The sequence below is a fragment of the Streptomyces sp. SAI-127 genome, from assembly GCF_029894425.1.
Lineage (GTDB): Bacteria > Actinomycetota > Actinomycetes > Streptomycetales > Streptomycetaceae > Streptomyces.
The window spans coordinates 851352-965264 of the sequence record NZ_JARXYJ010000001.1 but is presented as its reverse complement, the minus strand read 5'-3'; the positions used below and the strand labels follow the sequence as shown (position 1 = coordinate 965264).

The 113913-nt window shown below is 69.5% G+C and carries 101 protein-coding genes and 4 pseudogenes (2 of these 105 running past the window's edge); 49 read left to right on the top strand and 56 right to left on the bottom strand.

The features are described 5' to 3' along the window. Nucleotides 1-623, bottom strand: partial view of an NAD(P)-dependent oxidoreductase gene (locus tag M2157_RS04655; RefSeq protein ID WP_280864510.1) — the 5' portion only. The gene continues 262 nt to the left of window position 1, outside the view; 623 of the gene's 885 nt are visible here — the first part of the coding sequence; its start codon is at nucleotides 621-623; its stop codon lies off the left edge, out of view. A gap of 178 nt (nucleotides 624-801) precedes the next feature. Here M2157_RS04655 and M2157_RS04650 point away from each other — a divergent pair, with 178 nt between their 5' ends. Next, entirely contained in the window at nucleotides 802-2283 is a 1482-nt protein-coding gene (locus M2157_RS04650; RefSeq protein WP_280860522.1) for a gluconokinase, read from the top strand. A gap of 152 nt (nucleotides 2284-2435) precedes the next feature. Here the strand turns inward: M2157_RS04650 and M2157_RS04645 are convergent, their stop codons facing one another. The 5 genes from M2157_RS04645 to M2157_RS04625 are packed head-to-tail and all read right to left on the bottom strand — an operon-like array spanning nucleotide 2436 to nucleotide 7846. Next, nucleotides 2436-3932, bottom strand: coding sequence for an MFS transporter (locus M2157_RS04645; protein ID WP_280860521.1), 1497 nt, complete (start codon nucleotides 3930-3932; stop codon nucleotides 2436-2438). A gap of 28 nt (nucleotides 3933-3960) precedes the next feature. Beyond that, nucleotides 3961-4857 carry a phosphogluconate dehydrogenase (NAD(+)-dependent, decarboxylating) gene (gene gnd, locus M2157_RS04640; protein WP_280864509.1) on the bottom strand — a complete coding sequence of 299 codons (897 nt, stop codon included), beginning with the start codon at nucleotides 4855-4857 and terminating at the stop codon, nucleotides 3961-3963. A 3-nt stretch (nucleotides 4858-4860) separates the two neighbouring features. Then, entirely contained in the window at nucleotides 4861-5802 is a 942-nt protein-coding gene (locus tag M2157_RS04635) for an NAD(P)-dependent oxidoreductase (protein ID WP_280860519.1), read from the bottom strand. Further along, nucleotides 5799-6887, bottom strand: a complete 1089-nt coding sequence (locus M2157_RS04630) for an NAD(P)-dependent oxidoreductase (protein WP_280864508.1) — start codon at nucleotides 6885-6887, stop codon at nucleotides 5799-5801. The genes M2157_RS04635 and M2157_RS04630 overlap by 4 nt, the downstream gene beginning before the upstream one ends. Then, on the bottom strand, nucleotides 6887-7846 hold the full coding sequence (locus M2157_RS04625; RefSeq protein ID WP_280864507.1) for a cyclase family protein: 960 nt from the start codon (nucleotides 7844-7846) through the stop codon (nucleotides 6887-6889). Before M2157_RS04625 ends, M2157_RS04630 begins: the two co-directional genes overlap by 1 nt. Nucleotides 7847-8027: 181 nt before the next feature. Between M2157_RS04625 and M2157_RS04620 the strand changes: the two genes are divergently transcribed. The 4 genes from M2157_RS04620 (at nucleotide 8028) to M2157_RS04605 (ending at nucleotide 13050) form a co-directional block, all read left to right on the top strand. Next, nucleotides 8028-8822, top strand: coding sequence for an IclR family transcriptional regulator (locus tag M2157_RS04620; RefSeq protein WP_280860516.1), 795 nt, complete (start codon nucleotides 8028-8030; stop codon nucleotides 8820-8822). Nucleotides 8823-9022: 200 nt separating this feature from the next. Continuing rightward, on the top strand, nucleotides 9023-10591 hold the full coding sequence (locus M2157_RS04615; RefSeq protein WP_280860515.1) for a sugar ABC transporter ATP-binding protein: 1569 nt from the start codon (nucleotides 9023-9025) through the stop codon (nucleotides 10589-10591). After that, nucleotides 10591-11802, top strand: a complete 1212-nt coding sequence (locus M2157_RS04610) for an ABC transporter permease (protein ID WP_280864506.1) — start codon at nucleotides 10591-10593, stop codon at nucleotides 11800-11802. The genes M2157_RS04615 and M2157_RS04610 overlap by 1 nt, the downstream gene beginning before the upstream one ends. 132 nt (nucleotides 11803-11934) lie before the next feature. Then, nucleotides 11935-13050, top strand: a complete 1116-nt coding sequence (locus M2157_RS04605) for a substrate-binding domain-containing protein (RefSeq protein ID WP_280863693.1) — start codon at nucleotides 11935-11937, stop codon at nucleotides 13048-13050. A gap of 211 nt (nucleotides 13051-13261) precedes the next feature. On the opposite strand, the gene M2157_RS04600 is transcribed toward M2157_RS04605, so the two are convergent. From M2157_RS04600 to M2157_RS04590, 3 genes are all read right to left on the bottom strand, one after another. After that, complete coding sequence (locus M2157_RS04600) at nucleotides 13262-13999, bottom strand: spermidine synthase (RefSeq protein ID WP_280864505.1); 738 nt, start codon at nucleotides 13997-13999, stop codon at nucleotides 13262-13264. Nucleotides 14000-14080: 81 nt separating this feature from the next. After that, nucleotides 14081-15766 (bottom strand): ribonuclease J, encoded by a 1686-nt coding sequence (locus tag M2157_RS04595; RefSeq protein ID WP_280864504.1) that lies wholly within the window; start codon nucleotides 15764-15766, stop codon nucleotides 14081-14083. A gap of 281 nt (nucleotides 15767-16047) precedes the next feature. Then, entirely contained in the window at nucleotides 16048-18891 is a 2844-nt protein-coding gene (locus M2157_RS04590; protein WP_280864503.1) for a LuxR family transcriptional regulator, read from the bottom strand. A gap of 265 nt (nucleotides 18892-19156) precedes the next feature. Between M2157_RS04590 and M2157_RS04585 the strand changes: the two genes are divergently transcribed. Continuing rightward, entirely contained in the window at nucleotides 19157-20062 is a 906-nt protein-coding gene (locus M2157_RS04585) for a hypothetical protein (protein WP_280864502.1), read from the top strand. Between the two features lie 70 nt (nucleotides 20063-20132). Here the strand turns inward: M2157_RS04585 and M2157_RS04580 are convergent, their stop codons facing one another. Continuing rightward, complete coding sequence (locus M2157_RS04580; RefSeq protein ID WP_280864501.1) at nucleotides 20133-20537, bottom strand: MerR family transcriptional regulator; 405 nt, start codon at nucleotides 20535-20537, stop codon at nucleotides 20133-20135. Between the two features lie 410 nt (nucleotides 20538-20947). Between M2157_RS04580 and M2157_RS04575 the strand changes: the two genes are divergently transcribed. The 6 genes and pseudogenes from M2157_RS04575 (at nucleotide 20948) to M2157_RS04550 (ending at nucleotide 26125) form a co-directional block, all read left to right on the top strand. Then, on the top strand, nucleotides 20948-22456 hold the full coding sequence (locus tag M2157_RS04575) for a SulP family inorganic anion transporter (RefSeq protein WP_280864500.1): 1509 nt from the start codon (nucleotides 20948-20950) through the stop codon (nucleotides 22454-22456). A 144-nt stretch (nucleotides 22457-22600) separates the two neighbouring features. Next, on the top strand, nucleotides 22601-23032 hold the full coding sequence (locus M2157_RS04570) for an NfeD family protein (protein ID WP_280860507.1): 432 nt from the start codon (nucleotides 22601-22603) through the stop codon (nucleotides 23030-23032). A gap of 4 nt (nucleotides 23033-23036) precedes the next feature. Then, nucleotides 23037-24083, top strand: coding sequence for an SPFH domain-containing protein (locus tag M2157_RS04565; RefSeq protein ID WP_266512935.1), 1047 nt, complete (start codon nucleotides 23037-23039; stop codon nucleotides 24081-24083). 122 nt (nucleotides 24084-24205) lie between these two features. Beyond that, nucleotides 24206-24583 (top strand): nuclear transport factor 2 family protein, encoded by a 378-nt coding sequence (locus M2157_RS04560; RefSeq protein WP_280864499.1) that lies wholly within the window; start codon nucleotides 24206-24208, stop codon nucleotides 24581-24583. A gap of 79 nt (nucleotides 24584-24662) precedes the next feature. Beyond that, a pseudogene (locus M2157_RS04555) lies at nucleotides 24663-25102 on the top strand (hypothetical protein). Between the two features lie 45 nt (nucleotides 25103-25147). Further along, a complete protein-coding gene (locus M2157_RS04550; RefSeq protein WP_280864498.1) occupies nucleotides 25148-26125 on the top strand; it encodes a hypothetical protein in 978 nt (325 codons plus the stop codon). A gap of 270 nt (nucleotides 26126-26395) precedes the next feature. On the opposite strand, the gene M2157_RS04545 is transcribed toward M2157_RS04550, so the two are convergent. After that, the gene (locus M2157_RS04545) at nucleotides 26396-26746 is read right to left on the bottom strand and encodes a hypothetical protein (RefSeq protein WP_348541777.1); all 351 of its coding nucleotides are present in this window, start codon (nucleotides 26744-26746) and stop codon (nucleotides 26396-26398) included. A 462-nt stretch (nucleotides 26747-27208) separates the two neighbouring features. On the opposite strand from M2157_RS04545, the pseudogene M2157_RS04540 reads away from it, so the two are divergent. Beyond that, nucleotides 27209-27385: pseudogene (locus M2157_RS04540) on the top strand (IS5/IS1182 family transposase); the annotation flags it as partial. Next, nucleotides 27382-27771, top strand: a complete 390-nt coding sequence (locus tag M2157_RS04535; protein ID WP_280864497.1) for a hypothetical protein — start codon at nucleotides 27382-27384, stop codon at nucleotides 27769-27771. The pseudogene M2157_RS04540 and the gene M2157_RS04535, both read left to right, overlap by 4 nt. 73 nt (nucleotides 27772-27844) lie before the next feature. On the opposite strand, the gene M2157_RS04530 is transcribed toward M2157_RS04535, so the two are convergent. The 5 genes from M2157_RS04530 to M2157_RS04510 form a co-directional block, all read right to left on the bottom strand. Beyond that, nucleotides 27845-31165 carry a S8 family serine peptidase gene (locus M2157_RS04530; protein ID WP_280864496.1) on the bottom strand — a complete coding sequence of 1107 codons (3321 nt, stop codon included), beginning with the start codon at nucleotides 31163-31165 and terminating at the stop codon, nucleotides 27845-27847. 172 nt (nucleotides 31166-31337) lie between these two features. Continuing rightward, the gene (locus tag M2157_RS04525; RefSeq protein ID WP_280864495.1) at nucleotides 31338-32393 is read right to left on the bottom strand and encodes an ABC transporter; all 1056 of its coding nucleotides are present in this window, start codon (nucleotides 32391-32393) and stop codon (nucleotides 31338-31340) included. Further along, nucleotides 32390-33322, bottom strand: coding sequence for an ABC transporter ATP-binding protein (locus tag M2157_RS04520; protein WP_280863691.1), 933 nt, complete (start codon nucleotides 33320-33322; stop codon nucleotides 32390-32392). The genes M2157_RS04525 and M2157_RS04520 overlap by 4 nt, the downstream gene beginning before the upstream one ends. Nucleotides 33323-33326: 4 nt before the next feature. Further along, nucleotides 33327-33800, bottom strand: coding sequence for a GntR family transcriptional regulator (locus M2157_RS04515; RefSeq protein WP_280860501.1), 474 nt, complete (start codon nucleotides 33798-33800; stop codon nucleotides 33327-33329). Between the two features lie 553 nt (nucleotides 33801-34353). Beyond that, nucleotides 34354-35394, bottom strand: a complete 1041-nt coding sequence (locus tag M2157_RS04510) for a formylglycine-generating enzyme family protein (protein ID WP_280864494.1) — start codon at nucleotides 35392-35394, stop codon at nucleotides 34354-34356. A gap of 131 nt (nucleotides 35395-35525) precedes the next feature. Here M2157_RS04510 and M2157_RS04505 point away from each other — a divergent pair, with 131 nt between their 5' ends. Both M2157_RS04505 and M2157_RS04500 read left to right on the top strand, forming a co-directional pair. After that, a complete protein-coding gene (locus M2157_RS04505; RefSeq protein ID WP_280864493.1) occupies nucleotides 35526-35870 on the top strand; it encodes a VOC family protein in 345 nt (114 codons plus the stop codon). A 306-nt stretch (nucleotides 35871-36176) separates the two neighbouring features. Beyond that, nucleotides 36177-36821: a GAP family protein gene (locus tag M2157_RS04500; protein WP_280864492.1), complete on the top strand. Its 645-nt coding sequence runs from the start codon at nucleotides 36177-36179 to the stop codon at nucleotides 36819-36821. A 127-nt stretch (nucleotides 36822-36948) separates the two neighbouring features. Here the strand turns inward: M2157_RS04500 and M2157_RS04495 are convergent, their stop codons facing one another. The 11 genes from M2157_RS04495 to M2157_RS04445 form a co-directional block, all read right to left on the bottom strand. Then, nucleotides 36949-38313: a glutamate decarboxylase gene (locus M2157_RS04495; protein ID WP_280864491.1), complete on the bottom strand. Its 1365-nt coding sequence runs from the start codon at nucleotides 38311-38313 to the stop codon at nucleotides 36949-36951. 92 nt (nucleotides 38314-38405) lie between these two features. Continuing rightward, entirely contained in the window at nucleotides 38406-38861 is a 456-nt protein-coding gene (locus M2157_RS04490) for a DUF6069 family protein (protein ID WP_280864490.1), read from the bottom strand. Between the two features lie 88 nt (nucleotides 38862-38949). Further along, nucleotides 38950-39948, bottom strand: coding sequence for an RNA polymerase subunit sigma-70 (locus M2157_RS04485; protein WP_280864489.1), 999 nt, complete (start codon nucleotides 39946-39948; stop codon nucleotides 38950-38952). A 730-nt stretch (nucleotides 39949-40678) separates the two neighbouring features. Next, nucleotides 40679-41410: an alpha/beta hydrolase gene (locus M2157_RS04480; RefSeq protein WP_280864488.1), complete on the bottom strand. Its 732-nt coding sequence runs from the start codon at nucleotides 41408-41410 to the stop codon at nucleotides 40679-40681. A 294-nt stretch (nucleotides 41411-41704) separates the two neighbouring features. Beyond that, nucleotides 41705-44257, bottom strand: a complete 2553-nt coding sequence (locus M2157_RS04475; protein WP_280864487.1) for a glycoside hydrolase family 32 protein — start codon at nucleotides 44255-44257, stop codon at nucleotides 41705-41707. After that, nucleotides 44248-45765, bottom strand: coding sequence for a glycoside hydrolase family 32 protein (locus M2157_RS04470; RefSeq protein ID WP_280864486.1), 1518 nt, complete (start codon nucleotides 45763-45765; stop codon nucleotides 44248-44250). Before M2157_RS04470 ends, M2157_RS04475 begins: the two co-directional genes overlap by 10 nt. Nucleotides 45766-45841: 76 nt before the next feature. Continuing rightward, the gene (locus M2157_RS04465) at nucleotides 45842-46753 is read right to left on the bottom strand and encodes a carbohydrate ABC transporter permease (protein WP_280860487.1); all 912 of its coding nucleotides are present in this window, start codon (nucleotides 46751-46753) and stop codon (nucleotides 45842-45844) included. 1 nt (nucleotide 46754) lies between these two features. Next, the gene (locus tag M2157_RS04460; RefSeq protein WP_280864485.1) at nucleotides 46755-47684 is read right to left on the bottom strand and encodes a sugar ABC transporter permease; all 930 of its coding nucleotides are present in this window, start codon (nucleotides 47682-47684) and stop codon (nucleotides 46755-46757) included. A 96-nt stretch (nucleotides 47685-47780) separates the two neighbouring features. Then, the gene (locus M2157_RS04455) at nucleotides 47781-49061 is read right to left on the bottom strand and encodes an extracellular solute-binding protein (protein WP_280860485.1); all 1281 of its coding nucleotides are present in this window, start codon (nucleotides 49059-49061) and stop codon (nucleotides 47781-47783) included. A 124-nt stretch (nucleotides 49062-49185) separates the two neighbouring features. Beyond that, nucleotides 49186-50220: a LacI family DNA-binding transcriptional regulator gene (locus tag M2157_RS04450; RefSeq protein ID WP_280860484.1), complete on the bottom strand. Its 1035-nt coding sequence runs from the start codon at nucleotides 50218-50220 to the stop codon at nucleotides 49186-49188. A 517-nt stretch (nucleotides 50221-50737) separates the two neighbouring features. Continuing rightward, nucleotides 50738-51364: a DUF2461 family protein gene (locus tag M2157_RS04445; RefSeq protein ID WP_280860483.1), complete on the bottom strand. Its 627-nt coding sequence runs from the start codon at nucleotides 51362-51364 to the stop codon at nucleotides 50738-50740. A 238-nt stretch (nucleotides 51365-51602) separates the two neighbouring features. On the opposite strand from M2157_RS04445, the gene M2157_RS04440 reads away from it, so the two are divergent. Further along, complete coding sequence (locus M2157_RS04440; RefSeq protein ID WP_280860482.1) at nucleotides 51603-52211, top strand: dihydrofolate reductase family protein; 609 nt, start codon at nucleotides 51603-51605, stop codon at nucleotides 52209-52211. Between the two features lie 7 nt (nucleotides 52212-52218). Here M2157_RS04440 and M2157_RS04435 read toward each other — a convergent pair whose 3' ends face one another. Beyond that, nucleotides 52219-52392 (bottom strand): hypothetical protein, encoded by a 174-nt coding sequence (locus M2157_RS04435; protein WP_280860481.1) that lies wholly within the window; start codon nucleotides 52390-52392, stop codon nucleotides 52219-52221. A gap of 427 nt (nucleotides 52393-52819) precedes the next feature. On the opposite strand from M2157_RS04435, the gene M2157_RS04430 reads away from it, so the two are divergent. From M2157_RS04430 to M2157_RS04415, 4 genes are all read left to right on the top strand, one after another. After that, nucleotides 52820-53272: a DUF5707 domain-containing protein gene (locus M2157_RS04430; RefSeq protein ID WP_280860480.1), complete on the top strand. Its 453-nt coding sequence runs from the start codon at nucleotides 52820-52822 to the stop codon at nucleotides 53270-53272. Nucleotides 53273-53354: 82 nt separating this feature from the next. Continuing rightward, complete coding sequence (locus M2157_RS04425) at nucleotides 53355-53585, top strand: hypothetical protein (protein WP_280860479.1); 231 nt, start codon at nucleotides 53355-53357, stop codon at nucleotides 53583-53585. A gap of 184 nt (nucleotides 53586-53769) precedes the next feature. Then, nucleotides 53770-54165 (top strand): GNAT family N-acetyltransferase, encoded by a 396-nt coding sequence (locus M2157_RS04420; RefSeq protein ID WP_280860478.1) that lies wholly within the window; start codon nucleotides 53770-53772, stop codon nucleotides 54163-54165. Nucleotides 54166-54538: 373 nt separating this feature from the next. Continuing rightward, nucleotides 54539-54886: a PadR family transcriptional regulator gene (locus M2157_RS04415; RefSeq protein WP_280860477.1), complete on the top strand. Its 348-nt coding sequence runs from the start codon at nucleotides 54539-54541 to the stop codon at nucleotides 54884-54886. Between the two features lie 295 nt (nucleotides 54887-55181). Here M2157_RS04415 and M2157_RS04410 read toward each other — a convergent pair whose 3' ends face one another. The 4 genes from M2157_RS04410 to M2157_RS04395 all read right to left on the bottom strand — a co-directional run bounded on the left by M2157_RS04410 (nucleotide 55182) and on the right by M2157_RS04395 (nucleotide 61558). Next, nucleotides 55182-58346 carry a family 78 glycoside hydrolase catalytic domain gene (locus tag M2157_RS04410; protein WP_280864484.1) on the bottom strand — a complete coding sequence of 1055 codons (3165 nt, stop codon included), beginning with the start codon at nucleotides 58344-58346 and terminating at the stop codon, nucleotides 55182-55184. Nucleotides 58347-58552: 206 nt separating this feature from the next. Then, nucleotides 58553-58762, bottom strand: a complete 210-nt coding sequence (locus tag M2157_RS04405) for a hypothetical protein (protein WP_280864483.1) — start codon at nucleotides 58760-58762, stop codon at nucleotides 58553-58555. A gap of 335 nt (nucleotides 58763-59097) precedes the next feature. Continuing rightward, on the bottom strand, nucleotides 59098-60096 hold the full coding sequence (locus M2157_RS04400; RefSeq protein WP_280864482.1) for a LacI family DNA-binding transcriptional regulator: 999 nt from the start codon (nucleotides 60094-60096) through the stop codon (nucleotides 59098-59100). Between the two features lie 475 nt (nucleotides 60097-60571). Next, entirely contained in the window at nucleotides 60572-61558 is a 987-nt protein-coding gene (locus M2157_RS04395) for a LysR family transcriptional regulator (protein ID WP_280864481.1), read from the bottom strand. A gap of 115 nt (nucleotides 61559-61673) precedes the next feature. Between M2157_RS04395 and M2157_RS04390 the strand changes: the two genes are divergently transcribed. Continuing rightward, nucleotides 61674-62486, top strand: a complete 813-nt coding sequence (locus tag M2157_RS04390; RefSeq protein WP_280864480.1) for an inositol monophosphatase — start codon at nucleotides 61674-61676, stop codon at nucleotides 62484-62486. 47 nt (nucleotides 62487-62533) lie between these two features. Beyond that, a complete protein-coding gene (locus M2157_RS04385; protein WP_280864479.1) occupies nucleotides 62534-63178 on the top strand; it encodes an NAD(P)-binding domain-containing protein in 645 nt (214 codons plus the stop codon). A 16-nt stretch (nucleotides 63179-63194) separates the two neighbouring features. On the opposite strand, the gene M2157_RS04380 is transcribed toward M2157_RS04385, so the two are convergent. Continuing rightward, the gene (locus M2157_RS04380; RefSeq protein WP_280860470.1) at nucleotides 63195-64226 is read right to left on the bottom strand and encodes a saccharopine dehydrogenase NADP-binding domain-containing protein; all 1032 of its coding nucleotides are present in this window, start codon (nucleotides 64224-64226) and stop codon (nucleotides 63195-63197) included. Nucleotides 64227-64355: 129 nt separating this feature from the next. Between M2157_RS04380 and M2157_RS04375 the strand changes: the two genes are divergently transcribed. Continuing rightward, complete coding sequence (locus M2157_RS04375) at nucleotides 64356-65291, top strand: helix-turn-helix domain-containing protein (RefSeq protein WP_280860469.1); 936 nt, start codon at nucleotides 64356-64358, stop codon at nucleotides 65289-65291. Nucleotides 65292-65342: 51 nt separating this feature from the next. Here M2157_RS04375 and M2157_RS04370 read toward each other — a convergent pair whose 3' ends face one another. From M2157_RS04370 to M2157_RS04315, 12 genes and pseudogenes are all read right to left on the bottom strand, one after another. Then, nucleotides 65343-66224, bottom strand: coding sequence for an aldo/keto reductase (locus M2157_RS04370; protein ID WP_280864478.1), 882 nt, complete (start codon nucleotides 66222-66224; stop codon nucleotides 65343-65345). 198 nt (nucleotides 66225-66422) lie between these two features. After that, on the bottom strand, nucleotides 66423-67382 hold the full coding sequence (locus M2157_RS04365) for an amidohydrolase family protein (protein ID WP_280864477.1): 960 nt from the start codon (nucleotides 67380-67382) through the stop codon (nucleotides 66423-66425). 54 nt (nucleotides 67383-67436) lie between these two features. Beyond that, nucleotides 67437-69023: a Na+/H+ antiporter gene (locus M2157_RS04360; RefSeq protein ID WP_280864476.1), complete on the bottom strand. Its 1587-nt coding sequence runs from the start codon at nucleotides 69021-69023 to the stop codon at nucleotides 67437-67439. A gap of 67 nt (nucleotides 69024-69090) precedes the next feature. Further along, nucleotides 69091-69462: a DUF2255 family protein gene (locus tag M2157_RS04355; protein WP_280864475.1), complete on the bottom strand. Its 372-nt coding sequence runs from the start codon at nucleotides 69460-69462 to the stop codon at nucleotides 69091-69093. 172 nt (nucleotides 69463-69634) lie between these two features. Further along, nucleotides 69635-70651 (bottom strand): zinc-dependent alcohol dehydrogenase family protein, encoded by a 1017-nt coding sequence (locus M2157_RS04350; RefSeq protein ID WP_280864474.1) that lies wholly within the window; start codon nucleotides 70649-70651, stop codon nucleotides 69635-69637. A 97-nt stretch (nucleotides 70652-70748) separates the two neighbouring features. Then, nucleotides 70749-71081, bottom strand: a complete 333-nt coding sequence (locus M2157_RS04345) for a carboxymuconolactone decarboxylase family protein (RefSeq protein WP_280860463.1) — start codon at nucleotides 71079-71081, stop codon at nucleotides 70749-70751. Nucleotides 71082-71452: 371 nt separating this feature from the next. After that, on the bottom strand, nucleotides 71453-72385 hold the full coding sequence (locus M2157_RS04340; RefSeq protein WP_280864473.1) for an NADP-dependent oxidoreductase: 933 nt from the start codon (nucleotides 72383-72385) through the stop codon (nucleotides 71453-71455). Between the two features lie 198 nt (nucleotides 72386-72583). Continuing rightward, nucleotides 72584-73454 (bottom strand): annotated as a pseudogene (locus M2157_RS04335) (helix-turn-helix domain-containing protein). A gap of 182 nt (nucleotides 73455-73636) precedes the next feature. Further along, nucleotides 73637-74335, bottom strand: a complete 699-nt coding sequence (locus M2157_RS04330) for a type 1 glutamine amidotransferase domain-containing protein (RefSeq protein WP_280864472.1) — start codon at nucleotides 74333-74335, stop codon at nucleotides 73637-73639. Nucleotides 74336-74359: 24 nt separating this feature from the next. Continuing rightward, on the bottom strand, nucleotides 74360-74752 hold the full coding sequence (locus M2157_RS04325; RefSeq protein ID WP_280860459.1) for a nuclear transport factor 2 family protein: 393 nt from the start codon (nucleotides 74750-74752) through the stop codon (nucleotides 74360-74362). A gap of 55 nt (nucleotides 74753-74807) precedes the next feature. Next, nucleotides 74808-75413 carry a flavodoxin family protein gene (locus M2157_RS04320; protein ID WP_280863690.1) on the bottom strand — a complete coding sequence of 202 codons (606 nt, stop codon included), beginning with the start codon at nucleotides 75411-75413 and terminating at the stop codon, nucleotides 74808-74810. A gap of 106 nt (nucleotides 75414-75519) precedes the next feature. Then, a complete protein-coding gene (locus tag M2157_RS04315) occupies nucleotides 75520-76431 on the bottom strand; it encodes an alpha/beta hydrolase (protein ID WP_280864471.1) in 912 nt (303 codons plus the stop codon). Between the two features lie 926 nt (nucleotides 76432-77357). Here M2157_RS04315 and M2157_RS04310 point away from each other — a divergent pair. Next, on the top strand, nucleotides 77358-78227 hold the full coding sequence (locus M2157_RS04310; protein WP_280864470.1) for a helix-turn-helix transcriptional regulator: 870 nt from the start codon (nucleotides 77358-77360) through the stop codon (nucleotides 78225-78227). An 82-nt stretch (nucleotides 78228-78309) separates the two neighbouring features. Here the strand turns inward: M2157_RS04310 and M2157_RS04305 are convergent, their stop codons facing one another. Further along, nucleotides 78310-78975 (bottom strand): TetR/AcrR family transcriptional regulator, encoded by a 666-nt coding sequence (locus M2157_RS04305; protein ID WP_280860456.1) that lies wholly within the window; start codon nucleotides 78973-78975, stop codon nucleotides 78310-78312. Nucleotides 78976-79320: 345 nt separating this feature from the next. Between M2157_RS04305 and M2157_RS04300 the strand changes: the two genes are divergently transcribed. Then, nucleotides 79321-80268, top strand: a complete 948-nt coding sequence (locus tag M2157_RS04300) for an NADP-dependent oxidoreductase (protein WP_280860455.1) — start codon at nucleotides 79321-79323, stop codon at nucleotides 80266-80268. 157 nt (nucleotides 80269-80425) lie between these two features. On the opposite strand, the gene M2157_RS04295 is transcribed toward M2157_RS04300, so the two are convergent. Further along, nucleotides 80426-80881, bottom strand: a complete 456-nt coding sequence (locus M2157_RS04295; RefSeq protein WP_280860454.1) for a MarR family transcriptional regulator — start codon at nucleotides 80879-80881, stop codon at nucleotides 80426-80428. 72 nt (nucleotides 80882-80953) lie between these two features. Here M2157_RS04295 and M2157_RS04290 point away from each other — a divergent pair, with 72 nt between their 5' ends. The 4 genes and pseudogenes from M2157_RS04290 to M2157_RS04275 all read left to right on the top strand — a co-directional run bounded on the left by M2157_RS04290 (nucleotide 80954) and on the right by M2157_RS04275 (nucleotide 84738). Further along, entirely contained in the window at nucleotides 80954-81745 is a 792-nt protein-coding gene (locus tag M2157_RS04290; protein WP_280860453.1) for an SDR family NAD(P)-dependent oxidoreductase, read from the top strand. 149 nt (nucleotides 81746-81894) lie between these two features. Then, entirely contained in the window at nucleotides 81895-83430 is a 1536-nt protein-coding gene (locus M2157_RS04285) for an aldehyde dehydrogenase family protein (protein ID WP_280864469.1), read from the top strand. A gap of 81 nt (nucleotides 83431-83511) precedes the next feature. Further along, nucleotides 83512-83835: pseudogene (locus M2157_RS04280) on the top strand (aldo/keto reductase); the annotation flags it as partial. A 318-nt stretch (nucleotides 83836-84153) separates the two neighbouring features. Then, a complete protein-coding gene (locus M2157_RS04275; protein ID WP_280860451.1) occupies nucleotides 84154-84738 on the top strand; it encodes a TetR/AcrR family transcriptional regulator in 585 nt (194 codons plus the stop codon). 10 nt (nucleotides 84739-84748) lie between these two features. On the opposite strand, the gene M2157_RS04270 is transcribed toward M2157_RS04275, so the two are convergent. Beyond that, nucleotides 84749-86449: an FAD-dependent monooxygenase gene (locus M2157_RS04270; RefSeq protein ID WP_280864468.1), complete on the bottom strand. Its 1701-nt coding sequence runs from the start codon at nucleotides 86447-86449 to the stop codon at nucleotides 84749-84751. 278 nt (nucleotides 86450-86727) lie between these two features. Here M2157_RS04270 and M2157_RS04265 point away from each other — a divergent pair, with 278 nt between their 5' ends. The 5 genes from M2157_RS04265 (at nucleotide 86728) to M2157_RS04245 (ending at nucleotide 91079) form a co-directional block, all read left to right on the top strand. Continuing rightward, on the top strand, nucleotides 86728-87255 hold the full coding sequence (locus M2157_RS04265) for a hypothetical protein (RefSeq protein ID WP_280860449.1): 528 nt from the start codon (nucleotides 86728-86730) through the stop codon (nucleotides 87253-87255). Next, the gene (locus tag M2157_RS04260) at nucleotides 87252-87995 is read left to right on the top strand and encodes a hypothetical protein (RefSeq protein ID WP_280860448.1); all 744 of its coding nucleotides are present in this window, start codon (nucleotides 87252-87254) and stop codon (nucleotides 87993-87995) included. Before M2157_RS04265 ends, M2157_RS04260 begins: the two co-directional genes overlap by 4 nt. Nucleotides 87996-88033: 38 nt before the next feature. Further along, nucleotides 88034-89023 (top strand): hypothetical protein, encoded by a 990-nt coding sequence (locus M2157_RS04255; protein WP_280864467.1) that lies wholly within the window; start codon nucleotides 88034-88036, stop codon nucleotides 89021-89023. After that, a complete protein-coding gene (locus M2157_RS04250) occupies nucleotides 89023-90126 on the top strand; it encodes an alcohol dehydrogenase catalytic domain-containing protein (RefSeq protein ID WP_280864466.1) in 1104 nt (367 codons plus the stop codon). Before M2157_RS04255 ends, M2157_RS04250 begins: the two co-directional genes overlap by 1 nt. A gap of 65 nt (nucleotides 90127-90191) precedes the next feature. Beyond that, entirely contained in the window at nucleotides 90192-91079 is an 888-nt protein-coding gene (locus tag M2157_RS04245) for an NmrA family NAD(P)-binding protein (protein WP_280864465.1), read from the top strand. Between the two features lie 35 nt (nucleotides 91080-91114). Here the strand turns inward: M2157_RS04245 and M2157_RS04240 are convergent, their stop codons facing one another. From M2157_RS04240 to M2157_RS04230, 3 genes are all read right to left on the bottom strand, one after another. Continuing rightward, on the bottom strand, nucleotides 91115-91744 hold the full coding sequence (locus M2157_RS04240; protein ID WP_280860444.1) for a TetR/AcrR family transcriptional regulator: 630 nt from the start codon (nucleotides 91742-91744) through the stop codon (nucleotides 91115-91117). Nucleotides 91745-91821: 77 nt separating this feature from the next. Beyond that, entirely contained in the window at nucleotides 91822-92289 is a 468-nt protein-coding gene (locus M2157_RS04235) for a MarR family transcriptional regulator (protein ID WP_280860443.1), read from the bottom strand. A gap of 147 nt (nucleotides 92290-92436) precedes the next feature. Further along, nucleotides 92437-93492, bottom strand: a complete 1056-nt coding sequence (locus tag M2157_RS04230) for an ABC transporter permease (RefSeq protein ID WP_280864464.1) — start codon at nucleotides 93490-93492, stop codon at nucleotides 92437-92439. A 130-nt stretch (nucleotides 93493-93622) separates the two neighbouring features. Between M2157_RS04230 and M2157_RS04225 the strand changes: the two genes are divergently transcribed. After that, entirely contained in the window at nucleotides 93623-94066 is a 444-nt protein-coding gene (locus M2157_RS04225) for a MarR family transcriptional regulator (RefSeq protein ID WP_280864463.1), read from the top strand. Between the two features lie 31 nt (nucleotides 94067-94097). On the opposite strand, the gene M2157_RS04220 is transcribed toward M2157_RS04225, so the two are convergent. Beyond that, nucleotides 94098-94877, bottom strand: coding sequence for an alpha/beta hydrolase (locus M2157_RS04220; RefSeq protein WP_280860440.1), 780 nt, complete (start codon nucleotides 94875-94877; stop codon nucleotides 94098-94100). 681 nt (nucleotides 94878-95558) lie between these two features. Between M2157_RS04220 and M2157_RS04215 the strand changes: the two genes are divergently transcribed. Beyond that, a complete protein-coding gene (locus M2157_RS04215; RefSeq protein ID WP_280864462.1) occupies nucleotides 95559-96821 on the top strand; it encodes an amidohydrolase family protein in 1263 nt (420 codons plus the stop codon). A 142-nt stretch (nucleotides 96822-96963) separates the two neighbouring features. Here M2157_RS04215 and M2157_RS04210 read toward each other — a convergent pair whose 3' ends face one another. Next, on the bottom strand, nucleotides 96964-97737 hold the full coding sequence (locus tag M2157_RS04210) for an IclR family transcriptional regulator (RefSeq protein WP_280860438.1): 774 nt from the start codon (nucleotides 97735-97737) through the stop codon (nucleotides 96964-96966). Nucleotides 97738-97857: 120 nt separating this feature from the next. Here M2157_RS04210 and M2157_RS04205 point away from each other — a divergent pair, with 120 nt between their 5' ends. From M2157_RS04205 to M2157_RS04180, 6 genes are read left to right on the top strand one after another with little or no spacing between them, the layout of a single operon-like run. Further along, nucleotides 97858-98934 carry a cupin domain-containing protein gene (locus M2157_RS04205; protein WP_280860437.1) on the top strand — a complete coding sequence of 359 codons (1077 nt, stop codon included), beginning with the start codon at nucleotides 97858-97860 and terminating at the stop codon, nucleotides 98932-98934. After that, complete coding sequence (locus M2157_RS04200) at nucleotides 98931-99761, top strand: fumarylacetoacetate hydrolase family protein (protein ID WP_280860436.1); 831 nt, start codon at nucleotides 98931-98933, stop codon at nucleotides 99759-99761. The genes M2157_RS04205 and M2157_RS04200 overlap by 4 nt, the downstream gene beginning before the upstream one ends. Beyond that, the gene (locus tag M2157_RS04195) at nucleotides 99758-100483 is read left to right on the top strand and encodes a maleylpyruvate isomerase family mycothiol-dependent enzyme (RefSeq protein WP_280860435.1); all 726 of its coding nucleotides are present in this window, start codon (nucleotides 99758-99760) and stop codon (nucleotides 100481-100483) included. The genes M2157_RS04200 and M2157_RS04195 overlap by 4 nt, the downstream gene beginning before the upstream one ends. Before the next feature lie 16 nt (nucleotides 100484-100499). Continuing rightward, nucleotides 100500-102053 carry an FAD-dependent monooxygenase gene (locus tag M2157_RS04190; protein ID WP_280864461.1) on the top strand — a complete coding sequence of 518 codons (1554 nt, stop codon included), beginning with the start codon at nucleotides 100500-100502 and terminating at the stop codon, nucleotides 102051-102053. Then, entirely contained in the window at nucleotides 102050-104107 is a 2058-nt protein-coding gene (locus M2157_RS04185) for an acetate--CoA ligase family protein (protein WP_280864460.1), read from the top strand. Before M2157_RS04190 ends, M2157_RS04185 begins: the two co-directional genes overlap by 4 nt. After that, nucleotides 104097-105758, top strand: coding sequence for a (2,3-dihydroxybenzoyl)adenylate synthase (locus tag M2157_RS04180; protein WP_280864459.1), 1662 nt, complete (start codon nucleotides 104097-104099; stop codon nucleotides 105756-105758). The genes M2157_RS04185 and M2157_RS04180 overlap by 11 nt, the downstream gene beginning before the upstream one ends. A 33-nt stretch (nucleotides 105759-105791) precedes the next feature. Here the strand turns inward: M2157_RS04180 and M2157_RS04175 are convergent, their stop codons facing one another. Both M2157_RS04175 and M2157_RS04170 read right to left on the bottom strand, forming a co-directional pair. Then, entirely contained in the window at nucleotides 105792-106163 is a 372-nt protein-coding gene (locus tag M2157_RS04175) for an antibiotic biosynthesis monooxygenase family protein (protein WP_280860431.1), read from the bottom strand. Between the two features lie 85 nt (nucleotides 106164-106248). Continuing rightward, on the bottom strand, nucleotides 106249-107043 hold the full coding sequence (locus M2157_RS04170) for an alpha/beta fold hydrolase (RefSeq protein WP_280860430.1): 795 nt from the start codon (nucleotides 107041-107043) through the stop codon (nucleotides 106249-106251). Nucleotides 107044-107185: 142 nt separating this feature from the next. Here M2157_RS04170 and M2157_RS04165 point away from each other — a divergent pair, with 142 nt between their 5' ends. The 4 genes from M2157_RS04165 (at nucleotide 107186) to M2157_RS04150 (ending at nucleotide 111588) form a co-directional block, all read left to right on the top strand. Further along, entirely contained in the window at nucleotides 107186-107788 is a 603-nt protein-coding gene (locus tag M2157_RS04165) for a TetR/AcrR family transcriptional regulator (protein ID WP_280860429.1), read from the top strand. Nucleotides 107789-108263: 475 nt separating this feature from the next. Continuing rightward, complete coding sequence (locus M2157_RS04160) at nucleotides 108264-109415, top strand: amidohydrolase family protein (protein ID WP_280860428.1); 1152 nt, start codon at nucleotides 108264-108266, stop codon at nucleotides 109413-109415. A gap of 306 nt (nucleotides 109416-109721) precedes the next feature. Beyond that, a complete protein-coding gene (locus tag M2157_RS04155; protein WP_280864458.1) occupies nucleotides 109722-110426 on the top strand; it encodes a response regulator transcription factor in 705 nt (234 codons plus the stop codon). A gap of 22 nt (nucleotides 110427-110448) precedes the next feature. After that, a complete protein-coding gene (locus tag M2157_RS04150; protein WP_280864457.1) occupies nucleotides 110449-111588 on the top strand; it encodes an ATP-binding protein in 1140 nt (379 codons plus the stop codon). Here M2157_RS04150 and M2157_RS04145 read toward each other — a convergent pair. Further along, entirely contained in the window at nucleotides 111576-112127 is a 552-nt protein-coding gene (locus tag M2157_RS04145) for an SUKH-4 family immunity protein (protein WP_280864456.1), read from the bottom strand. The genes M2157_RS04150 and M2157_RS04145 overlap by 13 nt on opposite strands. A 173-nt stretch (nucleotides 112128-112300) precedes the next feature. Here M2157_RS04145 and M2157_RS04140 point away from each other — a divergent pair, with 173 nt between their 5' ends. Then, nucleotides 112301-113365 (top strand): zinc-binding dehydrogenase, encoded by a 1065-nt coding sequence (locus M2157_RS04140; protein WP_280864455.1) that lies wholly within the window; start codon nucleotides 112301-112303, stop codon nucleotides 113363-113365. 97 nt (nucleotides 113366-113462) lie between these two features. After that, nucleotides 113463-113913 carry the 5' end (the start) of an acyl-CoA dehydrogenase family protein gene (locus tag M2157_RS04135; RefSeq protein ID WP_280860423.1) on the top strand. It continues 701 nt past the right edge of the window, so only the first 451 of its 1152 coding nucleotides appear in the window; the start codon lies at nucleotides 113463-113465; the stop codon falls past the right edge of the window.

Below are 113913 nucleotides of genomic sequence, written 5' to 3'. Positions count from 1 at the left end.
AGCGCCGTGAGCACCTGACCGGGCGGAAGGCCGGCCGCCCGCACGAGGGCGGCTGCCTCGGCGAGTGCGGCGAATCCGCAGCCGACCAGCACCTGGTTGACGGCCTTGACCAGCTGACCGGCACCGGCGGGCCCGAGGTGCGTCAGCCGGGAGGCCAGAGACCCGAGGACGGGGAGTGCGCGTTCGACGTGCTCCATTTCGCCGCCGAGCATCAGCGTCAGCTCGCCGCGCGCGACGGCCGGTGCGCCGCCCGACAGCGGGGCGTCGACCCAGCCGGCGCCCAGTTTCGCGGCACGTTCGGCGAACTCGTGCGTGCGGCCGGGGTCGATGCTCGACATGTCGATCACCAGTACATCGTCCGGTGCGGCACTCAGGATCCCGTCCGGCCCGAAGACCGCCTGCTCCACGATCGGCGCGGTGTTGAGGGAGAGGATGACCACTCCCGAGGGGGCAAGCCGGGCCGGTGACTGCGCCGTGGCGGCCCCGTCCCGGGCGAGCTCGGCGACGGCCTCCGGCCTGATGTCGTAGACGCGCACCGCGCGCTCGCAGTCGAGCAGCCGTCGCGCGATGGCGGAACCCATGACTCCGAGCCCGGCTATACCGACCTCTGTATCTCCTGACACCAATCCTCCTGAACGAAATGCTGTGTTCAGAACAGCATTCTGGTCAATGGAACGCGAGAAGGCAATGAGTATCGCTGTGATCTAGGCGAAGCCGCGAGCTCTCGTACAGCATCTTGGAATCAGAACCACATGCTGTTAACGTCCCGACGTCTACTGAGCCGCGGAAACGGAGACCGCCATGAACGAGGTCGGCGAGGTGGTGCTCGGCATCGACCTGGGTACCACCGCCACCAAGGTGGTCGCGGTGAACGCCGCATACCGCCCGGTGTCGACCGTCGAACGCCCCGCCCCCTTGCGCACCGGACGCGACGGGGAAGCCGTGCACGATCCTGCGACCGTGCTCGCCGGGGCCGCCGACGCGGTACGCGAGAGCGTGGAGCAGTGCGTGCGACGGGGACTCACCGTGCGGGGACTGTCGTTCAGCGCCGCCCTCCACACCCTCCTCGCCCTCGACTCCTCCGGCGAACCGCTCACCCCCGCCCTGAGCTGGGCCGACACCCGTGCTGCAGACACCGCCCGGCGGCTGCGTGCCGAGCGCGGGGCAGCACTCCACCGTGCGACGGGCACCCCCGTGCACCCCATGTCGCCGCTGGCCAAGCTCGCCTTCTTCGCCGAGCACGAGCCGGAGCTGTTCGCGCGCACGGCCGCCTGGTGCGGCATGAAGGACTACGTCCTGTCCCGGTTGACCGGCCGTCTCGTCACCGACCTCTCGTGCGCCTCGGCGACCGGGCTGCTGGACATCCACACCGCCGACTGGCACCGGCCGGCGCTCGAGGCGGCCGGGGTGGTAGGCGAACGCCTCCCCGAACTCGTGTCGCCCACCGCCGCGTTCCCTCTGCTGCCCGGCCCCGCCGCCGCACTCGGCCTGCCTGCCGGGCTGCCCGTGCTCGCCGGTGCCGGAGACGGACCGCTCGCCAACCTCGCGGTCGGTGCCACCGCCCCCGCCACGGCCGCGCTGTCTCTTGGCACCAGCGGCGCACTCCGCGTCGTCCGCGACCGGCCGGGCGTGGACGACAGGTGCCGCGTCTTCTGTTATCACCTCGCCGACGGGCTGTGGGTGCTCGGCGGAGCGGTCAGCAACGCCGGAGTCGTCGCCCATTGGGCCGCCGAGTCCTTCGGCGGCGTCGACGTGGCCGACCTGCTGAAGGAGGCCGCCGAGGTCGAACCTGGTTCCGAGGGCCTGACCGCGTTGCCTCACCTCCTCGGCGAACGCGCCCCCTGGTGGGACCCCGACGCCCGCGGTGCCCTCATCGGACTGCGGCGCGGCCACGGCAGGGCGCACATGACCCGGGCCATGATCGAGGGCGTCGGACAGCAACTGGCGCTGGTACGGGACTCGGTGGTCGCGGCCGGTGCGCCGATCGCCTCGGTGCGGGCCACCGGCGGGGCACTGCGGTCGTCGCTGTGGGCGGAGATCGTCGCGGCGGCGCTCGACATGCCGTTGGAGATCACCGACGACACGGCCGGCTCCGGGTTCGGCGCGGCACTCCTCGGCTGGCGCGCACTCGGCGCCGTGCCCCACCTCTCCGCCCTGCCCGCCGAGGTCTGGGCCCGGCCGCATCGCACCGTCCTCCCCGACCCGGTCGCCGTGCGGAGGATGGCGCAGTCCCGTCCTCGGCTGGAGCGGTGCTACGAGGTGCTGCGCGACCTCGCCGCCTGAAGCGTGCTTCGACAGCAGCGCCGTCCGCCCGAAGGGCACACCCGACGACGCGGCGAGCGTGCGTGCCAGATGCCGCCGGGCAGACAGGACTTCCGAAACATGCCCTGGCACCGCGGCCCGGGAGCGGCCGGGCTCAGCTGCCGTCGGCGTGCTCACAGGCCCCACCTGCCTGGCCGACGCCGGGGGACAGGAGCCCGCGCCGATCGACGCGTGACGGGTGCGGTGACCGCGGCCCCCGCGCCCTGTCGCAGCCGCGAGGCCTCCCACGCGCAGGCCAGCGGCAGCAGTGCGAGCACGCCGAACGCCACGCCGTAGGGTCGTGCCGGATCGGTCGGCCCGAGCTGTGCGGTGAGGGCTCCCGCCGCGCGCAGGGTCCACACGGCCAGGGCGATGCCCACCCCGCCGGCCAACTGGTGCACGCTGCTCGACAGGGTGTTGGCGTTCGCGGTCCGCTCCGGCCCCAGGTCGGCGAAGCAGATCGAGGAGTACGCGCTGAGCGAGACGGACCGGCACACGCCGCTCACGAAGAGCACGGCGACCAGCACAGCAAGAGGCGTACGGGAAACGACGAGGCCGCAGAGGACGAACGTCGATGCCGTCGCCATGCCGTTGACGACGAGCACCGTGCGGAAGCCGAAGCGGCGCAGCAGCGGGGTGGTGAACGGTTTGACGGCGATGTTGCCGGCGAACACGGCGGTGAGCACGAGCCCGGCCCGCGCGGCGCTCCAGCCCCACGCCTGCTGGAACATCAGCGGCAGAAGGAAGGGGACGGCGCTGATGGCGGCCCGGAAGACGGCGCCACCCGCGTTCGCCACCCGGAAGGTGTCCACGCGGAAGGCGGTCAGATCCAGCAGTGGCCTGCGCGACCGCAGGAGGTGACGGACCGCCAGCCCGCAGGTGAGCAGTCCCAGGCCGAGCCAGACGGCCGCCGAGGCCCGGTGCCGTGCCAGGTCGCCCAACAGCTCCACGCCGACGAGCAGCGCGCCCGCCCCCGCCGACGTGAGGACGAAGCCCGTCCGGTCGAGTACCGGCCGGCCCTCGTCGGCCTCGCGCCGGCCGTCGGGGATCAGCCGCAGGGCAGCGGGCAGCGCCGCCACGCCCAGTGGCACGTTCACCAGGAAGATCCAGCGCCAGGAGGCGTACGTGGCGAACAGGCCGCCGAGCACGGGGGCGAGCACCGGGGCCAGCAGGCCCGGCCAGGTGAGCCAGGCGATCGCCCGCAGCAGGTCCCGGCGTGGGGTGGTGCGCAGGACGGTCAGCCGCCCGACGGGCACCATCATGGCCCCGCCGACGCCCTGCGCCACCCGCGTCACGACGAGCTCGGTGAGACTGTCGGCCGCCGCGCACAGCGCCGAGGCGATGGTGAACACGGCTACCGCCCAGGCGAAGACGCGGCGGCCGCCCCAACGGTCCGCGGCCCAGCCGCTCACCGGGATGAACGCGGCCAGCGCCGTCAGATACGCGGTCATGGCGGCGCCGACGGCCTCCGCCCCGGTCCCGAAGGACGCGGCGATGCCGGGGGCGGCGGTGGCGATGATCGTGGCGTCCAGGTTCTCCATGAAGAACGCCCCTGCCACCAGCAGCGCCGGCCCCCGGTGCCTTCCGTTCGCCCGTGTCTTCGTCTGGACCGAGGCCGGTTGGTCGGACATGGCGGTCTCGCGGTGACCCGGGTTCGGGTCAGGCCGAGCCGGCGGAAACGGTGGACGCCGCGTGCACGGCATGTCCACCGAACTGCTGGCGCATCGCGGCGAGCGCCTTCAGCTGGGCGGCGTCCGGCTTGCGGGAGGCGAAGCGGGCGAAGAGCGCGGCGGTCATGGCCGGGGCGGACACCGCCAGGCGTACCGCCTCCTCGACCGTCCAGCGGCCCTCGCCGGAGTCGTCGACCCGGCCGGAGAGACCGGCCAGGTCCGAGTCCTGTTCCAGGGCACGGACGAGGAGGTCGAGCAGCCAGGACCGGACGACGGTGCCCTGCCGCCAGGAGGCGAGCACCTTGGGCACGTCGGGGACGTACTCGCTGGCCTCCAGCAGTTCGTAGCCCTCGGCAAGGGCCTGCATCATGCCGTACTCGATGCCGTTGTGAACCATCTTGGCGTAGTGCCCGGCGCCCACCGGGCCGGCGTGGCAGATGCCGTCCTCTGCCGGGGCGAGGGACTCCAGCAGCGGCCAGACGCGCCGGACGTGCTCGTCGGCCCCGCCGCACATCACGCCGTAGCCGTTCTCCCGGCCCCAGACGCCGCCGCTGACACCGCAGTCGACGTATCCGACACCGTGTTCGGCGAGCATCCGCGCGTGCTCGGTGTCGTCGGTGAAGCGCGAGTTGCCGCCCTCGACCACCACATCGCCCGCGGACAGCAGGCCGGCCAGGTGCCGGAGCGCCTCGCGCGTGGGGTCACCGGCCGGGAGCATCAGCCACACCACACGGGGGGCTGCGAGCCTGCCGACCAGTTCCTCCAGGGAGTTGACGTCACGATCCGGCGAGGTGCGGCTGTAGCCGATCACCTCGTGGCCGCGGTCGCGCCAGCGGGCCGCCATGTTGCCGCCCATGCGTCCGAGACCGACGATTCCAATCTGCATTGCTCAGTCCTTCGAGATGTGGTGCGGGCGTGAGGGACTGTTGTCCTCACGCAACAGCCGCAGGACGACGCTGTTGTCCAGGTCGCCGAGGCCTCGGTCGTCGATCGCCGCGTACAGGCGGGCGACGGAGGTGGACAGCGGCAGCTCGACGTGCGCGTCCGCGGCACTGTCCAGCACGAAGCCGAGGTCCTTGTGGAGGTAGCGGGCGGGGCCCGAGGGGGTGAAGTCGCTGTCGGCGAGGTGACGGCGCTTTTGCGCGAGCACCTCCGAGGAGGCGAGTCCGCCGGACAACACCTCCAGCAGGGCCGCCGGGTCGAGGCCACCGTGCTCGCCGAGTACGACGGCCTCGGCGAGCGCCACGAGGGTGCCGGCCACGACGAGTTGGTTGCAGGCCTTGGCGAGCGATCCGGCTCCGATGTCGCCCATGCGGCGGACCGTCGAGCCCATGGCGGTCAGGTAGGGAAGGGCGCGTTCGACGGCGTACTGCGTTCCGCCCGCCATGATCGACAAGGTGGCGTTCCGGGCGCCTGTCACGCCACCGCTGACAGGAGCGTCGACGACGGTGACGCCGAAAGACCGCAGTTCCTGGGCCAGGGCACGTACGGCGACGGGGGAGACGGTACCCATGACCACGAGGGTGTCCATCGCTTCGGCCGGTGCGGCGGTGTCCAGGCCTGCGAGCAGTCCGTCCGGGCCGGCCGACACGTTCCGGACCTGAGGCAGATCCGGGAGCATGGTGATGACCGTGCGGGCGCCGGCGGCGACGTCGGCGGGCCGGCCGGCCGCACGGCAGCCGGCGGCGACGGCGGCGTCGAGTGGGGTGCGGCCCCGGTTCCATACGAGGACGTCGAAGCCGGCCTTCGCGAGGTTGGCCGCCATGGGAAGGCCCATCGCGCCGAGCCCGACGAAGCCGACCGTGCCGGGAGACTGAGGCGGGGAGGTCACGGACGGACCCCCGCCGGTGCGTGCTGCCCCGTCTCCGCCGCGAGGGCGCCCAGCCGTTCGGAGAGGTACGCGTGTCCGAGCACGTCCCGGTTGACGACGAAGCGCGGCAGGCGGCCGGTCGCGACGTCCAGGACGGCCCGGACCGCGCTCCCGCCGTTCCCGGCGGACATCTCGTCGGTCCACGCGAGGCTGTGCGGACTGAGGACGACGTTCTCCATGGAGAGCAGCGGGTTGTCGGCGCCGGGAGGCTCGGACTCGAACACGTCCAGTCCGGCGCCGCGGATGCGGCCGGTGCGCAGGGCGTCGATCAGTGCCGCCTCGTCCACGATCGGCCCGCGGGCGACGTTGAGGAGCACGGCCGAGGGCTTCATCAGGGCCAGTCGCCGGGCGTCCACGAGGTGGTGGGTCTCCTCGGTCAGCACGCACATCACGATCACCGCGTCGGCCTCGGCCATCACGGTGTCGGCGTCGCCGAGACGCACGCCGAGTTCGCGGGCCGTGTCCGGCGGGCAGTAGGGGTCGTAGGCGATGACCTCGGTGTCGAACGGCCGCAGCAGACCGACCAGGTCGCGGGCGGTGTTGCCCAGGCCGAGCAGGCCGATCCGGCGGCCGGTGAGCCCGAGCCCCATCCACTGCTCGCGCTCGGACCAGCGTCCCTGACGCACCAGCCGGTCCTTGGCGGTGACGTTGTGCAGAACCGCCAGCAGCATGGTGAGGGCGGCGGTGGCGACCGGGCGTCTGGCGCCGTCGGGGGTGATGGTGACAAGAGCGCCGTGGCGCGTGCAGGCGTCGAGGTCGACGGCGTCGTAGCCGACGCCGAAGCGGGCGAAGAGAAGCGGGGGCCGCGTGCCGCCCTCGAACGTGCGGGCGGTGACGGCGGGGCCGGCGAACAGGACGGCGTCCAGGCCGTCGATGTCCGGGGCGAGGAGTTCGCCGGTGTCACGCGGGAGGTAGCGCCAGGGGATCCCGGCGGCGTCCAGCTCGCCGAGCCGGATGTCGCCCCACACGTTGCTTCCGTCCGCGTCGCGGAAGTCACGGCTGACCCCGACGGTGAACCGGCCCTCGGCCGGCTGGGAGCCCGTCATCACAGCACCGCGACCGGGTTGACGGGCGAGCCCGTGCCACCGGGGATGTTCAGTGGTGCCACGACCAGCAGGAACTCGTAGCGGCCTGCCGTCGCGCAGGCGGCGGACAACGCCTCCAGGTCGAGGTTGTCCAGCAGCGGTACGCCCATGGCGGTGAGCGCGAGGGCGTGCACGGGGGAGTGCAGTCCGTCGACGGGGGAGGGACGTACGTCGCTGTCGCCGTCGCCGCCGAGCAGGGAGATTCCGCGCTCGGCGAGGAGGGGTACGGCGTCCACGTGGAAGCCCGCACTGGCGTTGTCGGGGTTCCAGGCCCCGAGTGCGGCACGGCGTCGGAAGTGACCGGAGCGCAACAACACCGCGTCGCCCTCGGCGATGGTCACGCCGAGCGCCTTCTCCGCGGCGAGCACGTCCTCGGCGTGCACGGCGGTTCCAGGCTCGAGCCAGTCGGTGCCGAGGACGGCGGGCAGGTCGATCAGGACGCCCTTGGTGACGAGGGGGCCCAGGGCGGAGACCGCGCCGAAGTGGGCGCCGGCGGCGTCGACCACTTCACGGGCGGTGCGGCCGTCGTAGAGCTGACCGCGGTACGCGATGTGGGAGAGCGCGTCGAGGTGGCTGACGCCCTTGCCGTGGTAGTCGACGGCGATGAAGTCCTTGTGGCAGGACGGCTCGGGGGCCTCGACGTCGCCGAGATCGGACATGTAATGCAGGGCGGGCTTGCCGTTGTCGGGGCCGGGAACCGTGTTCCAGGGCAGCGCCATGGGGACGGTGACGCCGCTGCGGACGAGCGCGGCGGCTCGCTGGACATGGGCGGGGGTGACCCGGTTCCACGCACCGCGGTCGGCGGGGGACCACGTGCCCCAGGTCCGAACGGAGTCGAAGAGGGCATCGAAGTCCTCGCGTGACAGGCGGGGGCCGTTGTCAGGCAGAGGAGGCGGGGAATGGGTTGGGCTGCTGGTCATGAGCTGCTCAGCGCTCCAAGGCTCGGAGGGTGTCGTCGATCGGCCCGGAAGGCGCGCTACGGTCAGGAGACTCGGCGAATCTCGATGGCAAAGCGCGTGGCGACGGCATTGTCGTTCGGTGACAGACGAGGGACAATAACAACATGCTGAACGACGAACAGAATGATGGGTGGAAACGACGGTGAGCGCAAGCGACCCGGGAAGCCTCGTCCCGGCGGTGACCCGAGCGGTGGCGATTCTCGACGTCCTCGGCGAGGCAGAGGGCCGACCGCTGTCGGTCAGTGACATCGCGCGCGCCCTGGGCCTGCCGAAGTCCTCGACGGGGAATCTCTGCGCCTCCCTTGAGGCGGCGGGCATGATCACTCGCAATGGCGCGGGCTTCGGCCTCGGGCGCAAACTGGTGGAACTCGGTGGTCGCTATCTGTCCACTGTCGACCAGTTGCGCGACTTCTACGAGCTGTGCCGGCGCAGTGCGCACATCTCGCGGGAGACCGCCCGGGTGGCCGTTCTGGACGGCCTGGACGTTCTGTACCTGGCCCGGTACGACGGTACTCAGCCGCTGCGGCTCACCGCCAACATCGGCGACCGCTTCCCCGCCAACTGCACGGCGACCGGGAAGGCGATCCTCTCGACGCTGGATCCGGCGGTGGCCGAGGACCGGCTGCGCGGCCGCACCCTGCCCGCGCTCAGCGAGCGCTCCCTCACCTCGGTGCCCGCGTTGCTGGAGGACCTCGCGGCGACCCGGGAGCGCGGCTACGCGGTCGACGACGAGGAGGCCACCGCGGGCGTCCTCTGCCTGTCCGTGCCGGTCACCGGATTCCGCACCGACTCGGCCCCCTTCGCGATCAGCGTCACCGTGCTGAAGGCGCGACTCGACGACGAGTTCCGTGAGGCGCTCCTGAAGGATCTGCGCGCCATCGCGGCAGGGCTGGAGAACCCCATGCTTCCGCGGGGACTGCCGACGGGCGGCGGATGAGGTGACATGGGCTCCCCGCTCCGGCGGGGGCCTCGCGAAGACCACGACGACGGCGGCGGTACGGAACTTCTCCGTACCGCCGCCGTAACTTTGGAGCAATCTATGGCAACGGGGCTATTGACCAGGATGCTGTAACGAGTTCAGGATTCTGGTCGAGCCGATGGATCGGTCCTCGGCCTGCAGATCCCCCGGAGAAGTCCGTGAACGACGCTCCCGACGACACAGCCCCCAGCTCTCCGTCGCCCGACGGGCAAGAGGCCTCCCGTCCGCTGGTGACGATCCGCGGACTGCGCAAGCGGTTCGGCGGAACCCTCGCCCTCGCCGATGTGGACCTCGACGTCCAGGCGGGCAGTGTTCTCGCCCTATTGGGCCATAACGGTGCAGGAAAATCCACACTTATCAAGATCCTTGCCGGTGTCTACCGCGCCGACGAGGGCCAGGTCACCGTCGCCGGCCACCCGCTCGGCTCCAGCGCGGCGTCCACCGAGATGTCCTTCATCCACCAGGACCTCGGTCTCGTGGAGTGGATGACGGTGGCCGAGAACGTCGCCCTGGGCACCGGCTACCCCCGCCGAGCCGGGCTCGTCTCCTGGCGGCAGGTACGTCGGCGCTGTACCGAGGCCCTGGAGATAGTCGCCGGCCACCTCGACCCGGACGCGGCCGTCGCCGATCTCACCCGCGCCGAGCGCTCCCTCGTCGCCATCGCCCGCGCACTGGCCACCCGCGCGCGCCTCATCGTCCTCGACGAACCGACCGCCAGCCTCCCCGCCGCGGACTGCGCCCGGCTCTTCGACGTCCTGCACACCCTGCGCGACCGCGGCCACGCCATCGTCTACGTCAGCCACCGCCTCGACGAGGTCTACCAGGTGGCCGACCGCTTCGCCGTCCTGCGCGACGGTCACCTCATCAGCCAGGGTCTCCTGGCCGACCACGGCCCGGACCGCATCGTGCACGACATCGTCGGCCGTGAGCCGGAGGGCCACCGACCGCCCGGCCCCCGGGCGACCGGCACCCCCGCCTCCACCGTGCTGCGCCTGACCGGCGTCACCACCGAGGGCGCCGGCCCCGTCGAACTGGAACTGCGCGCCGGAGAAGTCCTGGGCATGGTCGGCCTCACCGGAGCCGGTCACATGGATCTCGGCCGTGCTCTGGCCGGGTCCCGGCCCTTCACCGGCGGCGAGGTAGTGCTCGACGGCAAGAAGTACCGCCCCCACTCGGTCGCCGCGGCCGTCGACGCGGGCATCGGCTTCGTCACCAGCAACCGCCAGGAGGAGGGCTGCGCCCTCGAACTCACCGTGCGCGAGAACTTCCTGGCCAACCCCCGCGCGGACGCCCGGGCCCCCTGGCGCTGGATCAGCCCCGCGCGCGAACGCGCAGAGGCCAGATCGCTCGTCGAGCGGTTCGGTGTGCGTCCCGCCGACTCCGAGGCCCCGATCGCCACCCTCTCCGGCGGCAACCAGCAGAAGATCATGATCGGCCGCTGGCTGCGCCTGAGCCGCCGCGTGGTGATCCTCGAGGAGCCGACCGCCGGCGTCGACGTCGGCGCCAAGGCCGAGATCTACCGGCTCCTGGACGACGCCCTCGCCGAAGGGCTCGCCGTCCTGCTCATCTCCACCGACTTCGAGGAGGTCGCCGACGTCTGCCACCGCGCGCTGGTCTTCGTCAGGGGCCACGTCACCGCGGAACTGTCCGGCGACGCCCTCACCGTCACCGAACTCACCCATGCCGCGTCGGCCATGCCGGCGCTGACCGGAACGGGCAACCACTGATGGCCACCGAGACCCAGTCCTCCCGCCGAGCCCAGCGGTCCACGACCGGCGGCGACGCCAAAACGCCCAGGAGCAGGCGTACGACCGGCGCCGCCCCCACCGGACCGTCCCGCGGCCCGCGCGGTAGCCGGCTGCGCGGCCACCTCATCGGCACCTACGGCCTGCTCACCCTCACCGTCCTGCTCTTCCTCGTCTTCTCCCTCGCCCTGCCGAACACCTTCCCCACCCTCGACAACATCTCGTCGATCCTGTCCAACCAGTCGATCCCGGCCATGCTCGCCCTCGGCGCGATGATCCCCATCGTCACCGGCAAGTTCGACCTCTCCGTCGGCTACGGCCTCGGCCTCGCCCACGTCCTCGCGATGCAGCTCATCGTCAGCAACGGCTGGCCCTGGCCGCTGGCCTGCGTGGTCGTCATCGTCGGCGGCGGCGTCATCGGCGTGTTCAACGGCCTCCTCGTCGAGTTCGCCAAGATCGACTCCTTCATCGCCACCCTCGGCACCGGCAGCGTGCTGTACGCCTGCACCGGCTGGATCACCGACGGCGCGCGCATCGTCCCCGGCCCGAACGGGCTGCCCCCGGCCTTCACCGACCTGTACGACTCGAAGTTCCTCGGCCTGCCCGTACCCGCCTTCTACGTCCTCGGCCTCGCCGTCATCCTCTGGCTGCTGCTGGAACGGCTGCCGCTCGGCCGCTACCTGTACGTCATCGGCTCCAACGCCCGCGCCGCCGACCTGGTAGGCATCCCCACCCGCCGCTACGGCATCTACGCCTTCGCCGGATCCGGGCTCGTGGTCGGCTTCGCCGGCGTCCTGCTCGCCGCCCAGCAGCAGATCGGCAACCCCAGCGTCGGCATGGACTACCTGCTGCCCGCCTTCGTCGGCGCGCTGCTCGGCTCCACCGCCATCAAGCCCGGCCGCGCCAACGCCGCCGGCACCGTCGTCGCCGTCGCCATCCTCGCCATCGGCCTCGCCGGCATCCAGCAACTGGGAGCCGAGTTCTGGGCCACCTCCCTGTTCAACGGCGGCACCCTCCTCCTCGCCGTCGGCCTGGCCGGCTACTCCGCCCGCCGCCGACTGCGCGCCGGGGCGGACGCCACTCGCACCTCACTGTCCGGGCCGTCCGAGTCCGCGGCGCCGGCCGCCTCTGTGCAGACCTCCGTCGCCGCCGCGGAATCCGCGCCCCCGCCGCCGTCCACGACGACGGACTAGATCCACCGAGCCACCCGTCACAGCCCGTGCGGCCCGTCGTCCGGACGTCACCCGCCTTCCCGCCCTCCCCGTACATCAGCAAGGAGCCCGTCCGTGTCGTACCACTACACCCGTAAAGCGCCCCTGAGAGCCGTGGCCGCATTCGCCGTGGTCACCGCGTTCGCCGCAGGCTGCACTCGAGGGTCGGAGGCCGGCTCCGCCAGCACCGTCGCTGACACGAAGGCAGGCTGCCCCGCGGTCCTCGCCTCCGCCAAAACGGCCGTCAAGGCGGCGGAGGACGTCAACGCTCCCTGGGACGGCCCGACCACCGGCCCCAAGGCGGCAACCGGCAAGACCATCGTCTACGTCGCCCAGAGCATGACCAACCCGGGAGTCGCCGGCGCCGCCGACGGAGTCAAGGAAGCCGCCAAGGCCATCGGATGGACCGTACGGATCATCGACGGCCAGGGCACCCCGGCCGGCATCCAGGCCGCGCTCAGTCAGGCCGTCGCCGTCAAGCCCGACGGGATCGTGCTCTCCGGCTTCGACCCCAAGTCGACAGCGCAGCAGGTCGCCCAGGCCAACGCCGCCGGCATCCCGCTCATCGGCTGGCATGCCGTGGACGCCCCCGGCCCCAGCACGGACCCGAAGCTCTTCAGCAACGTCACCACCAAGGTGCAGGACGTCGCCAAGATCAGCGCCGACTGGATCATCAGCCAGTCCAACGGCCGGGGCGGCGTGGTGGTCTTCACCGACGCGTCCATACCCTTCGCCAAGGGCAAGTCGGACCTGATCGAGAAGGAGCTCGCCACCTGCTCCGACGTCAAGGTCCTGAACACGTCCAACATCCCCATCGCGGACGCCAGCAACCGCACGCCGCAGGAGGTCTCCGCCCTGCTGTCCCGCTTCGGCGCCAAGTGGACCAGCTCGGTGGCCATCAACGACCTCTACTTCGCGGACGCCGCCCCAGCCCTTCGGGCAGCGGGCAAGCAGGGTAACGGAGCACCCTTCAACATCGGCGCGGGCGACGGCGACCCGTCCGCCTTCCAGCGCATCAACAGCAAGCAGTTCCAGTCGGCGACGGTTCCCGAGCCGCTGTCCGAGCAGGGCTGGCAGATGATCGACGAGTTCAACCGCGCCTTCGCCGGCAAGTCCGCCAGCGGCTATGTCGCTCCGGTGCACATCGCCACGGCCGACAACAGCGGCGGTAAGTCCTCCTGGGACCCCAGCGGGTACCGCGAGGCCTACCGCAAGCTCTGGGGGAAGTGACCCGAGCACCCATGGCCACAGTCACCTGAGCAACACCGTCGGCTGCCCCTCCTGCTCTCCCCGGCGGGAGGGGCAGCGCCGCGTCCCGTCCCGCCCCTCGCCCGCTCGTCCCCTGGCTCTGCACGACGATCTGCCGCAGCGCCTCGGCCTGTTCTGTTCTGCCGTACATGAGCGAGCGCGCCGCACCGCCGGAGCCGGTCGAGCCGTCGTCCTACGGCGCGCCCGGTGCCGTGCCCGCCAGGTAGACGGTGTTGGCCGAGGTGCCGCCCTGCAGGGGGTTGTCGAAGTCGACGACATGGGCCGCCGACTGTGCGAAGACCTCCCCGAGTGCGGAGGTGAACTCCTCGTCGGGCGGATCGTTCGACCACAGGGCGAACACCCCGCCGGGGTGGAGGTGTTCGGCGAGGGCGCGCAGCCCGGCAGGCTGGTAGAGCGCGGCGTGCCGGGAATGGAGCACATGGCGCGGTGAGTGGTCGACGTCCAGCAGGATGGCGTGGAAGCGGCGGCCCGGCTCCTCGGGATCCAGACCGTTGGGATCGGCGGCCAGCGCGAAGAAGTCGCCGTGCACCAGGCGGCAGCGGGCGTCCGACGTCAGCCGGGCCCCGAGGGGAACCAGGTGCCGCTGGTGCCAGTCGATGACTTCGGCGAGCGCGTCGATCACGATCAGCGAGCGCACCCGGGCGTCGTCCAGCGCCGCCTGGGCGGTGTAGCCGAGCCCGAGTCCGCCGACGGCGACGTCCAGTGCGGGCAGTTCGGTGTCCGGCAGCTGCGCCAGTGCGAGTTCCGTGAGCGCGATCTCGCCGGTGGTGAAAAGGCTGGACATCAGGAACTCGTCGCCGAGTTTCACCTCGTACACGTCGTCTCCCGAGACCGGGTGACGGCGCCGGCGCAGACTGATCTCGCCGATCGGTGTCGGTCGCCAGTCGATCTCCTCGAAGCGCAGGCCCATCCGCTCACCCTTCTGACGTTCGTTCGTGGATGCATGAGTGGCGAAGCAGGCGTAGGAGCGGGGAGTCGGGCGGCGGCCGTCTCAGGCGTCGATGACGACCGGGATGATCAGCGGCCTGCGACGGTGGGCGCGGAACGCCCAGTTGCCCACGGCGCGGGCGATGAGCTGTTCGAGCTGGTGGGCGTCGCCGACGCCTTCCTGGGCGGCGGTGGCCAGCGTCTTCTCGATGACGGGGATCACCGGCTCGAAGGTGGTCTCGTCGTGGACGAAGCCGCGGGCCAGGAAGTCCGGGGGCTCGGCCAGCGCGCCGGTGTCGGCGTCGACGAGGGCCACGACCGTGATGACGCCCTCCTGGGCAAGGGTGACCCGGTCCTTGAGGGACGCTTCGGTGGCGCCGCCGACTTCCATGCCGTCCACGTAGACGTTGCCCGCGGGCACCTTGCCGACGATGGAGGCGCGGCCGTCGACGAGGTCGACGACGACACCGTCCTCGGCGATCACGACCCGCTCGGGGTCGACGCCGGTACGGATGGCGAGGTCGGCGTTGGCCCGCAGGTGACGGAACTCGCCGTGAACGGGCATGACGTTGCGGGGCCGGACGATGTTGTAGCAGTAGACGAGTTCCCCGGCGCTGGCGTGGCCGGAGACGTGCACCTTGGCGTTGCCCTTGTGGACGACGTTGGCGCCCCACCGGGTCAGGCCGTTGATCACCCGGTAGATGGCGTTCTCGTTGCCGGGGATGAGGGAGCTGGCGAGCAGGACGGTGTCGCCCTTGCCGATACGGATCGCGTGGTCGCGGTTGGCCATCCGCGACAGGGCGGCCATCGGCTCACCCTGGGACCCCGTGCACACCAGGGTGATCCGGTGGTCCGGCAGCTTCTCCAGTTCCTTGGCGTTCACGACCAGGCCGGACGGGACCTTGAGATAGCCGAGATCGCGGGCGATACCCATGTTGCGGACCATCGAACGGCCCACGAAGGCCACCTTGCGACCGTGCTGGTGGGCGGCGTCCAGGACCTGCTGGATGCGGTGCACATGGCTGGCGAAGCTGGAGACGATGACCCGCCGCGGGGCGGTCCGCAGGACCTGCTCGATCGCGGGGTTCAGTTCGCGTTCGGAGGTGGTGAAGCCGGGGACCTCGGCGTTGGTGGAGTCGGTGAGGAACAGGTCCACACCCTCCTCGCCGAGGCGGGCGAAGGCGCGCAGGTCGGTGATGCGGTCGTCCAGGGGGAACTGGTCCATCTTGAAGTCACCGGTGTGCAGCACCATGCCGGCCCGGGTCCGCAGGGCCACGGCGAGGCCGTCCGGAATGGAGTGGTTGACGGCTACGAACTCGCAGTCGAAGGGACCGAAGCCGCGCCGGTCGCCCTCCCGCACGCGCACCGTGCGGGGACGGATGCCGTGCTCCTTGAGCTTGGCCTCCAGGAAGGCAAGAGTGAGCTTCGAGCCGACGACCGGAATGTCCGACCGCTCCCGCAGCAGATACGGCACGCCCCCGATGTGGTCCTCGTGGCCGTGGGTGAGAACGACGGCCACGATGTCGTGGAGGCGGTCCCGGATCGAGGTGAAATCGGGCAGGATCACGTCCACGCCCGGCTGGTTCTCCTCCGGGAACAGCACACCGCAGTCCACGATCAGCAGCTTGCCGGCATGCTCGAAGACGGTCATGTTCCGGCCGATTTCGCCCAGACCACCCAGGGCGGTCACCCTCAGTCCGCCGTCGGGCAGGGGCGGGGCGGCTTTGAGTTCTGGGTGCGGATGGCTCATACCCTCACGTTACCGGAGGGTCTGCCGGTGTGATCCACTGCCCGGCACAAGGCGTGCACCCGCACGGTGGGGTGCACCTTCCGCTCGACCAGGCCGTAGCGCTCCAGCACCTCAGGTCCACGTCTTCTGGCGAGCCCGTGAACTGCTTGGTCACCATCAGGTTCCCCAGTCGCTGAGGGTGCGTTCTTCCAGGTCAAGGAAGACTCTCCTACCGTTCCCGAGTAACCACACGAGAGTGGCCGGTCGGTGCGGCGCCCAGCTCAGGCTGAACCGCGTCGGGCTCACCCACCGAAGGAAGGTTTCGGCGTGAGCCCCGCCATCAGGCCCGCCAGAGCCGCGCGCGAGGAGACTCCGGTCTTGCGGTAGACCCGGGAGATGTGGGTCTCGACCGTGCGACGGCTCAGGCAGAGTTGTTCGGCGATCGCCGGGCTGGTGAGGCCGTCGGCGACGAGGTCGGCGATCTCCCTTTCGCGGGCGGTCAGTTGGGCGAGCCGGCGCACGGGCCCGTCGTCGGCGGCGGCCACCGCCGGGCCGACCGCCTCGGCAAGCCCGGTCAGCATCCCGCAGCCACCGGCCGCCGCGAGCCGCCGCCCGCGGTGCCAGGCCGCCTGCCCGCGCCGCACACCGCCCGGGTCCGCCGCCAGCAGAGGAGCGCCGAAGAGCAGGGAGAACGCCTCCCAGAACACCGCTCCGCCGCGTGCGCTCTCCTCGGCCGCCGCCACGAACAGGTCCGCCGCCCCGTCGTCACCGAGACCGAGGCGTAGGTGCCCGGCGCTGCGCATGGCCGACGCACGCTGCACGGGCAGATCGAGCCTCTCGGCCTCTGCGCGGGCCCGCTCGGCCCAGTCCTTCGCGGCGGCCAGGTCACCCATGGCGACGGCGGCGGTCACCAGGACCTCCAGGAACAACGGGCGCATGGAAGGCTGCATCCGCCGCAGGCCGGGGCCTCCGGCACGCAGTATCGCCTCCCGGGCACGGGCCGGGTCGCCGGCGGCGAGCGCCGCGTAGCCGAGCACGCACCAGGCGATGGACGCCCACCAGTTGACGCCCCCACCCGCCGCGGCCACGGCTTCCTCAGCGGTGGCAAGTGGCCGCGGATCGCCGGGTGGGCAGGCGTCCACCAGGGCATGGGCCCTGGTCGCCAGGACGAAGGCGAGCAGTTCGTCGCTGCCGATGCCGCGGGCGATGTCCTCGGCCTCCTCGGACAGTTCCACCGCCGACGTGAGCCGGCAGGTCTGGATGCGTACGTGGGTCTTGCACAGCAGCAGGTGCGGCAGCAGGTAGAGCTGGCCGGTGCGGCGGGCTATGGCCAGTCCGCGGTCGGCGTGCCGCTCGGCGTCGGCGAAGCGCTCCAGGAACGCCTCCGCCCAGGCCAGCCGGACCAGCGGCTCGCACACGTCGGTCAGATCGCCGTCCGGCAGCGAGTCCACGAGGTCCGCCGCCCGGCGGGTGAAGTCCTCCGCCGCGGCAGTCTCCCCCTCGTACGCCTCTCCCAGCGCCGCGACGCTCAGGGCACCCGCCACCCCCGTCTCGTCCCCGAGACGGCGGGCCACCTCCAGGGTGTGTGCCACCTCGGAGCGCACCGCCGGGTACGAGGTGTCGTGCGGGGCCGACGAGCCCAACTCCAGTCCCAGCGCCACCTGATCGGCGAGCGACGGCGCGGGATCGGTGCGGTGCAGTTCGCGGCGCAGCAGGGCGGCCGCCTCCGCGTAACGGCCCAGATGGCGCTCCATGACGGCGCACAGCACGACAGCGGACGCCCGCGACCCCGTCCCGTCGCCCGGGTCGGGCAGGGCGATCACCTGGTGCAACAGGTCCCGGCTCTCCCGGAGCCGACCGCCGACGCCCAGCGCCCGGGCCCGCCGCAGCATCAACTCGCGCCGTCTGCTCGCGTGTTCCGGCGTGTGCGGAAGGTGCCGCAGCACCACCTCCAGCCAGTGCGCGCTGCTCGCGGGCGCCGTGTGCGCGGCCTGCTCGGCGGCCTCGTCCAGCACGGCCGCCGCCGGCGGATCCCAGCCGGACAGCGACTGCTCGGCGTGGTGCGCCCGCTCGGCCAGCGGGGCGCCGGTCCGGGCGAGTTCGGCGCCGACGAGCCGGTGGGTCTGCGTGCGCAGCCAAGGATCGGTGCCGTCGTGGACGAGGCTGCGCAGCACGGGGTGGCGCAGTGCGATCCGCCCGTGAGCCCCGGTGCGCAGCAGGTCCCGCCCGGTCAGTACGGCCAGGTCCTCGGCCAGTTGCACCGGCTCGTGGCCGGTCACCGGGCCGAGCAGCGCGGGCGTGGCGTGGTCGCCCAGCGCTGCCACCACTTGGACGAGTCGGCCCTGCGACGGCGTCAGCGGGGTGAGCTCGTCGAGCAGCAGTGCCCCGAGGCCGGTCGCGGACAGCCGGCTCACCGACGCGCCCTCGCGGTGCGCCTGGAGCAGGGTCAGCAGGTACAGCGGGTTGCCCTCGCTCGCCGCGAAGAGCCGGACGGCCTCGTCGCGGGCCAGATGGGGGGTGAGCAGCTCGACGCCCTCCCGCTCGACGAGTGGGCCCAGGACCGTCCGCCGCACCGTGCCGGTGTCCATGCCACGGGCGAGGGTCGCGGCGAGCGATGCGGGACTCTGCCGGTCACGGCGGGCCAGGACCAGCAGGACACGGGCGCGCACGGGGTGACGTACGAGATGGTCGAGGAGTTCCAGCGACGCGGCGTCCGCCCAGTGCATGTCGTCCAGGACCACCACCAGCGCAGACCCCGCGGCATGCGTCAGCAGGGCGGCGGTGGCCCGGTGCAGGTGGAAGCGGTCCGTGGGGCGGGGAGCGCCGCTGAGCACGGGGGCGACCTCGGCGGCCGCCGGGAAGGACTCCAGGGCCTGCGGGTCGAGGTCGCAGAAGGCGTCGGTGAACGGCTGGAAGGGGATGTGGCGTTCGTACTCCGTCGCCCGGCCGCGCAGCACCGCCGCCCCGCGCCGCGCCGCGCCCAGGCACAGCTCATGGACCAGTCGGCTCTTGCCGATGCCCGCCTCACCGCTGATGTCCAGCACCGCCGGGCGGCCGGGCGCGTCCCCCACCACGTCGGCCAGCAGCCGCTCAACCCGCGCGAGTTCAGTCCCTCTGCCGACCAGCGGTGTCCGTTGCGTCGTCATGCCTCAAGCCCCCCACGGCAGTTGGTGCCCCCGCACATCCTGCCGTACACCACTGACAACCTGCGGGTTCGTGTCCGCGATCTCACACCGTGTCGACGCCGGGCACCGGACCTTGGGCACGAACGGATGCGCAGCTACGTAACCGGACTACGTACCAGCACGATCGCCCCGCCCCGACACTTGCGGAAGGATCAAGTCCCGCCGCTACCGGTTCCGGCCGTCGTTCGAGGCGGCCTGCGAGGTCACGGTCGGCGGCCGCGCACTCGTGGCGTACTCCGGGCACCGCAAGGTGATCCGGCTCGCCGACCCGGTCGTGCGCGAGGACACGGCGGTCCTCACGGACTCGCGCACCTGGATCCGCGCGCTGTGCGAGATCCACGTCGACGGCAGGCCCCTGCTGGCGTCCGGCGGTCGCGACGGGGTCGTCCGGCTCTGGGATCTGGAGAACCGCGGCGAACTGGTGGCCTCCCTCGCCGGTCACCGCGGCTGGGTGTTCGCGCTGTGCACCCTGCGCATCTCAGGGCGCGACCTGCTGGCCTCGGGGGGCCGGGACGGCGCGGTACGCATCTGGGACCCGCGCGAGGGCCGACTGGTGCGCACGATGGTCGCCGGCCCGCGGAGGCCGTGGACCCACGCCCTGTGTCAGGTGCGCACGGGCGGGAGAACGCTGCTCGCGTCCGGACACGGCAACGGCACAGTGAACCTCTGGCACGCCGAGTCCGGGCAACCGGTACTGGAGCTGGTCGCGCACGACCGCATCGTGTGGACGCTGTGCGAGGTGTCCGACGGCGACCGCACTCTGCTCGCCACCGCCGACTGGGACGGGAACGTCCGGCTATGGGATCTGGAGGAACCGCGGCAGAGCCACGAGTTCACCGCCGGTGTCGGGCCCGTGTACGCCCGGTGCCAGGCGGAAGCCGGGAGCCGCACGCTGCTGGTCGCGGGCGGCGACGGACCGGGCACCGCGGTCTGGGACCCGTTCACCGGCGAGCGCGCCGGAGACCTGGGCATGGACCTCGCCGGCTTTCTCAGCGGCCACGGCTGGGTCCGCGCCGCCTGCCAGGTCCGGCAGGCCCAGGGCCCGCCGCTGATCATCACCGCGGGGTACGACGACGGGGTACGCGTGTGGGACGTGGCGAAGGAGATCGGTGCGCCTCCCGTCCTGCCGTGACGCCCGCGACGACCCACAGGCCTGAGGCGTCACCGCTCAGTGAGAACGGCGCCCGGCACCCCCGTAGAAGTCAGCGTGCGGGAGCCCGCGTGAGGCGCTCGGCAAGCGCGGCCGCGAACTCCTCCGCTCGCGCCAGCTGGGTGCGCAGATCCTCGACCCGTCGCTGGGCGGCCTGCTCGAAGCCGCGAATCCGGTCCAGCAGTTCCTCGTGCTCCTCGGGCGGCAGTTCCTCGTCCCCGTCGAGGCGGTCGGTGGCCTCCAGCAGGGCGCGCATCTCGTCGAGGGTGAATCCGAGGGGCTTCATACGGCGGATGACCATCAGGCGGGCGACGTCGGACTCGGTGTAGAGGCGGAAGCCGCCTTGGGAGCGGGCGGAGGGGGTGACAAGGCCGGTGTCCTCGTAGTGCCGGATGGTGCGCAGCGACAGCTCGGTCCGTGTGGCGACCTCGCCGATCTGCATGTGCTCGCTGCTCACGCGGGGGCCTTCCCTCGTCTCTCGCCATGGCCGCGCACGGCCACCGATCTCTACCCTAACGTCAGGGTAGAGTTGCCTCGGTGTCGGACTTGGCCGCCTTTCGTGCCGTTTTCATGCGCCGGGGATGCCGTCGCGTGGCCGTCACCCGTGTCGGGGCCGATGATGCCTCCGGCGAACACCGATACCTGCAGGAGAGAGCGTGCGTGTGCCCATGATGCCCGGCGCCGCTGCCTGCCCGCCGTGACCCTTCACTCCCGCACAGCGCACGAGCCCGTGACGGATCGCTTCGCCGCCCCCTGACTTCGGTCCGCCGCTCGCGAACTCGGTCGTCGGCCGCCCCGGCCACCCACACCTTTCCGTACGCCCGCCGTGATGCCGGGTGTGCCCGAGCACGACAGGTTCTTCTCGTCTTGTCCTCCTCCGCACCGTCCCCGGCCACCTGGCTGCGCGGCTCCCGGCGTCCTGCCTGGCTGTCCGATCCGAAGGTGCTGCGCGCCGAGGTACTGGCCGGACTTGTGGTCGCCCTCGCCCTGATCCCCGAGGCGATCTCGTTCTCGGTCATCGCCGGGGTCGACCCGGCCATCGGCCTGTTCGCCTCGTTCACCATGGCCGTGACCATCGCGATCGTCGGCGGCCGACCGGCCATGATCTCCGCCGCCACCGGCGCGGTCGCCCTGGTCATCGCCCCGCTCAACCGCGAGCACGGCTTCGGCTACCTCGTCGCCGCCGTCATCCTGGCCGGCGTCTTCCAGATCGTCCTCGGCGCCCTCGGCGTGGCGAAGCTGATGCGGTTCGTGCCGCGCAGCGTGATGGTCGGCTTCGTCAACTCCCTCGCCATCCTCATCTTCATGGCGCAGGTGCCGGAGATGACCGACGTACCGTGGCCGGTCTATCCGCTGATCGCGACCGGTCTGACGCTGATGGTGCTCTTCCCGAAGGTCACCAAGGTGATCCCCGCCCCTCTGGTGTCGATCGTGATCCTCACGGTCATCACGGTGGCCGCCGGGATCGCGGTGCCGACCGTCGGGGACAAGGGCGAGCTGCCCTCCTCGCTCCCCGTGCCCGGGCTGCCGGACGTCCCCTTCACCCTGGACACTCTCACCACCATCGCGCCCTACGCCCTCGCCATGGCGCTGGTCGGTCTGATGGAGTCGCTGATGACCGCCAAGCTCGTGGACGACATCACCGACACCCATTCCTCCAAGACCCGCGAGTCGGTCGGCCAGGGAATCGCCAACATCGTCACCGGGTTCTTCGGCGGCATGGGCGGCTGCGCCATGATCGGACAGACGATGATCAACGTACGGGTGTCGGGCGCCCGTACCCGGTTGTCGACGTTCCTGGCCGGTGCGTTCCTCATGGTGCTGTGCGTCGTCTTCGGGCCGGTCGTCTCGGACATCCCGACGGCCGTGCTTGTCGCGGTGATGGTCATGGTGTCGGTGGGCACCTTCGACTGGCACTCCATCACGCCGAAGACCCTGAAGCGCATGCCGGCCGGAGAGATCACCGTCATGCTGATCACCGTCGCGTGTGTGATCGCCACCCACAACCTCGCCATCGGTGTCGTAGTCGGCTCGATCACCGCGATGGTCGTCTTCGCCAAGCGGGTCGCCCACCTGGCCGAGGTCACCGCGGTGACCGACCCCGACGGCACGTCTGTGATCTACCGGGTGACCGGCGAGCTGTTCTTCGCCTCCGCCAACGACCTCGTCGGCCGCTTCGACTACGTCGGCGACCCCGACAAGGTCGTCATCGATCTGGCCGCCGCACACATCTGGGACGCCTCCTCCGTCGCGGCCCTCGACGCCATCGAGACCAAGTACGCCCAGCGCGGCAAGACCGTCAGGATCACCGGACTGAACGAGCCCAGCGCCCGCATCCACGACACGCTCAGCGGGGAACTCACCGGCCACCACTGATCGGCACACGAACGACCGAGGGCCCAGAGCACCCGAAGGTGGGTTTGCCTTCCCAGGGGTATCGCCGTTGTCCGATGTCGGGGTCCAATGGTGAGAGTCAGGCTCTTCCGCACCTGCACCCGCACCGGTGAGAAGAGGCATGCAATGGATCCATGGCTGATCTGGTTGGTCGTCGCAGCCGTGTTGGCGGTGGCGGAAATCGTCACCCTTACGGCTGCGCTCGGAATGCTGAGTGTGTCCGCGCTGGTCACGGCGGGATCCGCCGCGGTCGGACTGCCCGTGCCCTTCCAGTTCCTGGTGTTCGCCCTCGTCGCCACGGGGACCGTGGTGTTCGTGCGTCCTATCGCGCTGCGCCACGTGCTCCGGCCGCAAGTGGAGCGCTTCGGCATTGACGCTCTGGTCGGCAGGCCTGCCTATGTCCTCTCGGAGGTGACGGGCCTCGGCGGAAGGGTCCGTATCGACGGCGAGGAATGGACGGCCCGCGCCTACGACGAGACGCTGGTGATTCCGCCTGGAAAGACCGTCGACGTCATGGAGATCAGCGGCGCCACCGCGCTCGTCTACCCCCGGGACTGAAACCATGGAAACCTCGGCGTTCCTCATTGCCGGCCTGATCTTCGCGCTGATCGCGGTTTTCACCGTGGTGCGGGCGGTCCGTATCGTGCCCCAGGCGCGTGCTCGTAATGTCGAGCGACTCGGGCGCTACCACCGGACCCTGAGTCCCGGCCTCAGCCTTGTGATTCCGTACATCGACAGGGTTCATCCGGTGATCGACCTGCGCGAACAGGTCGTCTCCTTCAAGCCGCAACCGGTCATCACCGAGGACAATCTGGTCGTCGAGATCGACACCGTCCTGTACTTCCAGGTCACCGACCCGCGAGCCGCTTTCTACGAGATCGCGAATTTCCTTCAGGCGGTCGAACAGCTCACCGTGACCACCTTGCGCAACGTCGTGGGATCCATGGACCTCGAAAAGACGCTCACCTCACGGGACACCATCAACAGCCAGCTCCGCGGCGTACTGGACGAGGCCACCGGCAAATGGGGGCTGAGGGTCAACCGGGTGGAGATCAAGGCCATCGACCCGCCGCAGTCCATCAAGGACGCGATGCAGAAGCAGATGCGGGCCGAGCGGGACAAGCGGGCCGCGATTCTCGGAGCCGAGGGACAGCGCCAATCGCAGATCCTCACCGCCGAAGGCGACAAGCAGGCCGCCGTCCTGCGCGCGGAGGGCAACCGTACCGCTGCGATTCTCCAGGCCGAGGGCCAGTCCCGGGCCATCGACGAGGTCTTCCAGGCCGTGCATCGCAACGACCCCGACCCCAAGCTTCTGGCCTACCAGTACCTCCAGACCCTGCCCCAACTGGCGCAGGGTTCGGGCAACAACTTCTGGGTGATCCCCAGCGAGATCACCTCCGCACTCCAGGGCGTGTCCCGCGCCTTCACCGAGGTACTGCCCCAGTCCCCGGCCACCCGCGAGAAACCCTCCGACGACAGCGCTGAGCGGGCCGCTGACGACGCGGCTCAGGCCGCGGAAGCCGCCGCCGCGGCCCTCGCCGACGCGGCCAAGGCCGACCGCTCCACCCCCGACGCCCTCCCGTCGGCCCGCCTCGCTGACGGTGGGTGACGATCACCGGACGACGGGCGTACGGGCCATTGTGCGGCCTGCGCGGATTAGGTGGGCCCCGCGCGGAGCCTCCCTCACGGGAGGGCGAGCCCGCTCCGCGAAGCGACTGATATTAGTGGTGCATGCAGGAAGAAACCGCACAGTCCGCGATCGACACGTTCATCTCCGCGTTCAACGCCTCGGACGACAGCTATGTGACTGAGTTGCTCTCCCAGGCGCTGACCTCCGACGTGGTCTTCTGGGGACCGTTGGGCCGAAGCGAAGGGATCGAGGCGGTCGAGCGGTTCGTGCTGGACATCCGGCGCCACCCGGCGGGGACCGGCACGATGGTGCGCTGCTCAGCGGTGGACATGCCTGATGAGTGGGCCAGATACCAGTGGGTCTTCACCACACCGGACGGAGGCCCCCGCCTGGCGGGAACGGACGTCGTCCATCTGCGGCGGAGCCTCATCGACCAAGTCATCGTCTTCGCGGGGGAGATCGAGCCGTCCGCCTCCTGAGTCAAGCGGGTGAACGTGGGCTCAGCCCGGTCGACGGGGCTGTCCAGGACGGCTCGGACGAGATCGACGCTATGGAACGATGATCGTCATGGCAGGTCAAGTCTGGGTGTCACTCATATCGTTGGGCGGCGTTGCCCTCGGCGGCGTGCTGTCCTACCTCGTCCAGCACAGGACTCAGCGATCAGCGGAACGCGCCGAACAGCAACGCCAGCAGATCGCACTGTCGGAGACCCGGCGTGCGGAACGGCTGCGCTGCTGGAGCGGTTCATCGAGGTCTCGGCAGAGGCGGAGCGCTGCGCCTACACCCGGCCGTCCGCGTGGGAGGACACCGACGACTGGTACCTCACGACCCGGGACGTCATGTACAGATTGTGGGTCGCGGATCGGCTCCTCCGCATCCAGTTCTCCCGGCCCGTGCATGATGCCGCTCACGCGCACTTCCTCGACCTCAACAGGACCGTGTGGCACGGATTGCCAGATGGTGAGAGCGTGCGTGACCAGCCCGGGCCGGGCACCTGAAAAGTGTTCGTCGCCCGTCGTCCAGCGGCGCCAACCTCGCTGATCATGGGAGCACGTGCGCAATACGTCATCGTCGAGAACGGCGCCTGGCAGCGGTACTACTCGCACTGGGCCGCCAACCGGGTGGTCGACGATCTGCTGCCAGGGCCGGTTGTGGCGACACGCTGCTTCCGAGCCAACCAGGAGATCGACGAATGGCTCGACGACGTGTGGTGCGAGGGCGCCGCACTCGTCGACCACGACCGCCGGATCCTGCTCTGGTTCGCCTTCGCGGACAGCTGGGCGGACCACATCGCCGCCCGCGCCGTACTGGACCGGACATGGCCCGGCTGGGACGTCCGCTTCGCGCACGACGGCATGGGCGATCTGACCCACCACCTGGGCCTCGACCGGTACCTGACCCGTGCGCCGGGCTGGTTCGAGACCTTCGAGCCTCCCGGGTTCGCGGGCACGGAGTACACCGAGCCATCCTCCGTCGTCTCCCTGCGCCTGCCCGACGGAAGCGTTCGTGCGTGGGGCAGCGACTGGGAGTCCATGGACCACCTTGCCGGCGGCCCCGGCCTGATCGACCTGATCGTCGCGTCGCCGCCCACCCCTGCGCTCACCGACATGCCGTACGGCGGCGTCCATTTCGACCGGCAGGCCCGCACCGTCTCACTCTGGGCGGTACAGACCGTGGCCGGCATCCACAACTGGCCGTTGCCGCGCTGGGAGAACTGGTCCCTGGACTTCCGCGGCGACGACCACACCCAGCAGGCCAGGCTGCTCCCCTCGGACTTTTCTCTCCCGCAGCCCCCGCTCACGGCCGCACTGCGCCGACTCAGCGAGGGCCTCGGCACCCCGCCCCCCGACAGCGGCCCGTTCCTTGCCGACGCCATGGCTGTGCGTGGCCCGGAGGGCACCGTCCCCGTGGTCAACCCCGCCGCGCTGATACCGCACGAACCGGCCGATCCCACGCCGGCCGAACTGTCCGCGCTGCGTACGGCGCTCGATGCGCTGGTCGTGGGGGCGGAGGTCGACTGAGAGGCCGGCCATGGCATCGGAACGGAGGCGCGAAGTCCATGCGCTCTGCCCCGTCGGCCCTGTTTGTGCCTCCTGCATCCCGTCCCAGGGCTGGTACTTCGCCCTGCAGGGGCTGGACCCCCAGGACGTCATCTTCCGCAGTGGGCTGCCGGTGCTGCACACGCGATCGCCGCGCCGGGGCCCGACGCCACTGTCGTGGCCAGGAGAGTTCATGCAGCCTTCCGACAACGGTCCCGTGTAGAGCGACTTCCTCGCCGTCGATGAGTTCGGTCACTGTGATGTCGTGTGGTGCAGCCAGCGCTGCAGGGTGGTGTTGATGCTGGCGGGCAGGGCGCTGAGCTGGTCGATGGCGTCGCGGTCCTCGGGCCGGGGCGGGATGCCGGCGGCGGTCAGTGCGGCGTGCAGGGCCAGGCGGTGCTGGTCGCGGGGGTCGATGAGGATGTTCAGGCGCTCGGAGGGGTTGGGCGGCGGCAGCAGGTAGTCCATGTCCTGCCCGGCTGCGGCCGGAGGCCAGGTGGTCTCCGCCGGGTCGGCGGCGTAGGGGTCGACGAAGGTCTGCGGCGTGTGGTCTTCAAGGGCGATGGTCACGTTGGTCTCCTCCAGCAGCGGGTGGATGTGCAAGGGGAGAGTCGTACACGGCCAACTGCGGTTGCGGCTGCCGGGCGATGTCATGCCGATGGCGTCATCGGCGGCTCATCGTCTTTTTCGACCAACACAGCGGCAAGCCGGCTACGCGTGAACAGCCGCTCGCAGACATGGCACAAAGTCCGCCGTGTCGGGGCTCGGCGTATCGGGGCGGCCAACAGCGGATGCACAGGTCGGCGGGAGAGTTCAGTCGCGTTACTTCTGATCTTGTCGAGCGTTGGTCCATCAATGGGCCGGGCTTGTTCGCCCCTTTGGCAAAGGTGCCGACAGTCCTTGCCTCATCGCGGGGCCGTAAGTGGGCGGTTCGTGAGTCTTTGAGTGAATCTGCAGTCGCCTGATGGTGTGGTGGCGGGGCGGAATCTGCCGGTCCGCGGTTGTTGATCTGGTGATGTGATCGGGTGAGTGAACGCAAGCCGTATCTGAGTGACTTATCGGAGGAGAGTCGAGCAGACCTACCGGATCCTGATACTGCACCGGCGCCTGGTCCGCGACTACGAGCACCGCCCCTCCTCCTCCGCCTCCCGCGTCTACTGGGCGATGACCCACGTCATGACCCGACGCCTCACCGGCGTGAACGCCCCCACCTGGCGCGCGGCGCATGCGGTGACAGCGTGAACATCCGGCCCCTGCTCGACGCCCTGGACCTCCAGGAAGAAGCCGCCCGGGCCCTGGCCGACGACCTCCGCGCACAGATCGACGACCTGCAGACCCGGTTGCGGGAGGCCGAGACGCACCTGGAGCACCTCACGATCACCCGCAAGACCGTCACTGGCCTCGCCGACCGGCTCCCACTGTCTCCGCCCGAGCACCCGGACTACCCCCAGGGTCATCGCCGCCTTCAACGAGTCGACCGGCCCCCGGCGGGCCAAGGACGTCTGTCAACCCTCAGCCACGAACTGCTGCCGAAGAACGTCGATGGCACCCGCGCCAAGCTCAAACGCCTGGTCAAACTCGGGATCCTCACCGAGGCCGACACCGGCAACTTCGCCAGGAAGCAATAGCCGACACAACCTCCACCAAGGGGGCTGTTCCGCCGCGCATGTGGTCGCGGCGGAACAGCCCCCTTTGCCATGCCTACTTGGTGGTGCGGTAGGCCCGGTGGATCGTCTGCTTCAGGGTGTTGCCCTCCGCGTCGGTGAGCGTCACGCGCAGGGAGACCGAGCCGGCCCTGTCCGGGTGGCGCAGGTCGAGGCGCTTGCCGTCGACGGCCTTTGCCACCCCCCACGTGCGGCCGTCGTCGTAGGAGACGGAGAAGGCCAGCTTGCGGGCGGTGCGCGCGGTGGCGGCGCCCTCGATCGTGAACGGCACCGGGAAACGCGTACCTGCCTTGGCCGTGCTCGCCGTGCTCAGCCGGGGTGCGAAGCGGACCACCGACAGCGGCAGCCGCTGCCCGATGCCGGTGACGTGCGCGGAGGTGAAGGTCCACTCGGCGGTGATCCGGGTGCTGACCGATGACAGCGTGGTGGGACGGGAGACGTCCGTGGTGAGACGGAACGGCAGCTTCGCGGCGGGGAGTTCGTACGAGACGCCGTTCAAGGGCTCGTCAATGGCGAAGACTCGTGTGCCACCGTCCGCGTACAGGGTGCTCCTGGCCCTGCTGTAGCGGGAGTCGCCGATGTGGCCGGCGCCGTCGGAGAAGAGGGGGAGGTAGGCGAGGAAGGTGTCACCGGTACGGACCGCGCCGGGGCGGTCCTCGCCGTCGGTCAGCGGGCCGGTGAGGTGCGGGCCGAAGACGCCGGTGTTGAACCGCTCGGTGTACTGCCTGCCCGCGCTGTACGAACGGGGCTTCGCGACCCACTGGCCGGCCTCCCACACCGGTTCGCCGTCCGCGTCCTTGCCGCCGTCCTGCGAGACGGAGTACCGCCACCGCACGCCCGGCAGGACGTACTCGGTGAAGGCGCCCGGCAGCGAGCGCGTGTCGAGGTAGAAGTCGAACGACGAGCCGCCCGGAGTCATCGGCGCGGCGACGAGCGACGCCGTCTTGCCCCTGGCGGGCGCACCGGCGGCGAGCGTGACCTTGGCGAACTGTCCGCGCTTCGGGTTCGCGGTGAAGCCCGACAGATCGCCGGTACGGTTCCAGACCGGCCGGTAGTGCGTACTGCCGTGCGTCCAGGTGCCGTTGTACTGCGCGAACGCCTCGCCCGCCGGAAGCCGGGCGCCGAACTGACCGACGCGCAGCCTGCCGAAGCCGCCCATGAGGTACGTGGAGATGCTCCGGTTCCCGCCGATGTCGAACCCGTAGTTGAGGGTGGCGTCGGTGTGCTTCGCCCTGCTGTCCGGCACGGTGATCCGGACCGGCGTGGCCTTGCGGGCGTCCATCACGAGGGTGGTGTCACGGGTGAGCGAGAACTTCGGGTTGAGGAGAAGGGCCAGCTCCCCGGATTTTGCGTCGGGGGTCGCGCCCGTGTCGATACGGCCTTCGAGGCTGTAACGGCCCCTGGGCAGCCGTACGGTGAACTCGCCGTCCCTGTCGTCGGAGAAGTCCCGCCAGATCTCGTTGTCCAGGCCCTGCACCCCGGTCTCGGAACGGATGGCGGGCTTGCCCTTCAGGTCGAGGTGCTTGACCGTCAGGTCGTACGACTCGACCTCGCGGTGCACGCCGATGCCGGTCCGTACGGTCGTACCCGCTCCTTCCGTCGCGGTGAGCGCGCCGCCGAAGGAACCGTCGGCGGTGCCGGCGCCGCTGTCGCCGGTGACCTGGGCGGTCGCGGTGGCGCCCGCCGGGACGGTGAGCTGCTTCGGCGAGACCTCGAACATGCCCTCGGCGGCGGGCTTTCCGTCCTCGCCGTACGCCTCGGTGGTCAGGTCGAGGGTGACGGGGCGGTCGCCGTCGTTGCGATAGGTGATCGTTTTGGTGGTCGGCTGGTCGTCGGTGTGCGGCCACTGCTGGGCGGGGAAGGCAAGGGTGGCGGGGGTCGTGGTGAGCTGCTGGCCGAGGGCGCGGGGGAGGTCCGTACGGCCCGTGCCCTGCGCGAACGCCGAGACGCCGGGGGTGGGCTTGGCGGATGCGGTGAGGGCGGCCTTGATGCGCTCACCGGTCCAGTCGGGGTGGCGCTGGGCGAGGATCGCGGCGGCGCCCGCGACATGCGGGGTCGCCATCGACGTACCGCTCATCGAGACGTAGCCGTCGGCGGCCGGGTCGCCCTCCGTGCCCTCGGCGGCCTTCGCGGCGACGATGTCGACGCCGGGGGCGGTGAGGTCGGGCTTGAGGGCGCCGTCCGCCGTCGGGCCCCGGCTGGAGAAGTCGGCCATCGCGTCGGTACGGTCCACCGCGCCCACGGTGAGCGCGGCGGTGGCGCTGCCCGGCGATCCGACGGTGGCGGCGTCGGGGCCCTCGTTGCCGGCCGCGATCACGAAGAGGGCGCCGGAGGAGGCGGACAGCTCGTTCACCGCCTGTTCGAGGGGGTCGTCGCCGGGGCTGTCGGGGCCGCCGAGGCTGAGGTTGATCACCTTGGCGCCCTGCGCGATCGCCCACTGCGCACCGGCGATGATGCCGGACTCCTCGCCGAAGCCGGTGTCGTCGAGCACCTTGCCGCTGATCAGCCGGGCGCCCGGCGCGACCCCCTTGTACTTGCCCCCGGAGTGCGCGCCGGACCCCGCGACCGTCGACGCCACATGGGTGCCGTGGCCCACCCGGTCGACGGTGTCCGCCGCCTCGGAGAAGTTCTTCGCAGCGTCGATACGGCCCTTCAGATCCGGATGCGTGTCGTCGACCCCGGTGTCGAGCACGGCGACCTTGACGCCCTTGCCGTCATACCCGGCCGTCCAGGCCTCGGGCGCGCCGATCTGCGCGGTGCTCCGGTCGAGGGCCGCCTCGACTTTCCCGTCCAGCCAGATCTTCTCGACCCGGTCGGCGGCGGCCGATCTCGCCCGCGCCTGCCCCCCGCTCCCGGTGAGCGTCTGCCACAGCTCGGTGCCCTCGGACTTACGGGCCTTCAGCGCGTCCCCGTTGACGCTGGGCAGGTCCCGGCTGACCCGGGCGCCGGCGGCGGACAGCGCGCTCGGCGCGAGGGTGCGGCCCTTGGCGTACGTCACGATCAGCGGGAGGTCGGGGCGGGCCGCGTCGTCGTACCCCCACTTGACCAGCTGCGTCACATCGAACAGGCGTCGGTCGGCGGTGCCGTTCGCGAGGAGTCGCTCGGCGTCACGCGGGACGACGTAGGTGCGGTCGGCGTTCCGCGCTATTCGGAAGGTGGTGCCTTCCCTGCCCTTGGCGGGCCTGACGCCGGTGACCTGTCCGGTGGCGTCCAGGGTGACCCGGTCGCCGGTGACGAGGGTGACTGTCCTGGCCTTGCCGAGGGCGCCGGCCGTACCTGCCGTACCGTTGTCGAACTGTGCGGCCCCGGATTCCGGGGCACCGAGCAGCGCCGAGGTAAGGGCGGCGGCGACGAGCACGGCGAGAGCGGAAGCCTCACTCGCTCGCCTCTTACGGTCATTCAAGGCATGCCTTTCTCTCCGGACCTTCGGGCATGGCACAGCAGCCCGGCGGACGGGACAAAGAAACAGAAGGGGAAAGAGGCGCCCCTTCGAGAAGGGGCGCGGGGCGTACGGAGTCGGACGGGCCGACTCAGGCGAGCCGCTTACGACCCCAGAAGAAGAGGAACGCCACGACACCGGCCGTCAGGGCGAACAGAATCGACGCCCCGAACCACTGCATGGCGTTCATCTGCGACATCGGGAGGTACTCCACCGACCAGCCCACGACGTCGGCCTTGTCCAGGCACGCCTGCCGTGCCGCGTCGGTCTGCGATCCCGAACAGGTGCCGAATCCCACCAGATCCCCGCTGCCGGTGACAAACGAGTAGTCGATCTCGTAGGCGCCGCGGGGGAGCGACGGGGACCCGTTCTCGCCCATGACACCCTTGTTCGTCGTGATCGTGACAGCGTTGCCGAGCGACACGATGGAGTAGGACCAGACGACCTGGACGGCCACGGTGAACCCGAAGGTGACGACCATGGCCATCAGCGTGCGGCGCAGCACCACACCGATCGCCACCCCGCCGAACACGGAGAAGAGGGTGAGAGCGACGGGCACCGGGCCCGTGTTGTTGAAGGCCTCGCCGGACGTCCAGTCCATGACCGTGACCTCGGACTTGACGGGGTTCCACCACCAGCCGAACACCGCCGACAACACGCCCGTGCTCACCACGACCACCAGTCCGGCCAGCGCCAGCTTCGTGGCGAGCCAGCGGGCCCGGCTCGCCGACTGGGCGGCGACCAGCTTGGCGGTGCCGTTCTCCAGGTCGCCCGCGATGAGCGGGGCGCCGAGGAAGACACCGAGCAGGATGGGTATCGCCTGGAGACCCATGGAGACGAAGGAGAACGCGTCGTTGTACTGCTGGAACTTGCCGCCCGCCTCGTCGAGGCTCTTGCCGGGATAGCCGTAGCCGTCGAGGAAGTCGACCAGCTGGCCGCGCTGGTAGACGATCCAGGCCACTGAGAGCGCGGTGGCGGCGAGGATCGTCCAGAACGCGGCCCGGTGCTGGCGCCAGACCAGCCAGGTCATACCGCTGAGTCGGGGGCGCCGGTTGGCCTGAGTGGTGGTCGCGTTCAAGGTCCCGTTCTTGCCGTCGCTCGTGGAGCCGGTCGAGGTGCTGGTCGAGCTGCGGGTGAAGGTGCTCATGCCGCCACCGCCCCGGTGCCGAACCCCTGGCCGTGGACCTGGGCGGTGGGGGTGATCAGCGGTGGTGCGTCGGGTGAGCGGAGATAGGCGAGCAGGAGTTCCTCCATGTTCGGGGCGTTTATGTCCCAGGGGCCGGTGACCGGGCCTTCGGGGCGGATGAGCGCGGTGAACTGCCGTCCGCTGGTCCGGGACTCGACGAGGGTGTGGTGCCCGAGGGCGGGAGGCATGCCGTCACCCTCCTTGGCGCCCGTGACCAGGGTGTGCACGGACATCAGCTCGTCCACGTCACCGGCGAGGCGCACTCCGCCGCCGGAGACGACGACGAGGTAGTCGCACACGTTCTCCAGTTCGGCGAGGACGTGGGTGGACATCAGCACGGTGGTTCCCCGCTCGGCGGCCTCGGCGAGGAGGGTGCCCATGATCTCGTGGCGCACGACCGGGTCGAGGTCCGACATCGGCTCGTCGAGCATCAGCAGGTCGGGGCGCTTGCCGAAGGCGAGGGCGATGGCGACGCGGGTGCGCTGCCCGCCGGAGAGGGTGCTGATCTTCGCGTCGAAGGGCACGTTGCCCGCGCGGATGATGTCCTCGGCGGCGCGCTGGTCCCAGCCGGGGTTCAGCTCCCGGCCCAGACGCAGGGTCTCCGCCACGGTGAAGCGGCGGAACAGGGGCTTCTCCTGGGCGAGGAACGCGGTGCGCCGACCGGACTCCGCCGAGCCCGGCGCCTCGCCGAACAGGCTGAGCGAGCCGTGCGTCGGCTCCAGGACATGGGCCGCGATGCTCAACAAAGTGGTCTTTCCGGCCCCGTTGGGACCGACCAGCCCGCAGATTCTTCCCGCCGGAAGCCGGAAGGAGCAGTCGCGCAGCGCCCAGCCCCGCCGGTAGCGCATCCCCAGCCCGTACGCCTCAAGCGCCGGCTCCCCCGCGTACATACCGTCACTCACCTGTGCTCCTAGTTGTCGTGGCCCCCGTGGACCCCGTTGTCGTGAACCCCGTGGTCGTGGCCGCCGTGGTCCCGGCGGCGTACTGCTTCTCCATCGCCGACGTGACCAGCGCGGCCACGTCCTCCTGCTCAAGACCGGCCCCGGCCGCCTTCGCCATCCACGCCACCAGCTCCGCATACAGCGGTGAGTCGGTGCCCGCCGAGGGGCGGGCCAGCGTGCGGCGCACGAAGGTGCCCTGGCCCGGCCGCGGTTCGACCAGGCCCTCGCGCTCCAGCTCGCGGTACGCCTTGAGGGTGGTGTTCGGGTTGACCGTGCTGACCTCGGCGACTTCCTTGGCGGTCGGCAGCCGGTCCCCCGGCACCAGGACGCCCAGCCGCAGGGCTTGCTTGGTCTGCTGCACGATCTGCTGGAAGGCGGGGACCCCGCTCCGCCTGTCGATGCGGTACTCCACGATCACCACCACCATTCCACTACTTGATTAGTGGAATGATGATGGAGGGCTGCGGGGGCAGTTGTCAAAGGGGCGCCAGGGACGACGACTTGGCGCTACCGTCGTCGGCAACCACCTGCTCGGAGCGAACTCGGAGCGAACCGTCCCCAGGCCGGTCTCCTCCAGCTTGCGGCGCAGCCGCGGGTCGGGCTTGGTGGCGAAGGCCCGCTCGTCAGGGATGCAGGCGGCGCTGAGCTTGCTTGAGCCGTGTGCGGTGAACAGCTGCTTGCACGGTTCTGAGGGGGGCGGGGACGCAGCAATGCGTCCCCGCTGTCCAACTCCTGATCGGACTTGGGCGATCGGCGATCAGCACGCTGGTCGAAGCGCGGGAGCTGACGCTGCGCGGTCACAGATCGACGACCTGCAGACCCGGTTGCGGGAGGCCGAGATGCACCCGGAGCACCGTGATCACCCGCAAGACCGTCACCGGCCTCGCCGACCGGCTCCCCCTGTCTCCGCCCGAGCACCCGGACTACCCCCGCGCCGCCTTCAACGAGTCGACCGGCCCCCGGCGGGCCAAGGACGTCTGTCAACCCTCGGCCACGAACTGCTGCCGAAGAACGCCGAAGGCACCCCCGCCAAGCTCAAACGCCTGGTCAAACTCGGGATCCTCACCGAGGCCGACACCGGCACGGAAGCCCAGATGACAGGTGGCGCTGTCTTCGGACTGGCCCTGGCGGGCGGCGGGGCGGTAGCGCAGGCAGTAGTTCGGGGCGCACAGGTGTGACCCGCCCTTGATGACGCGGCGGGGGAAGCGGTCGGGACCGGCCGGGGTTTCGGCCTGATGGTCAACCCGTGGATTCCGGGGTGCGCAGCAGGCCTCGGGGGCGGGATCGCGGTGGCGCGGGGCGAAGTGGTCGCAGGTCCACTCCCAGACGTTGCCGGCCACGTCGTACAGGCCGTAGCCGTTGGGCGGATACGTGCGCACCGGGCTGGTTCCCGGGGTCGGCCGCGACTTGGCGGCCGGAAGGTATTGCCAAGGGAAGGCGCCGTGCCAGGTGTTGGCCATGCGCCGGCCCTTGGGAGTGAACTCATCACCCCAGGGGAAGACCGCCGACTCAAGCCCACCGCGGGCGGCGAACTCCCACTCCTCCTCAGTGGGCAGCCCTTTGCCGGCCCAGGAGGCATAAGCGGCGGCGTCCTCGTAGGCCACCTGAGTCACCGGGTGCAGCTGCCGGCCGTTGAGGGTGCTGCCGCTGCCCAGCGGGCGGCGCCAGCAGGCGCCCGGGGCGTAGGACCACCACTGGCGCCAGTCGTCGAGGTCCACCGGCCCCGGCGTCATACGGAACACCAGCGCCCCGGGGACGAGCGCGGCAGGGTCCGCGTCCGGGTAGTCCGCCGGGTCCAACGCACGCTCGGCCACCGTGACGTAGCCGGTGGCCTTCACGAACCTCCGGAACTCGGCGACGGTGACCGGATGGGCATCCATCCAGAACCCGTCCACCGTCACCGGGTGCACGGGCCGCTCCTCGGGATAGAAGTCGGCCGCCCCCATCAAAAACGTTCCGCCCGGGATACGGACCATGCCGCGGGTCGAGGACGCCGTACCGGGCTGTGCCGCCATGCTCATGGCCTTCACCGTGCCCCAGCCCTGGCCTGCCTGAAGGCAGCGACGCGCTTCGGCGTCGTTTCCTTCGGTGATGTGCGGCTGAACGGAGGCGTGGCCGGCCTTGGAGCGGCGAGACGGGGCAGCAGCACCGCATGAACCCGCAACCGCGTTTCACGCTGGCCGCGACCACGCTTGATGCACCGGACGCCCACGAGTTGGCGCAGTTCTATCAGGCGCTGCTCGGATGGCCGATGAGGAAGGTGGAAACGGGCTGGGTGGAGATCGCTCCGGCCGATGGCAGTCCTTCCACACGGTCCGAGCAGCAGATGATGATGCATCTGGACATCGAGGTGAACGATCTGTCATCAGCCGTCGAGCACGCTCTTGCCCTGGGGGCGACGGTGGCGGACTTCCAGCCTCAGGACGACGTACGCGTCCTGTTCGACCCGGCGGGCCACCCGTTCTGCCTCTTCGTACGCACCGGCCCGAGCGCCTGACGGGCTGGGCCAGGCGGCGAGTCTGCCGTAGCCGATGAGGGCTGCGGCGATGCGGACGAAGAAGGCAAGGAAGTGCTCGGCCTGGCGTTCATGGGGGCGGACGGCCCCGGCGGGGTCCCAGGCCATGCTCGCCGGCGAGCCTGTCGGGCGGCCAGTGCCGCCATGCGGGCGTGGTCTGCTTGACCAGCCGGACCTCCGCCTGCACAGTCGGGATGCGGCACCGCAGCGGCACCGCCTCAAGCTGCCGACCGGTCCGCCCATCCACAGGTGGCACACGGCCCTGATGACCCAGGAGCGGCTGATCCGATGGTCCTCGACCTGGTTGTGATCGCTACGGCCGTCACCCTGGGGCCGTTGCACAACAGCGCCTTCATCCTGCTGCTCTCCTCACGGCAAGGTGTTCGCCTGGGCCTGGCGTTCCTGTTGTCGTGGCTGGCCAACATGATTGCGGTGATCGCCTGCGTGGTGCTGCTGACCGGTGGTCAGCCCCCGGCCCGTCACAGCGTGCCCTCGACCGCCGCCATCGATGCGAAACTCGCCATCGGCCTGGCACTGGTGCTGTACGGCGCACACCGGCACATCCGGCCGCCCCGCCCGCACGGCCCGCCACGCTGGACCGCCCGGATCGACAACGCCTCCCCGGCCACGGCAGCCGGCCTGGCATGGCTGCTGCAGCCCTGGGCACTGGTCGGCGCCGGCGCCGCGACCGCCGTCGACGCGAACCTCTCCACCCTTGCCGGTTGGCTCGCGCTGGCCGGCTACTGCCTGCTGGCCACCCTCAGCCTGATCGTCATGGAGATGTACGTGGTCTGGGCGCCCGCGGTCGCGAACGCCCGGTTGAGCGCCCTGCGGGACTGGCTCGCGCGGCGTCAGGAGCAGCTGATCGTCACGTTCGCTCTGCTCCTCGGCCTGTGGCTGACAGCCCGGAGCATCGCCGAGCTGGTCTCCTGACAGGGGCGGTCCCCGCGGCGGCACCGCCACGGGAGTTGCGATTGCGGGTGATGCTCCGTCTCCAGCGCCGGAGTCGACTGGGGTCGCCGATGGCCGGTCGCCGGGATTCCGGCTCCGTCGCAGCGCGTCAGTAGCCGGTGCCGCGCTTGACCTGGGCCCGCTCGATCCCGTGGGCGGCACCCTTGTCGTCCAGCGTGCGACATGCGTCGGCGATGTCCTGGCTCAGCCGCTCGACCTGTTCGCGGCTCAGAGTCTCCTTGACCAGGGCGCGCAGGATCTTCACCCGCTCCGCGTTGGGCGGGAGCGTGTATGCGGGCACCATCCAGCCCCGCTCGGCGGAGAGCTGCCAGGCGATGTCGGACTCGTCGTAGGCATGCTTGCCGGCGAGACGGAAAGCGACCAGCGGCAGCTGCTCGAGGTCGCTCCCGATCACTTCGAAGCGGCCGCTGCTGCGCAGGTTGTCCGCCAACGCGTGGGAGTTCTCCTGCATGATCTTCATGACGTAGGTGTAGCCCTGGCGACCGAGCCGCACGAAGTTGTAGTACTGCGCGAGCACCATCGACGCGCCGGTGGAGAAGTTCAGCGTGAACGTCGCGTCGGTCTTGCCCAGGTAGTTCTCGTAGAACACGAGGTCCTTGGCCAGGTCGGACTCCTCGCGGAACACCAGCCATCCGATGCCGGGGTAGACCAGACCGTACTTGTGTCCCGAGACGTTGATCGAACGGACCTGCTCGAGCCGGAAGTCCCACTTCGAGTCCGGGTAGAGGAAGGGCCACACGAAGGCGCCGCTGGCGCCGTCGACGTGGATCGGGATGTCCAGGTCCCGCCTTTTGCGGACGTCCCGCAAGAGCTTGTCGATGCCGACGACATCGTCCTTGTGGCCGGTGAAGGTGGTGCCGAGGACGGCGACGACGCCGATCGTGTTCTCGTCGAGGTGGGGCTCCACGTCCTCGGGGCCGATCGTGTACTTGCCCTCGGCCAGCGGCACGATCCGCGGCTCGACGTCGAAGTAGCGGCAGAACTTCTCCCATACGACGTGGACGTCTCCGCCAAAGACCAAGTTGGGGCGATCGGTCGACAGGTTTGCCGCCTGGCGGCGCTCGCGCCACTTCCACTTCAGTGACAAGGCGCCGAGCATGATCGCCTCGGACGAGCCCTGGGTCCGGCATCCGGTCGTCGTGCCCGGCGCGTGGAAGAGGTCGGCGAGCATGCGCACGCAACGCTGCTCGATCTCGGCGGAGATGGGGTACTCCGCATGGTCGATGAAATTGCGGTGGAGGTTCTCGGCGATCAGCTGCTGGGCCTCCGGCTCCATCAACGTGGTGACGAATGTGGCGAGGTTGCGCTGCGGGTCGCCCTCCATGGCGAGATCCGCATCCACGAGCCTCAAGGCGTCCGTCGCAGCCATGCCTTCCTCGGGGAAGGTGTCGGAGGGAGCGGGCGCGGTCAGGAATCGGTTACCGAAAAGAAGTGCGTCATCGCGCTTGGTCATGCAGCGATTCAAACAGCGCCAGAGCGTTCCGCTGGCGAGGGACACACCTCGCGCACGCCCTTCCGCCGCGCGCTGTCCCGTTGCGGGGATCGTCAATCGGTCCAGGTGCGGAGGCTCCGCGCCAGGGTGGGGATCATCACCGTCGCAGCGACGAGGTGCAGCCCGAGGAGGGCGGTGGTGGTGGCGGTGTTTGCCCCGGAGAGGAGGGGCGGGAGCAACGAGATCGTGGTCAGCGACACCGCCGTCCACACGAATCGCTCGGCGGGGCGAGGGCTCCAACGAAGGAGAGCGACGGCAATGACGATGCCCACGACCGAGAAGAGGCCCGTCACCACGGCGAACCCGGACAAGGGGATCGTCTCGCCACCATCGGGGACCTCGAAGTCGACGCCAACGGCCTGGGCAAGCGCCGCGGCGAGGGTGGTGGCCACCGTGGCTGCGAGCGTGGCAGTGAGGCCTGTACCGACGAGCCCGCGGAGTCGGTGGGTGTGGTTGGTCCGGCCCGATGCCGGGCCTGCGCCGACCCCGCCGCCGTTCATGCCGTTCATCTCGTTCCTTTGTCATCCGGTAGCTGGGGCACGGGGTGTCTCGACTGGCATGTGACGGTCCTGGACCTCGGAGTGGTGCACTCCGGGACTACTCCGTGCCGTCCGCCGGCAGGCGCTCCGGCAGCCCGAGCCGCGGGAACTGGTCGTCGTGGAAGATGACGATCTCGGTGATCGCCCCGCCGGTGACGCGCAGGACGTCGATCGTCAGCGGCAGGTACGCGCCCTCCTGCTCCCGCCAGAGGTAGAAGGCGAGGGCGGGCTGCCGGTTCACCGATGTGAGGACGCAGCGCAGGCGCCCCAGGTCCGCGAACCCGTCCTCGACCCAGTTGTTCACCACCGTGTCGCGACCGACGTACAGGCCCGGTGTGGGTGGCATCGAGCAGCGGACGTCGTCCCGCAGCATGGCAGCGAGACCGTCGACGTCCTTGGCGACGCTCGCGTCGGTGAAGCGGCGCACCAGTTCGCGCGTCCCTGGGTCCTCCTCGCCGCTGGTCCAGTCCTGCCGCTCGGCGGGCAGATGCTCCCGCATGCCGGCGCGGGCCCGCTGCAGCGCGCTGTTCACGGAATTGACGGAGTCCCCGAGGAACTGCGCGACCTCCTTGGCCGGCAAGCCGAGCACGTCCCGCAGGATCAGCACGGCCCGCGGGCGCGGTGCGAGGTGCTGGACCGCGACCAGGTACGCCAGCTCGATCGTCTCCCTGGTGACGGCGACGGTCTCCGGTTCGTCCGCGCCACCCGCCGGCAGCTCGTCGAGCAGCCGGTCCGGGTAAGGCTGCAGCCACGGCACCTCGCCGCCGGTCGCAGGCTCCGGGCGGCACTTGGCGAGCAGGTCCAGGCAGGCGTTGGTGGCGATCCGGTACAGCCAGGCCCGGAACGTCGACCGCCCCTCGAAGGTCTCCCGCCGCCGCCAGGCACGGAGGAACGTCTCCTGCACGGTGTCCTCGGCGTCCTCGAACGACCCGAGCATCCGGTAGCAGTGCACGTGCAGCTCCCGCCGGTGCCGCTCGACCAGTCCGGAGAACGCCGGTTCGTCGACCTCGCCCAGCTCGCTCACGCCCAGCTCCTCCAGCCGCGTGTCCGCACTCATCACGTCATCCTTACGCCTCGTCGTGTCCCGTCGTAGGTGTGACGGGTACGGGCGCGAAAACTCATCACGCGACTTGATCGTCCAGGTGTTTGGCCATGGCACTGACCCGGGAGTCGGCCCGGGTGTCCCACTCGTGCGGCCGGTAGGAGGTTCGGGACCGCTGGACCGTCTGCGAAGGGGTCAGTCTCCGAGAGCACGGATGCGCCGCAGCCGCGACCGGACCTCGGCATCGGCGCTCCCGACTTCCTCGCCGCGCACCGCGAGCCCTTCCCTGATGGTCGCTACCGGGCAGGATGCCGCATGGTCGCGCTCGGTGGCGCTCAGGCCGCTTATCGCATGTGCCTGACCGGGTGGACGATCGTGTAGGGCAAACCACTGGCTCGCAGGAGGCGTTCGGAGCGCCGCTTCCACGGCGTGGCTCCGGGGAGGTCGCTGCGGGTGGCGTAGATGGAGGTCATCAGCGCCACGCGCGGCCGGGCGCCGTCCCGCCTGCGCGGCCCGGGTGCGTGCTGATCCGATACGTGGCTGCGAGGGCCGGGCGGGGGAGAGCCCCAGCTGGACGGGGGAGACCATCAGGTGGCCGTGGCCGTGGCCGTGGCCGTGGCCGTGGCCGTGGCCGTGGCAGTGGGTGGTGGCGGGCGTCGGAGAAGGGCCCATGGGGCTTGAGCCCGACGATCGTCCCCCTGGGGAACGGATCCCGATCGGCGCGTCACGGAGTGCAGGCGGCGTATCAGCCAAGGTGCCGGGCGAAGAAACGTAGCGTGCTGTCTATCTCGAATGCCGGGATCTCACCGTGCTTGCCGGGGTTGGCGTGCAGCGTCTTCTCGGTTGAGGCGAAGGCGTCGAACAGTGCCAGGCTCTGGGTCCGTGGCACTCGCTCGTCGTCCCACTGGACGAGGAACTCCACCGGGACGGTGATCCCCGCGGCGGTCTCGGTGGACACCTCAGCACCGGCCAGGCCCAGTACTGCCGCCCGAATTCGGGACTCGGCGGCGATGAGCGGGACGCCGAGCACGCAGCCCAGCGACACACCCCAGTAGCCAACTGGGCCAATGCCAACGTGACTGAGCTTCTGGACCTCGTTGAGGACTGTCTGCCATTCCGGCACGATCTGACGGACAACGAGCGACTGGAATGCGGCGATCAGCGGGACCAGCCCCTCACCGGTGTCAAGCCTGGCCTCGTACTCGGTCGCGATCCGGGTGAATTCCTCATGTTCCGGCCGGTCACCGTGACTTGGCGCATCGACCGCCACCACGGCGAAACCGCGTTCGGCCACGAAACGGCGCGCACGGTCCACGATGCCAGGGGCCTTCTTGCTCTGACCGCCGCCGTGCCCCATTGCAATCAGTGGGCGGGTCCCGTCGGCACCTCGTGGAGTCCATAGCACGCCAGGGATGTCGCCGAGGAGAAATAGCTGTTCAAGGACGCCTTCGGACGACGTCTCAGAGGTAAAGCGCATAGAGCTTCGGGCCTTTCGGGATGCCTGCTGCGGACGCTTTCCAGTGTGATCGTCGGTTCTCGACAGGTCGCGCTCGCCGACGGCTTTGGCGGAGCACAGTCCATGCAGGTAGAGCGGAGCCGCACCATCTGGGCGAGGCGCCAGGTCACCAGCGCCACGGGCCGCAGCGGATGATCCGCAGAAACCGCCTGCCCTCACCGCCCGGGAAAGCACCCGAGCGGCGAGTCACGTCACAGCAGGGCCAACGACTTGATGCGGCAGGCGCCGGCCGACCTGCAGCACACCGGGGTTGGCTCATTTCCAGGTCGATGCCAGTTGCCATGCCTGGAGGTGGGTGAGTTCGGCCGTTCCGTTGTCGGCGAAGACGTCGACGCCGGTGCTGGAGGGGTCGGGGAAGATCTGGTCGGTCAGGACGACCTGCTCGCCGCGCGCGTTCTGGGCGTAGACCTCGACGGATGAGGTGTCGACGAGGACGTGCAGGTGCAGGGGCTTGCCGTCGAGTGCCAGCGGGGCGTGTTCGGTGCTGGAGAAGGTGGGGTCGAAGTCGGTCGCACCCGAGGCGGTGCGGTCGAGGTAGACCTCGCCGGTGGCGGTGTCGTAGCCGATCCGGGTGCGCTGTCCGGCGGCGCCGGTGCGTACGTCGAGGCCGAAGCGGGTGGCGGTGCCCGGGGTGAGGTCGGCCTTGAGCTCCAGGGTGTTGCCCTGGACGTCGAGCGGCGTGGCGCCGTCGGTGACGGTTCTGGCGGGGACGGTGGTGGTGCTGCCGCGGAGGGTTCTCAGTTCGCTGACCGGGTTCTGGACCAGCTGGGTCTTGCCGTTCACGGTCCGCAGGGCGAGCTGGCGCGGGAAGGTGTCGGCGCTGCGCCAGGGGCTGGTGGGGATGTTCCCGCCGTAGTTCCAGCTGTTCATCCAGGCGATCATGACGCGTCGGCCGCCGGGGACGTCGGTGAAGGTGTTGGCGGCGTAGAAGTCCTGGCCGTGGTCGAGCCAGTGGGCGCGCTGGGTGGTGGACAGAGCGGGCTGGTCGGCGGCGGTGAAGTGGTCGGCGAGGACGTGTCCCCAGCCGCCGGTGTTGGCGTCGACGATCTGGAGCTGGACCTGCTTGCCCTTGTAGGCGGTGGTGTTGAAGGAGGCCCAGTCGAGGTTCTCGGAGTCGGCGCCGGTGGCGCTCTGGACGATCTTGCCGTCGACCAGCAGGTTGACGCCGGTCTCATCAGAGCGGGGCTTGGCCTGGGTGTCGGAGAGGACGACCTGGTCGAGGTTGAGGTGGCCCCAGCCGCCGGTGTTGGCGTCCACGACCTTGATCTGGGCCTGCTTGCCCTGCAGGTCGGACAGGTCCCAGGAGGCCCAGTTCAGGGCCTCGGCGTTGGCGCCGGTGGCGGAGCGCACCATCTTGCCGTCGACGACGAGTTCGACGGCCGTGGGGGCGTCGGAACTCGCGGCGTGGTAGCCGCCGCCGATGAGGAAGTCCAGGTACTTCTTGTCGATGGTGAAGGTCGGGGAGGTGAGGGTGCCGGTGGTGGCGTCGCCGTTCAGGTAGCTGTTGGCGAGCCCGTTGCCGAGGTAGCCGGTGACCTGTTGCTGGTTGGGGAGGGTTCCCTGGGCCGGGGCGGTACCGAAGGCGTCGCCGGTGGTGGTCCAGTCGCCGATGGGACTGGTGTAGGTGCTGCCCTCGAAGTCGGCGAGTGTTTCGCCGGTGGGTGCCGGCTCGTCGCTCTGTGTGGAGCCGGGCTGGTACGGGTGGTTGCCGCCGCCTACCTTGAAGTTGATGTAGTTGCTGGTCACGGTGAACGCGGGCGAGGTCAGCGTGCCGGTGGAGGCGTCGCCGCCGTGGAAGCTGTTGGCGAAGGCCTTTCCGTCGGAGCCGGTGACCGCACTCTGGCCGTCCAGCGCCCCGGTCGTCGGCGCGGTGCCGAACGCGCTCCCGTCGGCCGTCCAGTCGCCGAAGGAGCCGGACTCGAAATCTTGCAGCGCGGTGCCGCTCGGCGGGGTGTAGGTGCCGCTGTCGTCGGCGGTGAACTTCTTGCCGTCGAAGTCGCCGACGAAGTACTGGGCGCCGGAACCGCCCGCGATGGCACCGGGGTTGAGGTTGACCGCCAGCACCCACTTGGTCTTCTTGGCGTTGCCGTCCACCGGCAGCGGGAACAGGTCCGGGCACTCCCACACGCCGCCGGTCGCTCCGGCCGGGCCGAAGTCGCTCAGGTGGGTCCAGTCCTTGAGGTTCGAGGAGCTGTAGAAGGCGATCTTGTGCTGGTCGGAGAGGGCGACGGCCATCAGCCAGCTGTGGGTGGGGGCGTACCAGAAGACCTTCGGGTCACGGAAGTTGACGGAGCCCAGGTCGAGGACCGGGTTGCCGGAGTACTTCTTCCAGGTGGTGCCGCCGTCCGTGCTGTACGCCAGGGACTGCCTCTGGACGTCTGTGTACTTCACCAGGCTGGTGTAGACGGCGACCAGCGGCGGGTTGGTCCTGGTCCCGAAGCCGGTGGTGTTGTTCTTGTCGAGCACCACGCTGCCGGAGAAGACCATCTCGTTGTCGTCCTGGGGGATGGCGACCGGGAGTTGCTTCCAGTGGACGAGGTCGGTGCTGACGGCGTGGCCCCAGGAGATGTTGCCCCAGCTGTTGCCGGACGGGTTGTACTGGAAGAACAGGTGGTACTGGCCCTTGTACCAGATCAAACCGTTGGGGTCGTTCATCCAGTTCTGGGACGGCGTGAAGTGGAACTGGGGCCGGTACAGCTCGTGGTAGAGGGTGTCGGCGGCGGCCGGCGTGGCGGCGAGCAGGCCCAGCCCGGACAGGACGGTCAGAGCCGTGAGAAGTCTGCGGCGGGGACGGGTCGTTAGGGACATGGCGCTCCTTGTGCGGGAATCGGGTGGTGCGCGTGCGGGGCGTCCTGGGTGTCGGGGCCGGGTTCCGCAACGTGGCCGACGACCTTGGGGGCGGCGAGATTCCATGCCTGGACGGTGAAGTCGACGGATCGGGCCTGCAGCGACCAGGGGGCGTCGGAGTCCGGGTAGAAGCGCAGGGTCAGGGCTTCGCCGGTGCTGAGGAAGACTTCGACGACGGACCGGTCGACCACCATGCGCAGTTCGACCGGTGCGCCGGAACGGGCCGCCGGGTAAGGGATGCGGTATGTGCCGCCGACGGCCCGGGGATCGCGGGAGGCGTGGGAGCGGTCGACGACCACTTCGCCGGCGTCGGCGTCGACCGTGACATCCAGGTGTTCGCTTGCGTCGGCCGAGGTGGCCAGCCGGAGGCCGCCTGTATGGCCCGGCGGAGGTGTGAGCCGGGCGGTGAGGTCGAAGGTGCTGCCGACTTCGCCGAGTGCGACCGGGTCCGCCTGGACGGGGCCGGTGGCGTACAGGAGTTGCTCGCCGCGCAGTGCGGTGACTTCCCGGGCAGGCTGCTGGTGGACGGTGCCGTCGGCAGTGAGGGTGATCTCGCGGGGGAGGGTGAGCAGTCCGGCCCAGCCCGCCTCTCCGACCCAGGTGGGTTCCCGGGCCTCCCATGACCAGGCCCACAGCAGCCAGCGCCCGTCCGGGGCGCGCAGCAGTGCGGGGGCGTAGAAGTCCGGGCCGTGGTCGAGCCGGACAGGTGCAGTGGGGTGGAAGGTGCCGTTCAGGGTCTCGCGGCCGGAGTAGGCGGCGGTGGCCTGGGGGCCGGCATCGTGGTCCCAGGTACTGATGATCAGCAGGCCCTGCCGCCCCGCGCCGTCGGGCACCGGCCAGAAGGCGTACTGGGGGCACTCCCAGCCGGCGCCGGTGTCGGTGCCGCCGGGCAGCGGCCTCGGGGTGTCGACGGCGAACGGGCCGAGGTGCTGCCAGTGGTCCAGGTCCGTCGACTCGTACAGCTGGGCGGCGCCCCGGCCGTCGGCGAGCGCCGAGCCGACCAGCATCCGCCAGCGGTCTTCCTCCTGCCAGACATAGGGGTCGCGGTACATCGTGGTGTCGGCGGGCGGCTTCGGGATGAGCAACTCCGGCCGCTTGGCCCAGGTGTGGCCGCCGTCGTGGGATTCGGCGGTGGTGACCGGCTGCCACCAGCGGCCGGTGCGGTTGGCGGAGTAGAACGCCACCAGCCGGCCGCCGATGGAGACGGCGTTGCCGGAGAAGCACCCGTCGGCGTCGTCACCGCCCGGGGTGGGGTCCAGGGCGACCGGGAGCTCTTCCCAGGTGACCAGGTCCGGGCTGCGGAAGTGCCCCCAGTGCATGTTCGCGTGTTGCGGACCGTACGGGTTGTACTGGAAGAACACGTGGTAGTGGCCGTCGTGGAAGACCAGGCCGTTGGGGTCGTTGATCCAGTTGCGCGGCGGGCGCAGGTGTACTGCGGGCAGGTGGGGGTCGACGGGCGGCGTGGACACACGGGGCCTTTCGAAGGGTGCGCGAGGCACAGGGGGGTGGCAGAAGTGGTGGGGGGCGGGCGCGGGGCGGCGGAGGTCAGCCCTTGACGCCGCTGGAGGCGATGCTGCTGACGAAGGCCCGTTGGAAGGCCACGAACAGCGCGAGCACCGGCACCGTGATCATCGACGAGTAGGCCATGATCTGGCCCCAGGAAGGGTTGAGCTGGAAGAAGTACTGGATGCCGACCATGACCGGGCGCAGGTTCTCGCTCTGGACGACCATCAGCGGCCAGAGGTAGGAGTTCCAGGCCGGCAGGAAGGTCAGGATGGCCACCGTGGCGATCGCCGGGCCGGACAGCGGCATGACGATGCGCCGGTAGATGCCGAACCAACTCGCCCCGTCGATGACGGCGGCTTCGTCGAGCTCCTTGGGGATGCTCTGGAAGTACTGGTGGAACAGGAAGATGGAGAAGGCGTTGGCGACGAAGGGCAGGATCTGCACCTGGTAGGTGTCCAGCCAGCCCTCGGTCAGGGTGAGGTGGAAGCCGTTCACCTGGAACCAGGGCAGTTGGTTGACCCACCAGACCAGCGGCAGGGCGAAGGTCTCGAACGGCACGATCAGCGTCGCGATCACGGCGGCGAGCACGATCTTCTTGCCGCGCCACCTCATCCGTGACAGGGCGAACGCCGCGAGGCTGTTGACGAAGATGCCCAGGACCACGGTGACGGCTGAGATCCCGATGGAGTTGAGCAGGAACCGGGCAGCGGGCACCCGGTCGAAGACTCCGCTGTAGTTGTCCAGGGACAGGTGGCCGACCGGCAGGAACGCCTTGACGCCGTCCAGGTCGCCGAAGATCTGCTGGTCGGGCTTGAGCGATGACACCAGCATGAACACGATCGGGAAGGCGAAGAACAACGCGAGCGCGATGCGCGCCGCCTGCACGGTGAGCGAGCGCAGCAGCGACCTCTGGCGGCCCGGTCGTGCGGGGGCAGGGGATACGGAGGTCATGTCAGCCCTTCTCCCTGGTGAGGAAGCGCTGGACGAGGGAGACCGCCAGCACCAGTACGAAGAAGACGAGGGAGATCGCGGACGCGTATCCGGTCTGCTGCTGCGCGTATCCCGTTTGCACGGCCTGGTAGACGACCGTGGTGGTCGAGTCCAGAGGGCCGCCCTGCGTCATGACGCTGACCTGAGCGAACAGGCTGAACGCGGCGATCGTGATGGTGATGAGCACGAACGTGCGGGTCGTGCGTAGGCCGGGCCAGGTCACGTACCGAAAGCGGACCCAGCGGGTGGCGCCGTCGATGTCCGCTGCCTCGTACAGGTCCTGCGGGATGGTCTGAAGCCCGGCCAGCCAGATGATCATGTGGAAGCCGACACCCTGCCAGACGGACATGAGGATGATGGCGGGCATGGACGTGGACGGGTTGTTCAGCCAGTCCGGCCCGTGTACGAGTCCGAGGCTGAGGTGCGAGATGAGCTCGTTGACCAGTCCCGTCTTCTGGTACATGAAGGTCCACAGGATGGAGACCACCACCATGGACGTGACGACCGGGATGAAGTAGACGGTCCGGAAGAAGTTGACGCCCTTGACCTTGGCGTTGACGAGCAGCGCGAGCACCAGCGCCAGGCCGCCCTGCAGCGGAACGACGACCGCGGCGAAGTAGAAGGTGTTGCGCAGCGACTTGTAGAACAGCGGGTCGTCCAGCAGCGTGCGGAAGTTCTGCAGTCCGGTGAACTGGGCGGGGACCGGGGAGACCAGGCGGGCGTTGGTGAAGGCCAGCGCGAAGGCCAGCACCACCGGGATGACGAAGAACAGCAGCAGCAGGAACACGGCGGGGCTCACCATGCCGAGGGCGGTGAGGCTTTCCCTGCGCCGTGCACGCCCCTGCGGTGCGCGTCGAGCCGGAGGGGCATCGACAGCGGGTCGAGTGGACATGGGGGTCACTGTGGTGGCCATGGGACATCCAGGCAGGTACATGTCCCGGCGGAGGCGGAGAGGAGGCACCGCGTCCGCCGGGACGGGCGGACGCGGTCAGCTGCCGCTGGAGTAGTTGCTGGTCGACAAGTTGTTGTCGATCTGGCTGACGGCCTGGTCAAGGGCGCCCTTCACATCGGCGCCGGCCAGGATGTCCATGGCAGTCTTGGAGAACACCGTGGAGATGTAGGGGTAGGCCGGGGTGACGGGCCGGACCACCGCGAACTTCTGCGCTTCCTTGAGGAAGATGTTGAACTGGCCGCCCGTCTCGTAGCCCTTCACCTGCTGCGCCGCCACGCTGGTGGCGGGAATGGTGCCGGTGGCCTTGGCGAAGTCCACGAAGTACTTCGTCTGCCGGGAGAAGTTCAGATACGCCTGGGCGCCCGCCTTGTTGGAGCAGCTGGAGCTCATGGCCCACTGCCAGGAGGCTCCGCCGATCTTCGGCCCGTCGCCGAAGTCGACCGGCGGGAGGATGGCGAGGTCGCTGCCGAACTTGTCGATGTTGGCCTGGGCGGACCAGCTGCCGTCCCACTGGATGGCGGTCTTGCCGTTGCGGAAGTCGTCGCCGGGGCTCTTGCTGGACTTCTGCGGCGCATAGCCCTTCGTGACCAGGGAGCGGAACCACTCGCCCCACTCGACGGCCTTGTCACCGTTGAGCGCGCCCTTGGCGCTCTTGTAGGTGGAACGGTCGATCAGGTCGCCGCCGAAGCTCTGCAGCATCGGCGAGTAGGCGTACGGCCACCACTCGCCGGGATCCCCCGTGCCGAGGTCCAGCGGGTTCTTGAACTTGCCGCCCGACTTCAGTCTGGCCAGGGCGTCGCCGAACTCGGTCTTGGTCCAGGGCTTGTCCAGGGTGGGGACGCGGATGCCGTACTTCTTCAGGACCGACTTGCGGGAGTACATGGTGAGCGCGACGTCGTAGAACCCGGACGCGTAGGTCTTGCCCTGGTACGTGCCGACTGTGCTGGGCAATTGGTCCTTCACCGCGACCTGGCCCTTGGACAGATCCAGCGGCGCGAGGTACCCACCCCAGGCCCAGTTCGGGACGTTGGGGCCGTCGACGTCGAGGAGACACGGCAGCTTCCTGGCGGAGGCCGCGGCCACCACCGAGTCGTTGTAGGAACCCTGCGGGAACGCCTGGATCTTGACCTTGTACTTGCTCTGACTGGCGTTGAAGTCCTTGACGACCTGCTTCACGACGCCGTATTCGGCGGCGTTGCCGGCGTTGTGCGTCCACAGGGTCAGTGTGTTGCCGTCGGCGCCCGACGAGCCGGTACTGCCGCTGCCGCCGCAGCCGGCCACGAGCGCCGCCGCGGCAAGGGCGGCTATGCTCGACACCGCGAGGCGCCTGGTTCTCGATTCCACCTGGGTTCCTCCAGATTCACTGTGCACGGTCTGGCAGACCGTGCCGGCGGCCGGTGATGACGGCCGCCTGTAACGGTGGTGCTTCGCCGCTCCGAGGTCAGAGTCGGGGCGGCGAAGCGACCGACGCCCGTGCCACCAGCGGGCAGGGCAGCATGTGCTGAGCGGCCGGACCGGTCCCGTGGTCCGCTGCGCCCGTGAGCGTGAGCAGCTGTACGACCGCGTGCGCCCCCATCTCGTAGTGCGGCAGGGCGACGGTGGTCAGCCCGGGGTACAAGCCGTCACAGATCAGTTCCTGGTTGTCGAACCCGATCACCGACAGGTCGTCGGGGATCGACAGTCCCAGTTCGGCGGCGGCGCGGTACACGCCCATGGCCATCCGGTCGGCAAAGCAGAACAGCGCGGTGGGCCGTTCCGCCGTCTGCAGAAGCGTGAGTGCCGCCCGGTACCCGCCGGCTGCGTCCGCGGTCTCCGTCACCACCAGCCGGGGGTCTTCGGCGAGGCCCGCCTCGGCGAGAGCACGCCGGTAGCCCTCCAGGCGGCCGTGGGTGGCCGGGATGTCGTCGACGTTGTTGATGAAGCCGATCCGGCGGTGGCCGTGGCGGAGCAGTTCGCGCACCGCCGTGTGGCCGCCGAGGACTTCGTCCGGTACGACCGAGGGCACGCCGGGGTCGTCGGAGCGCGCGTCCAGCAACACGGTGGGGACGGAGCGCAGCTGCTCCGGCACCTCCACGACCCTGTGGTACATCGAGGCGTACAGCACGCCGTCGACCTGGCGCTGGAGCAGCAGGTCGATCTCCTTGCGCTCCAGCTCCGGGTCGCCGCCGGTGTTCAGCATGAGCAGCAGCAGGTCGTGCTTGGCCGCTTCTTCCTGGGCTCCGAGGATGATCCGGCCGGCGTGGGGCGTGGTGGCGATCTGGTCGCTGACGAACCCGATGGTGTTGGACCGCTTCAGCCGCAGCCCCCGTGCCAGTCCGTTGGGCGCGTACCCGAGCTGCCGGGCGGTTTCGAGGACGCGCTGCCGGGTCTCGGGATTGATGCGCTTGCCCTCGACCTCGTTGAGGATGTGGGAGACGGTCGTGGCCGAGACGCCGGCGGCCGCCGCCACGTCCTTGATTCCGATCCGCCTGCCCATGTCGTGCCCAATCGTTTTGGCAAGTGAGTGCGGGATGAGATTGCGCCCTGCGCGGCGCCCCTGTCAACGGCTCGTTACGAACTCGTGGCCGAGCGGAGTCGGCGTGACGCGGGAACGACGATCGTGGCCCCCGGCCCCGGGTGGGCGTCGCGGGACCTTGCCCTTCGCCGCCGGCACCTTCGGCGTCACGTCCTGCGGATCCGCAACGGGCACCTCGATCACCGGTCCGGGAGCGTCCAGCCTCGGCGGCCTCTGCCGGGCGATCACCCGCAGTTCCAGTACTGTCTCCGTCTCCGCCTCGCCGGGCTCCGCCGGGACTCGTTCCGCTCCGCCTGGGGCTTTTCCACCCGCACTCGGGCAGCCGTCTCGCGTTCCTCCGACAAGCCCATCACCGAAGCCATCGGCCGCTTCACTGCCCTCACCGAAGAACAGAACCGCCAATGCCTGCCTCGACGGCATCACGACCATGCCTGAGCAGCCAAAAGTCGACTCTTACGCCCGGAAGGACAATGGCTTCTCAAGCGGCGACATGGTCTGTCAGCCAGCTGAGCAGCGGGCTGAGGTCCTCGTGCGTGGCCAGCACGCGGTCGACGACCTCCGGCGTCTGCAGCCATGCGTCACAGCCGAGGTACCGCACGGCGAGAAGCGATCGGTGGCGCAACAACGCTGCTCGAGGATGGTCGGCGGGGTACTCCCTGGGCGCACGCTTCAGAAGGTCCCCGGTGATCTCGTACCCCTTGTCACGTAGTTCCGCGACAACATCGCCCAATACGGAACCGCTTGCCTCAGCGGCGACCGCCGCCCTGAACCTACGGATCTGATCGGAGTCGGCGTACCACCACGCACCCTTCACCTGCAAACCATCCAGATTGAAGCGCAGCCCGATCTCGACGTTCCGGGCGATGCGTGCCACGGCGGACTGGTTCTGCCACCACCACGGTGTCTTCCCGTACCGCCACACAGAATGGTCCTCGAAGGCGGGATCCGCCCATGCCAGGTCGTGGAGCAGCGAGACCATCGGTTGCCGTACGAGACGTTCGCGATCCTTGCGGATTTCGCGCATCACCTCTGGTGACGGCTCACCTTCAAGACGCAACAACACGTCGAACGCCGACTCGTCCCAACCGGCGAACTGCCTCGACATATCCGTCAACTCCAGCCCTCTTGTCGGTTCTTCACGTGGTTGAGACATGTTCTCCGCCGGCTGTGACTTTGGGGGCCGCTTCTTGACAACCAGGCGCCGATGCGGCGCCAGGACCGGGGGCATCATGATGCGGAAAGTCGCCCGCCGGGGCTCGAGACAGAACCTGCTGTGCCGCGGAAGTCCCGCCGATGAGTTTTCGGCGGTTGTGCCGTCTACCCCTCGACGAAGGGAGCGCACCATGCGCAAGATCATCGTTTGCACCTTCCTGACACTGGACGGCGTCATGCAGGCGCCGGGCGGCCCGGACGAGGACCCTGAGAGCGGCTTCGAGCACGGCGGCTGGCAGAAGCCGGTGGCCGACGACGAGGTCGGTCCGGCTATCGCCGGTTGGTACGAGCACTCCGACGCGATGCTGCTCGGCCGCAAGACGTACGACATCTTCGCGTCGTACTGGCCGACCGCCGATCCCGACAACCCGTTCACCGATCGGATGAACAGCATGCACAAGTACGTGGCGTCTCGGACCCTGACGTCCGTGGAGTGGCAGAACTCCACGCTGCTGGAGGGAGACATCGTCGATGCCGTACGCAAGCTGAAGGCGTCCGACGGCGGCAACATCAACGTCGTCGGGAGCGGCGACTTCGCCCAGACCCTCATGAGGAACGGCCTCGTCGACGAGTACCGGCTGACCATCCATCCGGTGATCATCGGTACCGGTAAGCGGCTGTTCGCCGACGGAGCGATCCCCAGTGCGCTGGAGCCGGTCAGCGTCTCGACGACGAAGGGCGGCACCATCGTCGGCGTCTACCGGCCGAGCGGTAAGCCCAGCTACGACAGCTACGCGTAGTAGTCCGTCAGGTTGTCGTTCTGGTGAGGGGGCGGCCGCAGGTGGTGCAGGTGCCGTTCCAGCGATGCGCCGGCGCGTCTTGGCCCAGCCGCACCAGATCGGCGATCGGGGTGGTGGCGGGCAGGTTGGTCATCCCGTAGGCGGTGGGCTCGGGCGCCGTGTCCGGTTGTTCGAACAGCATCCTGTGCCGTGTGGGTGGCTTCCTTGCCCGGCGGCCGCATCTCGAGCACCGCAAAGCGTGAGGTCATCGATCCCTTGCTGCCCTGGCGCCAGGTGACATCGCGATCCTGCGCACCGCCCCGCGCAGACATCGCGTCCGTCGCCGACGGTGCGGCAGGTGACCCGCTGGTTCACCCGCCATCCCACGGTCCTGACAGAGGAGGGCCCGCCGCCGTGTCTTCGGCGGAATCCTGCGCGACCGATTGGGCGCCGCGCTCCCCACCGGGATCAACGTCGTCGAGGTGGCACTCCGCGACGCGGACTTGCTCTACTCAGGCCTCAGTTGAGTACGTGTGCTCATATGCGGTGCCCCCTGCGCGGCCAGTATTGGTGCAGCGGCGCAGCCTGGAGCGCCGGGCCGATCCAGCTGATTCGAGTAGGGAACTCTCATGTCGCGACGTGTCGTTCTGTCCGTGGTTGCCGGTGTCGTCGTCCTCGGTGGTGCCGGGACCTTCGCCCTCGCCTACGCCGGGGAGCAGCCTCCTTCTGTGGCGCACAGCGCCGCCCGTTACGCTGCCCCCGACGGCGACCGCACTGGCTCATTGACCTTCACCACTGACGTCACGGGGTCCGCTGGCATCAAGAACGTGAAGGTCCTGGCCTGGCCGGCGAACTCGACCTTCGCGAAGAAGGCACTGACTGCCAAGGACATGGCCGCCGTGGAATCGGCCGTCTGCAAGCCGTCCGGTGAGGACACCGTGCGCTGCACCTATACCGCCACCGTCACCCGCGCCGACGCCGAGGCGTCCCCGCGCGGTCTGTGGCACGTCGCCGTACTGGCCACCGCCAAGGACGGCGACACGACGCTGGACACCAAGGCGGCCGACTTCACCGTTGAGTGATTCAGATGCACATACGATCGCGGCACGTAAGCAGTTGAGACCACGTGCGCTCTCATGCCGGAGCAGAGGAAGGCAGGTCGTGATGTCGACGGACGGGCCGTTGCGGATCTCCGTCGACGGTGAGGAATTCGAGGTCAGTCAGCCGGACGACAGCCCGGGTACTTACGACGTCACCTGGCTGACCGGTCCCGACCCGCAGTACGGGTTCGGGTTCCGCAGCCACCCTCCGGTGCAAGTCGACAGGGCCGATCTCGACGAGGCCATCCGGGACTTCCTCTCGCAGGTGGACCCCGGCACCGGACACATCGAGTGATCACCAGTCCAGGACTGCACCGCGTCCTGCTCGGACTTCACAGGTCATCCTGCCCAGCGGGTTTGTTGGCGGCGAGGGCCGTGGAGCGAGGCGACCGCAGACTCGGCGACCCACCGACCATGCCCAGGCCCAGTGAGTGAGTTGCCCCCTGTAGTCCGGTTCTGGTGGTCACTAGGTTCGGATCATGGCAATCACATATGAGTGGCGAGGCGACGTCGACAACTCAGCTCTCAACAAGCTGCATGCCGAAGGATTCGATCACCCGGTCGGGCAGACGGACTGGCGTACAAGGCTTCGACGTCACAGCCTCGGCTGGGTCTGCGCGTGGGAAGGTCACCGTTTGGTCGGCTTCGTCAACGTCGCCTGGGACGGCGGCGTCCATGCGTTTGTCCTGGACGCGGTCGTCGCTCAGCGCAATCGTTCGAACGGGGTGGGAGCAGCGCTGGTCAAGGCAGCTGCGGAGGGATGCCGTGCTGCGGGGTGTGAGTGGCTGCATGTCGACTTCGAAGAGCACTTGGGATCGTTCTACTTCGATGCCTGCGGCTTCAGAGCGACGACGGCAGGTCTGATCGCCTTGTGACCCTGGGACCCGGCCCCGGGGACGTGTTCCTGTGGTCGGGAGGGAAGAGCTTCCGCTGGTGACGTGCTCTTCGGCTCGAGCCCGGGGAGTTGCGAGGCAGTAGGAGGCGAGGGGGGTGCAGGTCTTGGTCCAACCGCCGAGGATGCGGATGCACCTGTCTGCGGTGGATCGGCCTGACGTGGATGAACGAGGTGGAAAGCGGAGGGGAGCCGGTGGCGGGTTGCCGGCTCAATTGCGGCAGGGCGCGTTCGGTGGTCGCGTGATGCAGGTTGGTGCCAGGCGTCCGTGACCCCATCAGCGTGGAGGCGCTGGTGCGCTGACAGGGCGTCACGATCTACTTACAGCCTGTATATAGGCTATGTAGAGTAAGGGTATGGCGAAGCTGCGTATGACCCTGCAGACCCAACTGGTGTTGCGGGCTTTGTTGGAGGATCCCGGCAAGCAGCGCTACGGCCTGGAGCTGTGCGAGCTGGCGGGACTGCCGTCGGGCACCATCTATCCGATCCTGGCCCGCCTGGAACAAGTCGGCTGGCTGGACAGCGTCTGGGAGGATCCCGCCGTACATGTAGAAGGGGGCCGTCCGCGCCGCCGCTTCTACCGGATCACCCAAGATGGCGCCGAGCAGGCGCGCGGTGCCGTCGCACATGCCTACCGTGCCCGCAAACAGCCTCTCCCGGGATGGGCTGCCGCCCGCCCGATCGCCGACGGGGGAGTGTCATGAACGCCCGGCGCTGGTCAGCGCCCCCTGCAACACCGCCGCTGTAGCCGCCATCGTCGCCGACATCGGTGCATGCACTGGCGGGGTCGACTTACGTCATAGTCGATCGATCCTCAGCTCCGCCTACCGAGCATCAAAAAACGGCCCCATCCGCTCCGGCGGCCTCGTCGCCCCCGCTCCGCGTACCATCCGCCGCCTGAGTGTCCAGGTGACCTCGCTGCCCTGCCGGGGCTGTACGAACGCTGTCGGCGGGCCCGGAGTGTCCGGGCCCGCCATCAGGTCACGCGGCTCTCCGGGCCTACTCGGCCTCTCCGCGGACGGTGTGGACGCCGAAGTCGTAGGAGCCCGATCCGACCTCGAACACGGCGGCTCCCTTCTCCGTGCGCAGGAAGCGGACTCCCTTGGCGGCGTCGGCCGGTCGGCCGCCTTCGGTGACCGCCCGGTGGGTCTTCGTCGGCACATGGACCTCCGCGACGGTGTTGACCGGGACGGTGACCTTGAGGTTGATGGCGCCGTTGTGGGTGCTCCACTGCGACGACAGGCGGCCGTAGACGGTGGTGAGGCTTCCGGTCCCTTCCGTCAGGTCCCCGCCGGGTACCGGCGCGATCCGGGAGCGCTTGTAGCCGGGCTCGAGCGCGGAGATGCCGCCGATGTTCTGGAACATCCAGTCACCCACGGCGCCGTAGGCATAGTGGTTGAAGGAGTTCATGTCGACCGGGCCGAAGTCGCCGTTGGGCATGATCGAGTTCCAGCGCTCCCACATGGTGGTGGCACCGTTGGCGACCTCGTAGCCCCAGGACGGGTAGTCCTTGTGCAGCAGCATCTTGTATGCCAAGTCGTCCCGGCCGATCCTGCTCAGCGCGGGCAGCAGCAGAGGGGTGCCGATGAAGCCGGTCCGCAGGTGGTAGTCGGTGAGCGCCAGTTTGGCCACGAACTTCTCCCCGACCTTGTCGACCAGCGCCGGATCCGGGACAAGGTTCATGGCGAGGGCCATCGCGTACCCGGTCTGAGAGTTGCCCTTGACGGTGCCGTCGGCTGCGACGTAGGCCTTGGTGAAGGCGTCGCGGATGTCCGCGGAGAGCTTGCCGTAGTCGGACGCCGCCGCGTCATCGCCCAGGGCCTTGGCCGTCTCCGCCATCATGCGGGCGTTCTCGGCGTAGTAGGCCGTGCCCAGGATGCCCTGCTCGGTCGGGTCGTCCAGGTTCAGCCAGTCGTTGGTGAAGAAGGTGGTGCGGCCGGGCTCGAGCAGGTCCGGTCCGGCGCTGGTGCGCACGAACTGGAAGAACTTCTGCATGGCGGGGTAGTTCTCCCGCAGGATGCGGGTGTCGTCGTAGGAGCGCCATACGTGGTACGGCACCGTGATCATCACGTCGGACCACCCGACACCGCTGTCGCCGAACTGGCCCTGAGGGGTCGGTACGACCGCCGGCAGATCGCCGTTGGCGTACTGGGAGTTGCGTACGTCCGCCATCCAGTGGGACAGGAACGCGCGGGTGTCGACAAGGTAGTTGGCCGTCGGCGCGAACAGGCTGATGTCTCCCGTCCATCCCAGACGTTCGTCGCGGGCCGGGGTGTCGGTGGGGATGGAGAGGAAGTTGCCGCGCTGGCTCCAGGAGATGTTGCTCACCAGTTGGTCGAGCATGCTGTCCGAGGTCTTCAGTGTGCCGGTGGTGGGGAGGTCGGATCCCCATACGACGCCCTTGACGTCCAGGAGAGCGGGGGGTTCGTTCACCCCGGTGATCTCGATGTAGCGGAACCCGTGCTGGGTGAAGGTGGGTTCGTAGGTGACCGTTCCGGTCTCGGCGAAGGTGTAGCGGTCGGTGACCTTGGCACTGCGGAAGTTGTCGGTGTAGAGGGTGCCGTTCTTGTTGAGCACTTCCGCGTAGCGGATCTTGACTGTCTGGCCGGCGGAGCCGGTCAGCTTCAGCCGTGACACGCCGACCATGTTCTGACCGAGGTCGTAGACGTAGGCCCCGGGGGTGGGCTCGGTCGTCTTCCGGGCCTGGAGCACCTGGGTCTGGCGCACCGGCTCGTCGCTCTGCGGGACCAGCAGCGCGGTCTGCGAGTCCAGGCTCGCGGCGGGCTCCCACTTCGCGTCGTCGAATCCTGGCCGGCTCCAGCCCGACGGCTCCAGACGAGCGTCGTACGTCTCGCCGTCCTGCAGGTCGGCCTTCACGAAGGGCCCGTTTGACGCCTTCCACGAACCGTCCGTGGCGATCCACTGGATGGTGCCGTCGGTGTAGGTGACGCGCATCTTCGCCACGAGAGCGGGGGTGTCCCCGTACTGGTGGGTCCAGCCGAGCCCGACCTTGCCGGCCCACCAACCGTCCGCCAGAGAAGCGCCGATGACGTTGTCGCCGCTGTCGAGCAGTTTCGTGACGTCGTAGGTCTGGGCCTGGATGCGCTTGTCGTAGTTCGTCCAGCCCGGGGCGAGCACCTGGTCGCCCACCGGCTTGCCATTGAGCTTCAGTTCGTAGAGGCCGAGTGCCGACGCGTAGACGCGCGCGGAGGCGATCTTCTTGCCGGCCTTGGTCGCGAAGTCCTTGCGCAGCAGTGGCAGCGGCCGGGACGCGGGTGCGTAGAGGGCGTCCGTGGTGCCGGACACGACGAGGGCGTTGTCGGCGATCTCACCGCCGGTGAACGGGTTGCGGCCGGACGCGAAGTCGGTGTCCAGCAGCGTGCCGCCGTCGGCGCCGGTCACAACGGCGTCGTAGACGGTTCCGCGTTCGCCGCAGCATGCGTGGGTGCGGAAACCTATGTAGCCCTTCGTGAACGTGGCGTCGGTGAAGGTGTCGACCAGCTTGCCGTCGAGGGTCGTCTTGATGGTGGTGCCCGACACGTCGTAGCGGACGGTGTGTCGGCCGGCGAGGAGACTCGCGTCGGTGAAGCCGTAGGGCGCGAGGTCCACGTCCTGAACCACGGTGTAGTTGCCCTTGACCTGCTTGTGCAGCCTCAGCATCGGAGTGGAGCCCGTGACGTTGAACTGCCACATGTATCCGTTGCTCACATCCGGGGCACGCAGGAACATGCCGAAAGCGGCGCTGTCGAGCTTGAACTCGACCGTGGCGGTGTAGTCGGTCCACTTGTCCAGCTCGCTCGGAGCAGCGGGGCGAGTGATCCACTGGGCGCTGTTCCAGTCTTCGGAGTGCAGCAGGCCCGTCTCGAAGTACGCGGTCGCGCTCCAGGGACTCGCGACTCCCTTGTCGTCCCAGGCCCGAACGCGCCAGTGGTAACGGGTGCCCGCCTCCAGGTCAGGCCCGCCGTACCGCACGCCGACCTGGCGGTCGGACGCCACCTTGCCGGACGACCACACATCGGTCGAGCCCGGCTTGCGTCCCACCTGGATCTCGTAGGCCGACTGCGATGTCGCCCGCCGGGCCGACGCCAACTGCCAGCCGAGGACCGGGTCGTCACCACCGATGCCCAGCGGGTTCACCCGGCCGTTGGCAGTCAGAGCCTTCACGGCGAACGGCGTGTCCGAAACCGACGCCGCAGAGGACACGGGCGCCGGCAGGATCACCGCGCCTGCGACCACGGCACTCATGACAAGGCCTCTCAGGAGTACGAGCAATAGTGGGCGTTTACGGAGCATGGCATCTCCTGCTGGTCCGTTCGGTGGAGTGCGTGTTCTCGGCTGAGGACGCCGCGAAGTCATGTGCGTTGGAGAGGTCAGTCCGCTGTCCCACTCGGCAGGGCCGCCTCGATTTCGGCAGCGGCGTCGGCGCCGCCGTCATAGAACAGGACCCTGTTCAGCAGGGTAGGCCGTCGGCGGTCGGGGAGGTCCGCGAAGGGGCCCAACTGCATGCGCTCAGCAGCAGGCTTGTGGTGGTAGCAGGGGAGCCAGGAGGGCGACACGGCGGTTCTGAGGGTCTTGTGCACAGGTGCTCCTCGGCGCGCGACATATTGAAACGCTTCAATGGAGGGATGTCGGGAACCTATGGCCCGCTTCGGCATGTGTCAAGGAGCTGTCGCGGACGTTTCCGAACCGCGCTGAGGGCCGCCGGGGCGGTCGGCTGGAGGGGCTGTCCTAGGCGTGAAGCGTGGCACGAGACGGCCGCCCGGTCGGAGAGGCAAGTGGAGCCGGACGGCCGGCGTGGACCTCGGCGCGGGCTGGCGACCAGGCATCGGGGCGGACGGTGCGAGCCGCGCGTCGGCCCGGACGATCAGCTCAGCGTGGCGCGCGAACGATCACTGCACGTGCCGACGCCGGACCGTCAGCGCGGCGCGCTGGCGCGGACGATGAGCTCGGGCTCCAGCACGACGGTGGCATGACGGTGCTGCTCGCCCGAGGCCACCTCGTCCATCAATAGCCGGATCGCTTCCCGCCCCATCATCCGGCCCGGCATGTCCACCGCGGTCAGCGGAACCGCCGCGCCGCCAGCCGCTCGGTTGTTCTCGCACCCCACGACGGCGACCTGGTCGGGCACGCGGATTCCTGCCACGGTGTGCAGTTCGTGGATGATGCCATTGGCCAGTTCATCGGTGACGACAACGAGGCCGTCCGGCAGATCGCCGGGCGCTCTCCGTGCGAGATCCTGCCCGACCACATGGCCATGGGATGTCGTCAGGCCGACACTGTCGATCTCCTCCAGCGTGACGCCGGGGCCCGCCTCCTCGACCGCCGCCCGTACGCCCCTGCGTCTGTCGCGCACCGGCTGGTAGTGGTCGTGCGCGACCACATAGGCCAGTCGTGTGCGCCCCGTGTCGATGAGATGGCGGGCCGCCAGATATCCGACGTGCTCGTTGTTGACCAGCACCGAACAGCATGTGCCCGGCTTGGGGGAGTAGTTGAGGAGCACGACCTGGCGCCCGTGCGAACGGATGCGCGCGATGCCGGCAGTGGAGTCCTCCATGGGGGCCAGCAGCACGCCGGTCACCCGGGACTCGTCGAACAGGTCCAGGTAGTCGTCCTGAAGCGCCATGTCGCACGCCGTGTTCGCGAGCAGGAGTTTCTGGCCGACCGCGCGGGCGGCGTCCTGGGCGCCGTGCGTCATGTCGATGAACAGGGAGTTCTCGATGTCGGCGAGCACCATGCCGACGCTGTTGGTCGAGCCCGACACCAGCGACCGTGCCGCGTCGTTGCGCACGAAACCCAGACGGCTGATGGCTTCGCGGACCCGCTCGGCCGTCGCTGGGCTCACCTTCGCCGGATGGTTCAGCACGTTGGAGACGGTGCCCACCGAGACGCCTGCGGCGTCGGCGACGTCCTGCATGCTCGGACCGGCATGCCCCTGTACTGCGCGCGGACGGGCGGTTGCCACAGCGCTCCTCGACCTCCGGTCTCGTTCGTCCCGCGACCGCCAGGCACTCGCCGGAGACCAGGCTGTCGCGGACAAGCCGCACAATACATGACACGCGTTGAAGCGCTCCAATGTGTGCGCCCGGGGGCACCTCTCACCAACGCGACAACGGCACGATATCCGCTGGTCACAAACCTCCCCGGCGGGGCGCCGAGCACCTGCCGACCCGGCCGGTGGAAGAGCACTTGCCGGTGCCGGGACGGCTGCCGCTGATGTGGGGAATCGCTGTTCCCGATCTTGGCGGTCCGTGGAGAGGTTCGATTGATGCGATTCAATCAGGTCGAGGGTGGAAGGGTCGCACGCGCCGTCGCAGCGGCCTGAACATCGGTCCCTGTTGCAAGGCCCAGATCTGGGATCGGTATCTGAAAGTGCCGGGCGGGCTGGCCGGTCATGTGGCTGTGGGTGCAACTTCCGGTTCCGGCTCGGGGTTTGTGGCAGGGGACGTTCTGTCACTGCTCGACATCGAAGAGCGGGACGGGCTGAACAGTGCTTTGACGGTTTCGGTGGCCAGGTCTCGCAGCCAGGTGTGGGCGCGGTCGTTGTCGTAGCGCTGGTGCCACAGGAGGTACAGGGGTACGTCGGGCAGGGGGATTGGCGGCGGCAGGGTGGCCAGGCCGAGTTGTTCCCGGGCCGTGTGGGTGACCGCGTCGGGGAGGGTGACGATCAGGTCGGTGTCGAGGGCGAGTTGCAGTGCGAAGGCGGCGGTGGGTCCCACGGCGACGACGCGTCGTTGGAGGCCGCGTGTGGTCAGGGCGTCATCGATCGGGTCGCGCAGGCTTCCGCGCCGCGAAACGGTGAGGTGTTCGGCGGCCGCGTAACGCTCGAGGGTCAGCGGACCTGTCGTGAGCGGGTGGCCTGGGCGGGCGGCGACGATCAGCCGGTCCTTGCCCACGAGGCGGTGGCGGATGTCGGGGAGCGTCGGAACGCTGGAGCTTGATTCGAGGTCGACCTCACCCCGGCGCAACTCGGCGTCGTCCGACCCTGGTTCGGCGGACAGGCGCAGCCGGACGCCGGGGGCCTGCTGGTGGACGGCCGTGGTCAAGGCGGTGCCGCATGCGGCGGTCAGGGCGTCGTGCCAGCGCACGGTGAACACCCGGTCCAGAGCCGCCAGGTCGAGTTCCTGTTGTGCGGACAGAAGGTGGTGGGCCTGCTGCACGAGGGCGTGGACCTCGGCGCGCATGGCCAGCGCGCGTGTGGTGGGGACCATGCTGCGGCCGGTGCGGACCAGGATCTGGTCACCGGTGGCCTTGCGGATGCGGCCCAGGGAGCGGCTCATCGCGGGCGCGGTGACGTGGAGGCGTGCTGCCGCGCCGGCGACGCTGCCCTCTTCCAGCAGGGCATCAAGGGCTGTGAGCAGGTTCAGATCCAAGTGCATGCGAGTAACTCTACAAGTGACAAGCATGCACTTGTTGTTAATGACCGAGCGGCCTACCTTCGAAGTGCGGGGGCGAGACAACCGCCCCGCTTCGACCGATCCCAGGGAGCCCGCCATGAACACAGTCATGCCTTTCGACGCCGGTACGACGCTCATGTCCGACGTGACAGCCGCGGTGAAGACCGCCGGCGTCACATTGCGCGACCGCCACACCTCGTACGCCCGGGGTGTGAGTCTGGACGAGGTCGTGGGCGAGATCCACGCCAACGACGACGCGGTGCTGGACGTGCTGCGAGAGCCGCTGCTGCGGGCCCGGCCGGGGTCGCAGTGGGCCGAGGACGAGCTGGCCGGCGGTGCGCTCCCGCCCGGGGAGTGGTGGGTCGTCGACCCCGCCGAGGGCAACATCAACCACGTCCACGGCATGGACGATTGGGCCGTCACCGCCACCCTGGTCCGCGACAACCAGCCGGTACTCACCGTCGTCCACCTGCCGCTGACCGGCGACACCTACACCGCGGTCGCCGGCGGCGGGGCCCGCCTCAACGACCGGCCCCTGAAGGTGTCCGCCAAGACCGACCTGGGCGCGGCGCTCATCGGCACCGGCCAGGCCAAGCCCGGCGAGGACGAGCGCACCTTCCGGCGGATCGGTGGCTCCGTCACCGCGATGCTCATCAACGGGCTGGTCGTGCGGGTGTCCGTTCCCGCCACGATGCAGCTCATCCATGTCGCCGCCGGACGCATGGACGCGTTCTGGCAGTTCTCCGACGTCCGCTCCGGACTGGTCGCCGGCGCCCTGTTGGTCTCCGAGGCCGGAGGCACCGTCACCGACCTGACGGGCGACCCCTGGAACACCGGCAGCCGCGACTTCCTGGCCGCCGCCCCCGGCCTCCACAGCGCCGCCCTCAAGGTCCTCTCGCCCATCGCCTGACCGGAAGTCCCTCCTCCTCACCCCGAAACCGCAAGGAGCATCACCGCATGACCAGCATCGGCATCCTGGGCGCCGGCCGCGTCGGCACCCACCTCGCCGGCAAGCTCTCCGCAGCCGGACACCATGTCACCCTCGGTGTCCGGAACCCCGAAGACACCGCCGCCCGCACCGCCGGTCCCGCCCCGCGGATCGCCCTCGCCGACCAGCGCACCACCGCCCGCACCGCGGACATCGTGATCAACGCGACGCCCGGCGACAGCTCCCTGGACCGCCTCACCGACCTGCGCACCGACCTCGCCGGCAAGATCCTCATCGACGTCTCCAACGCCACCCGCGACGACAGTGACGGCCTGCCCGGCGACCTGTGCTATCCCGGCAGCAGCCTCGCCGAGAAGCTCCAGGCAGCGCTCCCCGACACCCATGTGGTCAAGACCCTCAACACCATGCTTTTCACGGTCATGACCGCTCCGGAAACCCTGGCCACCCCACCGACCGCCTACCTCTCGGGCGACGACGAACACGCGAAGAAGACCGTCACCGGCCTGCTCGGCGACCTGGGCTGGCAGCCCGAACGGATCGAGGACCTCGGCGACATCACCACGGCCCGCGCCACCGAGGCCATGATCCTGGTCGTACCGCACATTCTGCGCCGACACGGCTTCAAGCCCTTCGCGGTCTCCCTCGCGCGCTGACCCACCAAGACCGGGATCAGACCAAAACCAGGTCGAGTGTGATGTGCGGTGCGAGCGCGTGCAGGAAGTCGGGGGCGTCGAAGATCTCGCCGGCGGAGACGACGCCGACGGCCTTGGTACGGCCGGTCAGGACGCGCTCGAGGGCCTCGCTGACGAGGGGCGCGGTGACGGCGTAGATGTCCTGGCCGCCGGCCGTGGCCCGGCGTTCGGCTCCGCCGGAGCGGACGACGACGTCGACGAGGAAGGTCTGGTTCGAGCGCCCGATCTCGTCGGTGGCCGTCGGGGCCGGCGTGTGTGGGGCGGTGACGTCTCGGGCCGCCTCGGCGGTCATGTAGGTGGTCACGTCGGGGATGGAGAGGTGCTGGGGGACGGTGACGACGTCCGCCATCGTGAACTCCCCGATCACCGGCCGGGGGCCCATCGGTTCCGGGAAGGTCCATTCCAGGACGGGCGCGGCGTCGGTGCGGTGTTCCCACCGTCCGCCGCTGTAGCGCAGGCGGTGGGCGCCGCGTCTCTCGCGGGAGACCGCGCCTGAGAGCCGGGTACCGGCGGTGGGGTGCCAGTTGCTGAGCGCGTAGGCGATGTGCGCCTCGTCGGCCTCGGTCCAGTCGCCCATCGCCGCGGTGGCCAGGAGGTCGCCGAGGCCGCCGAAGAAGGCCATGGCCGGGACGATCACCGCTCCCGCGTCTCGGGCCCGCTCGCGGTAGTGGGCGAAGGTGTCGAGGTTGGCCTCGAGCTCGGCGGCCACGTCCAGATAAGGGATCTTCGCGCGGAGCGCGGCCTCGATCACGGGGCCGACGGTCGAGGCGAAGGGGCCGGCGCAGTTGATGACCGCCGCCGTTCCCGCCAGGGCCCGGTCCAGCGAGGCCGGGTCGTCGACCGACGCCACCCGGGCCTCCAGCCCGTGCTCGTGGGCAAGTTCCTCCAACGTCTGCGCATTGCGCCCGGACAGGACCGGGACAAACCCGCGCGCGGCCAGCTCCGCGACCACGAACCGCCCGGTGTGACCGTACGCGCCGAACACCGTCACCAGCTGACCTGACCCCATGAGACTGCTCCCCATGTACTCGAACGCCCGCTGCGAGGTTCATCCGCTGCGGCCTGACACCCACATCCTGTCCCTCCGGCAGCACCCCGCACGAGTGTCGGAAACGACATGCCGCGTACAGTTTCGGACATGACCGCTGTTGCACTGGCCATCACCGACGGCATGCTCCACTACGAACTGTCCGTGGCCGTCGAGGTCTTCGGAACCGACCTGACACACATCGTGGACCCCTGGTACGACTTCTCCCTCTGCGGGAGCGGTCCGGTGCACGTGGGCCGCTTCCGCCTGGAACCCGATCACGGATTCGAGCACCTCGTGCACGCGGACACAGTGATCGTCCCTGGCTGGGCCGACACCGACCGCGACCCGCCCGCCGAGCTGGTCGAGGCGGTGCGTGCGGCCCACGCGGCCGGTGCCCGCGTGGCCTCACTGTGCACGGGCGCCTTCGTCCTGGGCGCGGCAGGACTGCTCGACGGCAGGCGCGCCACCACGCACTGGGGCCACACGCGGGAACTGGCCCGGCGTCACCCGGCGGCCACCGTCGATCCGGACGTCCTCTACGTCGACAACGGCGACGTCCTCACCTCCGCGGGCAAGGCCGCCGCCATGGACCTGTGCCTGCACCTGGTCCGCCTCGACCACGGCTCGGCGAGCGCCAACAAGATCGCCCGACGCCTGGTCGTCCCACCCCACCGCGACGGCGGCCAGGCCCAGTTCATCGCCACCCCCCTCCCCGCCGAAGGCAACCACCCCCTGGGTGAGCTCTTCCCCTGGGCGTTGGAGCGGCTGGACCAGCCGCTGACCGTGGAGGACCTGGCCCGCCAGGCCCGTATGAGCTCACGCCACCTCGGCCGCCACTTCAAGCACCTCACCGGCACCACGCCACTGCAATGGCTCCACACCCAGCGCATTCGCCACGCCCAGGAACTGCTGGAGACCACCGACGCCACCGTGGACACCATCGCAACGGCCGCCGGCATGGGCACCGCAACCACCCTGCGCCGCCACTTCCACCGCAGCGTCGGCGTCCCACCCGACACCTACCGCCGCACCTTCCGGCCCTGACCAGGGTGGTCTACAACGATGAACTGGCGGTGTCAGCCAGCGGAGCGGAAGTCACTTGTCGACCAGCGACATATGGTGCTCGTTGTAGCGGTCTCCCTGCACCCCGACCCGGCCGGCCAGTTCGTTGAGGTCCGCCAGTTCGTCGGCGGAGAGCGGCAGCCGGGTGGCGCCGATGTTCTCCTCGATACGCGCGATGCGCCGCGTTCCGGGAATCGGGACGATCGACGGATGCCGCGCGAGCAGCCAGGCGAGCGCGACCTGCCCCGGTGTGGCGTCCTTGGCCCGCGCGAGCGCTGAGATGTGCTCGACGAGAGCCTGGTTCGCCGCTCGGTTCTCGGCCGTGAACCGTGGAATCGTCGTGCGGACGTCGCCGTCCGCGAAAGACGTCGACGCGTCCACTGCTCCGGTCAGGAACCCCTTGCCGAGCGGGCTGAAGGGTACGAAGCCGATCCCGAGCGCCGCGCACGTCGGCAGGACCTGCGGCTCGGGATCCCGGGTCCACAGTGAGTACTCGCTCTGCACTGCCGTCACCGGGTGGACCGAGTGAGCACGTCGGATGGTCTCCGCACTGGCCTCCGAAAGCCCGAAGGAGCGGACCTTGCCCTCCTGCACGAGCTCGGCCACCGTGCCGGCGACGTCTTCGATCGGTACCTCGGGATCCACGCGGTGCTGGTAGAACAGGTCGATCCTCTCGACCCCGAGCCGTTCGAGGGAGGCCGTGGCGACGGCACGGATCCGCTCGGGCCGGCTGTCGAGTCCGACCGAGGCACCGTTCTCGATGCGGAATCCGAACTTCGTGGCGATCACCACTTGGTCACGGACCGGAGCGAGGGCCTCGCCGACGAGCTCCTCGTTGACGTACGGGCCGTACACCTCAGCGGTGTCGAAGAACGTGACCCCTCGGTCGACGGCGCCACGGAGCACGGCGATCATGTCGTTTCGGTCACCGGGGTTGGGGCCGTAACTCTGGGACAGTTCCCATGGCACCGAGGCCGATGGCGGATACCCGGAGGTCTCGCCCGAGCGTTCGCGTGTGCATTTTTCCTCCTTGTTGATGCCAAAAATGGTCGACGCTCGTGTCGAACCGGTGACCCCGTCGCCTGGCCCCGCCGATACCCGGCCGGCTGTCGTTCACCGCGCCGTCCCTGGGAACAGGCGCTGGGCGTTGGCCGTCGTCAGGGACCGCCACGTGGTTCCGTCCACCGGTGACTCGGCCGCGTCGATCGCCGCGATGTGGGCGTCGGCCAGCGGGGGAGGCGTCCAGCAGTAGTCGCTCCCGAACAGTACGCGGTCCGGATCGACGAGCCCGAGCAGCGCCGGGACTTGGCGTGGGAAGGCGGTGCCCGCCATGTCGTAGTACAGGCCGCGTAGTTGCTGCACGGCATCGAGGGAGGGCGTCTCCTCCACAGGCAGGAACAGACTCATGAACTCGTTGACACGGTCGGCCAGGACGGGCACCGCGCCCCCGCCGTGCGGAACGATCACCTGCAAGTTCGCATGACGCGTCAGGACACCCGCCATCACCAGATCGGTGACGGTGCGGGCCGTGTCGAAGATGTACTCGACCATCGGCCGCGGTCTGCCGAGTGCTGACTGTTCCCAGCACACCGGTGAGGTGGGGTGCAGGAAGACCACGGCCCGGCGGCGGTCGAGTTCCGCGAAGACCGGTTCGAGGCGCTGGTCGCCCAGGTACACACCGTGCGTGTGGGTCAGCAGGGCCACGCCGTCGGCGTCGAGTTCGTCGTAGGCGAAGGCGATCTCCTCCAACGAGGCATCCACGTCCGGCGGGGGGAGGGACACGAAGTTGCCGAAGCGGCCGGGGTGGTCTCGGGTCAGTTCGGCGGTGTACTCGTTGACGCGCCGTGCGAGGAGTCGGGCCGCCTTGTCGTCGCCGAAGTGCACGCCGGGGGAGGACATGGACAGCATCGCGGTCTCGATGCCGTTGCGATCCATCAGGTCCAGGTGCGCTTTCACGGACCACGACGGCCAGCCGCCCATGCCATCGGGGTGGGCGTGGCCCGCCGCTGTCGCCTGCTGGACGTAGAAGTCGGGCAGGAGGTGGGCGTGGACGTCGATGAGGCCGGAGGCCATGGCAGGAGGGATTCCTTCTCCTAGGGGACTTGGGGGCCGCGTGTCGGACTCCGTTCACTCCACCTGCTCGCGTCCGGCCAGCCGGACCTCTTCGTTGTCCAGGGTGGCCTGGAGCCGGCGCAACACGGTGTCGTCGATCTCTCGCTCATCGCGCAGGCGTACGACGGTGGCGCGTCTGCGGGCGATCAGGGCGAGGCGGAGGTCGGTGTAGTGGCGGTTGTGGAGCAGGGCGGGATCGCCGTCGGAACCAGCGCCTTTGGCCCGTACGGTCGCCAGGTGGGCCTCGTACTCCTGGCGCAGCCACTCCATGACCTTCGGGGTGGTGCCCAGTTCGGCAGCGAGTTGGGGCAGGGCCTCGATGGCTTCCTCGGTCGCCTTCGTCTCGGCGAGTACCTCTTCCTCGTCGACGGACGTGTCGCGCGGCAGCCGGGCCCAGCGCACCACGCCGGGCAGCAGCAGTCCCTGCACCACGAGGGTCACCACGATGACGCCGGAGGTGACGAAGACGATGAAGGCGCGGTCGGGGAACGGAGCGCCGGAGTCGAGGGTCTCCGGTACCGAGAGCGCCACGGCGAGCGACACCGAGCCCCGGAAGCCGGCCAACCCGCTGACGACACGCGCCCGGTGACTCATTCTCCGCAGCCGCTGCTCGGGACGCCGGTCGATGGCGCGGATCAGGTAGGCGGAGGAGAACAGGAAGGCGAACCGGACCGCGACCAGCACCACGCTGACCACGCCGATCGCGATCAGGGCGTCTCGGAGATCCGACCGGCTCAGGTGCCGGAGCGCGTATTGGAGTTCCACTCCTACCAGGACGAACAGCGTGCCGTTGATGATGAACGTGGCCAGCGGCCAGAAGGCCAGTGCCTGGCGCCGGTGCTCGGCCCGGATGAGGCTCGGTGCCACCTGGGCCATGATCAACCCGCTCACGACGACCGCCAGGACACCGGAGGCGTGAATCAGTTCCGCGAGCAGATACGCCGTGAACGGCGCCAGGATCATGACGAGATTGCCGAGCAGGGGATCGTCCAGGCGGCGTCGCAGGTTCATGTTGATCCAGGCGACCGCCACGCCGACCGCGGCCCCGCCGCCGTATGCCAGCAGGAACAGCGCTCCGACGTGCGGCAGGGTGAGGTGCTCCTCGCCGACGGTGATGCCGACCGCCAGGCCGTAGATGACCAGCGCGGTGCCGTCGTTGACGAGGCTCTCCGCTCGGAGCACGGTGATCTGACGGCGCGGCAGGGAGCCGGCCAGGGCGCTGACCGCTGTGGCGTCGGTGGGAGCCACGGCCGCGCCCAGTGCCCACGCCGGTCCCCAGGCCAGTCCGAGGGCGTGCCCGGCGACCGCCACGGCCCCCGCGGTGAGGATCACCAGGACCGTGCTGAGCAGGACGATGCCGCGCAGGTTCGTCCGGATCTCCCGCATGGACGTGGTCAGGCTCTCCCAGTACAACAGCACGGGGAGGAAGAGCAACAACACTACTTCGGGCGGGAGTTGGGTCTGGCGGACGGCCGGGACGAGACCGAGCAGCGCGCCCACGACGAGCAGCACGACGGGCGGCGCGACGTGGAAGCGCCGGCCCAGGACGTTGCCCAGCAGTACGGCCGCGCCCAGGGCGACGACGAGTTCGAGACCGAGCATGTCGCTTACTCCTGGGAGGGGACGGATGCCGATGGGGGCGCAGCTGCTGCCACCGGGATCGTCGTGTTCATCGGGGGATCAGCCGCAGGGTGGTCGAGCGTGCGGCGACCATGGGGTCGACGTACGCGTCGCCGAAGCGGCCGTACTTGGTGCGGTACGCGGTGTCGATGCGGTCGTTGGTCTCGGAGTCCGTCACCTCGACGAAGGTGACGTCCTTGTCGACGCCGCCGGAGCGGATGTGCCCTTCGTGGGTGGTGCGCGCCGTGCGCCACCAGCCGCCGCTGGTACCTCGGAAGGAGCGGACGTACAGCTCGTCACCGTCGCGGACGACCCAGATCGGCACCGGCCGCCGCAGGGTGCCGTCACCGCGGCGCGGCGCCATCTCCAACTCGTCGGCCTTGGCGATGAGGTTGAGCTCGCCGCTCGTCCATGTCGTCATCGGTGATTCTCCATTCTTCGGAGCGGGCCGCTCTTGCGAGGCGTACGGGCCCGGTGCCCCGTCCGGCCCGGGGCGTCAGGGCCGGGCCGCCCGGGATCGTCCAGGTTGCGTCGGGTGTGAAGTGGGAGAGAGTCCGCTCCAGGCCGCGGGTGCCGAAGGCCTTGGCTTCAGGTCACGGACGCAGCAGCGTCTTGATGGCGCGGCGCTCGTCCATGGCCTTGTAGCCTTCGGCGACCTCGTCCAGCGTCAGCGTGAGGTCGAAGACCCTGCCCGGGTTGATACGGCCGCTGAGGACGCGGTCGATCAGGTCGGGAAGGTAGGCGCGCCCGGGGGCGGGGCCACCGCGCAGGCCGACGTGGGAGAAGAAGAGCTCTTGGCCGTCGATCTGCGAGCCGTGCGGGAAGCCGACGAAGCCGACGTTGCCGCCGGGGCGGGCGGACTGCAGGGCCTGGTGCAGCGACTCCTGGGTGCCGACGCACTCGAGGACGGAGTCGGCGCCGATGCCGTTCGTCAGTTCCTTGACGCGGGCGACGCCTTCCTCGCCCCGCTCGGTGACGATGTCGGTGGCGCCGAACTCCAGGGCCAGCTTCTGCCGGGAATCGTGTCGGCTCATGGCGATGATGCGCTCGGCGCCCAGTTCCTTCGCGGCGATGACGCCGGACAGGCCCACCGCGCCGTCACCGACGACCACGGCCGTCGAACCGGGCTTGACCTCGGCTGCCTCGGCGGCGTACCAGCCGGTGCCCATGACGTCGGACAGGGCCAGCAGACTCGGGATCAGCGCCTCGGTCGGCTGCTCCGGAACGGCGACCAGGGTGCCGTCGGCGAGAGGGACGCGAACGTACTCGGCCTGGGCGCCGTTCACCCACTGCGCGTGCTGGCAGGAGGTGTGGTAGCCGGCCTGGCAGATCGGACAGGTGTTGTCGGAGGCGACGAAGGAACCGATGACGAACTGGCCCAGCCTGACGCTCGAGACGTCGCCGCCGACCTCCTCGACGATGCCGACGTACTCGTGGCCGATCGGCTGCGCCTCGGCGACCGGTAGGACACCGCGGTAACTCCACAGATCGGAGCCGCACACACAGGTGGCGACGGTACGGATCACCGCGTCCGTCGATGCCGTGATCTTCGGTTCCGGGGCGTTCTCCACCCGGATGTCCCCCGGCGCGTGAAGGATGGTCGCTCTCATGTGCCTTCCCAACTCTTGGCGTCTGTCGTGGTGTCAGGGACGCGTACCGGTCCTGAAGCGCGGGCCGAGGTGGATCATGAACCGGTCGGGTCCGGCGTCAGCCGGACTGGTCGGCCTTGTCCACGATCTCCTTGAGCTGGGTCATCGCGGTCATGGCGTTGGGCCATCCGGCGTAGAAGGCCAGATGGGTGATGGCCTCGATCAGCTCGTCCTTGGTCACGCCGTTCTCCAGCGCCTTGCCGAGGTGGAAGGTGAGCTGGTCGCCCCGGTACAGGGCGGCGAGAGCGGTGACCGTGACCAGGCTGCGATCGCGCGGGGACAGACCCGGCCGCTCCCAGATGTCGCCGAACAGGACCGTGTCGGTCACTTCCGCGAGCTTGGGGGCGAATTCCTGGATCGCCGGCGGCGCGAACTTCTTCCGTTCGGACATGGGGTGATGCTCCTAGCGTGTGTTTCAGAGATTCAGGCCGGGCCCTCGGCCAGGGGCCGGGACGGGTGGTCAGCCACCGCCGGTGAAGATGGCTCGCTGCAAGGGGTTCTCCAGGAAATGTGGTGCGCCGTCACTTTCACCCTGTGGGCCGCGTCGAAGACGGTGACGTAAATGTTCTCCGTGGCCGGTACCCGTCGCCGGTCGCGCATCGATCCTGCCATCCTCGTGCGAGCCCGCAAAGGGGAGAATTCCATCCTGGGAATGGCTTATCCAGGGGAGGAATCCCTACCCCCCTCGCGCGGACCGAGCGGTGCGAGACGGGGCCCGCCCACGGTCGGTCTGCCCGACACCGGTGAAGTAAGCGCCTCGGATCAGAACGTCAGGATCAGCCGACCCCGCACACCTCCCGCGGCGAGGAGCCGGTGCGCTTCGGTGGCCTGTTCCGCTGGGAACGTCTTCGCGATCCGCAGGGTGATGCGGCCTGTCTCAGCTTGCTGCCGGAGCTGGTCGAACTTGGCGTGCTCCTTGGCGTAGCTGAACACGACGATCGGCTCGAAGACGACGTCTCGCTCGCCGGGACCGTCGTAGCCGCGCAGTGTCACCACCCGGCCGCCGTCACGGACCGCCCGAGCGGTGAGGGCGCCGAGCGACGCGGCGTCGACGAGTCCGTCGACGCCCTCCGGGACCTCCGCGCGTACCCGGTCCGGGTATTCGGCGCCGCGGCGGAGTACGACGTCGGCACCGAGTTCCTTGATCAGGGTCTCGTCCTGGTCCGAGGCGTCGGCCACCACGCGCAGTCCGTCCGCCTTGGCCAGCTGGACGGCGTAGCCGCCGACCGCGCCGGCCGCTCCGGTGATCGCGACGGTCTGTCCGGGTTCCAGGCCGAGCGTGTCCAGGGCCAGGCGTGCGGTCAGGCCGTTCATCGGCAGCGACGCGGCCTGCGCGTCGGTCGCGCCGTGGGGAGCGTGGACGACCGAGTCCACCGGGACCACGACCTGCTCGGCGTAGGCGCCGTGCGCGCCGTCGGGGAGCACGATCGCCATGACGTGGTCGCCGACGCTCAGATCCGTGTCCGTACCCGGGCCGATCTGGTCCACGACCCCTGCGGCTTCCATGCCGGGAACGAACGGTGGCTGGGCGTCCGGCGACCGGGCGGGTCCGCTGCGCTGCAGGGCGTCGACCGCGTTGACGGTCGCGGCGTGCACCCGGATGCGCACCTCGCCCGGACCGGCCTCGGGCGTGGGCAGCTCCAGGATCTGAAGCACCTCCGGCCCGCCGAATTCCGTGAAACCTACAGCCTTCATCGAATTACCTCATTGCTCGGCATGCGGTCGTTGAGGTCTCCGACATTTCCGCCTCGCGCACGCCGGAAAAAGGGGAGGATTCTTGGCTGGGATGCGGTAATAGGGGGGACGAATCCCTCCCTCTATGAGGCAGGCTCGTCCCGAGGGCACCGAGGCGGCGGCCGAGCCGATCGGGCGGGGCTTTGTACGGGAGAGGGCTCAGGTGACGTTGTCGGACGCCGTCCGTTTCTGGTCCGCGGCCCAGGAGGCCAGGAGGCGCAGTCCGTCATGTGACGGAGATCCGGGTTCGGCGTTCCACACGATGATGTGCTGGTCGGGGTCCGTGCCGCAGGTGAGCGTGTTCCAGTCGAGGGTCAGCTCGCCCACCACCGGGTGATGAAAGCTTCTTGATGCCCTTGCCCCGCGCCGCGACGTCGTGTTCGGTCCACCATTGCCGGAACTGTGCGTCGCGGGCGGAGAGTTCCTCGACCAGTGCGGTGAGGCGCTGGTCGTCGGGGTAGCGTGCGCTCTCCATGCGCAGCTGGGCGATGGCCAGCCGGGTGACCTCTTCCCAGTCCGCGTACAGCTCGCGCATCCAGGGTTCGATGAACAGCAGCCGGACGAACACGCGCTCCTGCTCCGAGTACTGTCCGAAGTCGGTCCACAGGGCGGCGGCGAGCTGGTTCCAGCCCAGGATGTCGGTGCGTCGGCCGATGACGAAGGCGGGGGAGGCGGTGAGATCGTCCAGCATGCGCTGCAGCTGTGTGTCCACCTGTTGGCGCTCGTGTGACGCGGACGGGCGCCTCCGCTCTTTCGCCGCGAGGTCGAAGAGGTAGGTGCGCTGGTCGTCGTTCAGACGGAGCACCTGGGCGATCTCGTCGAGCAGGGGGGCCGAAGCCTGGAGGCGGCCCTGCTCGATGCGTGTGTAGTACTCGGTGCTGATCGCGGCGAGAAGGGCCACTTCCTCACGGCGCAGACCGCTCACGCGCCGCCGTTGCCCTCCGCGAAGTCCGACCTCGGAGGGGCTGAGCTCGGCACGGCGGGCCTTGAGGAACTCACCCAGCTCGTTCAGATGGGGGTTGCGGTTCATGATTTGCAGCCTCGCACAGAAGCCCGGCGTTGTGAGGGGAGAGATCCTGCCTGCGTTGGGTTTTGCCGATATGTGTCAAGCACTGCATCAGCTCCGACCTTCATGGCAGCCGAGGGAAGAGCAATCTGCGGCCCGGAATGCGTACCAGGCCGCCGATTCCTCTTCTGCGTACAGCTGAGTCGTCAGCTCAGTGCCTTGACCAGTTCATGAGCCAGGGGAACGGCCGAGCCCGGGTTCTGGCCCGTGTACAGGGTGCGGTCCACCTCCACGTGCGGGGCGAACGGCTCGGTCTCGCGGTAGTCCGCGCCGAGTTCGCCCACGAGGCGGTCCTGCAACAGCCACTTCGCGCGGTCCGCGAGACCGTTGAGCTTCTCTTCGGCGTTGGAGAGGCCTGTCAGGCGGTAGCCGGTGAACGGGGACGTACCGTCCGGGCCGATGGTGGCCAGCAGCGCCGCGGGGCCGTGGCACACCAGCGACACCAACTTGCCCGAGGCGAGCCACTCCGTGAGCAGCTTGCCGGAGGCGGCGTTGTCGGGCAGGTCCTCCATCGGGCCCCAGCCACCGGGGTAGAACACGGCCACGTAGTCGTCGATGGTCACGTCCTCGATGCGCATCGGGTCGGCCAGCTCGGTCGCCTCGCGCAGGGCGGTCCGCATGCGCTGGGCGCCTTCCTCGCCGCCGTTGAACTCCGCGGTGAGGCTGAGCGCATCAGCGGTGGGCGGCACGCCACCGGGTGTCGCGGCCGCGATCTCGTATCCGGCCTCCTTGAAGACCTGGTACGGGCCGATTGCTTCCTCGGCCCAGAAGCCGGCCGGCTGCCGGGTTCCGTCGGCCAGCGTCCAGTGGTCGGACGCGGTGATCACGAAGAGGATCTTCGCCATGGGTGACTCCTAAGGGGTGGGGGCTCAGCCCTTGAGGGCTTCCTGGAGGACGTGGCTGTCGGCGGCCTGCCGCATGCTCACGGCCTTGCCGTCGCGGACGGTCCACAGATGGATGAACCGGACGTCGGCCTTGTTCCCGGTCTTCGTCTCGGCGTGGTAGTGCCCGAACACGAAGACGTGGCCTTCGTCGTCCGCGTAGAACTCCTCGGGCACCGCGCCGAACGACTCGTAGCTCGGCATCGTCCTGCCGAAGAAGTCCTGCGCCGCGCTGGCCCAACCGTGGTACACGCCGCTGTTCGGGAAGCCGGGGGTGATGTCCCACACGAGGTCGGGGGCCATGACCTCGCTGGTGACCTCCGGGGACATTCCGGACTCGTACAGCCGGCGGATGAGGGCGAGGCTGGGGGAGTCGGACATGGTTCGCTCCTTGAGGGGGGGGTGCTGGATCGGATGCGGAAAGAAGGTCTCGTGATCAGGTGGCGAGAGCGGCCCGCCCTGCGCGGAAGACCGCGGCCTGGCGCGCGACGCGCGCACCGAGGTGCTCCGCGGTGGCGATGTCCGACTTGTGGACCGCTTCCGGTCCGGCGTCGGTCGGGCTCTGGGCGCCGGCGCCCATGAAGAAGCCGAGCCGGTTGATGTCGTCCTCGCTGCCCGTGGTGGAAGCCCAGCCCGGCATCAGACCCAGGCTGATCCAGTGCATGCCGTGCTGGGCGGCCAAGGTGGCGAAGTAGCCCAGGGTGGACGACTTGTCGCCGCTCTTGGCACCGGAATTGGTGAAGCCCGCGGCAAGCTTGTCCGCCCAGACATGGGAGAACCAGCGCTTGCTGCTGGCCTCGGCGAACGCGTGGAAGGCCACGGAGGCGGTACCCATGTACGTGGCGGCACCGAAGATGATCGCGTCCGCGGCGTCCAGCTGCGCCCACTGCTCGTCGGTGATGGTGTCCACGGAGATCGAGACCACCTCGGCGCCGGCTCCCGCCGCGCCACGCGCTACGGCTTCGGCGACGACAGCTGTGTGGCCGTAGCCCGAATGAAACGCAATGGCGATGGTGGTGCGGTTCGAATGGGACACGGCGATCGGGCTCCTCGAGAGTGTTTGCTCGGTGTGTGACCGAGCATTGCATCGGAAGAGCACGCTGTGAGGGGTAAGAAATTTTCCCCTGCCTATGACGCGTTGTGGACCACTAGAGGATGGTGAAGAACTCCGCCATCTTGGGGATCGCCTGGTCCACGTACTCAGGCACGTCGTACAGGGCGATATGAGTCGCACCGTCGACGACGAACAACTCCTTCGGCCCCTTGGAAAGCTCGTAGGCCTGGTCGCTGAAGACCTTTGTGTCCGCCTTGCTCCCTGCGATGAGGAGCAGCGACTGGGTCAGCAGTTCCGGGATCTGGTCGAACGCCGAGAAGGCGAACATCTTGTCCATGCTGGTCAGCAGGAAACGGCCCTTCGAATTGGGGTGCTGACCTCGCGGGGTCCGGTAGTAGTCGTACCCTTCGCGCAGGAGATCCGGCGTGCCTTCGTTGATCTCCTCCAGCGTTTCCGGGACGAACGGGGCGTAGAGAGGCTGTGCTCCCCTTGCTTCGGCCGTGCGCTGCTGGGCGACCATTTCCAGCGTGCCGATCTGCTCGGCCACCGGGGACAGATGCCCCAGGAAGCCCCTGGAACCCTCGCCCATCGGAGCTGCGCTGACCGTGGCCACTGCCTTGAAGCGACGTTCGGTCTGGGCCACGCTGATGGCGTAGCCGCCGCCGGCGCAAATGCCGAAGACGCCCATTCGCTCGGAGTCGACGAACGGAAGAGTGCTGAGGAAGTCGGCTGCACAGCGAGCGTCTTCCACCCGGGTCGTCGGGTCTTCCAGGAGACGGGGTTCACCACCGCTCGCTCCTTGGTAGGAGGAGTCGTAGACGACGGTGACGAATCCGTGTTCAGCGAGCCTCTTGGCGTAGTGGCCGATGGTCTGTTCCTTTACGCCGCCGGCGGGATGAATTCCGACGAGTGCCGGATATTTTTTGTCTTTGCTGAAGTTTTCTGGCAGATGGAGATGTCCCGCAATCTCTACTGCCTTGTTCCTGAACGAAACGGTTTCGACCATGGCGCGTGCCCCTTTCGTGGCCTCGTCCGCTGTCGGGCGGCCCTCAGATCCTGATCTGCCGAAGCTCGGCATGTCCGCTGGTGGTGGGGGGAGGGATTTTTCCCCTGGGGACCACTCGCTGGGTAAGTACCACTCGACCGCGTCGCCGACGCCTTCGCGTTCCGCCTGCCGCAGGGAAATGCCGAATGGCGGTGACGTTCGGAAAACAATTACTGTCCTGAGTTGGTGATCCCAGCTTCTTTGGGTAAGTGTTCTCCGTGGGTCGATCCTGGTTGCGGGCCGTGGGTCGACCCTGCCGCCATCGTGGGAAGCCGCAAAGGGGAGAATTCCATCCTGGGAATGGCTTATCCAGGGGAGGAATCCTTACCCCCTCGCGCAGACCGAGCGGTGCGACACTGACCGTCATGACCGGCGACGCGCATTTGAACGAGCTGGGAGAACGCCGGGAGCCACCAGGCGGGCTCAACTCGGCCCTGCGCGCCTTGAGGAGGTCGCCCTGCGTGCAGCCAGAGTTGCGCCGCCTGCTCGACGACCTCATCGCTCCCCCCGGCGTGGTGATCAGGCGCCAGTGGTGGGGAGACCACCTCGTTGCGTCCCGCACCATGCGCACCAAGAGGTTCCACCGTCCCAGTCGCCGGCGAACTCGCCCGCGACTGGGACACCCTCCCCCTGCAGGGCGGATCCCGATCAGGAACTCGTCTCTTGACGGCGGAGCCCGCCACGCCGTCGTACGACGGACTGCGCATCCTCGCCGCATGGGCCGCCATTGGCTCGGCGAGTCCGTAGCCTTTCGGGTCACCCGACCTACCGCCTGATCACCGGGCATTCATGACCTCGCTCACTCAAGAAAAGCAAAGGCGACGGCCCAGAACCTGGGAGAAAACTCTCCCCCTCACTTTTCGGTTGAGCGCTGCGAGACTGCTGCTATGTACAGCAAAGCGCGTTTGCCCGAACTGGGAGAATTCCTCAAGGTGTGCCGGGCGCAACTCAGCCCGCGCACCGTGGGTCTGCCTGAGTCCCGGGCGCCCCGGCGAGTGCCGGGGCTTCGCAGGGAGGAGGTCGCCCAGCTCGCGGGGATCAGCACCGACCGCTACACGCGTTTGGAACAGGGGAGCGTGCCCGTGCCGACCTCGGTGCTCACCACCCTCGTTCGCGTCCTGCATCTCGACGATGACCAGCGTGACCACCTGTTCGCCCTGGCCGCGGGAGACGAGTGCGCGCCGCGCCGCCGACCGGCGCAGAAGGTCCCGCCGCAACTCAGACGTCTCCTGGACGAGCTGACAGGGACTCCCGCGCTCGTCCTGGGTCGGCACATGGACATCCTGGCCTGGAACGCTCTGGCAGCCGTTCTGCTCACCGACTTCGACAGGGTCCCCGAGAAGAAACGCAACTACGCCCGGCTGCTCTTCACCGACCCGGGCTTCCGGGAGCTCTACCTCGACTGGAGGACGATCGCCCGGAGTTGCGTCGCCCAACTGCGCCTGGAGGCCGCCCAATGCCCTGGCGACCCCGAGTTGACCGCACTCGTCGGCGAGCTGTCGGTGGCCGAGGTCGACTTCAGGCAGTGGTGGGCAGGCCGCCAGGGGCCCCGCCTGCAAATCAGCACAAAGAGGCTGCGCCATCCGGTCGCCGGCGACCTCACGCTCGACTGGGACAGCCTGACCTCGACGGTCGACCCAGCACAGCAGCTGGTGATCATGACCCCTGAGCCCGGGAGTCCGTCCCATGACGGACTGCGCTTTCTCGCGTCGTGGACTGCTGCCCCGTACCAGCAGGCGCGGGATGCGACAGCATGACCGAAACAAGGCAGACGGCTGGCGTCATCGTGCGCTTGTTGTTCGTGTACTTCGTAGAGCTCGGCCGCACTCCGCCGGAGGTTCACTTCTTGGGCGCGTTCCACAGCTCGCTGAGTTCTGCCCAGTCCGGAGCCGGGCTCTGCAACGCGGTGGGCCCGTCGGTGCTTGACGTGTGCAGTCCGGCGAGGATCAGGTCCAAGTAGCGCAAGTGGAGCGTGGTGGCGCGTTCGTCGGTGACGGGGATCCGCGCGGTGAGGTGTTCGAGCAGCAAGGGCACGTCGGCGGAGGTGAAGTCGGCGCGCAGCACGCCTGCGCGGTGGGCGCCGTCCACCAGGTCGTCGAGGGCGGCCCGGAGTTGGCCGGCGGCGGCCACGATCTCCTCGGTGGCCGGCAGCCGGCCACCCACCAGCGGGAGCAGCGGACCGCCCGCGCCCTGGGCCGAGAGCGCGTCCCGCAGGAAGCGGGCGAAGGCCGCCCAAGGATCGGGCTCCTCGGCGAGGGCGGTGCGAGCCTGGGTGACGAGCTGTTCCATCCCTACGATGCGCATCCGCTGAGCCAGCAGTTCCTTGCTGGGGTAACGGCGGTAGAGGCTGCCCATGCCGATGCCCGCCCGGCGGGCGATCTCCGAGACGGGGGCGTCCCAGCCGAGCTCGGCGAAGACTTCGCGCGCAGCCTGCATGAGGCGGGCGTCGTTGCGGTCCGCCTCTCGCCGGCGGCCGCGCGCTCTACCGGTCTGCGTGTCACCCATGGACAGGTATTTTCCTCTACCGGCGCGCCACGCCGTGCCCACCGTCGACGGTGAGCACCTCGCCGGTGACGAAGGCTTCCTCGTGGACCAGCCTCATGGGCGACCAAGCGGGCGCCCGCGTTGCCGACAAGGACGTCCAGCGACCCTCAGCCGCGGAGCGCTCCAGTAGTTCGGCCGTGGTGGAGTCGTACACGTCGGCCTGCGCGGTGAAAGCTCGCCGCCGTCGACTTCGATATGTCCTCCCGAGTCGGCTGATCGGTCGCCCTACATCGGAGCGGAGCGCTCCGCTCAAAAAAACAGCCAAGAAGGGGAATCGACCTTTCCCGCGCCGCGTTGTCCTGCGACATGAGCGAAGCAGTAGTAGCGCGTGCCTACGGTGGTCCCGAGGTGCTGTCGGTGATCGATGTCGCCGTAGCGGAGCCCGGGCCGGGGCAGGTGCGCATCGAGGTCCGCGCCGCCGGCGTCAACCCTTTCGACCACAAGATGTACAGCGGCCTCTTCGGAACCGATCCGGCGAACCTGCCGATGCGGCTCGGCGCCGAAGCGGCCGGTGTGGTGACCGCTGTCGGCGCCGACGCGACCGGCCCCGCGGGCCCGATCCGGATCGGCGACGAGGTGATCGCCTACCGGGCGCCCGGCGCGTACGCCGCCGAAGTCCTCGTCCCGGCCTCGTCGGTGGTGCCCAAGCCCGCCGCTCTCTCCTGGGAGCAGGCGGGAGGACTGATGGTCACGGGCGTCACCGCTGTGCACGTTCTCGAAGCGATCGGCCTGCGCGAGAACGACTCGGTGCTGATCCACGGCGCCGCGGGTGGCGTCGGCCTGATGGCCGTGCAACTGGCCGTCGAGCGCGGCGCGAGGGTGCTGGGAACGGCGAGCCCGGCCAAGCACGACGTACTGCGCGACCTGGGTGCGATTCCGATCGCGTACGGGCCGGGTCTGGCGGACCGGGTGCGTGCGGCAGCGCCGCAGGGCGTCCACGCGGCTGCCGATCTGGTGGGCAGCGACGAGGCGGTGGACGTCTCGGTGGAACTGGTGTCGGACCGGTCCCGTATCGCGACCGTCGCGGCGTTCGGACGCGGGGCCGGAGCCGGCATCAAGCTCCTGGGCGGCGGGCCCGGCGCGGACCCCGGCACGGAAATCCGCGCTGCCGCGCGCCTGCAGCTCACCGAAGCCGCGGGGGCCGGGCGACTGCGCGTCCTGATCGCCGCCAGCCATCCGCTGCGCGAAGCCGCCGCGGCGCATCGGCAGATCATGACCGGGCATACGACGGGGAAGATCGTCCTCGTCCCGTGACCCGACCCCCGACTCCGACTGCACCGGCGGCTTCGTCCAGATGACCGTGGCCGCCGACGCATGAGTCCCGGCGTGGACGAGATCGTCGTACCGATCTCGTCCGAACCCGACGCCGTTCGTCCCCTGACGCACAAGCGTGGCCTGTACGACGACGGGCTCAGGCGTTGCGCACCGTCTTGCTCACATGGTCGAGCAGCGTCCGCAACTGCGCGCTCTCTTCCGGTCCCAGTCCTTCGATGATGTGGCGCTCGATGTCGGCGATCACCTGGTCGGCCGCGCGCAGTGCTTCCCGTCCGGCGTCGGTGAGGTGCAGTTCCTGCACGTGCCGGTGGCGCGGGTGCTCGCGCTTCTCCAGCTGCCCGCGGCCTTCGAGGCGTGCCACCAGTGAGGCGATGGCCTGGGGAGTCACGTTGAGGCGGCGGGCCAACTCGGCGCCGGCCAGCCCCGGTTCGCTGTGCACCGAGATCAGCAGGGTGTAGTGCGCGGCGGCCATGCCCAGCGGCCGTAGCCGCTGTTCCTTGAGTGTCTGTACCGCCAGTTCCGCGCGGCGCAAGGCCCAGGTCACCCGGTCGAGCGCGCCGAGCCCCACAGGCTCCTCGTCATCACGTATCACCTGCCAAGGGTACGACACTTCATAACTATCAAGCGTTTGACAGGAAGATAACGCTTGAGGCACGCTCGACGTATGACTCGCACGATCGCTCTCATCACTGGCGCTTCCTCCGGCATCGGCGCCGAATACGCCCGTCTGCTGGCCGACGACCACGACCTCGTCCTGGTGGCGCGCCGCGCGGACCGGCTCGGCGACTTCGCTGGGGAGCTCCGCGCCCGGGGTGCAGCCGTGGAGGTGCTCCCCGCTGATCTCGGTACCCACGAGGGCATCGCCGCTGTCGCCGGTCGCCTCGCCGCAGGGGACGTGCGCCTGCTGGTCAGCAACGCCGGCGCCGGCGGCTACGCCCCGCTCGTCGACGTCGACCCCGCCGACATCGACCGCCTGCTCACCCTCAACGCCGTGGCCCCCGTTCAGCTGGTCCGCGCCGCGCTTCCCGGAATGCTCGCCGCCGGGGAAGGCGCGATCATCACGGTGGCCTCGCTGCTGGCCTTCAGCGGGGGGCTCGAGGGTCCTCGCCCACCCCGACGCACTCTCTACGCGGCGGCCAAGGCCGCCACCGTCGCCTTCACCCGGACCCTCGCAGGTGAGCTGGCCGACACGCCCATCCGTACGCAAGTGCTGCTGCCCGGCGTCGTGGCCACGGAGTGGAACAAGGGCGTCGGCCGCGACATCCCCTGGGCGATGACCCCGCAGGACGTCGCCTCGGCCAGCCTTGCCGGGCTGCGCCTGGGGGAGACGGTGTGCACCCCTGGTCTGGAGGACCAGGCCGCCGCCCTTGAAGCCCTGCTGGCCGCGGAGTCCGCTCTGCTCACCGGCGGCAACCAGCCCACCCCCGCGGCTCGCTACCGCGGCCCGCAGGCGTAGAAGCCGGCGCCTCCTCGGCGCTGCCCCCGGCCCGGCCGCGGGTCGCCCTCCGACGGCTGCGCCACGTCCGCCGTCTGCCCGCGCCCACTGCAGTCCAGCGGCCACTCGTGCCGAAGACCACGCCCAGACACCCAGACAGGGGAAGACCCATGACCGACAACGCTCCGACGATCACACGTGACGGCGTCATCGGATACGACGCGACCGAGATCGTCACCATCGACCAGGCCACCGGAGCCGAGTTCGCACGTTATCCCGTGGCCGGCAAGGAAGAGGCGGCCGCGGCCGTCGCCGCCGCACGCTCGGTCACCGCGGCCTGGTGGGACCTCGGCTTCGAGGGACGCGCGGAGCGGCTGCGCGCATGGCGGCGGCAGATAGCTTTGAGCGGTGAGGAGGGCGCCGCGCTCATTCACGCCGAGAACGGCAAGCCCCTCGACGACGCCCGCGTGGAGGTGCTCGGGACTCTCGAGCACCTGCAGTACGCCGCTGACAACGCCGCGCGCGTCCTGGAGCGCCGGGAGGTTCCGGCCAGTCCCACCACGCCCAACCAGCGTGCGTGGGTCGAGTACCAGCCCTACGGCGTGGTCGGCGTCATCGGCCCCTGGAACTTCCCCCTGCTCACTCCCGCGGCCATCCTCGTCGACGCGCTCGCGGCCGGGAACGCCGTGGTCCTCAAGCCCAGCCAGATCACGCCGGGCGTCGCTGAATGGCTCGTCCGAACCTGGCAGCGTGCCGTTCCGGAGCTGCCTGCCGTCCTGCAGAACCTGAACGGATACGGGGCCACGGGCCAGGCGCTCATCGAGGCCGGCCTCGACAAGCTCGCGTTCACGGGCAGCGTCGCCACGGGCAGGACGGTGGCCGCCCAATGCGCGCAGACCTTGACCCCCGTTCTGCTGGAACTCGGCGGCAAGGACGGCGTCATCGTCGCCGAGGACGCCGATCTGGACGAAGCCGCCGCTCACGTCGTGTGGGGCGCCATGCAGAACACCGGGCACGGTTGCATCAGTCTCGAAGTGGCCTACGTCGTCGAGTCGGTGCACGACGAGTTCGTCCGGAAGATCAGCGAGCTTGCCGGGCAGGTACGCGTCGGCAGCGACGAGGATGCGGAGATCGGTCCCGTTTCGCTGCCGAGCCAGACCTCGATCATCCGCGAACACATCCGGGACGCTCTGGAGCGCGGGGCGACAGCCACCGTCGGCGGCCTCGACGCGGTGGGTGACCGCTATGTCGCCCCCACCATCCTGGTCGGAGTGGCCCCGGACTCCCTCGCGGCGACGGAGGAGACGTTCGGGCCGACGCTGGCGGTCATCAAGGTCGCCGACGCCGATCAGGCCGTCGCTCACATCAACGCCGGCCGGTACGGACTGGGCAGCGCTGTCTTCAGCCGCGACCGTGGCGAAGCCATCGCCCGTCGCCTCCGCGTGGGAATGACCAGCATCAACGATGCACTGGTGTTCTCCATGAACCCCGCGGTGCCCTTCGGTGGTCGCGGCGACAGCGGTTACGGGCGCAAGCAGGGGGAGGAAGGACTGCGGGAGTTCGCCTACGCGCACTCCTTCACGGCCAAGACCGGCCCCGCTCAGTTCTCCGCCTCGACCTTCGGCAGGCCACAGGGGGCCATGGCGGGAGCCCTCGCCGGCGCCCGTAACAGGATCCTGGCCGAGAACGGCGAGAAGTCGGACTGATTCAACTCACGGCGCCGACGGACGTTTTGGGCCGGGCCCGGCCCGCCACAGGTCCCTTCACCAGGCGGGCCATCGACCGGCCTCGCCCCGGTCGTGGCGGTGCAGAACCAGTTCCACGCCGCCAAGCGCGACGACGTGGAGCTGCTGGCCGCCTGCCAGGAGGCCGACATCGCGTTCGTGCCTTTCTTCCCGCTCGGTGGCGGCCGGGAACTCGACGACGAGCGGCTGACCAAGGTCGCGGCCCGGCATGGTGCCGCCGTGTCACAGATCGGCCTGGCCTGGCTGCCGGCCTCCTCGCCGGTGACCCTGGCCATCCCTGGCACTGGCTCTGTGTGGCACCTGGAGGACAACATGGCCGTCGCCGGGATCACCCTCAGCGAAGAAGACCTCGCCGACCTTTCCTGACGTGCGAGGGCTGTAGGCACTCCTCAATCAGAATCGTCAAGGCCACACACCCCCCGTCTCAGGCGCTCGCCTGTGCACAGCGGATCGCGGCCACGGAGTTCGCCAACGCCTCGATTCCGCGGCTGAGCATCCGGTCCCTCACCGCGGTGAACATGTCGTCCTTCGACGAGTAGCACCGGTAGACATTGCCTCGGGCGTCACCTGCTCCCGCGCTCGCCGGGGGCCTGTGGTCTCAGTACTCACTCCTCCTGAGCAGGTCGCGACCTGCCAGGTGTCTAGACTCACGTGAGATGTGGTGAACTCATGGGAGGAGTCGGGATGCCGCGGAACCGCCAACAGATCCCCCGGGAGGAGCGCACGGGTGATCTGCTAGCCGCGGCCACTGAGCTCTTTCTGGCGAAGGGCTACGTCAAGACCACGATGGCGGACATCAGTGCCGCCGCCGGCGTGGCCCGGGGCAACGTCTATTGGTACTTCGACTCCAAGGACCACATCTTCGCCGCCGTCATGAACCGCATGCTCAGTCGCGAGATCCGCATCCTGAACGAGGAGCAGGCCGGTGCCGACCCACTGAGCCGCCTGGTGCGCGGGCTGTCCGACATGCGCTATTCACGGCCGCTCCACCAGGCCATGCACGACCGGCTTCCTCATTCGGAGGAAGTTCGCGAGGCCCACAACACCTTCCTGAACTGGATCGTGGGACTGGTCGACGAGCTCATGGCCGAGCGCGGCCTCGATCAGGCTCCTGGCATCGATGCCGCGCTCGTCCGCGATGTCGCGATCGCCGTGTTCGAAGGGGCGAACGTGCCCAACGACCAGAACAGGCCTGCCCACGAGATGATCCGGTTTCTGATGGAGTCCGTCCTGGCCAGGTGTGCGGGGCCCCAGGGGCGGAAGCGCTGAGAGCGGTACCTCAGACGAGGTGAGCCCCGACTCCCGCTGATACCGCCCGTCGCGCACCGGGCGCTTCCCCGTCCGGAGGCGGGACCGTCGCCCCGCGGAGCATGTCGAGCACGGCGACGGGATCCGCGGGAGCCTGCCGACCCCGCCAGCCGACGTGGCCGTCCGGGCGGACGAGTACGAGCGGCCGCTCGTACAGCTCGGCGGCGGCCGGGTCGGTGAGGCGCAGCACCGTCAACGGCACACCACATCGGCGGGCGGCCTTCACCAGCGGCGTCGGGTCCGCGGAACCCGATACCACGAGCGTGAACCCGCGTCCGAAGTGGTCGAGCACCGAACTGCCGTCGGGCAGCCAGACGTGCGGTGCGCGGCAGCCGGGCCACGTCGACGGCACGTACTCGTCCGGCTCGTCGGGCGGCTCCGGACTGCCGTCCGGCACGCAGATCGGGGAGCCGCTGTAGCGGTAGCCGAGCTGGACGCCCGTGCAGCGGAACTCCTTGGCCCGGGACCGGCGGATCTCCTCGCCCATTTCACGTCGGAGCCGTTCGCCTTCCGCGTCCATGCGGTCGAGCACGGGATCGGGGGCGAGCCGCGCGTCGGCCCTCCAGTTGCTGGAGGCTTCCGTGACGTTGCGGACGGCGATCGGCCGCCGCTCCTGTTCGTAGCTGTCCAGGAGCGCCGGGCCTCCCCACCCCTGGAGGGTCGCAGCGAGCTTCCAGCCGAGGTCCACGGCGTCACCGATCCCGGTGTTGGCGCCGAAGCCGCCCTTGGGCCACAGCAGATGCGCCGCGTCGCCCGCGAGGAACACCCGCCCGTCACGGTAGGTGCGGGCCACGACGCAGTGTCCGCTCCAGGGCTGCGCAGCGAGGATCTCCACGTCGATCGGCGCTCCGGCGGCCTCGCGTATCCAGGCCACAGCGTCGTCGGGGTCGGGCTCCTCGTCCAGGTAGACCGAGAGCCGCCATTCGTCCACGCCGTTGACGACCGTGATGTACGGCCTGCGCGCCGACGACAAGGTGTGGATCTGCACAGCGGGGCCGCCCAGCCGCTCCCGCAGCAGGTCCAGCAGTTGCGGCGCACGGAAGTGCACAGCGAAGTTGTGCCCCTGGGCGAACATGCCCTCGAACTCGATGCCGAGTGCCCGGCGTATGCCGCTGCGGCCTCCGTCACAGGCCACCAGGTACGTGCCGGCCAGTGTCTCGGTCGCACCGCTCGCCACGTCGCGCACCACGGCCAGGACACCGTCCGAGTTCTGCTCCATCGTCTCCAGACGGGTGCTGTACCTGATCTCGACTCCTGGCAGTTCACCGGCCGTTCGGGCGAGCAACGGCACGAAGGAGAACTTGGACAGGAACGCGGGACCCTCCGGCGTCAGGGGGGTGTACACGCCCGAAGACCGGTTGGTGACCCCGTAGTCGAAGTCGGCGAGGACGCGCCCCGTGGCGGAGGTGGCGAACACCGTGCGGTGCGGGTAGTCGGGGGCGGGTGCCGACTCCGTGCGTGCTTCTTCCGCGCAACCCCAGCGGCGCAGGTGTTCCATGGTGCGTGAAAATATCGCCTCGCCTGCTGGAAAGGGCACGCGGCCGTCGCCCTGATCGATCACGGTGACCGGTACGCCTCGCCACCCCAACTCGGTCGCGAGGGCGAGGCCCACAGGACCTGCTCCCACGACTAGGACGCGCCGGGATCCGGCTCTCTCGTGCTGGTCAGACATAGAAGATCTGCCTTCCTGAGCAAGGGTCGGACCGCTCATGGCCCCATCTCTTGAACCGGGGTCAGAATTGCACGCAGATGCCATTGCATGGAAGACCTGGCAAAACACAAGACTTTTGACAGATCATGTGCGGTGCTACGCTCGTCTCAGGTTCAAGAGATGGCGATGGTCGCGGAGACTCCCGCTGATCAACACGATGCCGGGAGCCACTGCCTGGCCCTGGGCCTCACCTCAAAGTCGCTGCACCTCACCGTTTGACGGGCAAGGAGGCCCTCACGATGACGACGACTCCCCAGACCGAGGCCGGTACAGAGGCCGGCGGGACGCAAGCCGTCGCGCTGCAGCTCTCCGAGCTGGTGCTCAAGACGGCGCGCTATGACGACCTGGCCGCCTTCTACGCCCACGTCCTCGGGCACGGCCCGTTCTACGAGCGGACCCCCGACCCGGTGGCCCCGCCGCGCCCCGCCGGCATGCCCGAGCGGGCGGTCGATGTCCGGCTGGGCTTCTTCCGCATCACGGACGCTCCGCACAGCCAGGTGTTCGCCCTGTTCGGCGTCGAAAGCCTGAGCGAGACGGAGTCCTCCGGACCCGGCCTGCACCACTTCCAGTTCGGCGTCAGCACCCTGGGAGATCTCATCTCCCAGCACCAACACATGGCCTCCATCGGAGTGCGCCCGCACCGTGCGGCCAACCACGGCCAGGCACTGCGCGTGATCGACCGGGCGCCTCGGAGGCGGCATTCCAGCCGGAGAAATGGCGCCCTCACCACACAGTTCCGGCAGGCCACGGAGGACATGACGACATGAGTACACAAGCCAAGGACGACTTCGGCGGCGGAGACCCCTGGAAATACGTCCAGCCGTGGGACGAGGAGCGTTTCGGTCCGGAGATCAACGACGTCAACCAGCGGGTGAAATGGGAAATGGCCATGGCCATCGCCGGTGGCCTGCCGTACATCTGGCAGGAGCTGGCGCGGCCGATCTCCGAGATCGTCTACGGTCTGCTCGAACTCCGTGCCGGAGACCGGGTTCTGCTGATCGGTGAGGGCATCGCGCCCGCCGGATGGGTCGAGGACATGCAGGCCATTGTGGGGCCGGACGGCGTCATCGACAGCGTGGAGATCATCAAGGACGGCCGAAACGCCGTGCTGGGCAAGGTCCCCGGCCGGAACGGCCAGATCGGCTGCTGGCGCTGGTCGTACACGGACTCGGTGGACGACGAGGCATACGACTGCGTCGCCGTGCTGCAGGCGACGCAGCACTGTGACGACTGGCACGAGACGGCCGCGGACCTGCTGCGGGTGATGAAGTCCGGCCGGCGCATCGTGCTGGCCGAAGCGGTCTTGAAGGGAGCGACGTTCTCCTCCCGTATCAACTCCGACGTCCACCTTCGGCAGTGGTTCGACAAACTCTTCGCGCACGTCCCCGTGGACGACATTCCCTACTACTCCGGAGAGCAGATCCGCGAGGCGTTCGGGGACAAGGTCGACAGCCCTCAGCTGATGGAATGGAAGGGCATCGAGATGTACTGGGGCCGAAAGAGGTGACCACCCAAGGACGACCACCCAAGGACAAGGAGGTCCCCGTGAGTGTCGTAGAAGACGTCATGGTCCTGGGCTCCGACCATCCGTTGCGCAGTATCGTCCGCGACGAGCATCTGCTGCTCTCGCCGCCGCATGCCCCGAAGGTGCCCGTCAAGCTGTGGGGGGAGCACGCGCCACTGACCGTGGTGCACTACCCGCAGCAGTACGAGCCGGAGGCGTTCGCCCCGCCGCGCGGTGTCTACGAGAACGACGAGATCCGTGTCGAGTGGCAGAAACTCGACGGCCGGCAGCCGTTCTACCACCGCAACTGCGACGTCGACGAGATCTCCTACCAGATCGGCGGCGAGCGGACCCTGATGTCCGAACTCGGCGTGATCGAGTTCCAGTCAGGCGAGTTCTCCCGCATCCCGCGCGGCGTCGCCCACGACAACTACGGCCGTGAGGACAGCCACCTGCTGTTCTACATTCCCGCACCGGTCACCGAACTGGCGCCGGCCCAGCGGGAGTCCGGGCCTGTGTTCCCGCCGTTCCCCGGCTGGCAGCCCGGCGAGGCCAACGAGGCGATCACTCAGTGCATGGCCGCGGCCGGCCACGACATCACCGTCTTCGGGGTCGACGAACAGCTCCTGCTCGAGCAGGTGCACCAGGAGGACCGGCGGATGGCGGTGCTGCGGGCCGATCCCGGTCAGGACGTCAGCTGGCTGTACACCACCGATCGCATCCGCCTCGGCATGGTCACCACCAATTCCGGCGGGCAGCGCCGCTACCGGCGCACCCTCGACGCCGACGAGATCCAGTACCAGGCCCATGGTCACCGCACGCTGATCACCCAGCGGGGCATCGTCGACCTCGAGCCGGGCGACTTCGTGCGCATCCCGCTCGGCATCTCCCACACCAGCGTCGTGACCGAGCCCGGTGACTACGTCAGTCTTCTCTCGCACCAGGAACTGCCCCAGGTCGCCGAGACCGCGCGTACGGCGGATGCCTACACCCCCCAACGGCTCCCGAGCTTCACCGTGGAGGTCCGCTGATGGCCACGATGCTTGCCCTGCGAGCGCACCAGGGTGCCGAAGCACTCGTCCTGGAGGAGGTGCCCGTCCCCGAGCCGGGTCCGCTCGACGTGGTCGTGAAGGTCGCCTCCGCCGGACTGGCGCCGGGCATCATGCGCCTGCTGCGGATGGGGGCGCTCAAGCATCTGCCCACCACACTCGGCCACGAGGCCGCAGGCGTCATCTCCGCCATCGGCCGCGATGTCACGGGCCACGCGGTCGGCGACCGGGTGCGGGTGCACCCCCTGCTGAACTGCCGAGAGTGCGACTACTGCCGTACCGACCGGGACATGATGTGCGCCCAGCAGGCCATGCTCGGCCACGCCGCCTTCGGCGATGCCCCGATGCCCCTGTACGAGCGGTATCACGACGGCGGACTCGCGGAGTACGTCCGCGTCCCGCACTGGCTGATCGATTCCCTGCCCGACTCCGTCGGCTTCGACGTCGCGGCCAAGATCCAGGATCTGGCCAACGCCGTGCGCGCACTCAAGTGCGCCGACCTTCCGGAACGGTCCACCCTCGTGGTCACCGCCGCGACCGGCACCATGGGAACCGCCACGGTCAAACTCGCGGAGCACTTCGGAGTCGCCCGCCTGATCCTCGTCGGCCGCGACGCCGAGCGTCTCCACCGCGTCGCCGGGCTCGCCGACGGCATACCGGCCAGCGTTGTCCCACTCGGCGAACTCCCTGAGAACTGGGCGACCGACGGCTCTCTCACCCGTCGGCTGCGCGAGTTGTCACCCGAGGGAGCCCATGCCGTCATCGACTTCATCCCGGAGGGTCCCGCCCTCGGCCAGGCCATGGCCGGCATGGCCACCGGCGGCACCCTCGTGCACATGGGCGGCAACTCCACCCCGCTGGCGCTGCCTCCCATCGCCCTGATGATGCATTGCTGGCGCTTCGTCACCACGCGCGCCTACACCCGCCGGGACGCGACGGATGTCCTGCGTCTGCTCGCGACGGGCGCACTCACCGCCGACGAGCTCATCACCCATCGCTTCCCGCTCACCGAAGCGCTCAAGGCGATGGACGCGATACAGCAACGCGTCGACGACCCCATGTGGATGACCGTGATCAACCCCTGATCCGACGCACGCGCGCGTCACGGCTCCGCGGAGTCACCTCAGAACAGCGAGAGGAAGCCGGGAAAGTGTCCGAATCAGAAGCCGTACGCAGCCAGGAGCCGCCCCTGATCGCGGTGATCGGGGCGGCCGGGCTCTGCGGTACGTATGTGCTGGAGGCCGCGCTGCGAGCTCCGTTCCGGGTCCGGGCCGTGGTGCACGGCCCGGCAGGGCGGGAACGAGTGGCGGCCCTGGGCGTGGACGACATCGTCGAGGCGGATCTGGAGAAGCCGGACAGCGTCCGGCAGGCGCTGGAGGACGCAGACTTCGTGTTCATGATTCCGCCGGCGTTCCACCCGGAGGAGGACGTGCTCGCGATCAGGGCTCTTGAGGCGGCTGAGCAGGCGGGCGTCCGCCGGTTCGTGTACCTGTCCGTCCTCCACCCGCACACCCCCGGGCTGCGCCATCATCTGCGCAAGGCGAACGCCGAGGCCGCCGTGCGGGCCTCGGGGCTGAACTGGACGATTCTCCAGCCCTCGATGTTCGCGCAGATCGTCCTGTCGACGTGGGGGAGGGCTCCGGCCGGCCCCGTCGCGGTGCCGTTCAACGTGGACAACGAGTTCTCGTTCATCGACTTGCGTGACCTCGGGGAAGCCGGCGCCAAGGTGCTTTCCGAGCCAGGGCACGACTCGGCGACCTACGAACTCGCGGGCCCCGCCCTGACCTTGGCGGAGGCGGTGCGTTTCGCCGGGCGTGCACGCGGAGTTGATCTGGAGGCGAGGACGGTGGACTGGGCGGACGCACCGCTCCCGCGGGGAGTGGCCGACTCCGCGTCCCGGGCCTCGGACATGCGCGCCATGTGGCAGGACTATGACCGGCACGGCCTGCGCGGCAACAGCAACGTCCTGCGGATGCTGCTCGGCCGTGAGCCCGCGTCCTTCGAGGAAGCGGCCGCCGCGTTCGCCGCGCGAGGCTGAGCGCCGCAGCGGCCGCGCCCCCGGTGCCTACGCGTTCAACTGCGCGGCGAGCCGACGGGCCGTAGGCCACGGAGGACGGTGTCGACGATCTGTTCGGGGAGTCCGTCCGGGAGTTCGGGGTCGTGGCGTACGAAGGTGCGGATGAGCATGGGGCCGACGAACATGTCGATGGTCAGTTCCAGGTCGATGCCCGTACGGAGTTCCCCGTTGAGCTGGCCTCGCCGGAGGATCTCCAGTCCGAGGTCGCGGCGGGGAGTGATCACGCCGGACTGGTAGGCGGCCCATATCTTCGGGCTGCTTCTCATCTGGGCGTGTGCGGTGTGCAGGACCGCCGACGAGCGGCCGGCAAGGCCGCGTTGGCGCACCGACTCCAGTAGAACGACCAGGTCGTCCCGCATCGACGTACCGGGAAGTTCTCGCTCGGAGGGCTCAGCGGCGCGGATGACGTCGACGAAGAGGTCCTCCTTGTCGCTCCAGCGGCGGTAGATGGCCGCCTTGCCGACGCCGGCGGTGCTGGCGATGGTCCCGAGGGAGAGATCGGCCAGCGGGACGCCGTCCTCCAGAAGCGTCAGCACCGCTTCCAGGATGGCCTGTTCCACGGCCTCGCTGCGGGGACGACCGCGGGTGGAACCGTGCGACGGCGGACGGCTCTCGGCCCGGCTCATGGCGTTCCGTCCTTTCGCTCGCGGCGCACCGGTGAACGTCGCGCGGTCCGCGTCGGGAAGTGTCATCCGCGGGACGGTCAGGGTTGGTTCAGCGATCGTGTGTCGATGGCGAGGGCGTCGGGGTTCAGTTCCTCGACCAAACGGTAGAGCAGACGGTGAATGGCGTCTTTGTCATCCGGGGAGAGCGGCGAGGTCGTCTCCCGTTCGATCCGCTTCGCGATCGTCGTGGCACGAGCGGCCGCCGCGCTTCCCTCGTCGGTCGCGAACAGACGCATACTGCGACGGCTGGTCGGATGGGGCTCCCGTCGCAGCAGCCCTCGCTCGACCAGCTGGCTCACCGCGGCTCCCATGGACTGCGCCGTGATGTCGGAGCGGCGCGCGATCTCCGCGGCGGACACCCCAGGCGTCCAGAGGACCTGCTGCAGAGCGTTGTGCTGTGCCAAGGTGAGGTCCTCCGCACGCAGTGCCCGCTCCAGTCGTCCGGCGATGATCTGGGAGAACTGCCAGGCGAGGTATCCGGTGGTGGGAAACGCGGCGTCGGTCACGGCCGCAGTCTACGAGAGCGGGGCGTGCTGCCCGCGAGCGTGTCACCGGCCACTGGAGCTGGGGCTCAGCCGTGTCCCGGAGCGTGGGCCGATTCTGTTTCCCGTCCCACGATCGGCATGGGGAGCGGCGCGCGGCAGGCTGACGGGTCAGTCGACGGCTGCGCGACGTGGTCCGCGGGCATCAAGCAAGAAGAGCACCACGGTGGCGACGACGATCCACGCCAGCAGGACGACGACACCCGCCGTGAGACCGTCGTTGTTGAAGTGGGACAGGCCTTGCACGGCTCGTACGCCGACTCCCACCGGGAGGATCTCCGAGAGCGGATGCAGCCAGCCCGGCAGGTAGGCGGTGGGCAGCGTGCCCCCGCTCGTGCTGTTGCCGAAGGTCAGCAGGACCACGGCGGCCAGTGACATCCCTGCACGGCCGAAGAGGCGCATGAACATCATGGTCGCGCTGCCGATGGCCGCGGCCATCAGTGTGATGACCCCCGCGATGCCCAGGAAGGGACCCGGCAGCGCAGAGAAGCCCAGGCTGCCGGCCATCGCCGCCACGAGGACGCCGGCGAGGATGCTGAAGGAGGCCAGGCTGACCAACCTCCACCGGTACTCCAGTCGCGGAGCCATCTGGTAGGTCATCATGCCGAACAGGAATCCGGCCAGCACGACGCCGAACCCGGCGTAGAACACCGACATACCGCGGGTGTCGCCCGCCGAGGCCGGCACGACGTCCTGCACTGTCAGCCTGTCTCCGCTCGCTTTGGCGACGCCGGAGAAGGCACCGGTGACCGTCGAGGTCACCGAAGGGCCGTTGGCTCCCGCATACAGCAGCTCGGCGGACTTCCCGGGACCGGTGACATAGGCGGCGTACACCTTTCGGTCCTGCAACGCGTGCCGGGCCGCATTCGCGTCGGGGTAGCGCTTCACCTCGAACCCGCCGGGCAGCCCGAGTTCCAGCCCTCCGGTGATCTGTTCGAGCCGTTGGGTCGTCCCGACCACGGCGACCGGCAGGTCGTGAGGCCGCGGGGCGTGAAATGCGGCCAGGAACACGCTGACGAAGATCGAGCCGATGACCAGCACGATCGCGACGGGGAGCAGAACTCCCTTCATCCCGGTGGCACCCTGCGGCGCCGGAGCGGTGTCCATCGCGTGGTGATGGTGCTGCGCAGGGTGCGGCTCGGCGGAAGTGGTCGGTGGCGTGGACATGGGAGGGGCCTTCTCCGGTTCCTCTTGTAAGGTAGCTTCTAAGGTACCTTCTATTTGTACCCTAGAAATATCAGGCACCTTACTTTTGGAGTTGCTGATGGGGCGTCCTGGCGCACATCCCTCGAGGCGTATGGGCTACCTGGCGTGGCAGGTGGTGCACGTGATGGGAACGCGTCTTGAAAGAGCGTTGCGGTCGCTCAACCTCACGGCCGCCCAGCACAACGCTCTGCAGCACGTCGTCTGGACCCCGGCCATATCCGCGGCGGAGATCGCGCGTCGGACCGGCTTCACTCCCCAGTCCATGGGCGCCGCTGTCAACGCGCTGGTCGACCGCGGCCTTCTGGCCCGCCGCGAACACCCTTCCAGCCGCAGAACCGTACAACTGACCATCACTGACAGCGGCGCGAAGCTCGCCGAGCGGGCGCGGGGTGTGGTGGAACGTCTTGATGAGGAAGCGCTTGCGGTCCTTGCCCCAGCCGAGCGGGCAGTCGTACACACCCTGCTGCTCCGGATGCTCGCAGAGCTCAATCCCGATGCTCTGCCGACGAAGGACCCGCACGGTCACCCGGCTTGAACAAGGTCCCTGCCGACGGCCTCGACGACTCTCACAGTGCGTCCTTCAGCGCCCGAGCCTGCCTGCGCCAGAACTCCCGCGAGATCTCGGCCTTGGGGAACACGAGGTCGAAGCCGTGGAAAGCGCCGGGGATGACGTCGAGGTCGCAGGGGACACCGCTGTCACTGAGCCGGCGCGCGTACTCGACGTCTTCGTCGTGGAAGAGATCGAGGGTGCCGACGCCGATCCAGGCCGGGGGAAGACCGCTGAGATCCTCGCGGCGGGCTGCGGCCGCGTACGGGGAGACATCTGGGCCCGCGACGGCGTCGCCGAGGTAGGACGACCAGCCGTACCGGTTGCTCTTGGGCGTCCAGACGCGCACCTTGAGGGTGGCCAGGTCGGTTCTCGTCGTCGTGCGGTCGTCCAGCATCGGGTAGAGGAGTAGCTGGAACGCCGGCCGGATCTCGGCCCGGTCATGGGCGAGCAGGGCGAGGGCGGCGGCGAGTCCGCCGCCTGCGCTGGCACCGCCGATCGCGATGCGGTCGGTGTCGATGTGCAGGTCGTCGGCTCGCTCGGCCAGTCCGCGCAGTGCGGCGTAGGCGTCCTCGACCGCGGCGGGCGCGGGATGGTCAGGACCCAGTCGATAGCGGACCGCGGCGACGGTGATGCCGAGTTCGCGGGCGAAGGCGATGTTCGTACGGTCGTCCTGTTCGGGTGCGCCGAAGATCAGCCCGCCTCCGTGGATCCAGAGCAGTGCCGGAGCCGCTGTCTTCAGGCCGGTCGGCTGGAAGACGCGAAGCGAGACGGGCGGTGCGCCCTTGGGGCCGGGCACGACGATCTCCTGAACCCTGACGTCCGGTCCTGGATCACTCGCGCGCCACTTCACGCTTCGCACGAGGCGCGACGACAGACGTCCGTAGGACACATTGGGGAGGAAGCGACCTCGTCTGAGATCGGGGTGGAAGGTGCTCATCGGGTCCTCGTTCTTTCCCTCATCGAGGGTGGATGGGATCGTCTGGCCAACCGGCGGGTGGTTGGCGCGTTGAGGGTGGGGACGGTTGCGAAGCCGGTATCACCCGTCCCGACTCCGCCTTTCGATGCTCGCTCCCTGGAATTTGAAGGACGTCCGTATGTCTTACGTTCGTACGACAATATTGTGATCGTTGGTCGATGGCAAGTGGGACGGGGGCGCCGCGTGGGAAGCGGGGCGGCGTCAGCAAGAGGAACAGGCATTCTTGACTCCGAGTCATGAGGCGGAGTCGTGCCCAATCTGCTTCCTTACTGGTCTTGACTCGAAATCACCCTAGAACTAGCTTGGCTCAGGTTCAAGAGAGCGGGCAGCGGCGGCCCCTCGTCTCCCGGGAGCGCTCTGCAGCGGCATGAGCCATGGGCGTCGGCGATCGCCGAGAGAACTGCCTGACCTCCAGCTGGTCACGACGCGCACCCTCGCGGAGCGCAACAGCCATTGGCAGGACCCCGGCAATCAACCGCGCGCCCTCGAGGGAGAGTGGACATGCCCGACGACCGTCCCTTCCAAGCCGTTACTCCGCCCGCCGAGCCCCGCCCCGAGCCTCCTGTCGAGGCCACCCGGCGAAGATTCATCGCCGCGACCGCCGCTGCTTCAGGAGCCGCCGTGGTCGGTGGTCTGGTCGCGGGGTCGCCCGCCCGGGCAGCCGACGCCGCGCCCGGCAGCCCTGTCTCCACGGCGTTCTCCGGCGTTCAAGGAACCGACCCCAAGCGCCCGGAGTCAGGTCCGCCGCCACGGCCCTCAGGCGGCCGCTCGAAGAGCCATCGGAACACCTCGGAGGAAAAGATGCGCATGGTGGCCGTGGAAGAGGCGTTCTCCGTTCCCGGAGCCATCCGGCAGGAGGAAGCGATCCGTCAGCACATGGCGGTGCCGCCGGCGATCAAGCAGGAGTGGTTCCGGCGCCTGGACGATCTGACCGGGCTGCGGCTTGCGGACATGGACGCCAACGGCGTCGACGTCCAGGTCCTCTCGTATTCCACGCCGGGCGTCGAAGTGATCGAGGATCCCGCGGAGGCCGTGGCTGCCGCGCGGCGGATCAACGACCATCTCGCCAAGGCGATCGCCGCCCATCCGACCCGCTTCGCGGGCTTTGCCACCCTTCCGTTGCAGGATCCCAAGGCCGCGGTCGTGGAGCTGCGCCGGGCGGTGGCGGAGCTCGGTTTCAAGGGCGTCCTCCACAACGACCATGTGCGGGGGCACTACCTCGACGAGCCGCAGTTCAGGCCGGTATGGGCCGAACTGGAGCGCCTCGGTGTGACGCTGTATCTGCATCCGGCTGTCGTTCCGGCCGACAACTGGCATGTCTTCGACGGGTATCCCGTGCTGGTCGGGCCGTCGTGGGGGTGGACCGCGACGACGGGTGCCCATGCGCTCCGGCTGATCTACGGCGGAGTGTTCGACGAGTTCCCGCGCGCGTCGGTGATGCTGGGCCACATGGGCGAGCTGCTGCCGTTCCAGATGGCCCGGCTCGACAGCCGCTACGACCAGGTGCCCGCCGAGCACAGGGTGCAACACCTGCCCTCGTACTACCTGCGGAACAACGTGTACGTCACCACCAGCGGCGTCATGTCGCATGCCGCGCTGCTGGGTGCCGTCCATGCCGTGGGTGTCGACCGGGTGCTGTTCTCCATCGACTACCCGTTCGAGTCCAGCGCTGAGGCGGTGGGATTCCTGCGCTCCGCACCGTACGCCCCGGCCGATCTCGCGAGCATCGCGCACGGCAACGCCGAGCGCGTTCTGGGGCTGTGAGGAGCGACGATGTCGGAAGGGAGCCCCCGCTCCACGCCGGCCGCGTTCACCGAAGTGCCCTTCGCGGAGGTCGTATGACACGCCCTGAAGGCCCTACGGCGCACGCCACCACGCGGTTTGAGGTGGCGTGCGGCGCCGCCGTTCACAGACCCTGACCGATGTCCCGCGCGGTCGCGAGCAGAGGTTCGGACAGTTCGGCGAGCCTTGCGCGGGTGCATCGAACGGACGGAGCCGCCACGACCACGGCAGCGACGGCGGTGGCCGTGCGGTCGCGTACACACGCGCCGACGGCGTGCACTCCGCGCTCGCTCTCCTGGAGATTGATGGCGTAGCCGTGGCGGCGCACGGACACCAGCTCGTTCATCAGGCTCTCGAAGTCCTTGGAAGCCTTGGTCCCCTCCTCGGGAAGGCCATTGGGGTAGAGGGCCCGGAGCCGGTCGGCCGGCAGTGCCGCGAGCAGGGCCTTGCCGCCCGAGGTCACGTGCGCGGGCAGGAGTGTGCCCGTGCGGAAGCTGACGCGCAGCGCCTGGGAACCCTCCACACCGTCGAGGAAGCGGCTGCCGTTGCCCTCGAGCACCATCAGGTGGGTCGTCTCCCGGACGGCGTCCGCCAGTCGTTGCAGGTGAGGGTGGGCGATGGTGATCAGGTCCGGGGGAGGGGCGGCCTGGCTTCCCCTGATCGCCTGCAGAGCGGGCCCCGGCCGGTACACCTTGTGGCGGTCCTGCACGGCGAATCCCTCGAAGACGAGCATCGCGAGGACCCGGTGCGCGGTCGAGCGCGCGACGCCGAGCCGGTCGGCGACGTCCATCACCCGCAGTTCGTCGAGCTCGTGCAGCAGCCGGACGACGCGCAGGGCGTTGCCGGCGGCACTCACCGGATACGTGGGACCGGGCGAACCAACCGCTGAATTCTCCATAGCGGAATCCTACCCTTCAAGGATTCCGGTGAGGGGAAACCGCGGCGTAACGTCATGGAACAGCGCGGAACGATGCGCGCTTCTTCCGGCGGTCGCCGAACACACGACGTGGAGGTTTCCGTGACCGACACCACCAGCGAACAGACCGAGCGCAAGCTGCTCGACGAGCTGTACGCGGACTTCGAGGACGCGGGTCTGATCCCGCTGTGGACCCAGGTGGACGGCCTCATGCCGATGTCGCCGCAGCCCGCAGCGGTTCCGCACCTGTGGCGGTGGACGGAGCTGCTGCCCATCGCACAGCGCTCCGGAGAGCTCGTGCCGGTGGGGCGTGGCGGCGAGCGCCGTGCCATGGCCCTGTCCAACCCCGGCTTCCCCGGCCTCCCTTACGCCACTCCGACCCTGTGGACCGCGATCCAGTACCTGGGCCCGCGCGAGGTCGCCCCCTCCCACCGGCACAGCCAGGGAGCCTTCCGGTTCGTCGTCGAAGGCGAGGGCGTGTGGACCAACGTCGACGGGGACGCGGTGGCGATGCGGCGGGGTGACCTGCTGCTGACACCGAGCTGGGCCTTCCATGAGCACCAGAACGTCACCGACGAGCCGATGGCCTGGCTCGACGGCCTCGACATCCCGCTCGTCTCCAAACTTGACGCCGGCTTCTTCGAGTTCGGCCGCGACGAGCTCTCCACCCGCGAAACCCCCGAGCGCTCGCGCGGCGAACGGCTGTGGGGCCACCCCGGGCTGCGCCCGATCGGACGGCCCGACCAGCCCAACTCCCCGCTGAACGCCTACCGCTGGGAGCACACCGACGCCGCCCTGACCGCCCAGCTGGAGTTGGAGCAGGAAGGCGTGCCCGGCGTGCTCGAGCCCGGACACGCCGGAGTCCGCTTCTCCAACCCCACCACCGGCAGGGACGCCCTGGTCACGATGCGCACCGAGATGCGCCGACTGCGGGCCGGCACCCGGACCGCTCCGGTGCGCACGGTCGGCTCCGCGATCTGGCAGGTGTTCGAGGGCGAGGCGGTCGCCCACGTCGGCGACAAGGTCTTCGAGATCGCCAAGGGCGACCTGTTCGTCGTCCCGTCCTGGTGCGAGGTCTCGCTGTCCGCCCGTACCCAGGTCGATCTGTTCCGCTTCAGCGACGAGCCCGTCTACGAGGCCCTCGGCCTCGCCCGTACCTCCCGAGGAGAACACAAGTGAAGCTCGCCACCATCCGGGTCAACGGCACCACGCGCGCCGTCCGCGTCGACGAGGACAAGGCCGTCGACCTCGGTGAGAACGACCTGGTGGCCTTCCTGCGCCACCGGGACTGGGCGACGCGTGCCGCGGACGCCGACGGTGAGACGTACGAAGGCGCCCTGGACTACGCCCCTGTCGTCGTCGCGCCGGAGAAGGTCGTGTGCGTCGGCCTCAACTACCGCACCCACATTCTGGAGATGGGCCGCGAACTCCCCTCGCACCCCACACTGTTCTCCAAGTTCGCGCGGGCGTTGGTCGGCGCCTACGACGACGTGACCCTGCCCGCCTCCTCCACGCAGATGGACTGGGAAGCCGAACTCGGTGTCGTCATCGGTGCCGAGGTCCGGCACGCCGACTCGGAGCAGGCGCGGGCCGCGATCGCCGGGTACACCGTGCTCAACGATGTCACCGCCCGCGACTGGCAGTACCGCACCACCCAGTGGGACCAGGGCAAGACCTTCGAGGCCACCACCCCCGTCGGACCATGGCTGGTGACCGCCGACGACCCCGCGGTCTCCGCCCAGGGCCTGAGCCTGACCTGTGAGGTCGACGGCGACACGGTCCAGAAGGCCGACACCGGTGACCTCGTCTTCGACCCGGTCGCACTGGTCGCGTACCTGTCCGAGATCGTCACCCTTGTGCCCGGCGACGTGATCGCCACCGGCACTCCGGGCGGGGTCGGCCACGCCCGCAAGCCCGCCCGCTATCTGCAGGACGGTTCACTCCTCGTCACCCGGATCGAGGGGATCGGCGAGACCCGCAACACCTGCCGCCTCGAGACACGGTGAGCGCACGCCCGGCCACGATGCTGGAGCGGGCGGCCAAGGGCACGGCGGCTTTCGAAGCCGCCGTGCACCGGCTGACCGACCCGGGATTCACCAGGCCCTCGTACCTGCCGGGCTGGAGCCGGGCCCACGTCGTCGCTCACGTCGCCCGCAACGCCGACGCGCTCGTCAACCTGCTGACCTGGGCGCGGACAGGCGTCGAGACGCCCATGTACACAAGTGGCGACCAGCGTGCACGTGAGATAGAGGAGGGCGCCCGGCGGCCGGCCGAGGAGCTGCGTGCCGAGCTGCTCGCGGCCGACAGCCGTCTCGCCGAGGAAGTCGCCGCGCTGCCCGACGAGTGCTGGGCGGCGACCGTCCGCACCGCGCGAGGGCGTGAGGTTCCCGCCTCGCAGGTCCCCTGGATGCGGGCGCGTGAGGTGTGGATCCACGCCGTCGACCTGGACATCGACACCAGCTTCGACGACGTGCCGCACGACATGTGCGCGGCCCTCGTCGACGACGTGGCCGCCTCCTTCCGGGCGCGACCGGACTGCCCCTCCGTCCGGCTGCGGTCCGAGGACGGTGCCCACACCTGGCTCCTGGGCGACTCGGCCGGCGTCGAGCCGGTCGTGGTGAGCGGTGACCTGCCCAGCCTGGCCGCCTACGCGACCGGACGGCCCGTGCCCGGCCCCCTGTATCCGACCGGCGGGGGATCCCTGCCGACACTGCCCGCGTGGCTGTGAGCGCGAAGGAAATGCCATGAAAGTTGCCTGCATCGGCGCAGGTCCCGGAGGACTGTTCTTCGCCACCCTGCTCAAGCGGAGCCGGCCCGGCGCCGAGGTCGTGGTCTTCGAACGCAACCGCCCCGACGACACGTTCGGCTTCGGAGTGGTCTTCTCCGACGCCACCCTCGACGCCATCGACGCCGCCGATCCCGTCCTCAGCGAAGCGCTGGAGAAGGACGGCCGGCACTGGGACGACATCGAGGTCCGCGTGCACGGCGCTCGGGAGCGCGTCGGCGGCATGGGCATGGCGGCCGTCGTACGCAAGACGCTGCTGAGCCTGCTGCAGGAACGGGCCCGCGCCGAGGGCGTGCGGATGCGCTTCGAGCATGAGGTCCGCGATCCCGCCGAACTGGACGACTTCGACGTGGTCGTGGTGTGCGACGGCGCCAACAGCCGCTTCCGCACCCTGTTCGCCGACGACTTCGGACCGACCGCCGAGGTGGCGAGCGCGAAGTTCATCTGGTTCGGCACCACTTACATGTTCGACGGGCTCACCTTCGTCCACCAGGACGGCCCCCACGGTGTCTTCGCCGCCCACGCCTATCCGATCAGCGACTCTTTGAGCACGTTCATCGTCGAGACCGACGCCCACTCCTGGGCCAGGGCCGGTCTCGACACCTTCGATCCCTCGACCCCGCCGGGCACGAGCGACGAGAAGACCAAGAGCTACCTGGAAGACCTGTTCCGCGAACAGATCGACGGGCACCAGTTGGTCGGCAACAACTCCCGCTGGGCCAACTTCGCCACGCGCAGGGCCAGTTCGTGGCGGCGGGGAAAGTGGGTGCTGCTGGGCGACGCGGCGCACACCGCCCACTTCTCGGTCGGGTCCGGCACCAAGATGGCCATGGAGGACGCGGTCGCGCTGGCCGAGGCCCTGGGGGAGCCGTCACCCAGCGTGCCGGAGGCGCTCGACCTGTACGAGGAGCGCCGCCGCCCCAAGGTCGAGAGGATCCAGAACTCGGCACGGCCCAGCCTGTCCTGGTGGGAACACTTCGGTCGCTACGTCCGCTCCTTCGACGATCCGACGCAGTTCGCCTTCCACTTCCTCACCCGCAGCATCCCGCGCGGCAAACTCGCCGTACGCGACGCGTCGTACGTGGACCGCGTCGACGGGTGGTGGCGGCGACACCATGAGGCGGGGCCCCTGAAGACGCCTTTCCGTGTCGGGCCGTACCGCCTTCCCTCGCGCCGGGTGACGGTTCGCGACGACCTCCTGACCGGGACCGACGGCACCGGCATCCCGATGGTCCCCTTCAGCGGTCAGTCGTTCGGGGCGGGCGTGTGGATCGACGCGCCGGACACCGAGGAGGGATTGCCGCTCGCGCTCGACCAGGTGCGTAAGACGGCAGAGGCAGGCGTCCTGCTCATCGGCGTCCGCGGCGGTACGGCGCTGACCCGCGTACTGGTCGCGGAGCAGGCCCGGCTCGTGCACAGCCTTCCCGCCGTGATCACCGGCGCGTACGACGACGACACCGCGACCACGCTCGTGCTCTCCGGCCGGGCCGACCTCGTCGGAGGCAGCAAGTGAGCGCCCTGGACGCGTTGTTCGCACCCCGAGCCATCGCCGTGCTCGGCGCATCGGCCACGCCCGGGAAGCTCGGCGCGGCGATGACCGACTCTCTGGCTTCCTTCCCGGAGCCGGTGATGAAGGTCAACTCCGGCCGCCCGGATCCCGATCGGGGCTTCTTCCCCACCGTCGGCGAGGCCGCCGCAGCCCACGGCATCACACCCGACTTGGTCGTCTCCTGCATTCCGGCCGCCGTGACCACCCACGCCCTGCGCGAGGCGGCAGCAGTCGGTGCCCGCGCCGCACTCGTGTGCGCCGGCGGGTTCGCGGAAGCCGGGGGCGACGGTGCGCGACACCAGCAGGCGTTGGCCGAGGTGGTGCGGGACACCGGCATCCGGGTCCTCGGACCGAACACCTCGGGCTTCCTGGCCCCCCACCGACGGCTCACGGCCAGTTTCGTCCCCGGCGCGTCCGACCTGGAACCGGGTCGGGTGGCGGTCGTGGCCGCGAGCGGCGGCGTGAACCACGCGCTGGCGTTCGCCCTGGCCGAGGCCGGCATCGGCCTGCGCCTCGGGGTCGGCCTCGGCAACAGCCTGGACGTCACCCAGGCAGACGTCCTGCGCCACCTCGCCGAGGACGATGGCGTACGGGCCGTCGCCCTGCACGTGGAGACCGCCGCGGAAGGCCGCCGCCTCACCGAGGCGGTACGACGCCTGACCGATCGTGTCCCCGTGGTGGCCCTGGTCGTGGGCCGTAGCGACATCGGCGACTTCGCCCGCTCCCACACCGGCGCCCTGGCCACCTCCTGGCGCGTGACCAGGACGGCCCTGCGCCAGGCCGGAGCCGTCCTCGTCGACGACGAGCGCGACCTCGTCGACGCCGTCACCGCGCTCAGCCGCGTACGGCTCCCGGCCAACCCACGCCCGGGCATCGGCCTGGTCACCGCACAGGCCGGACCCGGACTGCTGCTCACGGACGACCTGCGCTCCCACGGCATCCAGGTTCCGCCGCTGGTCGAACGGACAGTGAAAGAGCTGCGTGAGCTGCTCCCGGCACTCACCTATCTGAACAACCCCGTCGACACCGGCCGCCCTTCGCCCGCGCTCACGCACGTGGTGGAGCGGGTCTCGGAGGACCCCGCCATCGACGTCACCGCCGTGTACGGCCTGCTGGAACTCACGGCGGTGGACCTCCCGGCGGTGCTGACCGCCGCCCGTACGGCCACCCCGCTCGTCGCCGTCGTCGGCGGACCCGTGGAGCAGGCGCGGCGCGCCCGCCGTGAACTCGGCGAAGCCGGCATTCCCTGCGCGGCCACGCCGGCCTCCGGATCGGTGATGGTACGCGCGCTCGTCGAGGACGCGGCCGCCCGCACCCGGCTCGAGGCCGTCGTCACCGCCTCCGACGCACCCACCCTGCCCCCGCCGGGGCCGGTCGACGAGCACACCGCCAAGACCGTCCTCGCGGACCTGGGCATCCGTACGCCCGTACGGCGCGCGTGCGCCGACCCCGCCGCGGCGCACGCGGCTCTCGACGAGCTCGACGGACCGGTCGTTGTGAAGATCCTCGACGCGGAGATCCTGCACAAGACGGAGGTCGGCGGGGTCCAGGTCGGCATCCGCACGCATGAGGAGCTCGACGAAGCTCTCATTCGTATGCCCGCAAGCCCCGCGCTGCTGGTCGAACAGGTGGCCCCGGCGGGACCCGAACTCATCGTCGGCATACGCCGCGACCCGGTCTTCGGCCCTGTGCTGGCTCTGGGCGCCGGGGGAACGGCCGCCGAAATCCTCGGCGACGTCTCCCTGCGCCTCGCGCCCCTGTCCGCGAACGAGGCACACGCGATGCTCGACGAACTCGCCACCCGCCAGGTGTTCCTCGGCGCGCGCGGCGCCACCCCGGTCGACCGCGCGCGGCTCACCCACGTGCTGCTCGCCCTGGCCTCCCTCGCCGCCGACGACGCCGTGGCCGAGTGCGAGATCAACCCTTTGCGTGTCCTGCCCGACGGCGACGTCGTCGCGCTCGACGCCGTACTGCTGCTGCGTGACCCCCGGGATCAAGGAGGATCCGATGACGCGTGAGGGATTCGTGCCCTGGCCCAAGGAGGCGGCCGACCGCTACCGCGAGGCCGGGTACTGGCGTGGCAGGCCGCTCGGCTCGTACCTGCACGAATGGGCCGAGACCTACGGCGACACGGTGGCCGTCGTGGACGGCGACACTCGCCTGACGTACCGTCAACTCATCGACAGGGCCGACGGATTGGCGTGCCGTCTGCTGGACAGTGGTCTCAACCCCGGTGACGCGATGCTCGTCCAGCTGCCCAACGGCTGGGAGTTCGTCACCCTCACCCTTGCCTGTCTGCGGGCCGGAATCGCTCCCGTGATGGCGATGCCCGCGCACCGCGGTCACGAACTGCGCTACCTGGCCGCTCACGCCGAGGTCACCTCGATCGCCGTACCGGACCGACTCGGCGACTTCGACCACCAGGCCCTGGGGCGGGAAGTCGCCGAAGCCACCCCGAGCGTACGGCTGTTGCTCGTCGCGGGTGGCACGGCAGGCGCCGACGCCACGGATCTGCGCGCCCTTGCCGAACCGGCCGACGACCCGGTCGCCGCACGGGCCCGGCTCGACCGGATCGCCCCGGACAGCGGCGACATCGCCGTCTTCCTGCTCTCCGGCGGCACGACCGGACTGCCGAAGCTCATCACCCGCACTCATGACGACTACGAGTACAACGCGCGGCGCAGCGCCGAGGTCTGCGGCCTCGACTCCGACTCCGTGTACCTGGTGGCACTGCCCGCCGGACACAACTTCCCCCTGGCCTGCCCCGGCATCCTGGGCACCCTCATGAACGGCGGCCGGGTCGTCCTGGCCCGCACCCCGGAACCCGGCAAGGTGCTGCCGCTGATGACCGCCGAGGGAGTGACGGCCACCGCCGCGGTGCCGGCCGTCGTCCACCGCTGGATCGACGCGGTGGCCGCCGGCCGCCACCCCGCCCCGCCCGCACTACGGCTGTTGCAGGTGGGTGGCGCCCGCCTTGCGCCGGAGGTCGCCCGCCGCGCCGAACCCGTGCTCGGCGGCACGCTCCAGCAGGTGTTCGGCATGGCAGAGGGGCTCCTGAACTACACGCGCCCCGACGACCCCGACGACATCAGGATCGAGACGCAGGGGCGCCCCATGTGCCCGGACGACGAGATCCTCGTCGTCGACGCCTCCGACAGCCCGGTCCCGACCGGCGAGATGGGCGCCCTGCTCACCCGCGGCCCGTACACCCCGCGCGGCTACTACCGGGCCGCCGAGCACAACGCCCGTGCGTTCACCCCCGACGGCTGGTACCGCACCGGTGACGTCGTCCGGCTCCACCCGTCGGGCAATCTCGTCGTCGAAGGACGGGACAAGGACCTCATCAACCGGGGCGGCGAGAAGATCTCCGCCGAGGAGGTCGAGAACCTCATCTACCGCCTCCCCGGTGTCGCCCGCGTCGCGGCCGTCGCGAAGGCCGACCCCGACCTGGGGGAGCGGGTGTGCGCGGTCGTGGTCGTCGAGCCGGGGACCCACTTGAGCCTCGAATCGGTCCGTGCCGCCCTCACCGCGATGCAGGTGGCACGGTACAAGCTGCCCGAAGACCTGCTGGTCGTGGACGAGTTGCCACTGACGAAGGTCGGCAAGATCGACAAGAAGCGGCTGCGGGATGTCGTCCGCGGCAAGGCGGACTCCGTCGAGGCGGTGTGACGGCGTTCGCCGCCGCCATCACCTCAGCGGTCGTCATTCTCCTTCGCAGATGCCCTCGACAGCGAACTTCTGGTAGAGGTGCGGGTAGGCGACGGTGCCGGCAGGGTAGCGCCCCAGGTGCGAGGCGAACTCCGGCGTGCCGAGTGCCGCACGGAGGTGCTCGGTCGACTTCCAGACCGCGACGTTGGTGAAGAGCCGGCTGCCGCCGATACCCCGGTACAGCTGCACCGAGAGGAGGCTCCCCGACTTCTTCATGTACTCCGCGTCGCCCGTCCAGGCGGCCACCACCTCATCCTCCTTGCCTTCCGGGGCGACAAAGGTGTTGATGATGGTGACCGGGCCGGCCGTCTCCTTCTGCTGGTCGTGGAAGTGGGTGGACTCGTCGAGGTGGCCGAAGCTGAGCATGGTTCCTCCATGGACTCGTGTGTAGTGAGTTGTGATCGGTCCGGGTGAGGGGCCACGCCCTGCGGCCCCCGCCCGAGGTCTGCGTTCAGGCGTGGTGCTTGTCGAGGAAGTCGGTGATGAGCTGCAGCCACTCGGCGGTCCGCTCCAGCATCGGCAGGTGGCCGGTGGCGATTTCCGCGAGCTGGGCGCCGGGGATGGTCTCGGCGAGCCGGCGGTGCAGGTCGGTGGAGACGAGCCGGTCGTCGGTGGTCGAGACGACCAGAGTGGGGACCGTGATGCCGGCGAGGTCGTCCCGGACGTCGACGTGGCCGACGAGGTCGGTCTGCTCGGAGCTGCCGTCGGCGACGGAGCCGGCGGTGTAGCCGAGGGTCTGCCGCAGTTGCTCGGCAGGCATCGACTCCAGTGCCTGGGTGCCGAGGGCCATCATGAGCAGGAACTCGGCGAGCAGCTCGCGGTCTCCGGACGCGGCGATCTTGCTCTGGATCGAAGAGGCAAGAGCGAGCCGGTTGTCGCGGTGCGGGAAGGCGGCGGTCAGGACGAGTGCGGTGACGCGCTCGGGGTGGCGGGCCGCGGCACGGATGGCGACCGGGCCGCCGAGGGAGTAGCCGGACACGGCGAAGCGGTCGAGGCCCTCCGCGTCGGCGGCGGCGACGAGCTGGTCGGCGAGGTCGTCGACGGACAGCGGGGTCGCGGAACGCGGGGTGTCTCCGCTCCCGGGGTAGTCGATGCCGACGACGGTGTGGCGGGCGGCGAGGGCTTCCAGGACCGGGCCGTAGGTACCGGCCAGGCTGCTGCCGGCGCCGTGGGCGAGGAGAAGACCAGAGCCGGAGCCGAGGCGAGTGCGGGCGAACGTGGGTGCGGTCAGGTTACGAGGTGACATGGCCGTCTGCCTTTCGAAGGGCCGACACGCAAGAATCATCCAGTGCGTGTGATTACTTCCCAAGGTCTATCACACGGAGCGTATGATTCGGGCGTGTGACGTCAATCACACGCCCCGTATGATGTGCCGGTAGGGTGGCCGCATGAAGCAGCCCCTCCACCGCCGGCAGCCGACCCAGAGCAACCCGCGCGTGCAGCGCACCCGCAACCGTGTGCTGGCCGTCGCCCGGGAACTGCTGCCTCAGGTCGGACCGGCCGGGCTGACCTACGCCCTGCTGGCCGAGCGGTCGGACGTCACCCGTCAGACCCTGTACCGGCACTGGCCCACCCGAGCCGCGCTGCTCTTCGACCTCGTCCTCGAAGGCCCCGACCTCGGCACCTATCCCGAACCGGGCAGCGACGTGGGCGCCGTGGCCACCGCCTGGCTGAAGAGCCTGCGCGCCGGCGTCAGCGTGCCGGCCGTGCGGGCCGCGGCCCTGGCCGTAACCGCCCAGGCCGACCACGATCCCGACAGCGCCCGGGCGCTCGTCCGCATCGGTGAAGACCGCTACGTCGGCTTCAACAGGCTGCTGGAGCCTGCGGGCATCCAGATCAGCGAAGACGAGTTCACCCTGCTGTACGGGCCCGTCCTCGCCCGGCTCTTCCTCGACCGCGGCCAGGTCACCGACGCCTTCATCGACGCCGTCGTGGCCCAATGGCTCACCACGCTGCAGCCGGCCGACGCGCCGCGGGACTTCCGGGAGTAGTCGCTCTCGTAGGTACGGGCGGTACGGGCGCCAGTCCGGCGATCGGCTTCATGGAAGCTTCATGTGCTGAGTGGTAGGTGCTTTATGGGGCGGCAGTTGTCTGACGGTCATGCACGTACGCCTCGTCCCGCTGGTGGACCACGTTGATCACCCTGCTGTGCGACACCTGACGTCGGCGGTTGGCACCGCGGTGTCCGGTTCCGTCGTGATCCTCGCGGGTCCGCTCCAGAGCCGACTGCCGGCCGACGCGTTTACGTCGGCGCCGTGGGGCTCCCACGCCTGAGCACCGGATCGACCTGCTGGCGGCAACAGGCCCGGTCAAGGGGCGACTTGGCCGCTTGCGCTCCCCGTGTCGATCTGTCGACCTGCCGACCTGACGGCGACACCGTGACGCACGCACATACGACCTGACTCGCACACAGAACGAAGAGGAGACCCGGAAATGAACCTGCGAGGGAACATCTCGCGTCGAAGGATGATCGAAGGGGCATCGGCCGCGGCGCTCGTCACGGCGGCTGCGGCCACGGTGCCTGCTGCCATGGCCAGTCCGGAGACGGCAGCGTCCGGGCCGGGGCTGCCGAAGGGCAACTGGCGTATCGATACCCACGCGCACTACTCCCCGGACGTGTACAACGACTACCTGAAGCGCTACGGCCTCCTCGGCGCCATCACCGGTGCGTACGGTCCGTGGTCGGTCGATCGGCACCTGGCCTTCATGGACCAGTACCGGATCCAGGCCAGCGTCCTGTCCTTCGGCGACCTCCAGGTCACCGTCGGCCCGGTCGACGACCGGCGCGCCACCGCCCGAGCGGTCAACGACTACGCCCGCGACCTCGTGCAGACCCGCGGTGACCGGTTCGGGATCTTCGCGGTCACCCCGATGCCCGACATCGAAGGCTCGGTGGCCGAGGTGGACCGCGCGCTCGGCGAACTGGACCTCGACGGCATCTGCCTTCTCACCAACTACAAGGGCACCTACCTGGGGGACCCCTCGTTCGCGCCGCTGTACGAGATCCTCAACGACCGCGGTGCCTACGTCTACGTCCACCCGACGGGTCCGGAGGTGAACCCGGCTCCGAAGCTCTGCTTCGGCCCCGACATCCCGGCCGGGAACAACGTCTTCGAGTACACCTTCGACGCGACCCGTGCGATGACGAGCCTGATCTACAACGGTGTCCTGCGGGACTACCCCAGCATCCGCTGGCACTTCACGCACAGCGGCGGAGCACTGCCGTTCCTGGCCTACCGGCTCGCGACCCGGCACTCGGCCTTCCCGCCCTTCAACGAGGTGCTGCCGGAAGGCCCCCTGAAGTACATCAAGCGGCTGTACTTCGACGACGCACAGGCGTTCACCGCCGCGCAGTTGCAGCCGCTGGCCTCGCTGGTGCCCGCCGAGCACATCATGTTCGGCAGCGACTGGCCGGCGACCCGCCACCTCTACGCGGCCGACAACGTCGAGACGATGCCCTTCCTCAAGGGCAGCCTGCCGCTTCTCCGGGCAGGCGACCCGGAACCGACCGTCGACGAGATCTACAACCGGCGCCAGCGGATCGCTCTCGAGCGGAACAACGCCCTCGAGCAGTTCCCGAAGCTGAAGGCGCGTATACGCCGCTCCGCCTCTCGCTGAACTGCGACCGTACGCCGGCGCGGCTGACGGCGGGGAACATCGACGGAGATCGACGTCGCCCGGGCGGGCGAGCGCGGACGCAGGCTGGGGCAGCCGGTGCCTGATCTGCCCGGCGGCGGAGGCCGGTGGGCAGGTCGGCGTGGAGAAGGATCACGGTGCATCGGTCGCCCCCCGCAGGCCGTCGCCGGCCACGACAGACACCGTACGCTGGCGGCATTCGAGGCCCTCTGCCTCCATGCCGCGGCTGCCCCGCAGCATGACGGCTGCCCCTCCCTCTTCCCACCTCGGCGATGGAAAGCGAGCACGATGAGTACGCAGCGGGTTCTGGTCGTCGATGACGAGCCCAAGATCCGCATGACCGTGCGCGGTTACCTGGAGGCGGACGGGTTCCACGTCGTCGAAGCCGCGGACGGGCCGTCCGCCCTGCAGGCGGTCACCCGCCACCGGCCGGACCTCGTGGTGCTCGACGTGATGCTTCCGGGCCTGGACGGATTCCAGGTCCTGCGCCGCATCCGGGAGGCGAGCCGGATTCCGGTGATCATGCTCACCGCCCGGGACGAGGAGGTCGACCGGCTGATCGGCTTCACCACCGGCAGCGACGACTACGTCACCAAGCCGTTCAGCCCCCGCGAACTGGCACTGCGCGTACGCGCCATCCTGCGGCGCACCGACAGCCGGTCCGAGGCGGACCACGAGGACGGCGTGCTGCGCTTCGACGGACTGACTGTCGATCCCGGGACACGGACCGTGCTGGTCGACGCCGACCGGCCGGTGGAGCTGTCCGCCCTCGACTTCGATCTGTTGTTCGCGATGGCCCGTGCCCCCGGGCGGGTCTTCACGCGGCGCGGCCTGCTGGCCCAGGTGTGGGGCGATGACTTCTTCGGCGACGAGCGCGTCGTGGACGTGCACATCCGCACTCTGCGACGCGCGCTGGGCGACGACGCGGGCGCACCCCTGTTCGTGGGAACCGTCCGCACCATCGGCTACCGGTTCATCGGGCGCCCCGCCTAGCGGTCAGGAAGGACACCCGCCCATGCCTGCCTCCGGCTTTCCGGCCTACCACCGGTCTCGTGCGCGGCTGCGCCGCATCAAGGAGCGTCTGTCGCTCCGCAACCGGCTGGTGCTCTCGCACATCATGGTGCTCCTCCTGGCACTTGCGGCCATGGCGGCGATCAGCGCGCTGATCGAGGTGTGGCTCGGTTTTGCCGACATCGAGGGCGACGTGGTCCTGCAGGTCGGCCTTCTGTTCGGAGGGGCCGCGGCTTTCCCGGCCTCCGTCGCCCTGTCACGGTTTCTGCTGCGTCCGCTCGACAGGGTGCGCGCCGCCACGCGCCGGCTCGCCGAGGGACACTACGACGACGTCCTCGAACTTCCCAGCGAACCGGGCCTGGCAGCACTGGTCGAGGACGTCAACAAGCTGGCTGCCGCCCTCGCCGACACCGAGCGCCGCCGCGCCCGGCTGATCTCCGAGGTCGCCCACGAGATGCGCACCCCCATCACCATCCTTCGCGGCCAGATTGAGGGCATGGCCGACGGCATCTTCATCCCCGACGAGGCGATGTTCGCCTCCCTCGCCGACGACCTCGACCGGCTGCAGCGCCTGGCAGGCGACCTCTCCAGCCTGTCCCGGTCGGAGGAGGGCGCCTTCGATCTTCGCCGCAAGCCCACCGACGTGGCCATGCTGGCTCGGAGCACAGCCGAGCGACTGCGCCCCCAGTACGACGATCAGAAGGTGACCCTTGCCGTTGACGCAGGCACACCCGTCGCGGCTTTCTGCGACCCCGACCGGATCAGCCAGGTCCTGGTGAACCTGCTCGGAAACGCACTGGCCGCATGCGATCGGCAGGGACATGTGGCGTTGTCCGTGCACGCTGAACCGTCTCCCGCGCACCATGTGATCGTCCGCGTCATGGACGACGGCATCGGCATCGCCGAACACGACCTGGAGCGCATCTTCCACCGCTTCGAACGCCTTGAGCATCCCGGCCGGCCCGCTGCCGCCGGCGGCAGCGGCATCGGCCTGACCATCGCCAGGGGCATCGCCCGAGCCCACGGCGGAGACATCACCGCGGAATCCGCCGGCCTGGGCAAGGGAGCGACGATCACCTTGCACCTACCGCAGGATCACGTTCCCGGGGGCGGCCTGCCTTTGGTCTCCCCTCAGTTCGCGTAATCGCCCATCGCTACGTCGTCGCACAGGGTCTCCCAGAACCCGTTGTGGGCGAGTGCGGTGTCATCAAGGGTGGTGACAAGCTCGCGCAGCTCGTCCGCCGCCGCCTGGAATCTCTCCTCCTCGCCTTCCTCGTAGAACGGGAAGCGGGCGATCGTGGCCGCGACGCACTCGTGGAAGATTCCGAGGTCCCTGTTCACGTGGTTGGCGGTTGTGGACTCGGGCGTGGGGATGTGCACCACGCGACGGGTCGCCACGTCGATGCCGAGCCGCCCGAACAGGCCGCTGGTCCCGAAGACGAGCAAACCGCTCTCACCGACCCCGTTCAGGAGCGCCGCCTCGCTCAGCGGTTGGTATTCGTGACCGATCAGCCCGGCCGGGATGCCCATCTGCCGCAGATCGCCGACGATCTCGTCGGGCACGTCTGAGCAGCCGATGCGCGCGATGGCGTACTGGGGCAACGGCAATGGTGGCAGGTCCCGAATCACGCGAACATCATCCTCGAGCTGGGTCTGTCGCCGCCAACCGGCAAGCCCCGGCATAGCGGGAGCAGGGAGCGCCCGGCTTCATGGAAGCTTCATACGCCGAGTGGTACGGGTTTTATGGGGCGGCGGTTGCCTGGTGGTTGGGCAGCTTCCTCGTCCCGCCTTCGATCGCCAGCGCTGGGTGCGTGGAGCCTGCGATGAATTGCGTATCGATCTGAAGGAACGTGAGAGTGGAACAGACCATGATGGCGGTCCGCCTGTTCGAACATGGCGGGCCCGAGGTGCTCAAGTACGTCGAGGCGCCGGTTCCCGAGGTCGGCCCCGACGACGTCCTGATGCGCGTGCACGCCACGGCCGTCAACAGCTGGGACCTGCGCTACCGTGCGGGCAACCTGCCGCAGCCCCTGCCAGGACGGCCGCCGTGGCCGTTGCCGTTCCAGCTCGGGCGGGACGCGGCCGGTGAAATCGTCGCCACCGGAGACAACGTCACCCGCTGGCGCCCCGGCGACCGGGCGGTACAGCTCCCGCACCCGCCGTGCCGCACCTGCCCGCTGTGCCTGCGCGGCCTGGAAAACCTGTGCGTCGACACCGCCTACCCCGGACACCAGGTCTTCGGCGGCTACGCCCAGTACGTCGTGCGCCGCCAGGACGCCATCCTGCCCATCCCCGACGGCGTCGACTACCCAACCGCCGCCGCCACCATGTGGACCTACACCACCCCCCTCAACTGCGCCCGCCAGGCACCCGTCGGTCCCGGCGACACGGTGGTCATCACCGGCGCCAGCGGCGGCATGGCGATCGCCTGCGCCCAGCTGGCGAAACTCAGCGGAGCCACCGTCATCGGCACCACCACCAAACCCGACCGCGACGAAGCACTCAAAAGGCTCGGCTACGACCACATCGTGCACTCCACCGACCCCCAACTGCCCGCACACATACGGGAGCTGACACGCGGCCTGGGTGCCGACGCCGTCTGGGACTGCGTCGGAGGCAGCGACTTCTTCCAGCTCTCCCTCGCCTGTACACGGCTCGGCGGCACCGTCATCGTCCTGGGCACACCCACCGACCAGGGATCCCGCCTCGAACTCGACGCACTCGCGCTCATCGGCCAACAGGTCAAAATCGCCGCCGTCCGCGGCGCCACCCTGCGCGACCAGCAGCTGTGCCTGGAACTGCTGGCGGCGGGAAAGATCACCCCGATCATCGACCGTGCCTACCCCCTGGAACAGGCAGCCGAAGCCCACACCTACCTCGAAAGCCACCGACAGACCGGCAAAGTGCTCCTCCTGCCGTAACCCCCCAGCGGGGTTCCGGCAGTACTACCGTTGCCATCTATCCGCTAACATAGAACAATTAGATAGATGAATAGCCTAGTGCTGGCAAGGAGTGGCCGTGGACTTCGGACTGACCGACGAGCAGGACCTGTTGCGTGCGACGGCTCGGAAGTTCGTCGCCGACGTGTGCCCGGCCGAGAAGGCCAAGCAGTGGGACGAGGAGAGCGTCGTACCGCCCGAGCTGTTTCGGGGCATGGCCGACCTCGGGTGGTTCTCGCTCCCGTTCGCCGAGGACGAGGGCGGTGACGGCGGCGGACCACTGGAGCTCATCCTGATCGCCGAGGAGCTCGGGCGGGCCAGTTTCGACGTCGCCATGTGCTACATCGGAGTGCTCATCCCCGGCATCACGGTGTTCCGGTGGGGCAGCGAGGCGCAGCGCGACTTCATCCGCGAGCAGGTGATGACGGGCCGCCACCGGCTCGCCGTCGGTCTCAGCGAGCCGGACAGCGGGTCCGACGCCGCGGCGCTGCGCACCACCGCCGAGGACCACGGGGACAACTTCCTCGTCC

Excerpts from the sequence above, each read along its gene's own strand:
- M2157_RS04650 (WP_280860522.1), top strand. The coding sequence starts at position 802 with ATGAACGAGGTCGGCGAGGTGGTGCTCGGCATCGACCTGGGTACCACC.
- M2157_RS04645 (WP_280860521.1), bottom strand. The coding sequence starts at position 3,932 with ATGTCCGACCAACCGGCCTCGGTCCAGACGAAGACACGGGCGAACGGA.
- gnd (WP_280864509.1), bottom strand. The coding sequence starts at position 4,857 with ATGCAGATTGGAATCGTCGGTCTCGGACGCATGGGCGGCAACATGGCG.
- M2157_RS04630 (WP_280864508.1), bottom strand. The coding sequence starts at position 6,887 with ATGACGGGCTCCCAGCCGGCCGAGGGCCGGTTCACCGTCGGGGTCAGC.
- M2157_RS04625 (WP_280864507.1), bottom strand. The coding sequence starts at position 7,846 with ATGACCAGCAGCCCAACCCATTCCCCGCCTCCTCTGCCTGACAACGGC.
- M2157_RS04610 (WP_280864506.1), top strand. The coding sequence starts at position 10,591 with ATGGCCACCGAGACCCAGTCCTCCCGCCGAGCCCAGCGGTCCACGACC.
- M2157_RS04600 (WP_280864505.1), bottom strand. The coding sequence starts at position 13,999 with ATGGGCCTGCGCTTCGAGGAGATCGACTGGCGACCGACACCGATCGGC.
- M2157_RS04595 (WP_280864504.1), bottom strand. The coding sequence starts at position 15,766 with ATGAGCCATCCGCACCCAGAACTCAAAGCCGCCCCGCCCCTGCCCGAC.
- M2157_RS04590 (WP_280864503.1), bottom strand. The coding sequence starts at position 18,891 with ATGACGACGCAACGGACACCGCTGGTCGGCAGAGGGACTGAACTCGCG.
- M2157_RS04570 (WP_280860507.1), top strand. The coding sequence starts at position 22,601 with ATGGATCCATGGCTGATCTGGTTGGTCGTCGCAGCCGTGTTGGCGGTG.
- M2157_RS04565 (WP_266512935.1), top strand. The coding sequence starts at position 23,037 with ATGGAAACCTCGGCGTTCCTCATTGCCGGCCTGATCTTCGCGCTGATC.
- M2157_RS04560 (WP_280864499.1), top strand. The coding sequence starts at position 24,206 with ATGCAGGAAGAAACCGCACAGTCCGCGATCGACACGTTCATCTCCGCG.
- M2157_RS04550 (WP_280864498.1), top strand. The coding sequence starts at position 25,148 with ATGGGAGCACGTGCGCAATACGTCATCGTCGAGAACGGCGCCTGGCAG.
- M2157_RS04525 (WP_280864495.1), bottom strand. The coding sequence starts at position 32,393 with ATGAGCACCTTCACCCGCAGCTCGACCAGCACCTCGACCGGCTCCACG.
- M2157_RS04520 (WP_280863691.1), bottom strand. The coding sequence starts at position 33,322 with ATGTACGCGGGGGAGCCGGCGCTTGAGGCGTACGGGCTGGGGATGCGC.
- M2157_RS04515 (WP_280860501.1), bottom strand. The coding sequence starts at position 33,800 with ATGGTGGTGGTGATCGTGGAGTACCGCATCGACAGGCGGAGCGGGGTC.
- M2157_RS04510 (WP_280864494.1), bottom strand. The coding sequence starts at position 35,394 with ATGAGCATGGCGGCACAGCCCGGTACGGCGTCCTCGACCCGCGGCATG.
- M2157_RS04505 (WP_280864493.1), top strand. The coding sequence starts at position 35,526 with ATGAACCCGCAACCGCGTTTCACGCTGGCCGCGACCACGCTTGATGCA.
- M2157_RS04500 (WP_280864492.1), top strand. The coding sequence starts at position 36,177 with ATGGTCCTCGACCTGGTTGTGATCGCTACGGCCGTCACCCTGGGGCCG.
- M2157_RS04495 (WP_280864491.1), bottom strand. The coding sequence starts at position 38,313 with ATGACCAAGCGCGATGACGCACTTCTTTTCGGTAACCGATTCCTGACC.
- M2157_RS04490 (WP_280864490.1), bottom strand. The coding sequence starts at position 38,861 with ATGAACGGCATGAACGGCGGCGGGGTCGGCGCAGGCCCGGCATCGGGC.
- M2157_RS04485 (WP_280864489.1), bottom strand. The coding sequence starts at position 39,948 with ATGAGTGCGGACACGCGGCTGGAGGAGCTGGGCGTGAGCGAGCTGGGC.
- M2157_RS04480 (WP_280864488.1), bottom strand. The coding sequence starts at position 41,410 with ATGCGCTTTACCTCTGAGACGTCGTCCGAAGGCGTCCTTGAACAGCTA.
- M2157_RS04475 (WP_280864487.1), bottom strand. The coding sequence starts at position 44,257 with ATGTCCCTAACGACCCGTCCCCGCCGCAGACTTCTCACGGCTCTGACC.
- M2157_RS04465 (WP_280860487.1), bottom strand. The coding sequence starts at position 46,753 with ATGACCTCCGTATCCCCTGCCCCCGCACGACCGGGCCGCCAGAGGTCG.
- M2157_RS04460 (WP_280864485.1), bottom strand. The coding sequence starts at position 47,684 with ATGTCCACTCGACCCGCTGTCGATGCCCCTCCGGCTCGACGCGCACCG.
- M2157_RS04450 (WP_280860484.1), bottom strand. The coding sequence starts at position 50,220 with ATGGGCAGGCGGATCGGAATCAAGGACGTGGCGGCGGCCGCCGGCGTC.
- M2157_RS04445 (WP_280860483.1), bottom strand. The coding sequence starts at position 51,364 with ATGTCGAGGCAGTTCGCCGGTTGGGACGAGTCGGCGTTCGACGTGTTG.
- M2157_RS04440 (WP_280860482.1), top strand. The coding sequence starts at position 51,603 with ATGCGCAAGATCATCGTTTGCACCTTCCTGACACTGGACGGCGTCATG.
- M2157_RS04435 (WP_280860481.1), bottom strand. The coding sequence starts at position 52,392 with ATGCTGTTCGAACAACCGGACACGGCGCCCGAGCCCACCGCCTACGGG.
- M2157_RS04430 (WP_280860480.1), top strand. The coding sequence starts at position 52,820 with ATGTCGCGACGTGTCGTTCTGTCCGTGGTTGCCGGTGTCGTCGTCCTC.
- M2157_RS04425 (WP_280860479.1), top strand. The coding sequence starts at position 53,355 with ATGTCGACGGACGGGCCGTTGCGGATCTCCGTCGACGGTGAGGAATTC.
- M2157_RS04420 (WP_280860478.1), top strand. The coding sequence starts at position 53,770 with ATGGCAATCACATATGAGTGGCGAGGCGACGTCGACAACTCAGCTCTC.
- M2157_RS04415 (WP_280860477.1), top strand. The coding sequence starts at position 54,539 with ATGGCGAAGCTGCGTATGACCCTGCAGACCCAACTGGTGTTGCGGGCT.
- M2157_RS04400 (WP_280864482.1), bottom strand. The coding sequence starts at position 60,096 with ATGCAGGACGTCGCCGACGCCGCAGGCGTCTCGGTGGGCACCGTCTCC.
- M2157_RS04395 (WP_280864481.1), bottom strand. The coding sequence starts at position 61,558 with ATGCACTTGGATCTGAACCTGCTCACAGCCCTTGATGCCCTGCTGGAA.
- M2157_RS04390 (WP_280864480.1), top strand. The coding sequence starts at position 61,674 with ATGAACACAGTCATGCCTTTCGACGCCGGTACGACGCTCATGTCCGAC.
- M2157_RS04385 (WP_280864479.1), top strand. The coding sequence starts at position 62,534 with ATGACCAGCATCGGCATCCTGGGCGCCGGCCGCGTCGGCACCCACCTC.
- M2157_RS04380 (WP_280860470.1), bottom strand. The coding sequence starts at position 64,226 with ATGGGGTCAGGTCAGCTGGTGACGGTGTTCGGCGCGTACGGTCACACC.
- M2157_RS04375 (WP_280860469.1), top strand. The coding sequence starts at position 64,356 with ATGACCGCTGTTGCACTGGCCATCACCGACGGCATGCTCCACTACGAA.
- M2157_RS04370 (WP_280864478.1), bottom strand. The coding sequence starts at position 66,224 with ATGATCGCCGTGCTCCGTGGCGCCGTCGACCGAGGGGTCACGTTCTTC.
- M2157_RS04365 (WP_280864477.1), bottom strand. The coding sequence starts at position 67,382 with ATGGCCTCCGGCCTCATCGACGTCCACGCCCACCTCCTGCCCGACTTC.
- M2157_RS04360 (WP_280864476.1), bottom strand. The coding sequence starts at position 69,023 with ATGCTCGGTCTCGAACTCGTCGTCGCCCTGGGCGCGGCCGTACTGCTG.
- M2157_RS04355 (WP_280864475.1), bottom strand. The coding sequence starts at position 69,462 with ATGACGACATGGACGAGCGGCGAGCTCAACCTCATCGCCAAGGCCGAC.
- M2157_RS04350 (WP_280864474.1), bottom strand. The coding sequence starts at position 70,651 with ATGAGAGCGACCATCCTTCACGCGCCGGGGGACATCCGGGTGGAGAAC.
- M2157_RS04345 (WP_280860463.1), bottom strand. The coding sequence starts at position 71,081 with ATGTCCGAACGGAAGAAGTTCGCGCCGCCGGCGATCCAGGAATTCGCC.
- M2157_RS04340 (WP_280864473.1), bottom strand. The coding sequence starts at position 72,385 with ATGAAGGCTGTAGGTTTCACGGAATTCGGCGGGCCGGAGGTGCTTCAG.
- M2157_RS04330 (WP_280864472.1), bottom strand. The coding sequence starts at position 74,335 with ATGGCGAAGATCCTCTTCGTGATCACCGCGTCCGACCACTGGACGCTG.
- M2157_RS04325 (WP_280860459.1), bottom strand. The coding sequence starts at position 74,752 with ATGTCCGACTCCCCCAGCCTCGCCCTCATCCGCCGGCTGTACGAGTCC.
- M2157_RS04315 (WP_280864471.1), bottom strand. The coding sequence starts at position 76,431 with ATGGTCGAAACCGTTTCGTTCAGGAACAAGGCAGTAGAGATTGCGGGA.
- M2157_RS04310 (WP_280864470.1), top strand. The coding sequence starts at position 77,358 with ATGTACAGCAAAGCGCGTTTGCCCGAACTGGGAGAATTCCTCAAGGTG.
- M2157_RS04305 (WP_280860456.1), bottom strand. The coding sequence starts at position 78,975 with ATGGGTGACACGCAGACCGGTAGAGCGCGCGGCCGCCGGCGAGAGGCG.
- M2157_RS04300 (WP_280860455.1), top strand. The coding sequence starts at position 79,321 with ATGAGCGAAGCAGTAGTAGCGCGTGCCTACGGTGGTCCCGAGGTGCTG.
- M2157_RS04290 (WP_280860453.1), top strand. The coding sequence starts at position 80,954 with ATGACTCGCACGATCGCTCTCATCACTGGCGCTTCCTCCGGCATCGGC.
- M2157_RS04285 (WP_280864469.1), top strand. The coding sequence starts at position 81,895 with ATGACCGACAACGCTCCGACGATCACACGTGACGGCGTCATCGGATAC.
- M2157_RS04275 (WP_280860451.1), top strand. The coding sequence starts at position 84,154 with ATGCCGCGGAACCGCCAACAGATCCCCCGGGAGGAGCGCACGGGTGAT.
- M2157_RS04270 (WP_280864468.1), bottom strand. The coding sequence starts at position 86,449 with ATGTCTGACCAGCACGAGAGAGCCGGATCCCGGCGCGTCCTAGTCGTG.
- M2157_RS04265 (WP_280860449.1), top strand. The coding sequence starts at position 86,728 with ATGACGACGACTCCCCAGACCGAGGCCGGTACAGAGGCCGGCGGGACG.
- M2157_RS04260 (WP_280860448.1), top strand. The coding sequence starts at position 87,252 with ATGAGTACACAAGCCAAGGACGACTTCGGCGGCGGAGACCCCTGGAAA.
- M2157_RS04250 (WP_280864466.1), top strand. The coding sequence starts at position 89,023 with ATGGCCACGATGCTTGCCCTGCGAGCGCACCAGGGTGCCGAAGCACTC.
- M2157_RS04240 (WP_280860444.1), bottom strand. The coding sequence starts at position 91,744 with ATGAGCCGGGCCGAGAGCCGTCCGCCGTCGCACGGTTCCACCCGCGGT.
- M2157_RS04230 (WP_280864464.1), bottom strand. The coding sequence starts at position 93,492 with ATGTCCACGCCACCGACCACTTCCGCCGAGCCGCACCCTGCGCAGCAC.
- M2157_RS04225 (WP_280864463.1), top strand. The coding sequence starts at position 93,623 with ATGGGCTACCTGGCGTGGCAGGTGGTGCACGTGATGGGAACGCGTCTT.
- M2157_RS04215 (WP_280864462.1), top strand. The coding sequence starts at position 95,559 with ATGCCCGACGACCGTCCCTTCCAAGCCGTTACTCCGCCCGCCGAGCCC.
- M2157_RS04210 (WP_280860438.1), bottom strand. The coding sequence starts at position 97,737 with ATGGAGAATTCAGCGGTTGGTTCGCCCGGTCCCACGTATCCGGTGAGT.
- M2157_RS04190 (WP_280864461.1), top strand. The coding sequence starts at position 100,500 with ATGAAAGTTGCCTGCATCGGCGCAGGTCCCGGAGGACTGTTCTTCGCC.
- M2157_RS04180 (WP_280864459.1), top strand. The coding sequence starts at position 104,097 with ATGACGCGTGAGGGATTCGTGCCCTGGCCCAAGGAGGCGGCCGACCGC.
- M2157_RS04175 (WP_280860431.1), bottom strand. The coding sequence starts at position 106,163 with ATGCTCAGCTTCGGCCACCTCGACGAGTCCACCCACTTCCACGACCAG.
- M2157_RS04170 (WP_280860430.1), bottom strand. The coding sequence starts at position 107,043 with ATGTCACCTCGTAACCTGACCGCACCCACGTTCGCCCGCACTCGCCTC.
- M2157_RS04165 (WP_280860429.1), top strand. The coding sequence starts at position 107,186 with ATGAAGCAGCCCCTCCACCGCCGGCAGCCGACCCAGAGCAACCCGCGC.
- M2157_RS04160 (WP_280860428.1), top strand. The coding sequence starts at position 108,264 with ATGATCGAAGGGGCATCGGCCGCGGCGCTCGTCACGGCGGCTGCGGCC.
- M2157_RS04155 (WP_280864458.1), top strand. The coding sequence starts at position 109,722 with ATGAGTACGCAGCGGGTTCTGGTCGTCGATGACGAGCCCAAGATCCGC.
- M2157_RS04150 (WP_280864457.1), top strand. The coding sequence starts at position 110,449 with ATGCCTGCCTCCGGCTTTCCGGCCTACCACCGGTCTCGTGCGCGGCTG.
- M2157_RS04145 (WP_280864456.1), bottom strand. The coding sequence starts at position 112,127 with ATGCCGGGGCTTGCCGGTTGGCGGCGACAGACCCAGCTCGAGGATGAT.